This is a genomic window from Cupriavidus sp. GW821-FHT07C08 (genome assembly GCF_059419025.1).
The window spans coordinates 1-88,448 of sequence record NZ_JBWKQZ010000040.1 but is presented as its reverse complement, the minus strand read 5'-3'; the positions used below and the strand labels follow the sequence as shown (position 1 = coordinate 88,448).

Below are 88,448 nucleotides of genomic sequence, written 5' to 3'. Positions count from 1 at the left end.
TTGGATGGGCTCCTCAAATCAACGCTTTAGTTAGTCGTCGCGCTGACGTCCGCTCGAGGTATTTCAGCGGCCTGCTAAGCGCTGAGCATGGTGATGACGGTCAGGTCGGCCGGGGGAACCGGGTCAACGGCCTGATTACCCCCTATCGGCCAATGTCGCTGGAGGCGGCAGCGGGCAAGAACCCCGCGTCACATGTCGGCAAGCTCTACAACGTGCTCGCCCACCGGTTAGCCACTCATATACAAGCGAGCGTGGATGGCGCGGATGAAGTCATCGTCCGGCTTCTCTCCGGGATTGGACGCCCCGTCGACCAACCTCAACTGGTGGCCATTGATGTCGTGGCCGAGCGCGGCCTCTCGCCCGCCCAGGAGCAGCAAATTCGTGAACTTGCCAGGCAACAGCTGGCGGAGCTTCCTACGTTGGTCAATGAACTCGTCCGTGGCACGGTAGCGGTCTTCTAGGCCCGCAATACGGGGAGCACAGCAATCTCGGCGCCGGCATCGACTGGCCGAGCGGCTTCAGCAGCTTTCCGGCAGGGTGCGTCGTGTGGCGTTCTGCATGCATTGCCAAACCGACACCCACAGCGCCAGTGACTGACCTTGGAGTTCTTGACATACATCAAGGGGAAAATCGGCTGGTCGCGCACCATAAGAAGAGAAATTGCCCGCTTCATGTCCTCCTAATCGCCCCAAGGAGAGGATGGAATGCCGACCAGGTCCACTACCCCTTTTGGGGGGAATTACGGAGTTACCGACGCCCAGACGGGCCCAACGACGACCGAGGGCTCAACTGTCTTCCAACAACTCGTGCGTGACCCCGTCTGTGGCATGGAGATTTCCCCACGGGAGGCCGCTGCCAGCACGGAAGTTGACCAGAAGCGGTATTGGTTCTGCTCCCCGCACTGTGAACAGGCTTTCCTCGCCAACCCGGCGAAATATATCCCTCACCCCGTTGATAACCGCAGCTCGTCTGAGCCCTCGAGCAGTGCTACCCAGCCGGTCGGCGCTCCCGCCCCTGCGGCGGCGACGCCTGCGCTTGCTTCCAGCGCCGCCAAGCAACTCGCCAAGGACCCCATCTGCGGAATGATGGTGGACAAGGCTACGGCCCTGTCCGCCGAGCGTGGCAACCGCAAGTACTACTTCTGCAGCGAGAGCTGCCTTCGGACCTTCGAGTCGCCAGAGAGCGAGTTGAAGGCCATGAAGACGCGCGTGACCATTGCCCTCACGGGTGTGCTCGCGTTGGCGGTGCTAAGAGCCGGTGCTTTCCTGGCATTGGCGGCTGGCGCAACACTCCTGACCTGGGCACCGATTCCGGCGTTACCCTGGTTCACTTGGGGTATGTGGCTATTCCTCCTGGTCACGCCGGTCCAGTTCATTGGCGGCTGGAGCTTCTACAAAGGCGCGTGGAACGCGATACGCACGCGCAATATCAACATGGACTTCCTCATCGCCCTGGGGACGTCCGTCGCCTACTTCTACAGCGTGGTAGTGCTGTTCTTCCCCTCCTGGCTGCCCGTCAAGGTCGAAGAGCGGGACGTGTACTTTGAGGTCTCGGCGGTCATTATCGCCTTCGTGCTGCTGGGCAAGTACATGGAGGAAATCATCAAGAAGAAGTCCTCCGCTGCCGTTCGACGTCTGCTCGACCTGCGCCCCGCCGTCGCTCACGTGCTTCGCGACGGGAAGGAGGTGGAAATCCCGGCTGAAAGCATCATGGTGGGCGAAGCAGTCGTTGTACGACCCGGCGAGAAGATTCCCACTGACGGCAAGGTTATCGAAGGCCAATCCAGTGTCGACGAATCGATGCTGACCGGCGAGTCGATGCCCGTGGAAAAGAAGCCTGGTGCCGCTGTCATTGGCGGCACGCTTAACCGCAGTGGAGCCTTTACCTTTCAGGCCACGAAAATCGGCGCCGACACCGCGCTCGCGCAGATTATCAGGATGGTCGAGGACGCTCAGGCCAGTACTGCGCAGATTCAGCGGCTTGCTGACCAGGTCACTGGATACTTCGTGCCGGCCGTTGTCTCGGTAGCAGTGCTGGCGCTGGTTGGATGGACGGTAGCAGGCCACTTCCCCCATGGGCTGCTCGCGTTTGTGGCTGTTCTGATTATCTCTTGCCCCTGCGCGTTAGGCGTTGCCACACCTGCGGCGCTGATGGTCGGCGTCGGCAAGGGCGCGGACAACGGCATCCTGATACGCGGCGGCGAAGTGCTGGAGCGCGCCGAGAAGCTGACGGCCGTCGTCTTTGACAAGACTGGCACGATTACGCGCGGAGAGCCCACTGTCACTGATGTCATCTCATTCTCGAACCACGAGGAATCAACGCTATTGACCTTGGCGGCCGCTGTCGAGAGTGGGTCAGAGCACCCCTTGGGTGAAGCCATCGTCCGCGCCGCGCAACATCGCGGCCTAATCATCCCGAAAGCCAACAGTATCGTGGCCCTGTCAGGCATGGGTATTCAGGGCCAGGTCGACCGTCAGCAGGTCTGGCTAGGCAATCGGCGCCTGTTTGGGCGCCAAGGCATCCCGACCGATGCGGCCGAACCCCTACTGAGGAAGCTCGAAGCCGATGGTAAGACAGCCATGCTGGTGGGCGCTGGTACACAACTGCTCGGCCTAGTGGCTGTGGCTGACACAGTGAAACCGGAAGCGACCGAGGCGGTCGCGGCATTGAAGGCGCGCGCCATCAAGGTTGTGCTACTGAGCGGCGACAACCGCCGCACTGCAGAGGCAATCGGCCGGCAGGTTGGCATCGAGCATGTCATTGCCGAAGTGATGCCGGAAGACAAAGTCGAAACCATTCACGCATTGCAAAAGCAAGGTGAAGTCGTGGCCATGGTGGGGGACGGCGTCAACGATGCACCGGCGCTGGCCGCAGCGGACATCGGCATTGCCATCGGGTCAGGCTCCGATGTTGCCAAGGAAACCGGCAGCATCATCCTCATCCGCGATGACGTGCGTGACGTGGTTGCGTCCATCCAGCTGTCACGCGCGACGATGCGCAAAATTAAGCAGAACCTCTTCTGGGCGTTCATTTACAACACCATCGGCATCCCCGTCGCCGCATTTGGACTCCTGAACCCCATCTTTGCCGCAGCGGCGATGGCGCTGTCTTCGTTGAGTGTGGTGGCCAACTCGGCACTGCTGAAGCGCGTACGACTCGGCTCCTTGGCTACCAGCCCGGAGGCGACATGAAACACGCACTGGCCTGGATTTGCGCCGCCCTTGCGACGCTGCTCGCGGCAGCCATCGTGTACCGGTTTGGGATTTCGCCACTCACGATACTGGTCGCGCTACTCCTGCTTTCCTGTCCAGTCGTGGTCGTCTGGGTAAGTCTTCGACTCTCTCGACAGTGCGAACAGGACATCCGAAGCGCAGTAGAAGGTGAACTCAAAAGCCGCGACAAACCTTAAAGAGGAGGTCCGTCAATGGACTGGCTTACACAGAATTCGGTATGGCTCCTGATTGCTGCGGCATTGGCGTTATTGATGTGGCGTCGATTCATGGCTCGCCCAAACAGCGAGAATCGCGACGTCTCGTACACAAGTCAAGGGAGCGGGAACGATGCACACGACCCCGTCACCGGCAACAAGGTAGATGCCGCCCACGCCATCACAGCGAATTTCGAAGGAAAGACGTTCTTTTTCGAATCCGAGAGTTCGCGCACGGTGTTTCAGCAAAACCCTGAACGATTCGCCCACCAGCACCATCGCCACCACGGCTGCTGTTAGCCGGCACCGTCAATAGTTTCCATTCCATCAGAGGAAAGTATGAACCACGACCACGACAACCATGAAGGACCGGAGCATGCCCAACGAACGGTTTCAAGGTCCAAGGTCGTTACGATTGGCTTTCTACTGGTAATTGGATACTTCCTGTGGACAGAACACCGGGCGCACTTCATTCAGTTCCTGCCGTTCCTCCTGCTGGCCGCCTGTCCGCTAATGCACCTCTTCATGCACGGGGGCCATGGTCACGGTCAAGGCCATGGAAAAGACGAAACGCCGAAAGATATGAACACGAAGGGAGAGCGATGATGCAACCCGAAACACCATCCAGCTACGGCCTCTGGTCGCTGGTGATTATCAACTCCGCCATCTTCATCATCTTCGCGTTCAGCTTCACAAAGCCAAAGACCCAGCGTGACTGGCGCTCCTTCGGAGCCTTCTCGGCGTTCATTGTGGCGCTCTTTACAGAGATGTACGGCGTTCCCCTGACTATCTATCTCCTGCTACCGTGGCTTTCGGCAAAGTTCCCGGGTATCGACTTCCTATCCCACGATGCCGGCCATCTTCCGGAGATGATTTTCGGTTGGCGCGGCAACCCACACTTGGGACCATTTCACCTCGCGAGCGACATCCTGATTTTTGGCGGCTTCATCATGCTTTCTGCCGCCTGGCGGGTTCTGTACCTGGCACAGCAGCAGCACCGCCTCGCGACCACCGGGCTCTACGCCCGTATGAGACACCCCCAGTATGTCGCCTTCATCCTGATTATGTTCGGCTTCCTGCTGCAATGGCCGACGATAGTCACTCTGGTGATGTTCCCCATCCTGGTCTGGATGTATGTTCGGCTGGCCAAGGCGGAGGAGCAGGACGCACTGGCCGAGTTCGGGCAGGAATATGAGGAGTATCGTCAAAAGACACCAGCGTTCATTCCGCACATCTCAGGCGGAGATGTTCCTCGGACGCGTCCTCATTGAACTCAATCGCAATCTTCCCTGCATGCGGAGGCTGACATGAGGCCCTTCAAAACCGGTGTGACGCTATCTGCCACGGTCGTGCTCTTCTACGCTCTATGCACGCTCGTATGGATGGCACTTCCTGAGTCTTTCATGAACTTCATGAACGCGCTCTTTCACGGACTCGATTTCCGACGCCTTCAGACTGGCCAACCGTTTTCCTGGTGGTCCGTCATCTACCCGGCCTTTGTGTTTGCAGTCTGGTTCTTCGCTGCCGGTGCATTCTTTGCGTGGTTACACAACAGCCTCCGTGGAGAGACCTGACACCCCAACAACTTGTATGACGACATGACATGTAGCCGAGTCAATCGTCCCAACCAAACGAGCTCGTGTTGTCCGGACCGGCGGCAGCTGCGAATAGCGGTGGCCGTCGATTCTGCTTGCTGTTACCCCACAAACTAAAGGGTCTCCATGGAACCGCGTCAGCAGCAGTTTTCCCTATGGTATGTGCTCCTGGCAGTCTCGGCGATGCTCATCCTTCAGAGCGTCCTGTTCTCGTCCCATGTCGAGACGGTGCCGTACAGCGACTTCAAGGTCCTGCTCAAGGCCGGCAAGCTCAAGGACATCACACTTGGAGAAGGAGCCATCACTGGGACGCTCAGCACTGTTGGCATTGAGACCCTGCTCCCCAAGCAACAGGTCGAAGAGATGTTACGCCAGGGCAAGGGGGACCATCCGTTCTCCACGCTCCGGGTCAATGACCCTAATCTGGTGCAGGACCTTGAAGCAGCCAAGGTGCGCTTCGTTGGCCAGCCCGACAACAAGTGGATTGGCGCGCTGCTGTCCTGGGTGGTTCCTGCATTGCTCTTCTTTGCCGTCTGGAGCTTCCTCATCAAGCGAGTAGGCGGCGCCGCCGGCGGGATGATGGAAATAGGCAAGAGCAAGGCAAAGGTCTACATGCAGAAAGAAACCGGCGTGACGTTTGCCGACGTCGCCGGCATCGACGAGGCAAAGGAAGAGCTAGCCGAAATCGTCAACTTCCTGAAGGACCCTCAGCGCTATCGGCGCCTGGGTGGAAAGATTCCAAAGGGCGTACTGCTCCTGGGGGCTCCCGGCACCGGCAAGACGTTGCTAGCAAAGGCAGTAGCCGGGGAAGCTGGCGTGCCGTTCTTCACCATGAGCGGCTCGGAGTTCGTTGAAATGTTTGTTGGCGTGGGGGCGGCGCGGGTGCGCGACCTGTTCAACCAGGCCGAGACCAAGGCGCCCTGCATCATATTCATCGACGAACTCGACGCGCTGGGTAAAACCCGCGCGCTCAACGCCGTATCCGGCAACGATGAACGCGAACAGACCCTGAACCAGTTGTTAGTTGAGATGGACGGGTTCGACACCAACAAAGGCGTCATCATTATGGCGGCCACCAACCGGCCCGAAATCCTGGACCCGGCACTACTGCGCCCCGGCCGCTTCGACCGTCATATCGCTCTGGACCGTCCTGACCTGAAAGGGCGCGAGCAGATTCTCAAGGTACACGTCAAAAATGTCGTTCTTGCCCCGACCGTCGACCTGACCAAGCTGGCCGCGCGCACCCCCGGATTCGCGGGCGCCGACCTCGCCAACCTTGTCAACGAGGCAGCACTGCTGGCGGCTCGCAAGGGCAAAGATGCGGTAGAGATGCCAGACTTTGACGAGGCGCTCGACCGCATCGTAGGCGGCCTGGAGAAGAAGAGCCGCGTGATGAATCCGCAGGAGAAGGAAACCATCGCCTACCACGAGGCGGGGCATGCCATCGTGGCTGAGTCACGGCCACATGCTGACAGAGTTTCCAAGGTCTCCATCATTCCCAGAGGCGTCGCAGCATTGGGGTACACGCAGCAGACCCCGACAGAGGACCGCTATCTCCTGAAGCAAAGCGAGCTGTTCGACCGGCTCGATGTATTGCTTGGAGGTCGCATTGCCGAACAGATTGTCTACGGAGACGTTTCGACCGGCGCGCAAAATGACCTGCAACGCGCAACGGATATGGCTCGCCAGATGATTACGCAGTTCGGCATGAGCGAGCAGCTTGGACTCGCTACTTACGAGGACATGCCGAACCCGCTCTTTACCGGACCAGGACTGATGCCTCGGCAACGCAAAGAATACAGCGAGAGTACTGCGCAAATCATTGATGCAGAAGTCCGGACGATTCTGGGCGACGCCAGCCAGCGGGTGAAGCAAACACTGCTGGCAAACCGGCACAAGCTAGACGCGCTGGCAAAGCTACTGCTCGAACAGGAGGTCGTAGACCGACCTTCGCTGGAGCTGTTGCTCTCCGAGAAAGTTACGCCGCTTACACCCAGCAAGTCCTACCCAGCCACGCCCGATGCGCCCGATTCACGGAAGGTGAACCATGAAAATGAAGGCAAGTAGCAAGGGTTCCCCATCCGAGGTAAGCGCCATCTCCCATGAGACCTATGAGGAGAATCTCCACCAGCTTCAAATCGAGCTGGTCAAACTACAGAAGCACTTCATTTCCTGCAGCGACCGGATTCTGGTGATTTTTGAGGGAAGGGATGCGGCTGGGAAGGATGGGACCATCAAGCGCATTGCTGAACACCTCAGTCCGCGTGAAACGCGCGTTGTCGCGCTTGGGAAGCCATCCGACCGTGACCGAGGCTCCTGGTACTTCCGCCGCTATACGGCCGAGCTGCCTGCGGCCGGCGAGTTCACCCTTTTCAATCGCAGTTGGTACAACCGGGCCGGTGTGGAGCATGTGATGGGCTTCTGCACCAAGGACGAGCATGAGGAGTTCATGGCAAGTGTCCCAGAGTTCGAACGGATGCTCGTGCGTTCCGGAATTCGTCTTATCAAGTACTACCTTGACATCAGCAAGGCCGAACAGAAGAAGCGCATCGAAGAGCGCCGCCGGGACCCGCTTAAGCAGTGGAAAGTCAGCCCCATTGACGAACAAGCGGTATCGCTTTGGAAGAAATACAGCAAGGCACGGAACGAGATGTTTGCTCGGACCAGCGACATCGTGCCATGGAACATCGTGCGCGCCGACGACAAGCGCGTTGCGCGCCTCAGTGTTATCAAGGATTTACTGACCCGTCTTCACTATGCGCACAAGGACGCTGAGCTAATTCGCCCTAATCCGGAAGTTGTGTTTCCTTATGCAGAGGAACATCTGCTGAGCGGGGCGATTGCGAAATGAGACGGTAGCCCAGCGCGAGCCTGTCAACTGCGAGGATGGATGAGATGAAGACCAGCATCATTGAAGTTGGAGGCCTGCTTTCCGTTCTCAGCGCCCGTGGGGCGGAGAAGCAGCTCACCAGGCTACCCGGCGTTGTCAGGGCGGAGGTTAACTGCGTCACTGGCAGCACCACAGTGGAGTATGACGAAGCCGTAACCACCCTGATGGAGATAAAGGCGAGATTGGAGGAGTGTGGTCATCATTGCCATGGCGAGCTGGTCCCACGGCATATTTGCACACCCGAAGACCCGCCTGGCGAACTCGCAGCAAGCACTGCACCCCGGCTGGCTGCACTTGGCAGACGGCAGGGCCATGTACATCCGGCCGCCCACGATACCAAAGGAAGAGCCCAAGCTCACGGCACACACGACCAGATGGCCCACGAGATGGGCCACGGAGCCGGTATGGACATGAATGAGATGGTTCGCGATATGCGTAACCGTTTCTGGATTTGCCTGGTATTCACGATTCCCATCTTTCTCTACGCGCCGATGGGAGTGCAAATCTCCATGCCGGCCCCGCCATTCGGCCTGACAATGAACCAGTGGCTGTTTCTGCTGGCAAGCGCTGCCATTCTTTACCCAAGCTGGCCCTTCTTCGTTTCCGCCTGGCGAGCGCTCCGGGATGGCACGCTCAACATGGCGACGCTGGTTGTTCTTTCCGTCGGCACAGGCTATCTGTTCAGCGTCGGGGCGACTTTCTTCTTTGCTGGCGAGCAGTTCTACGAAGCATCGGCCGTACTCCTGGTGTTCATACTGTTAGGGCATTGGCTCGAGATGCGCGCACGGGCTGGCGCATCAGACGCTATCCGCACGCTGATGGACCTGGCTCCGCCGAAAGCCATCGTGCTACGCGATGGTCGCGAAGTCGAGATACCCACAGCAGAAGTCCAAATGGGCGACGTCATCATCATTCGCCCGGGCAATAAGATTCCGGCGGACGGTGCGGTCATCGATGGCGTCTCCCAAGTGGACGAATCGATGCTGACCGGTGAGTCCCTGCCTGTGCGAAAGGGGCCAGGCGATAACGTCATCGGCGCGACGATTAACAAGAGTGGCAGCTTCCGCTATCGCGCCACAAGAGTTGGGAGTGACACCGCACTGGCGCAAATCGTCAAGCTAGTGCAAGAAGCGCAGAACTCCAAAGCGCCTGCGCAACTGCTGGCGGACCGCGCCTCGCAGTGGCTTGTACTCGCAGCCCTGGGCATTGGCATACTGACATTTGTCACCTGGTATTGGTGGTTAGGCCAGCCTTTACTGTTCGCCCTTACGCTTACGATTACAGTCTTCGTCATTGCCTGCCCCGACGCACTCGGACTGGCAACTCCAATGGCAGTGATGGTCGGAACGGGGCTTGGGGCAATGAACGGCATTCTGTTCAAGAATGCTTCAGCCTTGGAGGACGCCACTAAGTTGGATGTGGTCGTCTTCGATAAGACAGGCACGCTCACCATGGGTGAACCTGAGGTGGTGGAAGTTCTCACCCCACAGGATGTGGACGTGAATGCGATGCTCGCACTCGCGGCCTCTGTCGAGCAGAGCTCTGAGCACCCATTGGCTCAAGCAATTCTCAAGCGAAGTGGTACTCTCGCCAGGCCGGACGCTACCGGCTTCACCAATATCGATGGCATGGGCGCCGAAGCGGAGGTCAACGGGCGGCTGGCCCTGCTTGGCAACCGCAAGCTGATGGCCACACAAGAGGTGGACATGAGCGGCCTTACCGAGAAGGCGGACCTGATGCAAGGCGCAGGCCGAACGGTCATTCATGTCGCACACGGTGGCAGATTGATTGGCTTGATTGCCATCGCCGATGCACCACGACCAACCTCGGCAGCGGCAGTAAAAAAACTGCGCGAGCGGGGTGTACAGGTAGCCATGCTGACAGGGGACAACAAGGCCACCGCAGAACGCATCGCAGCTGGCCTCGGCATCGAACTGGTGCTTGCCGATGTTCTCCCCGGGCAAAAAGCAGAAAAGGTCAAGGAGTTACAGGCGCAAGGCAAGAAGGTTGGTATGGTCGGCGACGGCATCAACGACGCTCCTGCGCTAACTCAGGCGGACGTAGGCTTTGCTATCGGCGCAGGCACCGACGTCGCAATGGAGAGCGCTGATATCGTCTTGATGAAGAGCGACCCGTTCGACGTGGTGGGCGCCATCGAGTTGTCGCGCGCCACCTTGCGAAAGATGCACCAGAATCTCTGGTGGGCTGTGGCCTACAACCTGGTCGCCTTTCCGCTGGCAGCGGGTCTGCTCTATCCCTTCACCTTAAGCCCCGAGATTGCAGCACTCTCCATGTCGGGTAGCTCCGCCTTGGTGGCAATCAATGCGCTGTTGCTCAAGCGCACCAAGCTGGCCGGCATCCGCGCCACATTGCCGCCGGTGTCGTCCACGGATGTGGCTGCACCGATTGCCGGATGAGCCGCATTCCAATGCCGGAAGCTCAAAGAAGAGTGACGAGGAGCCTCATGGCCGAAGACACGATACTGCGTAATCGACGCCCAGTGCGTCCCTCCTCGCCTAGCGGGGCACGGGAAGGGGAAATAGTCGCTGCCCCACAGATTGACGATACCTCGCAACATTCCGGTCCAGCCGTGGATGCGTTGCGGCAGTGGTGGGACTATTACACCGATTTGGCTCAGCGCTGGATACTATTCGTGGATATCCTGCGGCAGCGAGCAAACAATATGCTTGCTCACGAAGAGGCCGGACTTCCCCCATTGCTGCACTTCGACTACGAGATGTTGCTCGATGCCAGAACGTTCGAGCGCCCGGCTAACTACGCGCTGCTCCGTATCACGCGCTGTGGCACGGACCATTTGGAGGAACTCGTACGACTTGACGCAACGCCAGTCATTATCATCGACCCACGTGCTGGTCACGGCCCTGGTATCGGAGGCTTCAAGCGTGACTCCGAAGTCGGCATGGCACTCGCCGAAGGACACCCCGTCTACTTCGTAATCTTCTTCCCGATTCCGTGCCCTGGACAGACCCTCGGAGATGTCCTCCATGCTTTGCGCACATTTGTCCAAGAGGTCGCACGACGGCATGAGGGTCGGGAGCCTGTCCTCTACGGGAACTGTCAGGCCGGCTGGGAGGTAATGCTGCTATCGGCTCTTTGCTGTGAGCAGGTGTCCGGTTTTGCGGTGCTCAATGGCTCACCACTTTCGTACTGGGCTGGGGAGCCCGGTGTGAATCCGATGCGTCTACTGGGAGCATTCTCGGGTGGCGTGTGGACTGGGAACCTTCTTGCCGACTTGGGTAATGGTCGTTTCGACGGCGCATGGCTTGTACAGAACTTCCAGTTACTGAAACCGGAGTCAGCTCTATGGGACAAGCTGTACACGGTCTTCGCCAACCCGGACAGCGAGGGTGGGCGATTCCTGGAGTTCGAACGGTGGTGGAACGGCTTCTATTTCTTGAGTCGGGAGGAACTCGTAGCAACTGTCCAGGACCTGTTTGTCGGCAACAAGCTCGAATCAGGTGAAGTCCATGTCGACTGCGACTGCACGGTCGACTTGCGCCGCATCCGCAAGCCAATTGTCATCTTTGCCTCATACGGCGATAACATCACGCCGCCACATCAGGCGCTGGGCTGGATTCCCGTCGTCTATACGAGCACCGAAGACCTCGTCGCCGCCGGACAACGGATTGTTTATCTAACCAATCCGCATGTGGGACATCTGGGCATCTTCGTATCCGCAAGCGTGGCCCGCCACGAACATCGCGCCATCCTGCAAAGCCTGGAAGCCATCGAGGCGCTGCCCCCAGGCCTATATGAGATGAAGCTGACCAGTAGAGCTGGTGAGCTGACAGACGACAGGCAGAAGGTTCAGGTCACGTTCGAGCCACGCCGCGTCGAGGACATTCATTTTTTGTACCCGCACGCGGTGTTCGAGCGCGTACGTGCCATCTCCGAAGTCAATGAAAAACTATACGAGCAACTATTTAGTCCGCTCGTTCGTGCTATGGCAACGCCGTGGGGAGCTGAATGGCTGAAATGGGCCCATCCGATGCGTTGGAGGTGTTATGCATGGTCCGAGCGATTCCAGCCTTGGATGTCGCTCGTATCCTTCATGGCCGACGAGGTGAAGACCACCCGGCACGAAGCCGGGTCAGACAACATGTGGCGTTCTTTCGAGCAAGCACTGAGCACCGCTCTCACCGGTGTATTGCTGACAGGCCGCTCGACACGTGATTCAGTCGCCGAGGCAACATTTCTTTGGCTATATGGACAACCATGGTCATACCTGCCGGCTCAACGGGACAACCCCACAACGTGCAACTGCGCACGCTGAGAGCCAGACCAGAGGCCAATGATTGCATGGGGTTCGATATTGCCCGGCGTTGCCGACGAGCAGGCTGGTCGAACTACGTCTTGCCTACGAAGGACCCTGAAAAAGGGGTACCTTGAGGGCGGCGTTTCCATTTGCGGTAGGCCGCAGCTTCACTTTACAATGACCGTGCCGCGCATACCCGCATCATAATGACCTGGCAATAGACAGGCGAATGACACCGAACCGAGCTTTGTAAATTGCCAAATGATGTCGCCGGACTGGCCCCCCTCAACTGTGAGGGCGCTTGGGGTCGCATATTCCCTTTCCGGCGTTTGCATCCTGGTGTGATAGAGCTCTTCCAGCTGGCCCTCGGTCCCGAGCACCATCTCGTGCTTTACCTTTCCAGAGTTCTTCAAGTTGAAGCGGATTGTCTCGCCTCTCTTAACCGTTATCGTGGAGGGGGTGAAGCGCATGTCGTCGGTCATGTCCACATTGACGGTCCGGCTTACTTTTTTCGGGTCGCCCGGCTTTCCGAAGGCTGTCACTCCACCACCACCGTGCCCGTGGCTGTGCCACCATGCCGGTTGCTCGCCGGCTGCCAACACCACGCTTGACAGCGCTGTGGCAGCGATAAAGGCAGCCAGTTGGAGCTTCATTAATAGCTTCATTGAACTCCTCCTTCAATGTCTGATTGTAAAGACCTAGGCATATCTCATGTCGTACCAGGCAGCGGGCTTGCTGCAAGCACTGCAGCAGTAACCAACACCCCCGCGAGCACCCAGGACTCCACATGCAAGACAGCGGCAAAGCGCTTGATGTATCGAGTGCGCGATACTGATGACCAGTTTTGCAGCGACTCCAATAAGCGAGGCATTTCAAAGAATCGGTTGTGCCCCCCGAGGGCCACGGCAACTATCACGAGGCCAAGCTTCACCAGTAGCAACTGACCGTACGGGGAGTCGAGCAGATTGCCCGGCGCGCCCACACCGCGCCACCCGTTATAGGCGCCGGTGACAACAAGCGCAACGAGCGCGTACGTGGCCGTATTTGAGAGCGATTGAATAAACGATGCACCGTTCTGGTGGTCGCTGTGCGGAGCATCCGTCAATTCTGGCGTCACCACAAAAGCCGCGACCCACACGACGCCAACCCAAGCGCTAATGGCCAGAAGGTGAACCCAGTCGGCCCAGACGGGCAGGCTGAACGCTCCGGCATCTACGGGATGGCCTGAATGGCTTCGGCTCAGTGCAAAGCCTGCCAACGCCAACCACAATATCAGTTGAAAGCTGGAGCCTCTCCCGGCCCACGGGAAGAATGAAACGACTGTGACGTAAAGCATCAGGGCGGCGCCGATGGCCCAGGCACGACCAAATTCGGTTTCCGCTAGCATCGAGCGCACCGCCGGTCCGGCGTCAATCAGCGAGGACTCGCTCATCAGCGCGCAATGTATCCAGAAAGCGAGCGAGCCCGACAGGAGCGCTGCAATAGCCGCTGCCCTGAATACCTGCACCAGCCTTCGGCGGATGCCGGCCTGCCATGGAGACGGGAAGCGGGCCAGCCAGTAGTCGCTCAGCAAGGTGCCGACGAGCACTGCAAAACTGAGATTCTGCAGCGCAGTGAGAGCAAGGCGCAGGATGCCAAGGAAACCCTCGTTCATCACTTCACAGCGAACTTGTAGTCGCCCTTTACCTTATGTCCGTCGTGCGTCATGACTGTCCAGCGCACGACATAGGAGCCGACCGACAGATTCGGGACAGCAACGGTCAGCACGCGCGGATTCGACGAGTCGACCTTGGCCTTCTCCTTGCTCATGGCTGTGCCATTGGTATCCACCACGCTCACATTGCTGAATGCTGGCTCCAGGGCCTCATTGAACGTCAGTCGGAGTGAGCTCACCGGTGCATCCACCGTGCTCCCCGCCGCCGGGATTGCGCTTTCGAGCTTGCCGTGCGCGAGCGCGATGACGGGCGTAAGGCCAACGGCAACGGCGGTCGCGATGCCAATCAGCGTCTTCGGGGTCGATTTCATATGTATTTGCCTACCATGGTTTTAGGGAAAGCCGCGGCGTCCGGCATACAACCGGACCCTTTCGAAGCCGCTTACTGCACCTGTAGTTTGGTAACGGTCAATGCACCATTCAAATCCTCGGCAACAAAGTCAATCTTGTCGCCAACCTTCACTTGCGAAATCATGCCGGGGTCCTTGACCCTGAACACCATCGTCATCGCGTCCATCCCGAGATTTTCCAGCGGACCATGCTTGATGGTGAGCTTCCCGGCAGAAACGTCGACCTTCTTGACCTCTCCGTGCGACATGCTGGCGACAGTCGAGCCGGCCTTGTGTGAGCTGCCCGCGTTCATGTCCATATTGCCCATAGCGCCGGCGGCAAATGCGGAAGCGGAGCTTGCCAGTGCCAAGGCTGCTGCAATCGATACATACTTCATCTTCATCGTTCTTTCTCCGTTCAGTGCACGATAGAATCGAACCGGATGTGCTCCGGCCCAATGACATCAATTTCCGGGCAATTCGCCAGTGTATTCATGGGCGACCGTCCCCTTCGGATGCTTGTACCAGCCCGGGTCCTTGTAGTCGTTCCGACCCAAGCCTTCGCGAATCTTCACAACAGTGAACATTCCGCCCATCTCAATGGGGCCGAATGGGCCCTGTCCAGTCATCATCGGCAACGTGTTGTCCGGCAACGGCATCTCCATTGCGCCCATGTCTGCCATGCCGGCCGCACCCATCGCCATGTACTCGGGGACAAGCTTGTTCATCTTCTTGGCTAGGTCCTTCTGCTTAACACCAATCATTGTGGGCACCTGGTGACCCATCGCATTCATGGTGTGATGCGACTTATGGCAATGGAAGGCCCAGTCCCCCGGGTTATTGGCGACGAATTCAAACGCCCGCATCTGGCCCACGGCTACGTCTACCGTCACCTCCGGCCAACGCGCGCTCGTTGGCACCCACCCGCCGTCGGTGCAGGTCACCTCAATATCGTGCCCATGTATGTGAATCGGGTGGTTGGTCATCGTGAGATTTCCCATACGGATGCGGACACGGTCACCAAGCCGAACTGGCAGCGGGTCGATACCCGGGAACACGCGGCTGTTCCACGTCCACATATTGAAGTCCGTCATTTCGGACACGCGGGGCGTGTAGGAGCCCGGGTCAATGTCATACGCTGACATCAGAAACACGAAGTCACGGTCGACCCGCATATAGGACTGGTCTTTCGGATGCACGACGATGAAGCCCATCATGCCCATGGCCATCTGCACCATCTCGTCGGAGTGGGGGTGGTACATGAAGGTACCGGACTTGCCCATCACGAATTCGTAGACGAAGGTCTTGCCTGGTTTGATATGGGGCTGAGACAGGCCGCCCACACCGTCCATGCCGGAGGGCAGGATGACGCCGTGCCAGTGAACACTGGTGTGCTCCGGGAGCTTGTTGGTCACGAAGATGCGAATCTTGTCCCCTTCCACACACTCGATGGTCGGGCCGGGGCTTTGGCCGTTGTATCCCCAGAGATGGGCCTTCATGCCCGGCGCGAATTCGCGCTCGACCGGTTCTGCTATGAGGTGGAACTCTTTCCAGCCATTGCGCATGCGCCAAGGCAGAGTCCAGCCGTTGAGGGTTACCACTGGGTTGTAGGGCCGCCCCGACGTGGGAGCGAGCGGAGGCTGAGTGGAAGCACCTGATTGCAGCGGGGCTTCCGGCAAGGAGGCCGCGCCGGCTTTGGAGACGACTGCGGCGCCCAGCATGGCGGCACCGGAGCCTTGCAGGAATTGTCGACGGGAAACCATGATTACTTTCCTAGTTTGCTCGGAGCGGTCATCTGACCGTTCTGTGGTGCTGTTGCAGACGCAGCACCTTGCACTGGGAGCTTTCCGCCAAGCGAGGTCTGCAGTTCAGTCTCAGCGACCCAGTAGTCACGCAGGCTTTCGATATATGTATTGACCGCATTGACCTGCTCACGGGTATCCGTAAGGAGCTCGAATACGCTCACCAACATGCCGTTGTAGCGCAGCATCATTTCGTCCGAGATGCGCTTGCGCAGCGGCACGACTTCGTCCCGGTAGTGCTTGGCGATGTCGTAGCTAGTCTGATAGGAGGCATATGACTCGCGAACTTCGGAGCGCGCGTTGATAGCAGTCTGCGCGAGTTGGTTCACCGCAAGCATGTAAACCGCTTCAGCGCGGGCCACACGGGCACTACCCCAGTCAAACAGGGGAATCTGGACGCTGATTTCGTAGCCCGTTTCACGTGGCGTGTCTGTCGCGCTATTGCGCAGATAGCCCACGTCCAGCACATTGATGAAGCGCGTGGCCTTCGTCAGACCGAGCGATGAGGAAACGCTCTGTGTCTGTAACTTTCCAGCCTCGATATCGAGCCGGTTCTGCATCGCGTACGCTTCCAGCTCGCCGAGTTCCGGTCGCTCCTTCGGCAGGTCCGGCAAGCGGTCCGGTAGTGCGAAATTTGCCCCGGTCCCCCAGAGCCCAGTCACGCGAATGAGCCTCTCCCGGTCGGAGATGGCTTGACGCCTGGCTCTCGCGAGTGCGCCGGCGGCGTCAGCGTAAAATGCCTGCTCGCGCGCATGGTCCAGCTTGCTGAAATTGCCAGCCGCCGCCAGGCGCTGCGCGAATTCCGAGCCGGCTTCCGTCGCCTCCTTCACCTGCTCGGCGTAGGCCGCAAACTGCTGGGCGGCGACCGCGTTCACGTACGCCTTGCGCGCTTCTGCCGCAACCTTCAGCGTTTCATTGGCAACCAGGAGCTTAGTTTGCTCGTAGCGCTTGCCTTCAATCTGCGAGATGAAGGGCAGAGTCAGGACGTTGAGGAACGCCAGCGTGAAGGTCCGCTCAATAGACAGGTCATCGCCGGCGCGCTTGCGGCTGAACGTGAAGCCCGGGTTGGGCAAGCGGCTGGCCTGTACATAGTCGGCTTCCGAGATGCCAAGTTCGGCATAGGTAGCTTGCAGACCGCGATTGTTGAGCAGCGCCAATTGCACGGCGCTATCCATCGTTAGTGGCTGCCCCAGCAACTCCTGCGTGCGCTTGTAGACGCTATCCTGGTCCGCATCTGACTTAACCCAAGCAGCATCTTTCCCCAATCGGTCCCTGGCAACTGACGATACTGCATCGAAGCCGCCATCCTTCGAGAGGGAAGCGCAGCCCCCCAGAAAGACTGTCAGCGACATAGCGATTGCTACAGCCCGAACCGTCGATGATTCTCTTGTTTGCATTCGGCGCGTCCCCGCTTACATCTTGTGCGTAGAGTGGTCCGTCGCCGGCGCCCGGTCGGTCTTGCCATCCTTTGACGGCTGCGCGGCAGACCCCCTCGGCATGGCGTGGCTTGGCACGGGCGCTGCGGGTGACGACGCTCCGGCCGGCGCCATGGTGTTTATGTCGTGTTTCATGCCGCCGTGGTCCGTGTCACCCTTTCCGGCGGCGCCATTGGCGGAAACTGCGGCATTGGTGTCCTTCCAAGGCACCACCTTTGGGTCCTTGTACGGCATGTATTCGTCGAAGGTGCGCGGCACCGCCAGGGAGGTCGGGGGAGCATTTGGGTCAAGCGGGTCCGGCCGGGACGTTGCCCCCTGCGCAACCGCCAACGACGCTACGACCGCCAAGCTGGCGCCTGCCAGCATGCGTGTCAGAGACATGTCAAACCTACAATGGTAGAGCTCAAAGTGTCGCGTTAGCCACTAACATGGCAACGCCCGGTGTGTGCGCCCGGAAAATGGACGCACCTAGGGCATCAAACGACCGAGGCAGGCGGACGCTGGAGTGCGTCCGAGATATGACTGACGAATGCTTCCGTCAGGCCAGAAGGAGCCTGAGCTGGCGCATTGTCGAGGTGAACAAAAAGCGGGGTAGCGTAGGGGACGACCGAGCAAAGCGAACAAGCGGCGCAGCCTGGGCACGCATGGCCTGCATGCTTTCCAGATTTGCCATGCTGCGTCGCGTCCACGTGCTCTGTGTGCGCAAAGCAATGGTCGTCATCGTCAGCGGCGGATAGCCCATTGATGTCCGCCTGACCGCCAGAAGACGCCAACTGCGCGCCTGTAGCGTAAGTCAGCATCACGCCCTTCACCATCATTGTGGCCGCAGTCACCCCTTGCAGCGGAAGCGCAGTAATCAGGAGCAAGAGAAGGAAACGTGTGACGAGTCGAAGCATCGGGGCGATGGCAGCCTTGTGGCTGCAGACTCGTAGTTTAGCGGATGCGCGCTGCCGCTCCAATAGGAGTCATATGCGCAACGCAATCCGCCCTGCTGTTTGGAAAAAGCGTTGACCCTGCCATAGTGGGAGGGTCTATGGGGGCAGGCCTCGACCAGCAAAACGGTCGACCGCCCGGGCAGGTCAGTTAGCCGACAATGCCGAGAGCAGACTGAGCTACTACTGCCTCATCGTGCCGCCGCCGCCCATCCCCTGTCCGTCCATCATGCCGCCGCTCATCCCCTGTCGGTCCATCATCGTCTGCATCATCACCATATGCTGGCCCATCATGTCATGACACATACGCATGTGCTCTGCCATGTCTGCCTGCCCCATAGGCATTTTCCCGTGCATGTCACCACGACCCTGCATCGGCATCATGCTGTGCATCATTGCCATACTCTCCTGCATCACCTTGGCCTGCTCCGCCATCAGTGCCTGCCGCTCTTCCGGCGTCTTGGCCCTCGACAGCCGTTCATGCAGCGCACGCAAATGTGCAATCTGCGCGTCCATGTCTGCATTCCTCTGTGTTGCATTCTTCGGTGCTGGACTCTTCGGGGCGGCATTCTTCTGTGGTGCAGCAGTGGCAGCCTGCGCATGGCTATGGTCATGCTCAGCTGCAGCTGGCTGCGGACCAGCCGAGAACGCTAGCGGCGACCAGATGAGCGCCGAAACTGCGATAAGAATGGGGGCTGATAGCTTTTTGGACATGGTGCCGTTCTCACAAAGGTAAGACGCGATTGACGCGTGCTTTTTAATCTACTCGCATATGTCAAAAGAGGCTTGATTGATATCAAACTCGTTTCGTTTGGAGCGACAACACGGAGGCTGACGTCCCCCTCCTCGCCTTCGGCGCCGGCGGAGAAAACACTATCGAGTTCAGCCAGCCCAAGGTCGAAATGTCGCTCATCGGCGGTTGATGGGCGAATCTCTGCCAGTGCCTGCTCGGCTTGGCATTTTTCTCCTTGACCTTCCCACTGTGGCAACGTCCACAATGCCTTCATTAGGCCAGTTGCGCTGCGCAAGGGGATACTGGCCATCGGTGGCGGCGGAGACGGAAGATGGACGTCTTGAAGCACTCTCTGAGCGACGACGTGCTAGCGGTATTCAAGAGGGCTTGCCGGGAGAACGAGTTCGAACTGGCCAACCACCTGCTGTCCGCGCTTGAAGCCATGGCGAGCAAACAGGCCGACAGACATCAACTAGACGCGGCCTACCTTACGTTCATCGCCTGCTGTGAGCTGGACACCCGGACCACGGAGCCGAAGCAGATGGGTGGGAACTAGGGACACCTCCCTCCTACGACCAAAGTATCAAGCGCTTCTTCGCGACACTGCCTTCCTCGCCAAGAAACATGAGAGCACCGGAGAGATGAAACGGTTCTGGCAAATAATTCTGGTTTTGACGCTCGCCCTGGCACTGCCACTGCGGGTGTCGGCCATGCCACTTTCCGTGTGCTGCCTCGTTGGCATGGATGCGTCCTCCTCGCACGCCGCTTATGCGAATCCGGACAATGCGACACTGGTTGATGCGGGGCATGGCTGCAACGCCAACAGCGATTGTTCAGCCTTGGGGTATCCGACCAAGATGTCTCACGCTTCGTGCACCGCGATGTGTGCAACCGTCGGAGCGGCTCCCATGCCAGCTTCCCTTGAGGGAGGTGCTTGGACAAGCGTCCTCGTTCCTCACCCTCAGTCCAATTTCCCTTCCACAGTGTTGGCGCTCCTGGAGCGTCCACCCAAAGCATTCTCCGTCTGAGACCGACCAGCCAGCCAGCCCTAACGCCCGGCTAGCGACTGCGGCTTGGCCCATGCCACTAGGTTTAGTGGGTCCATGCCGCTGACATGAACATTGCACTCGGCGGTGGCGCTCGCGCGTAAGAAAACGCATTCGATGCCGCACTGCTCGGAGTGAACGGAGAATTACCATGAAGAACCTTATCCTTGCCACCGCCGGCATGACCGCGCTCGTCTCTTCCCTATCCGTCCTCGCAGGGCCGGATTGGGCCGTCATTGAGAAGGCACGTGCAGCCAAGAAGGCTGAAACACACGCGGCGCAAATGCAGCAGCCGATGACTGGCGACCATGCCGCGATGATGAAGGCATGCCAGGAAATGATGCAGCAGAAGTAACCAGTAACGGCAATTCCGTGCGGGCCTCCTGCCTCAAGGACGGCCTGCCGGGACGCTGTCCGCCGCAGCTATTGTCGGGCAGGCTGCGAACGTGCGACAAGCGGCCGGAGTCGACTGGCGCCAATCGCGGCTACCGGGCGTCACCTCGGCCTTGGCCGAACGGCTTACCGGCGGGCGCTACGTCGACGTCAACATCGACCGCGTGGCGGCCAGCCGTTACGGCCTCAACGTTGACGACGTCCAGAGCATCGTGGCATCGGCGATCGGGGGCGAGGGTTAGCGAGGTGGCGGACGGGCTTGCCCGTTTCCCCATCAGCGTACGCTATCCACGGGACTGCCCTGCTGGAGGCCATTCAAGAAGGCGCGGTCCTCCGGGTCCGGCCCAAGGCCATGACCGTGGCCGTCATCCTGGCGGGCCAGCTACCCATCATGCGGACTGGCGGGACCGGCTCCGAAGTCATGCAATACATTGCCGCCCCCCATGGTTGGCGGCATGGTCACGGCGCCATTGCTTTCCTTGTTCGTGATTCCTGCGGTCTTCCTGCTGCTTCGTCGCCCGACGGCGAAGCAGGTTTTTCCCCAACCTTGAAAGAAGGAGTTCTTTGATGAAACGCGTTCTGGTATCCCTCGCTACCGTTTGCGCTGCTGTTGCTCTCCCAGCCTATGCAGCCGATGACATGGCCGGCATGAATATGAAGCCGGCTGGCGCGATGTCTGCACCGAAGCCTGTCGAGGCCGAAGTACGCACGATTAACGCAGCAAATGGCAAGGTCGCCCTCAAGCACGGCCCCATTGAGAACCTTGGCATGTCGGCCATGACGATGTCATTCCCGGTGAAGGATAAAGCGAGCCTCTTCAAGCTGAAGGAAGGCGATAAGGTCAATGCGACCTTCGATAAGGTAAACGGTGCCGCAACCGTTATCCGCATTGAACCAAGGTAAGACCAGGGAGAGCGAGGCCGCCAGATATCAATGACGCGCCCACGGCTAATTCACAAGGCCCATCATCCGGAGTGCGCCGCACGCCGGCTCCCCCTTAAACGACGCTCTGGCGCAAGGCGTTAGCCGACCTAAGAACTTTACGAGTTCTAAATATTGATTTTTATAGGACTCTTGCTGAGGAAGAAGTTTTTGGTAAACGTAGGTATCCAGTTTAGCCATTACCCGCCCGAGTTAGCGCTTTCCGGCCTGTCAGTGCCGAGCCCCGCCGGCGGCGCACGACTGCAATGACGCCCACCGTGGCCAGCACGGTACTGGTCCATCTCACATAGCCAGCTGTTCCGTTCTCTTCCCAGGGGCTCAACCATGCCCAGCTTTAGCTGTCGTGGCTGAGGAAGATGATGGCCATCAACATTCGGCAGTTCTGGCAGATGGTAGTAACCCCTGCGAGGCACGACGCGGTCGCGGCAACAAGGCGTCACGGCTTGAATACCATCACGTAGAGGAAGGCGACTACGACGAGCCCGAATGCGCCGCCTGCGACCCGACTTGCGATGGCGGCTCGCCGATACTGCGTGGATGCGCACCCGTCGGTAGCGTGCAGGCGCCGTTGCCTTCGCAGGGTTGCGAGGGACCATCCAAGACTGGCTGCTCCAACTGCCCACAGGCCCAACGCAACTTGTATCCACTTGGCAGTGAACGGCCATGCCAAGTGAACCATCCACAAGCCCGTGGCCAGCATGAGCACGTAGCCCGGAACGACGACGAGCAGGACCATTCGCTCGACGACGCGTAGGACGAACGACCCGTGCGTCGAGTCGTCGCCATAGAGCTCGAGGACGATGCCAAGACCTGCGCTTGTGCCGAGCGCGACGACTGCGACAAGGACGTGCAGCAGCTTCAGATAGAGGTAGTTGCCATCCATATGACGGGCCTCATGCCATGCTGGGTCGAGCCATCGGCGAACCTACTCAATTGGCATCGCAGAGTGCCTCCACCAGGGGACATGATGCCTCGTCACGATTGGCGCGGCACTGGCTTGTGAGCTTTCGCAATTCGGTGCGCAGTATCCGCAAATCCCGCAATCGCTCCTCGACCACCCGAAGCTTGTGCTCGGCCAGCGTGCGGACGGTATCGCAGGAGCCACCGTCATTGAGTTGCAGCAGGGTGCGGACTTCGTCCAGCGTGAAACCCAGCACCTGAGCCCGGCGAATGAAATGTAGCCGCCTCAGACTCTCCCCCGAATACTGCCGGATAGCACCATATGGACGTTCCGGCATCGGCAGCAAGCCGCACCGGTGGTAGTAGCGAATAGTTTCCACGCCGACGTTTGCTGCCTTGGCCAATTGCCCGATTGTAAATGTCGCATTCATCACTTGAGTCCGTACTTAACTACGGACCTAGACTACCTTCAGCCGAATCGGAAAGGAAGGGTGATGGCAACTCGGTGGACTACTCCCAGCGCAATGTTCGCGGGTGCGGCAGCAGCAATAGGTGCGTCGGCTTGCTGTGTTGGACCGCTGCTGCTGGTTGTGCTGGGGCTAGGCGGTGCATGGAGCTCTCGGCTGACCGCCCTAGAGCCCTTCCAACCATTCCTCATCGCCGCCGCCGTCGCACTGTTTGGCTTTGCCTTTTATCGCCTCTATCGGAAGCCTGAGGCCTGCAATCCAGGGGAAGCCTGCGCAGTTCCGGCGGTGCAGCGCCGCCAGCGGCCCATATTCTGGATAGTCGCGCTGAGCGCCGTTGCGCTAATGACATTCCCATTTTACGCACCGCTCTTTTACTAAGGCGTCACCATTCAAACAAGACTAGTCGCATTGCTTGCGGCAGCTCTCGCTTCCACTGGAGTCTTGGCTGCCAGCACTCGCACCATCACCCTCGATGTGGCAAGGATGGACTGCGCCGCCTGCCCAATCACAGTTCGAGTAGCGCTCGAGAAGGTGGCGGGCGTCGAATCCGCCAAGGTCGATTACAAGACCAAACGTGCTGTCGTCACATACAACCCGACGAAGGCGTCTACGGAAGCCATGACCGCTGCCACTGCCCAAGCCGGGTATCCGTCAACCGTCAGGCAGGGGCAATGATGAGCACCGAGCTGCAATCAATCATCACCTGTCCCCACTGTGGTCACAGTAAAGAGGAGACCATGCCGACAGACGCTTGCCAGTGGTTCTACCAGTGCGAGAGCTGCCAGGCGGTGCTTCGGCCAAAGGTCGGGGACTGCTGCGTTTTTTGCTCGTATGGCACCAAGCAGTGCCCGCCGATGCAGCAACAGCCGGGTTCATGCTGCTCGTCGACCAGCGCGTCTGCCACCTGCTAACTCGTCGCCGCCCATGCTATGCCCCATCTGCGAAAAAGCTGCCTTAATCCCTGTTGCTCTTGGGATAGATGCTCGTGCATCCCGGTCGTCCATATTGCTAAGGGCACTGAAATGCCGCGCTTGCGGGGAAGGGGTTATTGAGGACAGCGAACTCCGCCGTGCAGTCGGCGAACCCGAACGTCAAAAGAAGGCGACTGAATAGCCCACCGAAGAAGCCCAGCTCGGCACTCGCATACCGCGCCTCAACAGCCTTCAATGGCCGTGCCGATGGTGAATGTCCGGATAGTGCGGATGCTTGTGAGTTAGCGCGATATGTCTGTGACGATGAACGTGAGGCTCTCTGCCGTCCCACAGGAAGTCGTGCTCATGCTGGTGGTGTTCGTCATGCCGATGGGCGTGCGTATGCTCAATCGTGTCGTGTGTGTGTTCGTGCTCATGCCGTTCACTCAGATGCAGCCACACGCCCAATGCCATTAGCGCGCCTGCCACCCAGAATAGAACGCCTGGCAACTCTGGCCACAACGCGAAAGAAACAACAACGCCGAACAGCGGCGCAACCGAGAAATACGCCCCGGTTCTTGCCGTACCCAGATGGCGCAGCGCCACCACGAAGAGTGCGAGGCTCACCCCGTAGCCTGCGAAGCCAATCAGCATTGCAGACACTAGGGATATAGCGCCCGGCAACTTAGCACCAGCCATTAGCGCGAGCGCGGTGTTGCAGATGCCCGCTACCAGCCCCTTCAGGCAGGCAATCAGCACGGCGTCATTGGATGACACCTTCCGCGTGAGGTTGTTGTCGATAGCCCAGCAGGCGCACGCCGCAATAATCAGCAGCGCACCCAGCGACAACGTCGCCCCCTCTGGCTGCCAAGAAAGCAAGGCCCCGCCAACAACGATTGCAACCATGCCTAGCACAATCTGGCGGTCTGCATTTTCTTTGAATACCAGCCAGGCGATGAGCGCCGTGAACACGCCTTCGACGTTCAGCAGCAGCGAAGCAGAGGCGGCCCCCGTAGTCGCCAACCCTGTCATCAGAAGTGCTGGGCCTGCCACTCCGCCGGCCAGAATGGCCCCCAAAAGCCAAGAGAGCTCGTGGCGCGGGATGGCGTGTTGCCGCAGAACATGACTATCCGCCTTCCCCGTGAGCCCTCTCAGCGCAAGCACCCCACCGAGGCCAAGCCCGCTGCCTAGATACAACAGCCCTGCCAGCAACAGCGGGGAGACTGTGCCGGTGAGGGTTTTGGCCAACGGGGTGCTCGCGCCAAACAGCAGTGCAGCAATTAGCGCCGGGGCGGCAGAACGAAGGGACATGCCAGCCGTGTCATGTGGAAAAGGTTGCCTATTGTCGCGCGTTTGCGCAGAATATGCGCTTGTTATCCACATTGCGCCCGCGGTATTCTCAGCGTGGCCTCCCAGTGCTAGCTCGTGCAACGTCTGGTTTCGCGATTTGTCGTCCGCGTGGTCACGCTGCTGTTCATCCTGAACTGCGGTGCGACGCTAGCTGCGGCGCCGGCATGGCTCCAGCACGAGATGGAGCACGCTCTCGAACACGCGCACGACGCAGATGCCCATGATGGCGAGACCAGCATTGGCGAGCAACTCGCCGCTGAAATCGCCGTGCCCGGCCAGGATGACGAGTCGGGCATTCCACACGGTGCGCTACACGCCTTTGCTCAATTGCCGGCAACGCTGGCCACACATGAGACGTTGGTGACGGCCGAGCGCGCAGCAACACCTCTCTCACAGCATACGGGCTTGGTCTTGGTCGACCACCCACCCGCCCCCCCTTTCAAGCCACCACGGGCTTGACACCCTGACGGCGTCATTTTCGGCGCCTACTCCTGTTTTATCCATTGACTTGAAATGTTCGCGTCAATGGCTCATTCCTATTCTCTAACGAGATTCGATATGTTCGCACTGCCGTGCCCACGCGGTTCGCATGTGGCAACGTTAACTGCGCTTCTACTGGCGCTGTCCCCGCTCGCCTCCCTCGCACAGCCGGTTACTGCCGGTCCCGAGGCTCCCGAACCAGCCAATTCTGCGTCTAGCCAAACGGCTCTCACATTGCGAGCCGCCCAGGCTCGCGCGCTAGCCGCCAACCCTTCACTCCTGGCAGCCGAGAAAGAGAGGCTCGCCTGGGATGGCACCGTGCGGCAGGCAAGTGCTTTCGCGAATCCTGAGCTATCCCTGGAAGGCGACGAACTGCGCAGCGATAGCCGCACCGAGGCCATCCGGTTGATTCAGCCCCTGGACCTGAGCGGGAAGCGACGAGCACGTACCGCCGTGGCCGAGGCTGGACGTGACCGTGCCGACGCCACGCTGGCAGCCAGGCGCGGCGAAGTTCGCGTAGCCGTAGCCAGCGCGTTCGTTGCCCTGCAAGAAGCCGAGGCGCTTGAGCGACTGGCGCGACAGAAGCGGGAAATCACCGAGGAGTTTCGGAACGCCGTGGCCCGTCGCGTAGAGGCGGGCAAGGTCTCCCCCATCGAACGGGAAAAGGTGCGGTCAGATGCGGGTGCCGCCCTCATCGAGGCGCAAGACGCCAGTCAGCGAGCTGCCGTTGCCCGCAGGCGCCTTGCCAACTTTTGGGCGCGAACCGAAGCTCCCGACTTCACCACGGTGTTCGGACCGTTTGGCGAAGAGACAGCAGACGCCGACCGCCAGGCCATCCTGAATGCGCTGACCAGACGCCCGGAATTTCAGGCGCGGCAGCAGGCAATACGGGAGCAAGAGGCCCGGCTTGAACTGGAACGGACCCGTCGGTTTAGCGACGTCACGGTGGCCGCGGGCGTCAAGCGTGTCCATCAGGCGCCGACCTATGGCCAGCCCACAGCCCAAAACACGCTGATGGTATCCGTCGGCATCCCCCTTCCTCTCTTTGACCGCAACCAAGGGAACATCTACGAAGCCACGCAGCAAGTGGACCGTGCCCGTTTGGAAGCCGAGGCAGCGCGGGACCAGTTTCAGCTCAAAGCGTTCGAGCTCTCGGACAACCTCTCGCTGGCGGTCAAGGAGCTCAAAGCGTTGCGGGAAGAAGTCCTTCCGGCCTCACGCGAAGCGGTTCGCGCCGTGATGAAGGGGTATGAGTTCGGCAAGTTCTCATATCTGGAGGCCCTCGATGCCCAGCGCGCCTACTTCCGGAATGAAGCGCAGCACATTGCCGCTGCCGCACGGTATGAACGTCTAAGAAACGAAATCCTTGAATTTGCAGGCAATCCAGCAGACGCCGAAGGGGCACAACCATGAATACAAAATCTGCCGTCGCACTGGGCGTTGCGACGCTCGCCCTTGGAACAGTCCTCGGCTTTCAACTCGGCCACCGCGATGCTAGCGGTCCGAATAATTCCGCCAATCCCGCACATGACACCGGGGCCCCTGCGGCAAACGATGCCAAGCGCGGTCCCCACGGCGGGCGGCTGCTCGAAGATGGGCCGCTTCAGGTCGAAGTCACCATTTTCGAGCAAGGAGTCCCTCCTCAGCTCAGGCTCTATCTCTATGAAAATGGCAAGGCACTGCCGCCTAACGCCGCGAAGGCAACAATCACCCTTCAACGGCTGGGCAAGCCGGCCGAACCTATCGCCTTCCGCATCGAACGAGACTATCTCCGTGGCGACAAGACAGTAGTCGAGCCGCACTCATTCGACGTCACCGTATCGGCCGAACGCGCTGGAAAGACGTCACACTGGAACTACGCACAAATCGAAGCACGCGTCGAAATGGACGATGCGCAATTGAAAGAAGCAGGTGTCGATGTCCTCACCGCAGGTCCTGCCCGCATTCGCTCCACGCTGGAGCTGCCGGGGACTGTGAAGCCAAATGGTGACCGCTATGTACCCCTGCTGCAACAGTTCAATGGCACTGTAGTTGCGGCACCGGTGGGCGAAGGCACCCATGTGAGGCGAGGCGATGTGTTGGCAGTGGTGGAAAGCCCCGAGGTCGGCGACCTGCGCAGCGCCTTGGCCGTTGCCCGGGACAAGCAGGAACTGAATCGCAAGACGCTTGAGCGCGAGGAAAAGCTCTTCGCCGAGCGCATCTCGCCGGAGCAGGATGTGCTTGCGGCGCGCCAGGCTTACCGCGAAGCCCAAATAGCTGCAAACGCTGCCGCGCGCAAACTAGAAGCGATGCGGGTCACGGCCGGCGGGAGTAACAACGTCGCCCGCGTCGAACTGCGCGCCCCCATCGACGGCATTGTCACGGGCAAGACGGTAGCACCTGGTCAGGCGGTTGACGCAGGTACCGTGCTGATGGCGGTTGCCGACACAACCAGCGTCTGGGTCGAGTTGCCCATCTATTCGAAGGACATGACCTCGGTGCGCCCTGGCCAGGCGGTTGTTGTGAAGTCGGCCGATGGCCAATTTCAGGCTCAGGCCAAGGTGGAAGTAGTTAGCGCGCTAGCCGGTGAGCAGACGCGTACGGCCACGGCGCGGGTCGTGCTCCCTAATCGTGATGGCGCATGGCGTCCCGGCACGCTGGTCAACGCCACACTGACCACCGACGAGCAGGACGTCGCGGTCGCAATAGACAAGAGCGCTATTCAAACGGTGCGCGACTGGAAGGTGGTATTCGGTCGGTATGGGAAGTATCTCGAAGCTCGTCCGCTTGAATTGGGCCGCAGTGACGGGAAGATGGTGGAGGTGGTGGAAGGCCTGTCCGCCGGCGAAAAGTACGCTGCCGGCAACAGCTTTACCGTGAAGGCAGAACTCGGCAAGGCCGGGGCGACACACGACCACTAAGCCGCCGGGAATCCATCATGTTCGACAGATTGCTTCAGTTCTCCATCCGACGCCGTTGGTTCGTGATGCTGGGAATCGTAACGCTCGTCCTTGTTGGGGTCGCGAGCCTCCTGCACTTGCCCATCGACGCGGTGCCAGATATCACCAATGTGCAGGTGCAAATCAACACGCGCGCCGAAGGGTATTCGCCGCTAGAAGTCGAGCAGCGCATCACCTTCCCGATTGAGACGGTGATGGCTGGCCTGCCAGAGCTAGAGTCCACACGCTCGGTCTCTCGGTATGGATTATCGCAGGTAACGGTGGCCTTCAAGGACGGGACCGACCTCTACTTCGCAAGGCAGCTCGTCAACGAGCGAATTGCTGAGGCGCGCGAGCGGCTCCCGGCGGGCATCACGCCCTCCCCGGGGCCAATTGCAACGGGTCTTGGGGAAATCCTCATGTACACGGTCAAGGCCCGGCCCAACGCGCGCAAGGAGGATGGCACCGCCTACACTCCAACAGATTTGCGCGAGGTACAAGACTGGGTCATCAGACCGCAACTGCGTACAGTGAAGGGCGTCACCGAGGTAAATTCGGTGGGGGGATTCGTCAAGCAATTCCATGTAACGCCTGACCTGACGAAGCTGGCCGGGTTCGGGCTGACCCTTTCAGACATTTCGAATGCGTTGACAGAGAACAACGCCAATGTCGGGGCTGGCTACATTGAACGGCAGGGTGAGCAGTACTTGGTCCGTTCACCGGGTCAGGTCACCTCCCTGGAAGACCTGGCCGCAATCGTTATCGAGACGCGCAACGGCACCCCCATTCGCATCAGTGATGTCGCTACGGTGCATCTTGGCCAGGAGTTGCGCAACGGCGCGGCCACCGAGGATGGTCAGGAAGTGGTGTTGGGCACTGTCTTCATGTTGTTTGGAGAGAACAGTCGGACCGTCTCGTCCGCCGCGGCAACAAAGCTCAAGGAAATCAACGCAACCCTGCCTGACGGCATTGTCGCAGAAACGGTATACGACCGGACCTCACTGGTCGAGCGCACCATCAACACCGTCAGCAAGAACCTGTTGGAGGGTGCCGCACTAGTCATTGCCGTGCTATTCGTACTGTTGGGAAACCTACGTGCTGCCATTGTCACGGCCCTGGTGATTCCCCTCTCTATGCTGTTCACCTTCACGGGCATGGCGGCCAATAGCATCAGCGCGAACCTGATGAGCCTTGGGGCGCTCGATTTCGGCATCATCATCGATGGTGCCATCGTCATCGTGGAGAACTGCATCCGACACCTGGCCGAGCGACAACATGCACTCGGAAGACCGCTGACACGCGACGAGCGCTTTGCCGTGGTGTTCGAATCCTCTCGCGAGGCACGCAGGGCCATTCTTTATGGGCAGCTCATCATCATGGTGGTGTACCTGCCTATCTTCGCCTTGTCCGGCGTCGAAGGAAAGATGTTCCATCCAATGGCTTTGACAGTAGTGTTAGCCCTCGTCGGAGCCATCGTGCTGTCGGTGACATTCGTGCCGGCGGCCGTGGCCATGTTCGTGACGGGGACTATTAAGGAGGGGGAGAGCAAGACCTACGGCGCAATCAAGGATTTCTACGCTAGGCAGCTTGACCGCGCCTTGGGCAGGCCATTGGCAACGCTCACCATGGCAGCAGCAATTCTTGCAGCGAGCGGGCTCATCGCAATCCGAATGGGCTCCGAATTCATCCCGAGCCTGGACGAGGGAGACATTGCACTGCATGCGCTGCGCATTCCGGGCACTAGCCTTTCCCAAGCTATCCAGATGCAAGAATCACTTGAAAGGCGCATCAAAGCCTTCCCGGAAGTGGAGCGTGTCTTCACCAAAATCGGCACAGCCGAAATCGCCACGGACCCTGTTCCGCCAAGCGTAGCCGACAACTTCGTCATCATGAAACCGCAGTCTGACTGGCCCAATCCGCGCAAGCGCAAGGAGGAGCTGATTTCCGAAATGGAGGAAGCCATTGCCAAGATTCCCGGCAACAACTATGAATTCACCCAGCCTATTCAGATGCGCTTCAACGAGCTATTGTCCGGCGTTCGGGCCGACGTCGCGTTCAAGGTCTTCGGCGACGACATGGGGAGGCTCGAGAGCCTGGGGAAACGTGCCGAAGCGCTGCTGGACTCCGTTCCGGGCGCTGCTGACGTCAAGGCAGAGCAACTAACTGGTCTCCCAATGCTGTCCGTCAACTTCGACCGCCTGAAGCTGGCGCGCTACGGCGTATCCCTGGCCAGCGCGCAGCGGGTGGTGAGTGCAGCTATTGGAGGCCAGGAGAGCGGCACCCTGTTCGAGGGCGACCGGCGCTTCGAAATCATCGTTCGCCTCCCGGAGCACGTGCGCTCTGACCCCGAGCAGCTACGTAAGCTGCCCATTGCCCTGCCGAACTCCGCAGGTGCGACGCGCTATGTATTGCTGGGGGAGTTGGCCACGCTCGATGTCACGCAGGGCCCTAACCAGATGAGCCGAGAGAATGGCAAGCGTCGCGTGGTGGTAACAGCGAACGTACGCGGCCGAGACCTTGGGTCATTCGTCCGCGATGCCCAAGCCAGAGTGGCTAGGGAAATCAAGCTTCCCGCAGGCTACTGGGCTAGCTGGGGCGGCCAATATGAACGGCTGCAGTCCGCGTCCAACCGGCTGAAGATTGTCATCCCCGTCGCGCTAGGACTCATCTTCATCTTGCTGTACAGCATGTTCGGCAGCTTTAAGGACGGCCTGTTGGTTTTTACCGGAGTGCCCTTCGCCCTAACTGGCGGCGTCCTTACACTGTGGTTGCGTGGCATTCCGTTCTCCATCTCCACCGGGGTAGGCTTCATCGCCCTCTCCGGGGTGGCAGTCTTGAATGGCTTGGTGATGGTGTCCTTCGTTCGGCAGTTGCGCGCGGAAGGAGCGCAACTCAATGAGGCAGTCAGAACCGGCGCCCTTTTGCGCCTCCGCCCAGTGCTCTGCACCGCCCTAGTCGCCTCGTTGGGCTTTATTCCGATGGCGATAGCCACTGGCGCCGGCGCAGAGGTACAGCGACCACTAGCGACGGTTGTGATTGGTGGCATTGTGTCATCTACATTGCTGACACTCCTCGTGCTGCCGTTGCTCTATCGTCTGGCGTACCGGAGCGATAATGCGGTCGTAGCCCCCTGACTGCCGTTATGCTGCTGACGCAGGCAAGCCCCCCTCCAGAGAAGGGCCGCTTGCCACAACGCCCACTGCTAAGGCGGCAACTATCCTTGGCCTGCTTGCTTGCGTAATGCTCTGCATCGGCTTAGCGAGCGCACACAGGGGTAGCACAGAGAGCCAGGGCTGCCACATGGACCACAAGACAGGAATCCGCCACTGACATTAAGACGCCGGGTGCCCGTAAGAGCACTCTACGCCGCACGCTGTGCTCGGCATGCCCAACCGACTTGAATAACGTCGCAATTTATTGCGCGGAGCCACTTGGGCGTCTGTCAGAATTTCCCGTTGGTCAAGATGAGTCAGCAGATGGATAGCGCGAATGCGGGCCAAGCTTTGGCCTGACGTCGAGCCTCTCCATTAACAATGGTTGCCCCGGGACCTGTTGGAACATCTCCCCGATGTTCGATTTGAATCCACACAAAAGTTGCCCATCATTCCAACATTCACTAGAATGACGATATGAGAGAGCTGAAGAACCACCTGTACGAGCAGGTCGCGCGCATCGGGAAAGCCGTAGCCAGCCCGAAGCGACTGGAGCTCATCGAGCTTATGTGCCAGGGTGAGAAAACCGTCGAGGTGCTGGCCGCCCAAGCGGAAATCAGCGTGAAGCTGGCCAGCGCTCATCTCAAGGAGTTGCGCCAGGCTCGCCTCGTCGAGACCCGCAAGGATGGGAAGTACGTCCTGTACCGTCTGGCCAGCACCAGCGTGGCCGACCTCTGGGTGACGCTTCGTTCAGCGGCCGAGGAACGGCTAGTCGAATTGCAGGTGGCCCTGGCGTCAATCATCGAGCATGGCGACGACCTCGAAGGATTCGACCGGGCCGCCATCTTGAAGAAGGCCAGGGCCGGAGAAGTTCTGGTTCTCGATGTGCGCCCAGCCGAAGAGTTCGCTACGGCCCACTTGCCACACGCTCGCTCCCTGCCGCTCGACGAGCTTAAGAAGCGGCTTGCCGAGCTACCCAAAGACATGCCCCTTGTCGCGTACTGCCGAGGCCCTTTCTGCCTGATGGCCAAGGATGCTGTCGAGCTCCTACGGAAAAAGGGCTATCGTGCCTTCCACCTGACCGATGGCGTCGCCGAGTGGCGCGCTCACGGGCTGCCCATCGAGGAATAGAGCAATGAAGGCGCATGTCATGTTGGACTACGCCCCTCGACAGGGTAGCGAACGCACCGACAACGCCTCAAGGCAGGCTGGCGCACTCGCATGCATGAGGGGTTCCCACGGCTGCAGCGAGCTCACTCAATGGAACACGCGGGCAGACAAGGCGCCAGTGTCCAGGCACAGGAGACAGTAATGTTCTTCCGCCAACGTCCCACAGAAAACGCCACCCTTTCCTACTTCTTTGGATGTGCCGGTGTCGGCAAGGCCGTTGCCATCGACGTTGTTGCCGGCGACGAGGACTGGTTCACCTCTGAGGCGAGAAACGTGGGCGTGGTGATAGCCCATGTCATCGACACTCATGTGCATGCCGACCACTACTCTGGCGGGCTCGCGCTGGCGCGCCAGGTCGGTGCACCGTACTACTTGCATGAGAGCAACAAGGCGCGAGTCTCATTCGACTTCACGCCGCTAAACGATGGGCAGCGACTGGAGGCAGGCAATGTGCTGCTCGACGTGCTGCACACTCCTGGCCACACACCCGACAGCGTCTGCCTGCTGGTGCGCGACCTGCGCCGGGGCGACGAGCCCTGGTTCGTCATCACCGGAGACACGCTGTTCGTGGGAGCTGTCGGCCGGCCAGACCTAGCCGGGAGGGAACGCGAGATGGCCGCACAACTGCACGACAGCTTGCACCGCAAGCTGTTGAATCTCCCTGCCGAGCTTGAGATTTATCCAGGACATCAAGCTGGCAGCGCCTGCGGCGCGGGCCTGTCTGGCAAGCCCGCATCGACCATCGGATTCGAGAAGCGCTTCAACCCGTTGCTGACAATTTCGCGCGATGCCTTTGTCGATGCGGTGGTTGCCGACATCCCGCCGCAACCGGAGAACATGGCTCGCATCATGGAGGTCAATCTGCGTGGCATTGAGCCCGAAGGTGCGCGCGATTGAAGCCGCTCTCGATTGACTTCGGCATACGTGCCAATCTTGACCAGATTCTGCAGCAACTGCTGCAGGTGCTGCTCGTAGGCATGACCATTGGCATGATGCGCAACGTTGTACCAGCACTCGCCGAGACTGAGTTCGGCGTGCCGCGTGGGTCGTTCATGCTACTGGTGGCGTTCGTCGTCGCTTTCGGCTTCGTCAAGGGTGCGATGAACTTCGTTGCGGGTCGCCTGGCGGAGCACATCGGCCGCAAACGAGTGCTGCTCAGCGGATGGCTTGTAGCGCTACCGATTCCGCTGCTTATCTACTTCGCGCCATCGTGGAACTGGATTGTCCTGGCAACCATCTTGCTCGGTGTGAATCAGGGCCTGACCTGGTCAATGACACAGACGGCCAAGCTCGACATTACGCGAGCCGACCAGCGCGGCCTGGTTATCGGGCTGAACGAATTCTCTGGCTACGTGGGTGTCGCCGTCGCAGGGGTGGTCACGGGCTATGCGGCTTCCATCCTGGGTCCGCGCGAAGGCTTGCTGTGGTTCGGTGCTACTGTCATTGGGCTGGCGACATTGCTCGCCTGGCTGGTGGTAATGGAGACGCTGCCCTGGGCCCAGGCTGAGGTCAGACGCCACACCACCGACACATCCGCGATAGTGCTTCACCCACGCTACCCGCCGGGCGTAAGCGAGCAACCATCGAGCAGCGAGATGTTCGTCCTGATGAGTTGGCGCGACCGCCGAATGGCCGCGCTCTGCCAGGCCGGGCTAGTGGAGAAGTTCGTTGACGCGCTGGTTTGGGCCTTGTTTCCCGTCTACCTGCACCAGCAGGGAGTGAGCCTGCCCGGCATTGGCTGGATAGTGGGAGTCTACGGCTTTACCTGGGGCGGCGCCCAGCTTTTCACCGGTAAATTCTCGGACAAGGTCGGCCGTCAGCGCCTCAATGTCGGGGGTATGTGGGTGTGTGGCGCTGGCGTGGCCCTACTGCCGCTAGGCAGCGGCTCGGCTTGGTGGAGCACCTCGGCCGCCGTGACCGGGCTCGGCATGGCGATGTTGTACCCCAACCTGAGCGCAGCGGTCGCTGACATCGCACACCCCAGTTGGCGGGCGTCCGCCATTGGCATCTACCGCTTCTGGCGCGACCTCGGGTATGGCATCGGCGCGCTCTGCCTGGGCGCAGCTGCGGCGCTCGGTGGCCGCGTCGAGAGTGCATTCTGGTTCGTCGCCATCGCGATGGGACTGTCTGGCCTTGTACTGTATCTCTGGGGAGAGGAGACGCATCCGCGTCTCAACCCAGCACGCTGATTTCCTCTTAACGCACTGTGCCGCCGTGTTCGGCATTGCCCTGGGTCTGGACCTCTTAGCACGCTAGCGTTGCCACCAATGCCAGGGCATAGGGTGCGAATCCATCGCACCCTCCCTGTCGACGCATTCGAACCCGCGATACTGTCGACGCACTCTTGCGTGGCAAGGAACGGCGCTCACCCCTTTTCAGGCGACGCCGAACCTTTCTTGCCAGACAGCCACGCAAATCCAAGGAATGCCAGCGGCGCGAGAACCAGGCTGTAACTCAGCCATGCACCGTAGGTGCCGTCGGGGCCGTATGGCTCGGTCAGGTCATGCCAGTGCCGGTTATCGACAACCGGCAATGCGCCGGCCTCCGAGAACTCGTGCAAGGCATAGATGGCAAGCTGTATTGAAAACAGCACCATAAACACCGCCGTCACTTGGAAGAACAACGACAGGTTCACCCGCCGTCCATATCGGCTCCACGCCCACGCGAGAATGCCAGCGCAAGCCAGCCCAAGTACGCCACCAAGCGCCAGATGCCCGGTCCCCGCACCGGCAGCAAGTGAAGCAATCATCGTAGCCGCCTCGATGCCCTCCCGGCCGACCATCAGAAGCACAAACGCAAAGACGGTAAGCCAGGGGCCGAGAGCTCTTCTCTCTGGCACCTGTGCGAGCCGGCCGCGAATTTCGCCGGCTATTGCCTTTCCGTGCCGAAGCATGTGCCAGGTGCAGGATATGACCAGGGTGCCTGCCAGCACCGCGAGCCAGCCTTCGGCCTGCGGACTCATGCCGCCAACCCGAAACAGGGTCACGCCAAGTGCTGCTGACCCAATCAGGGCCGCGACGATGCCTCCTTTTGCCGCAGTGGCGAGATGCTGGCGGCCAGTCTTTTGCAGAAACGCAAGGGTAATCGCCGCGATGAGGAAGGCCTCAACCCCTTCCCGGAACGTAATCATTAGTATCGAGAACATGGGGTGGCCCTTCTCCCTGAAGTGAATACGAACGCAAATTATTCTCAACTATAGCCACTTTGGCCTGACATTCCAGTTTTGGGGGTTCAGCCGCCTCTCGTCACAGCTCGTAACGGCTGTGCGACTCCGCAAACATTCCGCCGGACCCGGCCGGCCTAGTGTGCAGTTATGTCAACGAGGAGCAAGACCATGCGAAACCTCGCGGCACTCTGCCTCTGGCCGGAGTCGCCGGCCTCGCTTCCAACCCTGTTGCGGCGCGCGTGGACGTGGATTTTGGCATCGGCATCCCCGGGCCGGCCGTCCCGCCTGGGAGGGTGCGCTCCGATAGCGCTAGTCATCGCAGGAACCCAACGCGGACTTTAATCCAGGCTGGTTAGCGAATTCTGAATTTACCCCAACCACCACTCACTATCGGCAGTCTTGACGAGTGGCCGCTTACCTTCTTGTTTTTTCTGCCAACCTCTTCTTGACAGACGGCGCTGCCAAACCTAGAAACAAACGGTTAGGGCGCCGTGCTTGGGAGCCCACGGCAGCGCAGGGAAGCAGCAAGTGGCTCTCCCCTATAAGGAGAAAGTAATGAAATTCTTGAACATGGCGATAGCGGTTACGGCATTCATGTTGGGTACATTCGGTGCCCCGGCCGCAAGGGCGCAGCAGGCTCCTGCACCGGCGCCCCTCTATGAGCGACTCGGCGGACTCAAAGGCATAACGGTTGTCGTGGATGATTTCATCAACCGCCTCGTAGCCAACAAGACATTGAACAAGAATCCGGCTATCAATGCTGGACGGAAAAGTTCGCCCGCGCCGTACCTCAAATTTCAGGTTTCGCAGCAGGTCTGCGAGGTTACCGGCGGCCCCTGCAAATACACTGGCAAAGGAATGAAGGAGTCTCACGCCCACCTGAACATCACCGAGAAGGAATGGGACGTGATGGCCGTGGAATTCAAAAAATCCCTGGATAAGTTCAAGGTGCCTGGCGCCGAACAGAAGGAGCTGTTTGAGATTGTGGGCAAGACCAAGGCCGATATCGTTACTAAGAAATAGCGGACATGGGTACTCGTCCCAGTTTGCGCTGGCCTCGCAATTAATCAACGGAATAGGTCCCGAGGCCGGCCTCCTGCATCTTGCCAATCAGAAGCACGATTGCGGTGCCCCCTGCAGACCACAGAGCTCGATTCCGAGACTTGGTGGCATACACGACCGTCGCAAACCTCGGTCATTCGGACTACCACGTGGAAGAAATGCGGCGAGCGATAAATGACGTCGCTCGGCAATCCACGACTCTCCAGCACCTCAACGATTGAGGACCAATCGGATGCCTCTGGCCGCACGAATCTGAACGCCTCTTATCATTTCCGACATCTCCCCGTATTACCGCGAGCTAGACGGAAAACGCGCGATGACCGAAATCGTCAAGACTGCAGTTTCAGGCTACCACTCTCGCCAAGCCAGTTGACATCAGGGAAACCCTAGCTATTTTTCGAAGCAAGGCCTGCCAAACAGAGAGCCGGATATCGCAAGGATGCCTTCGCTTCATAGACTGGCCCTACCCCCAGATGTTCCAGGCTTTCCCGCTCAGGCTTCCGCAATCAGAAACTTCTCGGGGCGCTTACCAAGCCAAGCCGGTTTGCGTCCACGGCCAGACCAAGTGGCACCGGTCTTCGGGTCCGAATATTTCGGCGGCAGCGAAGCCTTTTCCTTGGCGGCGGGCTTGCTCACCTTGCCAGCAGCCGCTGGGCGGCCACGGCGACGCTTTGGTGCAATGTCGTCAGCGGTAAGCTCATACTCTGCCATCAGCCCTTGGATTTTCTCGATGACGCCAGCGATTTCGGTTTGGCGGACGTCGGCAAGCTGGGCTTCCAGCTTTTCCTTCTCTGCCAGCAATTGCTTGTAGGTAGCCATGCTGTCTCCTTGGGTTGATATTGGAGCCATCGTACCGGAGGTCGTTGAATGTCGCGACTATCAGTCGATAGCGGTGACGAAGCTTCGCGTCCGACCGCCAAACCGCCGCCTCGCTCTCATATGATGGACGTTGCTGCCCGAGACGAATGAAATACACTATCCTGGCAGCGCCACCGGATGAATAGGCAGCTCTGGGTGTCCAGCGCCATGGGATGGCGCGTCAACATGTCTAGTGTTGAGGAACTATGGCTAGGCTACATAAGGAACAACATCGCATCGAAACCATCGGCTGGTTGCGCGCTGCCGTGCTCGGAGCCAATGACGGCATCATATCGACGGCAAGCCTCGTTATCGGCGTGGCATCAGCGCACAGCGCCCATGGAAATATTGTGCTCACGGCCGTAGCCGGGTTGGTGGCTGGGGCCATGTCGATGGCGACAGGGGAATACGTATCTGTCTCTTCGCAGGCAGATACTGAAGAGGCAGCTCTGATTGAAGAGCAGGCCGAACTCGATGCCGACTTTCCGCGCGAGCAGCAAGAACTGATTGCAATCTATATGCGGCGTGGCCTGGATTCTCCACTTGCTAAGCAGGTAGCCGAAAAGCTGATGGCCCACGATGCGCTTGGCACCCACGCACGCGATGAGCTCGGCATCTCGAAAGTGACCTCCGCCAAGCCTTTGCAAGCGGCGTTGGCTTCTGCCTGCAGCTTTTCGGTGGGCGCCGCCCTGCCGGTTACAGTTGCCGCACTAGCTCCCGAATCAGCAGTGATTCCAGCCAGTGTCATTTCAGCCTTGGCGTCACTTGCCTTCTTGGGCGGTCTGGCCGCAAAAACGGGCGGTGCGAAAGTCGGCCCAGGCGTTATCCGCGTAGTCTTCTGGAGTGCTTTGGCAATGGGCGTGTCGTCAGGTGTTGGCACGTTGTTTGGTGCCGTAGCCTGACGCGCCGTAACTTCCCCGCGCCTTCCCGAGCGCCGGGCTGTGGCCGATAAAGCGCGAAGCGTGTTCTGCCGCACCAGTCTCCCAATCGTTCTCCGTATCATCCACGCGGGGACCTGACCTCCCCGTCTGCCCTACGCCTCACCGATAAGCTCAACCCGGGCCGGTGGGGCGTCTTCTTCTTGGCGACACTAACGCTGACTACAGTATGCTCACGAAAGCGGGGCTGCGCCCATGAGGCGAAGAAACAGGCGTGTGACCTCTATGCGCGGGAGGATACTAGTGGAGAAATGAATGGCGACAGCTCGAGCTGGAACCAGAGGGGAGGCACTGAAGCTCCTGGAAACAGAGGGAGTAACGGCGGTCGAGTTGGACTACGAGTTAGGTTGGCAAGATGCAGTTGAACTCGGCAGGCTTGGCGACAAGCGCGGAATCAGCGTTGAGTATCGCGGGCACGAGAGCATTGCCGTCAGCTCGCCGGCGGCGTTGGTCGCAGGCCTGTTGCGGCCAAAAACGACGTTCCGGCAGCGGAATCTGTACTGCCGATTTGAACTGAGCGAGCTGCCAGCAGGTGAACTGGAGAGACTGGAGGCAAAGGCGGCCAGTCTTGGCGACTATATCTACGTATGAATGCCGTCAGTTCCTGGACATCTATTGCCCCCCTGCCCGCAAATTCGACCTCGTCCAGCAAGGCTGCCGCATCGAGACTCACTGGCAGTCCATCGAATCGGATTACGGCCAAATCCATCGTGTCGGCTTGTACGTTCTGCGCTAGCCGCGACAAAGGCGCCTTATCTTCCAGACATTGAGATAGGGCGCCTTCCGACTGTGAGTGCCCAGAAACTTTCTCTCCGCTGTGAACAAAGCGCCGTGGCTGCGAGGAATGGGTTAAGTCGCACTCTGGTCGCTAAGCCACTGCAGGACATCTGCCTGTCGCCATCGCAAGGGGAAATTTGGCCCCAAATAAGCCCTTGGTGGCAAGGTCCAGGGGGCAAGCCGGGCCCGACGGAGGATGGTTGCTGGCGGAGCGCCTAATAGCGGGGCTAGGTCGTGGGCGTCAAGGTATTCAGGAAGCGCGACCGGATAAGTGCCCGTAGAGGTGGAGAATGTTTGCATTCTCCGTGTAGCACCACCGTGTCGGCCATGCCTGCGCAGCTTAGGGAAGGCGTTTAAATCGCGCCCCTAGATGTCAAAAAGACTGCCCCGGTGAGGGCAGCACGGCAAGCGGCACTGGCGCTACCGCCGCTCCCAGCAGTGGCTTAACTTTGTAGCCACCCGGGCACGCGTCGTTGATTTTGATGCAGACAGCGGCGCCTGGAACGGAACGGGGGCCGCAGTTCGCGCGGGTTTTGTAGGCGCTGGAGGGGGCGATAAGCCCCCGCAATAGCATCAGTTTCTGTTAGTGACCATAGCGTGCAGGGCTCGGGCAGAACCACGCCCTGCCAATTAGCAGAAATTGCCGCCGCCATTGACCGATACTAACTTTGTCGTCCACTAGCACTCATTCGTGAGCATCAAGAGGCACGTTAATTAGTTGTTGCGGCGCCCCATGTCTCTGAATTGAAAGAGATTTTTGAAACGTCGCAACAACTTCGGCTTGCGTGTCGCAACAACTAATTAAAGTTGCCATCTTCCGGTGTTCTTGGAAAATGAAAGCGTTTCCCGTCCATGTACGCCATCCCGTAACCCCATGAATCTTGGGACTTTTTTGCCTTAGCGCGTCGTACTGAAGAAACGCCGTTACCTCCATTCGCGCCAATATTCCCCTTCTTGGTGCTTGCGGGAAATGAAAGCCTTGTATCGCCGCGAGAAAAGTGCCTTTACGACCACACCTCGTAGTGCATACTGATGCCTTTGCGCGTTGCCAGCCGGCACATAGTCAAGTTGTATAGGTGCCGTCTGCTCAATCAACGGGATAGGCGATGCCACCAATAGGCGATGCAATTTCAGCGTTACAAGAAGGTCGCTGGAGAGACTACCTAGAAGCCATACATCCAAGGCTGAAAACCGACAAGGAGCAGCTGTGGAAAGAGCTTGCCGCTGAGCATCCAGTCTCAGTGGATTTGATAACTATCCTAGTGACGCTCCCGAGTGAGCATGCTCGGGACGCGTGTCATCGCCTCCTTCCTGCCATCGGAAGGCTGCTCGCTATCACCTTCGAGGAGGCACTGAGGGTATTGGATTTTGCCGAAGCGCTCGAGCCATCATATAGACACGCTCCTGCGCGAGAACTGACTCCTCATATACGCGCGCGAAGCAACTTGGGCATCGAGATTGGAGACTATCTTAGAACCCAGACGGGACGTGGTGAAGCCGCACATCGAGTCTGGGCAAACGCGTTCGCCGCGGCAGCCCCAGAAGTGGCGGCTCACTATGCAATCGGTTTGATGACCGGAAATCTCGTTGACAGCCAGCTACTTATCAGCTTGCTTGATTTCTTGCCGTTGGAAACACCAACTGTCCGGTCGGAGCTGGCTGCATACGAGGGACAACTCGCTCAGTTGCTCTTGCTAAGCGCCACTGAAGTCGGCCCTGTCTCCTGGTCGGGGCTAGCGTCCATCTCCAACCTATCACCTACTGCGGCGACCTATTTAGTCGACGCAATCGACTCCGGCAATATCCACGCCGCAATGGCTGTCGCAAGGTCGCTCTACCGACTAAATGCCCCTTGCTTCGGTGCTACTGCTGAGCCAATCCAGGACATTATCAGGCGCCTGCTCACGATTGGTGTTCACCACCAGGAAGCACGCCAGCAAATCGACCAGTCCATCGCAAGCCTAATGTACCAAGACTCGCTTCGGCCGCACGCGGTGGCTTGTCTACCGGAGTTATGCACCATTCAATCGGACGTTGTTGAGATGTTCGGTGAGACCTTTCGCGAGCTAGGGAGCCATTCTGATGACTTCACAATGGTGTTGTCCGAATGGTTGCTTCGTTCCAGTGCGAACTTCTCGTCTATCAGAAGCCTGCTTTCGCTCTGCACGACACAGCAAGCGCCGGTCGGTTTGAACGGAGAAGCATTCGTTGCACATGGTACGGAGAGTTCCGTCAAGGCCGTACGAAGGCTGCTCGCTTTGACGCATCACGGTCCGACTTTATGTCAATTTATCGCCGCTCTTGCCGAGTTGAACGAGATGGGGGACACGCGATTCCGGCTGGCGGGACAGATGCTTAATTTGAGCTTCGCTGAGTATCCTGGCGCAACCGAGGAGTTCTTGAAGGAGAAGACTAAGGCTTGCCCGCGAACGAACCCCGCAGCACACGTTTTCCGTTCCGCTTACGCGGACGCGTTGCGCTGGCGTAGAGTTCTGGCCAAGCTCCCACAGCGTAAGGAATTACGCCCAAGCGATGCCGAGTCGCAAGCGCTCAGGGCGATGAAAGGACGCGTCAGGCGCGAGATTATGCGTGTGGTTGAAGAACAATCAGTAATCGCACAGATTGCTACCAAGGCAAACGTGGCACAAGGTAGAAAATTCGCATCTCACACACAGTCCCGGGCACCCCAGATAACCGAGATGGCTGAGGCAAGCCACTCGGTAGAGTTGCCCTCCAGCGAGCTAGCTGACCCCATGCGAGGGGAGCTTGAGCGTCGGCACCTCCTTAGGAGCGCCCGATGACCGACAGTCTGCGCCTACTACTTGAAGACTTTCTTGGGCTCATGCGAGAGGAAGGGGAACTTGACGTTTTCCTCCCTCTGCTCATGTCAGCCATGGGGCATGAGGTCGTCTACCGTCCCCAGAAGGGGACGCGGCAGTATGGAGTTGATATAGCCTCGGTCGGCCCGGATAGTGACGGTAAAACGAAGCTCTTTCTGTGGCTCGTCAAGTGTGGCGATATTGGTAGAAGCGACTGGGACTCTGGACCGCAGTCAGTTCGTCAGTCCATTAACGATGTCGGTGATGTTTACCTTCGTAGTCATCTTGCGCCAGAGCATAAGGCGCTTACGAAGAAGCTGCTCATCGTCACTAACGGTGACTTCAATGCCAATCTGAATGAGACGATTTCCGCATTTCTCGATACCTGGTCTCGAACGAAGAGGGTGCAGACCGAGCAAGTCAATGGTTCAAAGCTAGCGGCCTGGACAGAGCGACACCTACTTGATGAGTACATTCTTCCCAGCTCGAACCGTGCTTTACTACGACGGATGCTCGCCAATGCGACATCACCTGAACTATGCGTTCGGGTCGGCCGCAGACTTATCGATGACATGCTTGGCAATGCGGTGGCACCATCGAAGACACCCGGAGCGCAAACAAAACGACTCCTTACTGGAATACGAGGGCTTCGGACGGCACTGAGTGTCTTGCAGGTTTGGGCGGCAAGCGAGGACAACCTGCTCGCCCCCTACATCCTGTTGCAATACGCGGTGTTGGCGGCATGGTCTCGCTTACACGAGCGGCTACAAGCTGGCGAATCCGACCTGTGTCGTGAATTCGGTGCTTTGCTATTCCAGTTAGCCTCACTGGCTGAGACGTACCACCAGCGCATGGATACATACTACCGTGTGCAGGATGCGTTCGCCAATGCGCTACCGGACAGCCTTTTGGTATCTCGGACAGTCTTCGAGGAACTGGGCAGACTTGGGCAGCAAGGTTGCTACTGGGCATTCCAAGCCGCAGTAAGTGAAAATGGCGAATTGGACCAGCCTGCCCACAACTATGCGAACCGAGTTCTGGCTCTTCTTCAAAGTCACAGTTGCTCCGCCCTTCCTGCGTACGACCACCACTCAGCGAGTATTCATGCAGCTCTCTTGCTGCTTGTTGTGACTGGTAACGGTGACGACGCACGCCAGTGGGTCAAGGAGCTATGCCAACGCTTGCACTACGCCACGAGCTTGCGCAAATTCCTGCCGATGTCGGCGCCGTTCGAGGATGCGATTCTCGTGCGTCATGGACATGAGGAGATGAGCGGGGATTTCTGTTCAACCTCCACGCTTTTACCCATTCTGCTGACTTGGACCGCGGCCCTCGGGATGAACGATGGTTACGAGTTCTTGCGAACGGAGGTGCTGCCCAGGCTAAAGGACACTACACCCAATTTCTGGAGCTCTGAGCAAGGATATGACTCAGTGGTAGCCGATGCTGGAGCGCTACATGAGCACGGAATTGGCGAAGCCGTCATGCAAGTACCGGAAGCTCCCTTAGAATTTCTCCGGCAGATGTCAAAGGGATTGGACGGAGTGGAACACATCGAGCAGTCGTTCTGGTACCGGGCTGGCGCTCCGTACATACCACTCCTTGCAGCACTTCATTGGCAGACGCAAGTCCCAAGGGAGGCGCTTGTCCAACAATCGATGGCATTCGCGGGCGTGGAGCTGCCCACATCTGACTCTACCTGAGCTTGCCTCTATAGTTGGACAACTACAGAGCCACAGTTTCAGGCTCTAGCTCCACAAAGGCTTATGCCCACCGGACGCAGGTCCTTCCTCTCCATCAGCGATGGCTTATCTCCTACCTGACAGGAAGTCGACCCAATCTGACGCGTAGGCGCACTCCATGGGCGTTGGGTCCTCTTCTATGACGGGACAACCCGAATGCTCGATGCGTTTTCTGAATTTTGTTGCTACCGGCTCGGGTATCTCGCTCAGGCGAACGTAATCGGTGTTTCCGGAACGATGAACAGCGACCTTCAATGGCTGAGGCCGAGGCGGGAGCTTCTCCTCACCAGTCAAGGCAACGGCAATTGAGCGAGCAACAAGGTCCCAGACTGACGCCGCGAATCTTGGGTATTTGTTAATCACCACTCGCTCGGGATGGTTGTACAAATCTTCTTGCAATTCCAAGACATAGTCGGGAGCTGCGCCACTATTGAGCCGCCCAAGCTTCGCGGTCGCTATTACTCGGCCGCGGCCGTTTTGCCCTGCCGAAAGAATTTCAACGGTAACTTTGAGCATACAAATCTCGAAAGAGCGCTGGCAACATTCGTCCCACAAGAACGCCATCAGCCAAGTTCCATTCTTCCCCCCGAAATAGATTACGCCGGTCATAGTCGCAAGGTGACACGCGCCAGCGTCTGCCACCCTTGCTTGCGCCGCTAAAATCAGAAGTCAATCTTGAGCTCCTGCTCGTCATCAACTGACAAGACGTCCCACACCGCATCCTCATCCGGCTCCGGCACAGCCGGATTCGCCGTCCTGTTGAGTCTCCAATCGAGATGGTTAGCATCGTGCTCATCCATACGAGCCTTCGCTTGACTCCTCGCCTGACGTGCTCCCTCAGCGAATGAGACTGATGCGTTTGCCTCTGCCGCAGCCATCTTTCTCTGCTTCGCTTTACTGATAACTCCTGGCGTGACTGTCTCGGAAACTGATGGCGCACTCCTCGCGTCGTGGTTCGCTTCCGAGAACCTCTTATTCTTTACCATGTTCATAAATCGATGCAGGCACCAACTCGAATCGCCGAATTGCATTCGAGTTCGCTTCGTCGCATCGAGGCGCTCAAGCTTTCCGTCTGGACCTTCCCAACGCATGTGCAGTGGGGCATTAGGAACGCGGTACGCTTTCACGACTAAGCTCTTCCCGCCATGCATCTTCTCATGACGCTTTGCGAGCTCCTTAAGGAGCGAAGAGGTGTACTCGTGCTTCTCAAACGTGACAATTCCTCCTGGCGCAGGAACATTAATCTCTTCGCACAATTTTCGAAAAATGACCTCTTCCGGCCACTCCCAAGCAGCATCCCCTCGTTGTTGCTTCATGTTGTACTTGAAGATTTCAATGGGCACTGGCCGCACTCCGCTTTCAAGCATCTTTTCTGTCAGCAAGTGTCGAACGTCCATCGTCAGGTTCCGCTTGCTAATAGCCGAAAGAAGCGCTTGCATGAATGTGCGGAAACCCAGAACAGCATCCTTTTTCTTACGACGACGGCGTCTAGCATCTAGTGCCTCATCTCCAGTGGGATGGGTTGAGCCAGGAAGATGCGCGACTTCCCGCTGAGCCATTCCCATAACTTGCTCAGCGTGGCCTTTTCCGGGTCCGTCCCCTGGACGAGCCATGATGGAATCAGTCCGTAGACGCTTCACGACGGCGGCCACCACTTTTTTTGATATGCCTGGCCCACGGTCACAGAATATCTGTGCAGCACAACCGTGAACCATCCCCTTTAAGTGTTGCATACCCCATCGTTCCAGCTCAGTCTCCTTAGACGTGTAGGCCGAGAACACACAGTTTATGTAACAGTCTCCGTTTTCCGTCCCAAAAGTCACATACCATCCAACAATAGCGGAGCTACGTCTGTCTACCGCAATCGTAACTGTCGGCCCTCCGGAACCGTCAATGCGCATCAAGTCTTCGCCGTACCAGAGGTCGAGGTCGGCAACCGTTGCGTCGATGTCGAAAACCGTCAAGTTCCTCCGAACAATATCTTGAGCGTTCCCCCCGGCTAATTGCCGCGGAAATCCAGGAACCTCGCTACGCATCTTGTCCCGCTCATGGCGACACCTCTTAACCAGCTCCCGTCCAACCTTCTCCATGTAATCGCGGTTTGGAAGGTGCTTCACATCGACACGAAATGCCTGGCTGGTGCCGTCCTCGGCACGGTTATGCCCCTCTCTAGTCAAGACGAATCTATCCACGATGACCTGAATCGAGTCGTCCGTTTCCCACGCCTCGGCTTCGACAAAGGTTCGAAACTCCTCGTACCTACGAAGAGTGAATCGACTACGCCTTCTGCTTGTGTTCGGGTCAATCCGTTCGGCGTCTGTCGGCCTCCCCATGACGACCGGCCGCCCATTCGCATCGCGAAGCCCTCTTCGTGGCTCGTCCTTGCCGCCTTTTCGCCAATCTTGGTCTATTAGCGAATTTGGATGCCCTCCATAGAAGAGGTAGAACTCCGTCCATTTCACAACAGAAGGCCTGGATACCTCGAAAGTGGACAAAGTCTCTTGAATCGCATCTATACGACACGCCGACTCAAGCACGATGGAGTGTCCCCATTTGTTCATAATGAATGACACGACTTCCCGCTTGAACTCTAGCTCCAGTTTCTTCCCCTCATCCTCCGGTGGAACTGCCTCTCGCATCTGTATGGGGATGCCTTGTTCAGCGACCTTCTTGATTCTTTCTTCACGCCGAAGACGCTCAACATCCCGCCGCTTCCACTTTTCCCGATATGCGGGCGTGCTCGGCGGCTTCTCAGGAACGAAGCGACCTCCAGTTTCGAACCGGCCGATGCGCATAACCCAAACGTACTGGCTGTCTTCGCACATGTATCGGAAGACCAGCTCCTTACCCCGAACAACACGTACCCAGTTCCAATGCGGGGACAGAGTTTGCGTCAGCGGTTCCATTCCGGTTCCTGGCTAGAGATACTCAACTGCATACTCGACGCACCTGCTCATTGTTTGCAACCCAGTAACATCATCGGCTCTGTTGGAGACAGCTCGTACCGATGGTCCCATGCTAACCGCCCGAGAAAGAATGCAATCCCGAAGAGCCTGTAGGCGAAAGTGAGGTTCCATCCGAGACGCCTGCCGACCATACCGAGAACGCGGTCAACGCTCCCCCTTGCGGTTGTCACCACCAGGGCGTTGGCTAATTCTTCTGCCCACGCCACGTGTCCAGAAATGTCGTTTGTATATTTCATGTACTGTCGCATTTGACAGTAATTCTCATACTCCAGGTCCGGTATAGTTTTCTCGGTCATGGGTTCATGAGATGCACTCCAGGCTCCAATGCGCTCAGCCTCACGCACATGCCGTCGCTTTACGTCTGGCAAGTCCAGCTTCGCCTCAGGCTTGCCAGATACACCGTGATAAACAATCCCCGCACGCCCTGGAATCTTGAGACAAAGCATGAAATCGATAGTCATCACAGCATTCTTAGGGAGCGGAAGTCCGCGACTCGCGTATCGCCAGTAGACCTCCGGGTCCCACGATGGATACTGGGTCCGTACCTCTATCACGTACGGGCACATCTCGAAGTAGGTAAGGAGCCTAGCTTCAAGACCCGAATGGCACGCAGTACTTCCCCCAACCTTAAAGCCAAAGTAATCACCGGAGAGTCCTGTTTTTCCTTCCCGGGCGGCCTTCCAACTCTCAAACTCACCTGCGCTCGGGATGCCACGAGGGTCATAAGCCGGCAGCCTCGGTGGCCATTCAAGTACGGGGCTCCCAACAAGCTCTCTCAAGCGTAGCTGGCCTAGCCGTTGAGACTCATCTCTGGCGCTGGAAAGGGACGCACTGCTGCCGACCTCAACTTGCCGTGGCTCTCCCTTCAGCGAAGGGGATTGCTCCAATTCCGACATCATGCTTTGAATGCTTCTATCCATTTTCTCGCCCTAGCAACTCGTACCCTGAGCGACCGGTGCTTCAATCCGTCGTATGTTGTTGGGTCTCCGAAATCAGACTTAGCGCAAAGCTTCCTGACATGCGTTGATAAGAGTTGAACAACTCGTTGCTTCCATGATTCGTTGCTGTCGACGCATGACTTCAGCGTCGCGACAATCTCCGTCGACCGATTCACCATCGTCGAACCGGCCTCCGTCGCTGAGTTGTTTAACAGGTATGCTCGTGTGACCCTTCTGAAGGGCGTCACTCTGTGGGACTCTTCTCGCCGCTCTAGGATGCGCTGTCGCAATTGCTCAACCTTGGTTCTCATCCGCGCTTTTGACAGCTCATTGTTGATGCCTTGACCGAGTTTTGCTGGCATGACCTGGTCGTACCATTCCGAGTCAACCGCGCGAAAGTGTCTCACTGCGGATTTCCCTTTCGGCAGTCTCTCGACCTCACTCCGGAGCAAGGTCGGATTACGGGCCAAGTGGCGCAACAACCATTCCCGATACTGAGATATGACAGATGCAGCCTTATCGGTAGCTTGACGCTCGAATCGCTTTGCATACTCCTCGGCCGACAAAAATCGGTTTCCTCGCCTACGTCGCGAACTGCCACCAGTCTTGTCATAGGTTGCGTCTGTTGCCTTCCAAGGTGTCGCCACTCGCTCAGCGAATGCTGCCATCTTCTCCCAGCTGCCGAACGCGATACCGATTGTCGTCATGTTGACTACAGCATTTCGGACTGGCGGGTGCTCAGGATTCGTGAGCCGGAGCAGAGTCGTCTTGCCCAGGCCGAGACGCACCATGCCCTCCTTCCCAATCTCGCTCATGAAGAGCTCTGCAAGCGCCCCAGCACGACGCACTCCAGAGCCACACCCATGCAAAAGATTGCGCAACGCCTTCGGCACTGAAAGCTCATCAAGATGACAACCAACTTTTCCCTGCAATAGCTGATACGCCATCCTTGAAACACGGTTCGCCACTTCCTCCTCCTTGCTATCAAGGTTGGCGACCAGGCGCAGCGAATCTCCACACGTACAACGCACCGTTGGACGCCAAGTTGAGCGATGACGGCGGTGCCCTGCATCACAAGCGTCACAGAACGTGAGCAGCGGATGCTCGTGCTCTGCGCATGTGAAGATTCCTGGCATGAGATGCAGTCGTTGCCATGTGGCGTATCCATAAGCGCGCACATCTTCATGCACGCACTGTGGACAAATTGCCAACCTGCCGCGCATCCCGACCGGACCCGCACCAACAATCGCCGCAACACCTTGCTGTGCATTTCCGGCGTGATGCCCGTATAGGCGCCTACGGCCCTGAAGCGATTGAAACGGACCGTAAAGAGGGTAGCGGGTATGTTTGGCAATCAATGTGTCGACATCAGGGAGCACGCCATCAAAGGCAGACGAAAGTCTTTCGAGATTCGTTGGATACACCCACGCCAACCGGTCGCCATGTAACTGGAACTCATGGGAGTTCAATGAGTAAATCGCGCCGGCGCGATTTGCCGATTGGTTGGCAACGTAGCCCGTTACGTCCTCCTCGGGTTGAATGTGGTTTAGCAACAAGACTGATTCCTGAAAGCCCAAGGTCATCACGTATTTCTCCTACTGCTCTAAACCGTCGTGGAACGAATAGGTTCGGACCGTTTCGACCCTCAATCGCGCGGTGCGTGCTAGCGCCCAGTTCAGCGCGGCCCCAGGACCTAGGCTGGCGCGTGCCCATGCCAGACGACGGCGAACAAATGCCCCTCGGGATTCTTCCAATCCGCCCACCGCCTGGATTTCGTCCGTATGGCGCATGGCGTATTCGCTAATACCTGTCATCGCCTGCAAGCGATAGCGCGACATCCTCTGAGGAGGCTTGTCGCCTCCCTCGCAATGCTTCTGTGCACTTATGAGCGCTCGCCCAAGAGAGGCCACAAGGGAAGGGAACCTACTGGGTCTTCTTCGCCGTATTGCGTCGGTGGCCCGACGCACATGCTCACGGAGCCACTGTGCGTCGTTACGGCGAAGTTGAGCCCAAACTGCCGAATGCCGTTTTCTAAGCTCCTGGGATGACGCGCAAGGATTAGCTTCCAGCAACAGCAACCATTGCGTTTTGGCAGCCTCAGTGCGCGTCCTGGTTGCACGCGTCCTCGCACTCTCCGTCCCCTCGGTGGCAGCAAGAATTCTGTATGCAGTGCTGAGAGATACCTCGAAGCGGGAAGCGGCCTCCCTGGGATTCTGTCCCGCTCGAAGGGCGGCCTCAATTTCTCCGAACTTCCAATTATCTATACGCCTATGGCCCGAAGATTCGTATCCGTCTTGCCTTGCCATGTAGGTCAGAACAGAAGCGTTCACACCTAACAGCCGTGAAACCGCTCCAAATGAGCCATGCAATTCGCACAGCTCCGCTAGATTCTCGACCTTCGGCAACTCGCGTACCTCTCGCTTGAGCCTTGGTTTCGTGCGTATCGTGCACTCGCAGTTTTCAGCGAACCAGGAGAAGAGCACGCACCACACGGGATGGATGGCGCGGTCTCTCCTAAGAATCGAGCGTATCGCGGCCTCGATGTATGTCGCTGTCTGGGTCAATGCTTTGAGCCGCGCATCGGCGAAAGCGTCATCAAAGAACCGCTGAAATTCGCCCAGCAAACTGGTGAGATGCAACCGACCAGCTTCGCTAGCCCATCCAGAAGCGCAAAGCTTCTCTACCAGGAGGTCCTTGTGATACCCGGACTTTAGTGGAGGGGTCTCGAGGCAGTTCGAAACTCGAGCAGCGAACTCAAGAGCAACCTGCAGCTGATACAGCGTCAGCTTCCCCCTGCATACAGTGTCAAATATCCGTTCCTTCGGCATCAGTCGAAGTTCACAGAGGTGCCGTGGGCAAGCGCAAACAAAAGGCGCCATCGTGTTTCGGTGGACGAATGGAAACCCGAATTCTCGGATTTGCTCGTCGCGGCATTCTGGGCACTCCATGCGAGCGCCTTCAGTTTCAGTAAACAGCACCGGCAGCCGGCACAGACGAACTGGTCCTGGGATTGTTTCCAATAGACGCTCACGCTGTGACTCGTGCTTGCCAAGTGGGAGTCCACAGCAATAGAGCGATGACCCCGTATGGTCCTGAATCAATGCATCGAGCTCGCCATAGAGGTAGCCAACCATCCGGTGAAACTGCCGCATGCCGCTCGGCATCAAGTCGAGTCCAGGCTTGCGGGCAAGCAAGCGCTGACAGGTGAGCGCAATTGAAGGGATGCAATTGAATTGGCTTGCCCTTCCAAGATATGAATTGACAATCTCGCCATCCGGGAAAGGAGAAGCGAGAAACACATGAGAGCTCAATTCACTCATGACTCACCTCGCAAACTCATGGAGCCATTGCTTGTACCCCGTGCGGCGAAAGAGGGCCGCGGGTAGATGGTCCATATAGTTGAAGAAATCTGTCTTGTCGGAGACGTCGCCATTGATTGCGCACTCGGTTGCGACAAGTCTTGCCCCCGCGTGCACTCGCAGCCGCACCTCGAACACTCTGCGTACGACATCCTCGGTCAGCTTTCCTGGGCCGAGTAGATGTGGCTTTTTTACGAGTTCAACGTGCAACGCCTCGAAGCCTTGCACCAGCCATCCAGGCCGCCCAATAGTTAGGCGATGAGTCCACTGTGGCAATTCATCTGGCATCTTGATTTCGTTTGAGAACAACCCCAAAGTCCAGAGCCACTCATTCATCTGGTGCCAAATCCCCTTTCGTTCGGCCTGGGACGCAGACGCGGTTGCACTGCTGCTCGGTTGAGGCAACGGGTCAAAGTTAAGGGACGGGCCACAAAGGAGATTTGAGCTTGTGCTTCCGGCCATTCCAGCTACGTGCATGAAGGGGCTGGTGCCCGAGAGCACAACTGGAATACCCGAGTACTGCTGCAATTTCTGCAGGAAGCCAAGAACCTCAAGGGGCTTACCGGTCATCGTTGACTCAGCGCATGCTCCATCAACAACGACAAGTGCGACGTTCATCAAGATGCATAGCGATATTGCGGCATTAATTCCCTCAGGTCCACGAAGCTCTGAGAACACGCCGACGGGCGTATTTGCTCTGCCAACTTCGGACACGACTTTGTCCCGGAGGTCACGTAGGAGACCATTCAGGGTTCCGCATGAGGGATATGACAGATTGAGGCAAGGTATGACCCACATCATGGCGGGCCCCGGCGACTCCAGTTCAACCTGGAACGGAGATTTCAGAATCGTGCGAATGCGTTGAAGAAGTGCTGTACGCCCCATTTGAGAAGGGCCGCAGAGGCTGATACCCACACCAGTGAGCGAACTTAGGTTTGCGGGAAGCGGTCGCAGATTTCCTCCATGCAGCGCGTCTCGGGTGGCATAGAAAAACTCCCGGTATCTCTGGTCAGCAAAGTTCTTGGAGAACAGAGCATTCCGTACCTTTGCTAAGAGCAACTCGGTGAAGGTCAGGCTCTCATCTGTAGGTAGGTATGCGTTTGGCAGCTTCGAGAGTGCATCGAGCTTCTGAGCGGAATTTGCGGTCCACAATTCATGGTCGTTCGGAACGCCCCTGTTCTGGAGCAGCGTCTTCACCTCGCTGGTGTCGCGGAACTGCATGAGTTCAGCGAGTCGCTCCTCGCCATTCCTGCAAGCAGAAATCAGCGGCGCGCAGGATAGGGAGGCATTTGACAAACGCCGGATGTCATTGCCAGTGCTTGCGGCACTTGCGCTTGCACTGCTCATGCGTCACCTCGCACGACCAGTGCTGCTGCAGCAGCATGAATGTGGCCGAACTCCACTGACTTCCCATCAGTGGCAACCCATGGCGCGAGAGCTCGTCGTGCCCGACGCTTAGAGAGGCGCGTCGCTTGAGCGCCAGGAACAGGCTGTACATCCGGGTGGTGGCAAAAGGAATGGTTCCGCATGTGGTCGAGTTTCATCCTCGCTCGGTTCGAAAACCGAGCGGGCAGGGGTTGACAACGCCCCATAGACTTGGCACCATACGCGCGCGTGTAAGCGTTTGATGCACCTCTATGAGGACGCTCAAATGGAACGGGGACAAGGTTGCTGCCTTGTTCCCGTTTTTTGTTTGCTGGTCAGTTGTCAGTTGGTCGTGCTGGGTCTCCCTTGGTCGTTTCCGCGCCGCAGTCACAGCGCTTGAGAAAATGGCATTTCATGGTATATTCCATGCTCGGGGCTATTTGTGAGCCCAGGAGTATGGTCCGCACATCACCGGGCGGCGGGGATGGTACTCGATTGCAATTGAAGTGCGCAAGAGGGTCCGATGCAGTTCACCGCGCTCGCCCGGCGGCGCCCTTGACGACGCCTGCGTTTCTCCGCTACCTGGCAGCCTTATCTAGCAGCTCAATGAGTGCCTCGCATAGCATCTCTGACGCGAGGCCGCGCTTCCCATCCAATATCAAACTTCGGTCGGTAAGCCTGGCGACAATTTGGCTGCAATCGCAGTCGAGCAAGACCGGGCTGTCTGGACATCTTCTCTCCATGTCAGCGCGAAGCCATTCCCGGCGCGATGACACCGGCCTCACACCTTGTCGCAACACCTTGTTTCCAGGGAGAGTTGCGCCCACTACGTTCTGTTGGACCGTCAGTGGGAGTTGGCTTACGGTCGCCCTGTAGCCAAGGTAGTAGACCCACCAGCTGTGCAGAACCACGCGGGTTGTCGGGCAGGCACGCAGGACGCATTCCAGGAACGGATTATTCTCGAATATCGCATGCCCTGGCACACGCAAGTGCGGCGTCTGACCACGATGGAGAGAAATCTCGGAGGGATGCAAGACGCCGTCGACTCCGAGGTAAAGGGTCGCCATTCCCATAACGACACCTCTTGAAAAGCTGTACGAGCCGCAGCAAGCAAGCAGAAGCCTTCATGCCCAATCCGGGCTTAGAATCCCGTAATGCTTGCTCCGTCGTCGACCTAGATAAGTCCGGCTTCTTCCTTTTGGTGGAGTTCTGCTTATATGAAGTCGACCCTCGAGACAGTTCACCGCTTACACCGTGAGCGATGTTTCACCTTATATGAGAAGGTTGTGCCGTGAGCCATGTCGACACGCCGTGGACGCGCCTCGCGTCGCGAACAGCACGAGGATTGCTTGCTCGCAAGGGAGTCAGCTATGAAGAGCTTGCGAAAGCCCTCTGTGCCATGGGAATCCCAGAATCGCTAAGAGCGGCCGAAAGCAAAATCCAACGTGGAGCGTACCGGTTCGCGTTCTTCCTTCAGGTTTTGCGCGCGGTTGATTCCGAGTGCCCACCATCATGGGAAGAATGCCTCGAAACTCACGAGTCTTGGGAAAGCGCTGCAAGGCATATCTTCCTCCGTGAACTCACTGCACACAAACTTGACGCCGGCAAGCTTGAGCTTCGCCTAGCGAAGTTAGGTGTCTCACCAGGGCCTAGCTCTCTCGATACACAGATTTCGGCCGGCGACTTCCCATTCACACTGGTCCTCCAGTTGGCCCTACTTGCGCCTGTTGTTGGGTTGGACCGCTTCGTAGACCAAAAGGACATCGAACGCGCGAGCGCACCCAATGCCTCGTAAGCTCTCACACAGAGGCCGTCGTCTATTGTTCTGATTCTGCTCAGCCAACGGCGTGGTACGTAAAACCACGCACTTGAAGTGTATGCCGCCTCAAACGAAAGGCAAGAGCAAATTGCGCATCGCGCACCGGCAGGCTCGCCCCTACCCGACGTAGAATTATCCAGGCATGGTGCCGCCGCTGCTGGAGGTATCGTCTCAAATCGAGGCGGCGGCCTATGGAGTCAGCCACAAGCGCGACGGGTCCGTAAGGCAGAAATGTCGAGTGCGTGCACGGTCCACATCTCGGGCTGGTGCCGATAAGGCCCCAGCCACTTCGTCTCCCCTACACGCAAGCCAGCGAACCAAAGGTGCCGGCGGGCAAAGGCCGCGGTAGGTCGCTACCAGCCAAGCAGGGCCCGCAAACGCCGTTCTATCCAAGCTAGCTCGTCGGGCGATACCCACCCTTTGCGTGCAACAGCACCACGGACGCGCTGGAGCGTCTGACTCGGCAGATAGTTGGGATGTGCAACTGCATCCTTCCTGGCGATAGGAACAAGCTGGCTGGCGAGGTCTTCGCAAATGAGCCAGCGTTCGTACCGCTCCTGGGCCGTCTGTCCGGCAACGTAGATTCCGCCGGAATAGATGGCGCAAGTTTTCGGCTGCGTGCCTGGAACCACGGCCGGTATCGTGCTGCGAGGAAAGTCTTCGGGCACGTCATGGGTTTCCATCTCGTGCTCCCACTTTGCCAACGATTGAATAGTCGAAGGGATTCACAGCGGGCGTCGAGACTCTTGCCTCGAATGCGAGGCAACGTGGTCTCCGTGTCGCCGAGCGTGTTTGTGAGCGTCAGTTCGGCGCGCCGGTCCTAACCGACTGAAGCTCCGATATAGAGGCTCTTACAGGTCAGGTTGGAGGTATCGCGAGTACTCGTCAGTGACGTCAGCGGTCTCCAGCAATCTTTTGTCGAATGCCGAGTACATGGCCGCCACCTCAACGGCGACACCTGTTGGCCCCGGCCTTCCGTTCAATGCAAAGGCGAGGCCACAAGCCGTTGTTCCGATGAGTGTCTCTGGATTGAATCGAATGATGGTAGGCGTAACACAATACCTGCCGTCGCCTGGACGTTTGCCAATAAAGTGGCGCTCGCCCCGGTAAGTCTCCACCACACGCCATTCTTCCAGTGGCCGCTCCCCTGTCGGCACTACCCATACGCTAGCAATTGTTAGCATAGTGGTGCCCCTCATGCGCTACCCTGGGGCGGGCGCCAAATACTCACCGCTAACGTCTTTCGTGTCGGTAACGAAATTGCACCGAGCCCATAAGCTCCACACATGTAGCGCGTCTTCGTTGAAACCAGGAGGGCCGGAAAGGATGTACCGTCGTCCGCTGCGAGTGATGCCCACTCCTGAAACGGAGTCAAAGGAAGCGATTGCAGAGCTCACACGCCCTGAACCATTCTCGACGCAATACCCGACGAAATGGCGCTCCCGTCGCTCAGTCTCGAAGACTCTCCAACGGAGGAGCGTTATATCAGGCTGCTCTTCAACCGATGCGACTGACCAAATGGGCATAGGTACCCCCTTGCCGCACGACACGGCTAATCGGACGTCTGCCTTGGAACTATCGCGTCAGTGCCGTTCTGGTTGGCAACTTGCATGCAGCAGTGCTCGCGCCCCCGAGCTGAGAGCGTGTAGCCGACCATCAACGCCGGCGCCGCCTTTCGTCGATGGTGTGTGCGAACGCGTCGAGCACCGAATGCTTCGTGCGATAGCGCCTATGCAAAGAGGATGGGGAGGGATGCTGCCGAGGTGTCGTAGTTCTGCTTGTAGCGGCAACAGTGATTAGCACCCTTGAGGTGTGCTTGAATGGCAGTGTAGGCCGTTTGACGGTGGATTCAAGGTAGTGTTGGCTTACCGCACCGGACGGCGCAGCGAGCCACCGGTAACCCGGTCATTCGATTGTTGGTGCCAGTCACGCGTTGCCTTGCGGAACGCCGGGCCTGAGGAACGGTGAGTGCCGAGTAACGCCAGCGGCTCGACGATGGAGGCAACGGTGAAGGACACAAATCGACCAGTCGACCGAGAGACACTATATGACGAAGTGTGGACGGACCCCGTAACCGTTGTTGCGCCGCGCTACGGGCTATCGGACGTTGGACTTGCCAAAATTTGCCGAACATTTGCAATCCCCTTGCCGAGTCGAGGGTACTGGGCAAAAATCAAAGCCGGGAAGGTCATGGGCCGCGCACCGCTTCCCGAACTTAAACAATCAACCCCAGTGGCCACGGGTCTGGTCAAGCTTCCACCAGAGCAAGCGGAAATTCGAGAGGCTACGAGAAAAGCATCTGCGCGGCTGCGCAAGGAACTGCACGTAGAGCCTACACCAGAACAAACACCATCTTCTCTGCACCCTCTCGTTCGCGCTGCATCCGAGCGACTACGTCAACGGGACGGCTGGCCAGAAAATACTTTGCTGTGTTCCGCGCCGAAGGAGGTTCTCAACCTATCTGTAACGAAGAACTCACTCGGTCGGACCTTTGGTATCGTCGATAGCCTGATTAAGGCGCTGGCCAAACAGGGCTTCGAATTTGAAGTCAATCCCGACCAGGGCGAGACGCTCATCAAATGCGTTGAAACTGGCACGAAGATGACGTTCTGTCTCGTCGAGCATGTGAAGAGAAACTCCCACGAGATTACTCCCGCGGAAGAGCGAGCACGGAAGCGCTACTGGGACCGCTCCACTTGGGACAGCTCCGTGAAATTTCCGGATGTCCCAAGATATGACTTCATATCAACAGGAGTTCTGACAATCCAAGTTGGTCGCTGGCCGTCAAGGTCGTGGAAGGATACCCCTAGAACGGGCCTCGAGAAGCGCCTGGGCGAAGTCGTTGCGGGAATCGTAACCTTGGCGCAGCAGACCCACGCCAAGGAGTTGGAAGACGCTCGCCGGAGAGACGCTCACCAACGCGCCGTGGCTCACTACGAATTCTTGACAACGCGTAAGAATGTCGAGGTCGCGCGCTTCAAGCACCTCGAATCACTGGCGACCAACTGGGAGCGCGCATCGACGCTTCGCAACTATGCAAATGCGGTAGAAAGACAGGCCATTGCGGCAGGTGGATTATCTTCTGAACAAGCCGATTGGCTTGCCTGGGCAAGGGCGAAAGCAGATTGGCTCGACCCTCTCGTTCAAGTCTCCGACCCCATTCTTGATGCACCAGAGCCGAAACGGCCAAGCTTCTGGCAGCCGTAGAGACCAAGATGCTGAGGTCAAACGATGCCGTGGATATAGCGCTCTGCGCTTTGACGGCAAGGCTCCCATTCCAACGCTCACTGAGATGCCGTTGGAGGACACATCCAAGTGCCCTCTCGCTTGCTACAGGTCAACTCTGGCAATATGCTCATAGCGGCTCGTTAAGTTCACACTTAGTGTATCCGCGTGCGCGAACAAGAGCATTTCGATGGTCTACCTAAGCACGGTGACACGAAGTTTGGCGTTACGGCTAATTTTTGGGAGCGCCCGAGTATCCGTGTTCGAGCAGTGTTAGGTCATCCCTAAACTGCATGTCCACGTAGTGCCTCTTGCGAACAACCCACCCGCGCTCGTCGCGTGGTTTGCCACCGTCCCCTCGGTAAGAGAGCCAATTGAAGCTCGTGGTAACTGCGAAAATATCATCGCAGACCAATGACTTTCGGTGCGTGTTACCGACGTAGACAAAGCGGAAGTTCTTGAATTTTCGAGCTAAGCCTTCCAGGTCGCGCTTGGCTTGCGGCGTAATTGCCACCTTGTTTTGAGCCGCATTGTTTTTTTGAGCCTCGCCATCGTCTATTCCATAACCGATGTAGACCTGAACGCCACGCCGCAGCGCAGCCTCGAGTGAGGCGATGAACTCCCAGTTGACTACTTGATGACGAATCCATGGAGAAATGATAAGAAGCCTCCTCGTCGCCTTTAGCAAGGCATCTTTGAGCAAGCCAGGATGCTCATGGCAAAGAACGGAATGAAGGGTATCTCCAACGACTTGCGATGGCTTTTCTGTCGCAACCGAGGGGTCATTAGGCTGTGTGGAACCGAGAGGGAGGAGCGAGTCGGAACCAGACTTTGCCGAAGCAAAATCTGCTTCCGGAGTGATGGGGTCGGAATTCGCAAGAATATTCGAGCCAATCAACTCTGGGCCACCGAGAGCACGAAAGCAGTTTTCATGCTCTAGACTCGGACCATCGTCCCTCCAGAATGCCACTTCAATATCTTCTCGTTTGGAAAGACTTCGATAGAACAGCGTGACGCATTTTAAGTAGCGCAGTTCACGTCGCTCGATGCGACGTACCGCAAGTAGCTCTCCCTTTTCTTCACCGACCTGGGTCCGTTGCAGTATTCGGTCGAAGTCATCCAGAGGAATATCCCCTACCTCTAACCGCTTGCTGTTGCAGTTGGGTACTTCAAAGTACCCGAAGTCCTTCATCTCGCGAGCCCTATACAGCTGCTCGGGAGCGATGACTAGAAGCTTCTTGGTCAGCGCATCAATACACACACGCACGATTCGCTCCTGGGGGCGAACCGAGCATGCTTCAGCTAGCGCTGACATACCCTTGGTGGATAGCGTGACCTTTGCCGATTCGCTGGCGAAGGCGCGGGAGTAGTTGATGAGCTCGTTTGTATTGAGGCCGGCAAGGACCGGTGTAATGACCGACGCTGGTAAACCAAGGAATGCAACAATGTGCTCGGGGGCCGAAAGGCCAGCCTTGACGGCCCGTAGAACGGCTTCATCGATAGGTCCGAGCGGCTTGCGCTCCAAGACCAAGATTCGCAGCGTCAGGACATATACTGGAAGACCCGCCTCCCTAAAGGTTGAAAGCTCATAGCCAGGCCGGGCAGTCGCAGCTTCTTTGAGCGTGCTCTCCAAAGTCATTGCGCAAGTTCCTCCAATTTGCATGTTTCCGGATTCCTGCGGATGTAATCTAGAACATCCTTCAGCGGGTTCATTGCGCCAGGCGCCGTTTGACAGTAGAGATGGTCACCTACGATTGCCAGTAATTCCTTCCCACGGGAGAGGGCGACATTAATACGTTCGAGCTCGCGAAGGAAGCCCAGTCCTTTCACCTCAGAACGAGTGACTGAAAATAGGACAACATCTGCCTCGCGGCCTTGAAACGCATCCACCACGTTCACGAAAATTTCGCTATAGCTCGCCCAAGCATGGCGTTTGGTTTCAATCGCCGTTTGCAGTCGCTGACGTTGCTCGCCATAACCGGTCAGGACAGCGATGCTAATTTGCCTTCCTTTCCCTTTACCCTTTTGGATGAAGAAGTCGATTCGCCCCAACAGCGTGATGATGAATTCCACTTCGAGGCCGTTGTAGTGTGACGTGCCAATCTGCCGAGAAGCACGGTTGACCTTTCGGCTCGTGGAGTACCAAGTTACAGAGAGGGGAAGTGCCCCTTTAAGATGCGAAGCCGGGAGCCTATTGATGCTCTGGAGCTCACCGCCATAGAAGCATTGCGATACCAGATTACCTATGGCAGGCAGCATCCTATGCTGGGTTGTTAGTGTCTTGCGCAACTGTTGGGGAAGGTTCTCACTAAGGTGGTTGAACAGCGTCGATTTCTGGTCGTCCGCTTTCAGTTTGAATCGCTCAAGCAAGCCAGAAGTGCGCAGGTCTGGGTCCTGAAAGGGTGATAGCTGCTTGCTGTCACCAACCAGGACAGTGCGCCTAGCCCTAGCCATGGGTACAAGTACTTCCGTAGGCGTGGCGATTGAGGCTTCATCTACGATGCAGAGGTCGTATACGATTTCGTTCTTGCCCGGAATACTCATAACGCCTAGGCATGTGCCAGCAACCACGTGTGAGGCCGCTATTACGGCCGCCTTGAATTCGCGGCTTCGCCCAAAGCGCGTCTCCCAGTCGGCGTGGGCGAGCAGCATTTCCTTGAGTTGCCCACCGGTCGATGTACCTACCGCAAATGCCTCGGCCCAACCTCTCAAATCATCTGCAGAGCATTCTGAGAATTCTTTGAGCTCCTCCTTTGTTTCCACGTGGAGCTCTAAGTCCTTGAGAGACTCCCGCAGGGCTTTGACCAGCTCGTCCCGCTCCTTGCTCAAGCCTTGATATTGCTCATCCAGCTCCGCACGCGCTTCAGAGTCGAGGGTCTTACGGTAGTCATCGGAGACTTTGTATGCCAAGTCTTGCAGTTCTCGTTCGACATTCTCTAGTCGAACCTTCAACCCTGCATGCCGCTCAAGGGCCATCGCCCTTCGAGTCTCCTTGAGACTTAGCCCGTTATCGAGGGCCCACTGCTCGACGAATGCTCGGCCGGATGCAAGCGCAGCGCGGCGGAGCTCCGGGAGTTTGGCATCCAACAATAGCCGACGGGTGCTGCTCGCAATTCGCTCGTCGGATTCGTGACCGATGCGGACAGCGTTAATACTTCCGTCTGAGCTACGCACGATTCGCTCGAGGGAATTATCCAAGGCGACGTGGGTCTGAGACGTCAGAAGCACTCTCGCGTTCGGGTTGGCGCGTAGCGTTTGGCGAACGAGTTCAGTGATGAAAGTCGTTTTCCCGGTCCCAGGAGGACCCTCTACAATCATGAGGTCCGGGCCAGACAGGGCAGTTAAAACCGCATCTCTCTTGTCTTCATCAATGTCCTTCTGAAGGAAGTCTACCTCTACCGGTGCCGGAACCTGAACGTCCGCTGGGTTGACAATGAGTCTTCCCAGTTCGGGATTTACGGACCGACCGTAGCGAACTGCTTCAACGGCAAACTTCTGCTTGTCGAGCGCAATGTCGGACTTCGTAGAATCTGTTTCAACAAATCCTTGTTCAGGGACGAGAGAGGGGTTGAGCTTGTTTCGCTCGCTCGGGCGAATGATGATGTCCGCATCGCTCACTGAGGTTACGGTGCCAAAGAAGGTGCCAGGCATCCCTGCGTCAATCGCGACGTCTTGCTCGTATAGAGCAGCAGCACCTGACTCCGGCTTTGGAACGAGCCGAAGGAACTCCCCTGAAACCTCTCGGTTGGTATATTGGATGCGAACCTTCCGCTGCTTTTCCAATTCGGTCTTGGCACTCAATAGGCCCAGCCAGGTCCTGTAGAGTGCTTGCTCTCTTTCTTCGATGCGCCGCTGCTTCTGGTCACCCGCAAAGACCAAGAGTCGTTCATACATCGCCTCGATGGCCTCTTGGGATGACTGGCTGTTGGCTCCTGAAAAGGACAGTTTGACCTGAAGGTCGCAAGCGAATGACCGCTTCCGTTCAAGGTCGGAGGGGGCGAACTCTAGCGCATCAACAATGCGAAACTTACTTCCTGATTCGTCCGTAACTACGGTATAGCCGTACTTTGCGCCATATACTCGCAGGCTTCGGCCAGGACGCTCAGCTGTAGGTGGGATGTCCTCACCTTTGGATTCTGCGAGGTCCCGCTCGAGGAAGCCCTCCGCCAAGTTGGCGCGAAGCCCCATATCGGACTCCACGATTGCTCTTACGCGATTGGTAACGACTATGAGGGCTATTGGTAGAAGCGGTGCGGACGCCACGGGGTTAGCGCGCTCCAACTCAGCCTGGAGCATTACAGCATTTTGTGGCCTGGCACTAGGAGTGTTCAAGGACAGGCAGGCCCGCAGCACTCGTCTTACTGGCTCTTCGATTGGGGCCTCCTCCAACGCAGCGAGTACGTCATCATGCGTGCCAACCGGAGAGTCGCTGAGGAGCGCGGCGCTCAGAGCAGCAAATCCGAAGACATCTCGACTATAGCTGTAGCTGCCATCATCAAGCTCGGGCGGCGCATATGGTGCTGATGCGAACTGGGCTAAAGTTACTCCGGGAGCCAGAAAATCCCGAATCTTGGAGATGCCAAAGTCACACAGCTTGACTTGGCCATCAGAGGTAACCAGGACGTTGGTCGGTTTAATGTCCCGGTGAACTGTCGAGTGAGAATGAGCGTAGACCAATGCCTCCAGGATGCCTCGACCAATCGTGTGAAAGTAGTCTGGCCAGTCAGCAAACTTGCGTGAGTCACAGTAACTTTTTAGGTCTTGCTCCACCCACTGCATGACAATGAAGTGGGCCTCGTTGTCTTCATCCCTGCCCGAGTCCAGAATCGGAACAATGTTCGGATGTCTCAAATCAGAGAGGGCTTGAACCTCCCGTCGGAAGGATTCCTCGATGACGTCGTCGCTGCCTTCTCCAGACCTAAACACCTTGAGCGCCACCGTACCGCCCGTATCTGTGTCAGTAGCCTGATAGACTGACGCAATCCCCCCGCTGCGCGGGTTCCCACGGGTGACATACCGACCATTAGTAAAGAAGAGTCTCTTAGCCTCCTTGCGTGATGTGACGGTTTGCATTGTTAGCGTTGTGTTGTTGCTCATTCCGGAACATCCCTCTCACAATCTTTTTTGGACAACCCATCACACAAGGGCGAGCGAAAGTCTACGACTGTGGCCATCATATCAACGGGCGTAGCCTGTTGGCATGTCTTCTGCAGATTCGCGTTTGCCTATTCGCCATTTCCCCGGGGGCAGCGAGCTGATAGTGTCTAAGCATGCTGTACTTCCCGCCTCCTCCCGTTAGCAATCAAAACTGCGCCTCATGTTTGTCGACAAAATCGGGAAGCCGTGGAAAATTGATTCGTTAGATATAGAACTTGAATGGCAGCATCGGCTCGCTCTCAAGCGGAGCTGCCACTAAGATGTCGCCAATGGCGTCGGCAAATCGGATGGTCACTGGCTCCCTGTCATTGAATAGACAGCTATTGAAGTTGATTTTCGTGAGAGCAAGCACATCGCTCATGACAGTCTGCAATGCTGCTTCTCCGCGCCTGATGCTTACAATCAACGGGTTCGGCGTGTCGGGCCCCATGTATGTACCCAGCCGAGGCACAAAACCAGATGTCCATAGAAACCCGGACCTAGAGCTAGTCAGCATCGCCGTGCCGCGTATGACTGGATAGGCGCCGGGTCGGAATAGTTTCAATTGGTCCCATGCATCAGCGATTTGTACGCCAACGATATTGGTCGAGGTTCCTTTACATGCCTCCTGGAAGCCCTCCCACTCGTCGTCACTGAAAGACGATTTCGCGTGAACAAAGAGCTCCTTCGGATTTTCGCCATGACGGGTCCTGTACTCTTGGAGCACCGTGCCAATAAGGCGCATCGCCGCATCTCTGTCCAGGTGAAACTGCTTGGTGTCTGGGTGGAACCAAGGACCGAGTGCCCCGCGGAAAACTACACCTTCACCATCCGACAAAAACATCTGAGCCGCGCACACTGAATGACGAGAAGTTCCACCCTGGTCTTGCCGCTTATAGACGAGACCAACGTAACATACACTTGGACGCATGTTGGCAATCTGCCATGGACGCCCACCGCTCTTGTAGTAAGAGCCCGAGCATAACTTCCACGCTACTGTTGCCGGGTCTTCTATCCGTCGCTTCGGCTCGCCCTTTGCATTCAGGAAATCATGCGGGGCCAAGGTGCTCTCGCGAACTATCTGGGTGACTACTTGGTGGTCAAGCAGGCGCGCTTTCAATTGCCTGCGAAAGTTCTTTTCATATTTGTAGACTTCAACCTCCACCTCATCGTCGCCGAAAAGCGTCGGCTGGACAGCCAGCTTGAGCGCATCACGCTCTCTCAGGGTGACCTTGCCACTGACTCTTTCACCTTTTGGTACTGTGGACATCGGGCGCCCAAGCTCGTAAATAAACTCAGGAACAACAACGTACCAAAAGCTGGGTGGATGCTCACTGCGCTTCTGTTCCGCGACAAGACGCTCGACAAAGACGTCGACCACGGATTTTATTGCTTCATGCCGATTGGCAATGTGAATGCGTCGGTGTAGGTCCTCTTCGTCAATGTCGGCAATGATTTTGGTAGGCTTCTTTGACCAAATGGCATTGAAGGCCTCAGAGAAGCCGGGAAACGGAACATGGTGAGGCTCAATCTCTTTCGCCCCTCGCCGAGGAGCGGGCGTGGCGATGAAAGAAGAAACCTGGGCAGCCCATCTCTCGAATCGCTCAAGGCCCGCCTTCGTGCCGATGAAGCCATAGCGAATTTGCTTAGGCGTGTCCTCCGCATCCACCGGACCATACAGATAAAGTCCATCCCGCGTGTATTCAAGCTGCTGCCCGTAACGGAAAGCTAACGTTGGTTCGGCGATATGGCAAACCGTAGGCCGGCTCATTCTTCTTCCTCCGTCAGCGACTCGTCATCCCATTCATTAATGGGGATGTCCGGGTCGTCATCGTCCAGAACATCGCCGCTCTTCTCGTCCACGCGGACAGGACACGCGAACTGCATCGGCGGAATGCGGGCAACGATATAACCGCCGCCGGTCACCGGCAGCCTGAGGTGGTTCTTATCGTCAGATAGCCACCATAAGAAGGCGCAAAGCATGTCTCGCCAGCGAGCATTTCGCCACCCCTTTGCGAGAGAGCGGCGTAGTGTGTGGGAACGACGTTTGTCTTCGATAGCATCCATGCCGTTCTCGCTGAAGACCAGGCGAGCCGCTATCCGAAGGTGGGGCAGTGGCGACGTCCGCAAATGGACATTGATGGCATAGTGCCAATGGACGCTTCGCTTATCGGAGTGCCCAATGATTTTTCTGGCTCCGCTTCTGTAGCCCCAGTCGAACTTGACCATGTCGAGAGGTGCAGTCTTAATATCTGCCCACCAACTCAGTCGCTTCCCGGACCCTTGGTAGGCCTTAAGGCCTCTCTTAGCGCAGTAGCGTTCAAAGGCTTGCGACGCGATGTCCGTATATAGCACCTGGGCTTGATACGGGGTGAGTCCGCAATCAACCCACCCCTCGTTGAGAAATGTTCCAGTGGCAATGCTTGCTACCACCTTTCCAGGAAGGTCTACCCCCATGGCCCCGTCGGCGTCCGGGCCGGCGAACGTCAATACGCCCGCACGATGGGGCACACAGGGCCACGCGTGCGCCTGTCGATGCTGGAACCGTTCCAGCGTCGAACCAACTGGAGGCTCGCAATAGAAAATTGTTTCAGCACAGCTCTCAATTGACAACCAGTTGGAGACGAGCGGCTCGGACTTTGCAACCAATTTCGCCGCCCCCTCTGCATGGGTCTCTAACCACGACCGCATGGAGCCGGGCTCCCCCCTGGGGACCTGCTGCTCTTGAAGCAGGCCCGTCAGTTCAGCCAAGCCCTGTGCCCAGCTACCCTTAAAGTCAATGTACTGAGCATGTGCGATACGAAATGGGGCCTCGTAGGATTCCAGCCGAAGCGGCACAATGAACGCGTCGTCACCAAGCTGCCGGGCGAGGTTCGTCGCCATCTCAATCTCATTACGTACGCCCCGCTTTTCGAGACCGCTCGGCGTACACACCAACAGCACCTTAATCGCGCGCTTTCGGAGAGCTTGTTCTAGTTCTCGGGACCAATCGACACCGCCATACAAGCGCATGACGTCAGCCCAGACTTCGTATCCCATTGCCGTGAGCTTTGCCCCTAGCCAGCGCACGAAGTGATTGTCTTCTGGGGTGGCGTGCGAAATGAAGAGTGCCGTTCTTGCTTGTTCGGTCATATCTTTTTTTTTGAAAAGAAGACTTGCATGCAACAACTCATTACAGAAAGGCTCTTTTGGTTCGAGCAGCGGAGCAAGGCCTAGCCTTTTAAGCAATACTCAGCGTCCGCCCTCCGTCCGAGCATAAGGTCGGGCTTTCTTCAGGCGATGGTTGCCATTGTGGAGCCTAAATGTTGTGGTTATCGAACTCAATAAAACACCAGTGTAGCCCCTCGCTTGGCACGTGTCAGTGCCACATACAGCAACTGCCGTTGGTTTCCTTCCTCAAACTGTTCTTCAACATAGCTCTTGGGGGCAACCACGGCGACACAGTCGAACTCAAGGCCCTTAGCCCGGTGCATCGTCGACATATAAACGGCACCCCGCTCGTCAGTATGGTTGCTCTGCGCCGTTATTGCGACGGTGCGTACCCCTGCCATCTGGAGCTGTTGTGCAATGGCGTCGCGACTTTTCTCGCTAGATGTCACTACGCAACAAGTAACGGGAACCTCCGCCGAATCGGTCGACTGCCACTGCTGCAAGAATCTTGCGACCTCAGAAAAAGCACCTTCAAGCCCTTCGACCTTTGCAACCACCGGGACTGGGCCATGCGAAAGGGAACGGTAGCGACGGGTCTCATCGTGTCCGTCGTCAAGGTCATCGACATCAATTCCCTCAAGCAATGCAACCGCTTGCCGACGAATTTCGTCGGTAGTCCGGTAGTTGATATAGAGCTTCCTGGAGCGACCTCGAATATCGATGCCGCACTTACTCATGGCTGCCTTGTGCCGGCCATAGATACGTTGATGCCCATCACCAACAAAGAACAAGTCGTTTGGGCCATGAGGAATCATTGCCCGTAGCAACTTAAGCGCTTGAGGGCCAAAATCCTGCGTTTCATCGGCTACGATGGCGCTGTAGGGCGCCGGTGTGGTCATCTCAGCAGCAAGCATCTCCGCTACCTCTCGGTAAGCGTCGTCGACCTCCTTCAGCTTTCGTGATGCAAGCTGACCTCGGTACTCTTCAAACACGGGCCAAACTGCATCCCGTTTCGCACGACTCAATACGACACCTCGTCCTGTGCGGCGCGCCGTTCTATACGCGTCGAGTGTCGTGATACCCTGGGCCAGCACCACATGCTCTAGCTCTTGTTCGTAAAAATTTTCCGGAAGGTCAAGGCTAGTATCCCTGACTGCCATGGCAGCTTGCCACCCCTGCATGGCGCCATCTTGCTTGCGGTCGTAAACAATTCGGTGTTCAAGTTTCCTGCTTCGCATGAAGCTATTGACCCATGCGTCCAAGTTACGGACCTCCAACTTCGAGAGTGTGGATGCACTGCACAGTGTCTTAAGGTTTTGTTCAATGTCCCCTGCCAGGTTACGTGTAAAGGTAGTGAACAAGACCTTCCGGGAGTCTCCGGTGCGATTCTCTGCCAACCATTTTGCACGGTGCATTGCAAGCACCGTCTTGCCTGTACCTGCTCCCCCTAGCACCCGAACAGGCCCGCTGCGGTCACCCGTCGCCAGCTTCTGCTGAGTTGGATGTAGGAAGACACGCCATTGAGCCAACGGGGCATTCAGAATCGCTGCAAGGGTCTCGTCATCGCTCACAACCACGAAGCGTGATTGAGACTCAGGTGTGGCCAAGGCGGCGGCGAAGTCCGCCGTGTCTACGACCTTGTCAACCCGCGTCTCTCTGGCATTCAGGACCTCACTGACAGTATCCCCAGCGGCCACAAGGAAGAGCCCCTCGTACGCCTCCACGGGTAAGTTGCTTTGAATCGCGTCCAACTCGTCATCACTTGTCACCCCACGCACCATACCGAGCAGTTCCTGTGGAACACCCAAGCTCATCAACTCTCTGTCATCGAGTGCGGCGAACAATGCTGGCCGCGCGGTGAATGTCCCCGGTTCCACCTTGCCTGCTTGAGCTGGCAGGATGTTCTGTTGCATGGGCTCTGCGACCTGCTCAAACGTCACCATCTGCATGGCGCCAGTGACCGGGTTGATAGTCAGCTTGCGCTTCTCGGCCCAGCGATATGCGTCGTCATGGTGGTCAACGTAGAGAAGCACGTAGACATCGCCAGATGATGGCTTGAAGACGATGCCTCGCCAATCCTTGTCCAACCTCACGGACTTTAGATTCGGGTCCCTAGCACCATTGATGTTTTCATAGTTGATGCCTGGGCTCATGGGGTCTGCCTGAAACTGAATCGCCCATTTCATCACCTTGGTGTGGACATTGAGAGGCAGCTTTGACAACTGCATAAGGAAGTCGTTACTCAACGCAACTTTGGGTTTCAGACTCATTGTTTTATTCCTTATTCGACTGATTCAGTCCGAGATGGGTTGCTACGACGGATGACCATTCGACATTGCCAATCGCGTCCAACGACCCACTCAGGACGAGTGTCGTCCAGCCTTGCGTCTGCCATGCATCCGCCATATCGGATTGGTCATCGCGCAGGACAACCAGCTTGTAGCTAACCCAGCAAAGCTCGCCATCGGCGACGACCTTTCCCTTCTCGTCGGCCAAGTCCATGCCAATTTCCGGCACATCGGCCCCTGCCTGGGCCAATGCCTTTATTCCCGCTTGGTGCGGTTGGAGGACCTGCTTGAGGACCTCGTCCCAGGCGCCGTTGAGGGAAGGCTGCGAGGCCGGTTGACCCGACTGGTCACTGTGTGCGGGGACAAGTCCGCTATAGTCGTGTGCATCCAGTCCCGATGCCGTCACCACCCACATCCCGGGAAGCGTCTGGGTTGTATTGAAGATGTGCAGCCACAGACGCCAAGCGGTATTCAAGACCTCTTCGTCCTCGGCCCCAGCGTCGTCCAGGACCAACACCCCCGGCGCTGACCACTCAGTTACCCCGTCAAAACCATCCCTGGCGATGTCCATAGGCCAGCGGCTGAATTGACGGCAAAGTCCACTCTGTGGCCTCGAGACGCTCGGAGCGAACCTCTTGCTTGGTTCCCTAACATGTTCAGGCAGTCGATGCACCCATTGCCCCCACAGGTGTTCACAAGCTGCGCGTTCCTGCTCATTGTGAGGGACCATCAGAAAGCCAAGCCACAGGGCGTTACGTTGTAGCTGCCTGAGTGCGGCGTCATCGTCTGACGACGCGGGCGTGGCCAGCCAAGCCAACAAACGGCTCACCGCATGATGGGTAAACGCCTTCTCCTGCGCGCGAGGGACGTTCGGCGGTGCCTTGGCCCCGTCGTGACGCGCCATCGAAACTAGCGGGGACTCCAGGTCAGTGTCGAGCTCCCCCTTGAGTGCCGCCACCACATCGTTGTGAGTGATGGACCATACCCAGAAGCGGCCGCTTGCCACAATAGCGCTCCGCTTGAGTGCGTCCTCTTGCAAGCTGTCCTTGTGGTAAGCCCAGCCGTCACAGAACACTGCGATGGGGCGGCGCTTAGTTGACGTGGCCCAGGGCCAGATGACGAAGTCAGGCCTACTGGGAACGGCAACCTCGTTGTCCTTGCCCAGGTCGCACTGCGGTTCAATCTTGTAGCGCTGGCTCCCTACCTCCAGCACATAACCCGACTTGCCGTTCACTACATCTTGCACCAGCTTGACAATAGGCAGGTCCCCCACCCCTCCCAGGCGCTTCAGGCTTTCCAGAAAACGGGCCTCCAAGACGGAATCGAAGTTGGGGTTGATGTAGATGTCCGAGATTGTCTTGACTCGTTCGAGCTGGCCCAAGGAATCCACCAGTTCGCTCAAGACCGTCTTGGCCGTGTCGCGAGAGACCAACTCCATGCTGCGGCCCAGGCGGTATTGGTAGACACAGCGGTAGCAACCATCCTTTTCCGGGTCTGCGTTGCACGAGCAGGAGGACACCGCCTGCAATGCCATGCGCAAGACGTCACTGAGCGTGCCCGCATCGTGTGCTAACAACTGATGCAGATAGCCTGTCCCTCCCGGAACCGAGTCGTAAAGCATCACGTAGTGTCGGCGCGGCCCGCCATCCTTGCCCGGCTCGTCCTGCAACACCATGCGCAGGTGGTCCACCTTGCCGCCAAACCGCTTCTTCAACCCCAACTGCACCGCCGCCATGAAGGACTGGACAACTCGCTCATCCACCCCGTTTCGGGTGTAAGGCACCAGGATGCGAAGGGCCTCTGACTCGAACTCGCGATATAGGTAGAGACATTCCAGCAGGTTGGCCGGGTCATCGCTGCCGCGCTTCGGGCAATCGAAGCTATGGTTTTGCTCTGCCGCCTCGCCATTCCGCTTGGGGGGCTTTTGAACCTTGCCGCAATGCCTGCACAGCCGAAAGCCGGGTCTGGCCGACTCCTTGTCCGCCACCTTGAAGGCATCGCCAGGCTTCGCCAACTCGCCGAAATTGACGTCGCGGAAGGTCACTCGCGTGATGAACTCGAAGCCAAAAGGTAGCTCGCCCGTGTTGATTTGCCAGGCCTCGCGCACATGTGTGGCTGAGAAGTCGGCCATCAACTGCCGGACGTAGTACCTCGGCTCGCGGTCCTCCGTGCTGTCGTCAATGCGGACTTCGGTGTCATTGCTGTTGGCAATGGCCTGCTTGAAGCGCAACAGCGTTCTGCGCTGTGCCGCGTCCGACCACATGGCTTCGCCACAACGCGGACACGCCATGTGCACATCCGGCTCCAGGGCCAGGTTCTGCATATGATGGCACGACGGACAGAAGCGCCACTCTTCTGTCCTGGCCAGATTCATATTGATTTGGTCCACCTCGACACGACGCTGGTTCGCGTAGAAGCGGTTCTCGGGTGCGAACTCCGACAGAGCCGACTGCGCAGGCCGTTCGTACTTGAGCGTGTTGAGGGTGACGTAGGCCCCTTGGCCGGGCTCGTCCGTCCCGCGCTTGCGCCACAACACGGACTTCAGCTCGACACCGGACTCAGGGAAGGCGTAGTTCGGAATCAGGCCGGCGTCGGTCAGCGTGTTGAGCAGGTCTCGCCCGTTGATTTCCTTGATGAGCTCCAGCAACTTGTCCCGCTCACGCAGCAACTGGTCGATTTCGTCCCGCGTGGCATCGTCCTGCGGACGCTGCTGCAACCTCGATTTAGCTCGGTCAAGCTCGTCCTTGCGCTTCTTGTAGCTGCGCCGCTCGTCCAGCAGCTCTTCCAGGGACTTCAGCAGCCGAGCGCGCAAGCCATCGGACTCGCCTTGCCCCTGCATGAAATCCCACAGCCTGGCACGCACCACGTCGTCAATGTCGCCCGCCAGCAGTGCCACGAAACCTTGGAACAGCCTCTCCTCGTGCTGCAGCACGAAGTCACAGAACACGTAGGGGAAGCGGTCCTGCTTGGCCTGTTCCATCGCGTCCAGTGCCTGCGATGTCTTGTCTGGCAGCGCCGTTGCATTGCTCAGGCTCGCCACCCAGTCGTCCATGCAGAAGGCAAACAACTGGCGACGTAGCACTTCAGCGGCTTGCAGGAACACGCCCGGCGGCGCCACCTCGCCGCTCAGCATCTCTTGGGTTTCTGCAAAAAAATACAGGTCGTGCGGGCTGTTGCCATCTGCCAAAGTGGTGGCCAAAGCGTTGCCGTCGCGCCGGCCTGCACGACCAATCCGCTGAAGAAAGCTGGCCTGGTTAGGCGGCACCGAGCACAAGAGCACCGACGACAGGTCCCCGATGTCCACCCCCATCTCCAGCGTCGGCGTGGCCGACAGCAGGTTCTCGTACCACGGCTTTGGCTGTTTGCTCTTGAAGCGGCGTTCGAGGTCTTCCCGGTCCTTGCGCTCCAGCAGCCCCGTGTGCTCGGCGGCAATTACCCGACGCAGGTCGCCTTGGCTAAAGCGCTGCGCCCACCAGTTCGCCGCTTCAGGGACCAAGACATCGTACCGCGACTCCGGCGCATCCAGGCAGGGCATACCCAGGAGCTGCTCTGCAAATGCGCTGGGCACGGTCAAATAACGCTTGCTCCCTTCGGTCGCAATGAACGCCACCGCCGTGTGCAACTCGAGCGCGTCGGGGTGGAGCGCCCAGGTCTCGCCCTGGTGGTGTGGCGTCATCACCAGCAAGCCCTTGTCCCGCAACGCAATCAGGGCGTCTCTATACATTTCTGCCGCCATCCCTTTGGCTAGCAAAGCTTGATGGCCCAGCACGGCCTCGGCCCATCGGTCATACCATGTGGCCCGTTTTGTTCCGGTGAGCTTGTCGAAGTCCCGCTGGTTGCCCACGGTCAAAAACACTGGCCTGGGCGTGCTTTCGCCCATTTTGGGCAACCACTCCCCGCGTCCGGCAGTCTTACTCAGCGCGTATACGTTGCCATCACCGGCGTAAGTGGTCAGCTCCGGGTGCATAACCGCACCACGGCGCCGCATGTGGGTCAACATCCCCCAAAGCCATTGGGCCACCGTCTTGCCGTCCAGCCCGCGCGCACCGTAGTGCTCGTGCAAGCGTGGCAACAAGCTCGCGGCGACCACTCCAACCGCATCCCAGGGAACAGCGAGCACTGCCTTGCCAATCCGCTCCAGCGTGCGACCGCGTTGGCTGAGGTAGGTCAATTCGCTGTAGGCCTGCCACAAGAAACGCTTTTTTACGCGCCCGGGCAACTTACTCTCAGCGGGCAGCCGCTGCTGCTGTAGCAGCTCAATTGACCAGTCGTGCTGCCAGGTCATGTTGGGCGCGATGAACTCAGCCACCAGCGTTTCGGGGGACATGCCCAGCACCGAGTCTTCAGTATCGAAGCGCCTTTCAGCTTCCTCAAGGAACTGGGCCCATGGCATGACGGGACGCTGAATCTCGTCAATGACGTGCGCCAGCGCCGTGCGCACATTGTTCAGGTAGGTCCGTGCGCCAAAAAAGCCCGCACGGTGCGCCGCGTCCTGCACCGAATCCGAGAAAGCGATGAGCTTCTTGTCATCGTTGAACACACTCGCCCAACTGCTCTCCACCACCTGGGAACCGAGCGTGGCATTCCGCGCGCCCAACAGCAGCAGCCGGTCGGCTTCGCCACAGGCAGGGCAGGTGTTGTCATGCAGGGTGAACTGCGCCTGGCCTCGCACTTGGGTCTTCTGGGCCGTCACATGGAACACACTCAACAGCTCCTGGTGCCCACATGCCAGGCAAGCGTCCTTGGACTGTTGCAAGGTCCCACATGATACGCACACGCGCTCGACGATGCCGTCGACGTGGCTGCGCTGAATGCTATCGGCAGCGTAAAGTCGAGTGGCCTCTGGCCGGCGCGAGAACCAGGTGTTGTAAATCTCCTCCAATCGAACGGACAGCTTGCTGCTGCCCTGCACCAGCCGAGACAGCCAACCCGTGGTTCTGCACTGGCTGCATTGGACCATGGGTAGATAGACGCCATCGCGCTCACCAGGCAAGTCGCGCTCACTGCGCAGGCGGATGTCCTGCGGGTCCGCACTGAGTTTGCCCACCATACGCCGCAGCTCTCGCACCCAGAGCTGGATGCGCAAGGTGACCAGAGGCTGCTGGTTCTCGCGCCGCGCCCAGGCCACCAGTACCAGCAGGGCGTCAATCACCTGACTGACCTGTTGGACTGTGGCCGCAGGCATATTGCGAGTGAAGGCATCCGTGAGTTCCCGATAACTGACGACCCCGCCTTTGACTAGCTTGAGCAGGTTGACGAACAGCTGATGTCCCTTGAGCATGCTGCCCAGCTGCTGCCGCCACTCGACAGCACGCACATCTGGGGGCACCGGCTCATCCGGAAAAAAAAGCGCAAACCAGTCCGCCACGGCGGCCTCGGGCGAGGCGTACTGGGTGGCATCCAGACGCGCCCCGAGCTCCGGTCGGAAGGCGAACATGTAGACCACCATGGCGTCTTCGAGAAATGCGCCGACCGACTGCCGGCTCTCTATGACGACTGCACCCTCGTCGAACGGCACACCGAATACCTGGCGGGCATATTCTCGCAAGGGGGCAGTGTCAGATGCGCCGCCTAGCGTGGCTGATGTGCCCGCACAGATGAGGTGGTTGGCCGGTATCCTCAACCGGGCGCGCAAGCGCCGCAACAGCAGCGCCAGGTCGGTCCCCTGGGCACCATCGAAGGTATGCAATTCGTCCACCACCACATAGCGTAAGGTGGTGGGCGCGTTGAGAGCCCACAGCTGCCGGTCCTTGGGTCGGAGCATCAAGTAGTCCAGCATCTTGTAGTTGGTCAACAAGATGTCAGGCGGATGCTTTCGCAATGTGTCGCGGTCGGTGATGACACTATGGGGCGTCATCATCGCGCCTTCACCAGGTACCGAGGCGTTGCCGCCGACATACAGGCCCACGCGCAGCCCAGCAAAAGCCGGCACGCCGGCGACCAATTCGGCAATACGCCGCGCTTGGTCCGACGCCAGCGCGTTCATCGGGTAAATCACAAGCGCCTTGACGCCGGCTTCACCACTCGCGCGGGCGCGGGCGCAGTGGTCAAGCACGGGGTACAGGAAACACTCTGTCTTACCGCTGCCGGTACCGGTGGCAACCAGCGTGCTAAGCGCCTGGCGATTGCTAGAGAGGCGCTCCCAAGCCTGCTCCTGGTGGCTGAAGCCCGGATGCATGGTCTCGAAGGCCTGGAAGTAGCGGTGGCCGGCCTTGCCGACGCTGAACGGCAGGCCGACCTGGACGAACGGTCCCTTCAACCAGGCCTCCTCATCTTCCACAAAGCGGCTCATCAGCCCGTGGGTAAATGCGTCGGCGGGCTCAAATGCTGATACCAGGAACTGTTTCAGTCCAATCTGGATGTCCTTTGCGAGCAGTGATGGCAGCATGGAAATTTATTTCTTCTTGGATGTCTTGGGGGTCTTCAGAGCAAAGCTCGTCTCTAGTCGCTGGCTGTGAAATAGTCCCATGCAATTCGGTAGTCATCCTCTCGATTGGCACGGGCGAATGGTGCTACATATGTGCGCTCCACCATGCGCGGGCCGCCGGGCAGGGTGTCGTCCAGCACCCATTGGGTTATTACGGTGCCATCGGGTACTTTGGGAGCACCGCCGCGCTGGATGAGCGCCTCGCTGTCGCCAACCGCGCCGCTGGTGTACGTCCAAAGGTCTTCCCAGCCGAAGTTTCCTTCACGCGTTCGGCCGTCAGGGACGGCAATGCGGGCTTTGGGCGTGCTGCGACTACCCTTGCGCGGCAAGCCAACGCCAACCAGGCCTTTGCTGTTGGTGAAGACGATGCGGCCGTGGATGTCGTACCAGGTGTCGCGCTCGTAGCCCTGCATGACAGGGAATTGCACGCGGTAGATGAGCAGCAACTCATCCAGCGTCAACCCCAGCGCCTGCGCCACCATCACATCGATTTCCACCAGCGCCATGCGTCGAGCGTAGTCGCTGCGCAACGCGCAGTGGCGCGTCCATGTGCTGGTGAGGTTTTGCCAGAAGTCCTGCGGCAGGCGCGAGTTTTCGGGCTGGCTCCAGTATTGGTCGGCAAAGGCCAGGTCGTAGACCTCCTCCCACAGCGGGGCGTAGTGGGAGGTGAGGCAATTGAGGGCCAATGCTCGTGCGGCAAGGGCGTCCGAGTGAACCAGTGGAATTCGAGACAAGGTCGACTCGTACAGGTCACCCAGACCCGTTGACTTCACGAAGAAGTCGGCTACGAGCGAAGCCATCGTGGCTTCTGTATCTACGAGGGTTCTAAGGTCGGCGAACGCCAGCGACAATATCGTATGAACATGCGCGGCACCGGGTGGAACAATCGCGCAAGTCAACGTCCGCTCACCCGACTGTGACAAGCGCCGGCGGTGCATATAGCGGAAAAACTCCGTCACCAACCGCCCCTGCGTTTCTCCTGCTTCCACCCAGCTCACCCTTGGTGTGCGGCGCAGGTATTCGGCGCGGTCGGCCATAGGCCGGTAGTTCGTGCGCGGCAAGTAGTCGTCTGGCAGGGTTTCGAGGTCGAGCTTGTCGTAAGCCCGGTGAGTATTACAAACACGCATGGGTGTTTGGTGATGCGGGTTGGTCACAAAGAAATGCGGGCCCGATAGCACCCAGTCGTGCGGGGTGGCGGCAAAACCATCGTCGCTTGCGGGGCGGCGGATGATGGTCCCGTCGTGCTGCGCGTAGGTTTCATCAAACATCACGGTGGAAAAGTAGCCCTCGCCCAGTTCGGCCAGGCGGCGCGGCCAGGCGGCCAGCTTGGCCAGCACGCTGCTCAGGGCGCGAGCGTGCAGTGCCGGCAAGCGAGCCCGGCAGGCAAGGGTGCCGGGCTCATCGTAGAGCCGGGCAAAGGTGGCCAGCGCCGCCTCGTCCACACTTACGATACGGTCGCGGTGGCCGGTGGTGTTCCATAGACCGGCCTCATTCTTGATGCCACCAGGTAAGCCGTTGCTATCGTGCTGGTAGCAGGCATCCACCGTGGATGGCGCGAACAGATTAGCCAAGTTGTCAAAACGAGGCTGCATCTGCGCCGGGCCGTAGATGTTGATACCAAACTTGTTGCGGTTGCCAATCGGGAACAACTTGAATTCGTTCTGGAACTGAAAATGCGTCTTCAGGCGTGAATAGATGACCTCGCGCAATGCGCCGCCCTCCGGGTCGTCGTAGGGGCCTTCAGGGTGCAGCAGACCAGTCACACCCTGAGCGCTGTTCAGGCCCCAGGCTAGCGGCATGAAGCACTTGTATAGGTTGGTCTGCACGCCTTTGAGCAGTGGGTAGTTCTGCACGGCGTTCAGGAAATTCTGCGTCCCTTCTGATTCCTGCAGTTCGGCCGTCCAGTCGGCCTGCAGGCCGGGGAAGCAGGCAAACGCCTCGGCCCTGAGCTTGGCTAGGTCGCTGGCGCTGATTTTGCGGATAGCAAACATGGGGTTGCGCTCGCCCAGTATGCCAGCTTCGTTCCACTCCACCTTGAGCCAGGGTGGGTTCCCCAGTATCAGGTCAAAGCCTGGCGCGCGCGCCGGGCCTTCTGCCTTGCGGCAGCTGCCCAGCAGCACGTCGGCAAAGCACAGCTCCCAATGCATGAAGCGACGCGCCTCTGCAATCGCCTCCACCGCCGCCACGCCCGGAAAGTGCTGCCTCAGCTTGCTGATACGCAACTGGCCGAATTTGTCGTGTAGGTTAGGTTTGTCAGCGGCCTCGGTCAGAGACAGCTGGGTCTCGAAGCCGTGGAGGCTGCGCTGGATTTCGGGTACGACCTGTTGCGGCTGCTCTAGCGCGGTGGGCTGCAGGTCCAGACTGGTTTGCGGCGCAAAGTCCACCACATTGCCTTCCAAGATGCCGCCAATTTCCATCCACCACAGTTCGCGGCTAGGGAGTTTCTCGAACGAAGTGATGGGCCAGAACCAGAGGGCACACCAGTAGTCCATTACTAGTTTCAGGCGCCGGAAGGGGGTGGCTAGGTCGCCGTCTTCGTTTAGCAGGCCTTGCTGGCGGATGGCGTCTTTCTGGGCGCGGCTGACGCGACCGGGGCCGTCGCTGCCTGCTCCAACGCTGTGGGGCCAGACAGACAGTGCGTCTTCGGTACGGGCACGGTCGCGGGCCAAGGCGGCGGTGTGTTCGGCCCAGAGCTCGTCCACTCGCTGACTGAGCTGCTGCAGACGAGCAACCTCAAAGTTATCCAGCGGCGCGGTCATGGCCTTGCGCCAGGCCTTTAGGCGTTCGAAGTCTCGCGGGTAGAGCTTTTTGGCATCCCTGTCGGTGTAGTTCGCCATGCCTGGGTCGGGCAGCAGGAAATGCCAGATTTCATCCGGACGCCGCGAGGCCTGGGCGGTGACGCGGCGCGGCGGCTCTTCATGCCAGGCCGGCTTGGCGCCCTTCTTTAGGGCGGCGGCATTGAAAACTTGGTGACGGGCGCCGATGAGGCTGTTGCCGGCGAAGAGTTGATAACCGAACCAGGGCACGCGCGCGGGCAGCGGACGCCCCTGTTCGTCCTGCTCGCCGTAGATGGCGTTGAGCCAGAGGGACACCTCGGCCAGCTCCACCGCCACCGGATTCAGGTCCACGCCGAACACGTTGCGGTCGGCCAGATACATTCGCACTCGTTGCAGTTCCTGTGGGTACTGTTCGTGTGGGATGCGCTGCCTCAACTCGGCCTGTTTGCGCTCCAGGTAGGCCTCCGCCAGATGGTTGACAGCCTCGTTCAAGAACGCCGCGCTACCCATGGCCGGCTCACAAACGGTGAGCGTGAGAATGTCATCGGCACACTTCACGCGCTCGCTGGTGAGCAGCTCCTTGAGAGCGTATTTCACCAGGCACTGGGTGAGCACCTGGGGGGTGTAGTAGCTGGCGCTCTTTTGCCGGTCGCGCCCCGCCAGGCGGTAGATGAAGCTGCCCTTTGGGTACATACGCAGCTTGTGGCGACCAGCGTCATCCAGGTCGTAGACCTTCTCGTCGTCGCGGTAGTCCCCGATGCGGCTGCGCGGCACGAACCAGGCGTTTTCAAGCTTGTCGGCTTCGGCGTCGCTGGCCCGCTCCCGGCGCGCGGTGGTATCGTCGCCGGCATCGCCACCATCGTCCTCGTCAGCACCTTCCTCGGCGGCAGCCTGGCCCTTCTTGGGAGCAGGCTTGACTTCGTAGAGGTCTTCTTCTGCAAAGAAGCCACGGTAGCTCAACAGTGCCTCGTACACCGCCCCCAGCTGGTTGATGGACAGCAGCTGGTAGCTGACGCGGCCGCTTCGCCGGCCCTTGCCCTGGCCCTTGCTGAGTGAGAGCTGGCGGATGACGCGCTGCCACACCTCGTTGGGGAATTGCACCTTCTCCAGCAGAGGCATGGTGCTGTCGTCGAACAGGCGGCTGTCCAATGGGGCCAGAGCAAAGGTATCCTTAGCGCCTTGGGTCACGTCGCGCAGGCCATGTTGCTCGTCCATGCCACAGCCATGGGCGACCAGCTTAAACAAGCGGCGCAGGGTGAGGTCGAAGTATTTGCCATCGCGCGCCTGCTGAGTGGACAGGGGTTGCAGTTCAAGGTCCCGCAGGCTTTCGAGGCTGTAGCCCTTGAGGTAGACCTCGCTCTCTTGAATGGGCACATAGCCTAGCTCGGGCCGGGCCTCGATGTAAAACATGAACAGCAGTCGGTACACCATGCGCAGGCATTCCAGACTGAGGTCGCCGGCGTCGAGCTTGTAGGCGCCCGAGTAGATGCTCTTCTTGCTACCGCTGGCCTGTTCGTCGAGCTGGCGGGCGGCTTCGTTGCCGAGAATTTCGATGGCCTCGCGCAGGGCGTATTTCAGGTCCTCGCTGACGCCAAAGGCGTGCTTGTGGGCGTTGTCGTCCAGGCTTTCCAGCAGGCTGCTGCCCTCGCCCGGGGCCAGGCAGTCCTGGTGCAGCAGCGCGGCGCAAGCCTTGAGGGTGTCGGAGTCTTTGCGGTCGAGGACGTCAGCCCAATTGAAGCGCAGGGCGCGGTTGTTGGGCCACTTGTAGCGGTCTAGCAGCAGCCATTCGTCCAGCCCCACCACCAGCACATAGCGAGGCGGGTGGTCGGCGCCGAACACCGCATCCGACAACATGTCGGCCCAGGTTTCACCGCGCAGCTCTGCGGGAACGGGCTCACCACCATAGTGGAAAGCAGTGAGCTGGTGGTCGAGTAGGTCCTCGCTTTCCGCACCGGGCTGGTAGGCCGGGATAATGGCTAGGCGTTCGCCTTGCAGGCGCCACAGCGGCACGGGCATGCCTGCGACGAGGTCCCGCAGGGTCAGCGTATGTGGCGGTTGCGTGTAGCCCAGCGCCTCCAACAGGCCTGTTTGCAGCTGTATGAAAGCTTGCCAGCGTTCATGCTCGTCGCGGCCACGCTGCACCTGACCGCGCAAGGCAAACCAGCGGTGGGCCCAGGCTTGGAGACGCTTGTAGGGGGGACGGTGGGCTTCTTCACCGGGGTGTTGAGCCTCTTCGGCGTCCCAGACGGCCAAGCGGTCCTTGATGTCTCCCTTGAAGACTTCGGCGAGGTAATGGTGGCTGTAGAACTCGTTTTCGTTGCTGATACCAGCGAAGGTTTGTACGGCGTCCAATACGGGCATTGTCAGGCTCCGGCAGCTTGCGGATGGCAGACACCGGCGAGCACCTGAATCCAGGGCTGCGGTTCGGTGGTCAGGGTGTCATGCACCCAGCGGCGGTAGTCGTCGAAGACGCGGTGAATGTGTTGGCTGCGCTGCTCGAAGCGGCCGCGCTTAACGGTTTCAAGCTGTTTTTCTAGCTCCAGCGAGAGCTGCTCCATCTGGCGTGCTTGCAGACGCTGCAGTTCGGCCTGGGTGCCTTCCAACTTCGCCTCCATCTCGGCAGAGAAGGTCTGCTGGCGCTGCACCATGAAATCGTGCATGCAAGCAACCGCCTGCGGCAGGGCTCGCTGCATCTGTGCCTGAAGGGCCTGCAGTGCAGAGGTTTGCCCCCGGTTGGGCAGCCCTCCGGCACGGATGCCGGCCCGCTCGATGAAGGTGTCGAACGGTTCCAGCTGGAATGCGCCCTCGCCGCCCCGGGAGGCGACTTGCCACTCCACCAGCAGCGGCTGGCCTTTGCGGTTGGGCACCAAGCTCATCAGGATGAAAGCCTGTTCATGGGGTGCCACCCTAGGGCTTTGCAGCAGCGGGGCCTTGTGGCGGCCGAAGTGCGTGAGCACCCGGTCGCCCAGCCATTCCATGATGGGGTGCTGTGGCCAGAGGTAGTGCAGCCGGGGCCAGGTGTCTTCCTCGGCGCGGGCCTGGCGCGCAGTTTCGATGGCGTCCATCATGCGCCTGGGGCTGGCGCATAAGGAGTAATGGTCATTGTCAGCCTGCACCTCGCGGGGCAACTGGCGCAAGCGGTCCTGGAGGTCGCGCGGTGCGGTAAGGGCAATGACCTGCTCATCGTCATGCGGTGCCCATTGGCACAGGGTCTGGCCTTGGTTGAGGTGGGTGAGCGCAGTCTTGGCGTAGTGGTAGTCACTCTCAAAGAGCGAGGCGGGCTCGTCAATGTGGTCGGTACTGCTGCCGCTCGGCGAAGCGGATGCGCCACCCGCACCGCCGTCCGCGCCGTCCGAGCTTCCGCCGAACAGTTGCATCAGCCAGTCGCCTTCGTTGTCGTTCTTGTCCGCAGCAGCCTGGTCCAGCTGCGCTTCCACCTCCTTGGGCTGCATGCCATCGGCCATGAAGTCCGACACCCTTTCGACTTCCTTGTCGGGGTCGTAGACATTTAGGAAGGCGGACGGGTCACCCAGGTTTTGGTAGGCCTGCTCGTCCTTAGCCTGCAGAATTTCCAGGATGCGAAGGTCACCGCGAATTCTGTCGTTCACCGTCTCAGTGAATAGGTAGACGATGTGCGGCTGGTGTTTCTGCCCATAGCGGTCCACGCGGCCATTGCGCTGCTGGAAAACCATCAGTGACCAAGGCAAGTCGAAGTGCACCAAGCGGTGGCAAAAGTAGTGCAGGTTCAAACCTTCGCTCGCGACATCGGAGCACAGCAGGACGCGGATGGGGTCGTCAAGGCGGCCGAAGCGGTCCACCAGTTCCTGCTGTTCGGTGTCGGGCATCTGGCCATGCAACACGGCCAGCTGGGTAGGCTTTAGCTTGAGGTCGGTAGCGAGCTGCTTTTCCAGCCAGCGCAGGGTTTCGATGCGCTCGGAGAAGATAACCAAGCGGTCTGCAGATTTGTGGGCTTCCCAGCCGAACGCATCCGAGCGCAGCTGTTCCAGCAGGCGCTGGTACTTGCTGAAGCTACGCGCAGTTGGGTCGCAAACCAGCACCTGGAGGGCGTCGGTCAACACGGCGAGACCTTCCACTTCCCGTAATTCTTCCGGCGTGGGGCTGGATTTGCCGCGCAGCAGCTTGATGCGCTTGGTGGTGGACTCCAGTGCCGCCGCCGGACTCGAGAACAGGGCCTTCTGCATGCCCACGCGCTGCAACTCTTGCTGGCGTCCGGCCTTGCGCTGCCCGCCCTGCGTAAACGGCACATCGAGCAACGCCCGGTAGGCAGCTTCCTCTTGAGCGCTGGCGGCCTGACGCAGGCACAGCGTCTTACGCTCCTGGAAGTCGGACTGGACCTGGTCCTTGATGTCCTTCTTGAAGCGGCGGATGACAAGGCCCTTGCTGCGGAAGTCTTCAGGGGTGTAGTGGTCCGGGTCAGAGATGGCCGTCGGGTCGAGCAGGCTCATCAAAGAGGCAAAGCTGCGAGCCGAGCCGTCGTGGGGGGTGGCCGACAGCAGCATGAGGGTATCGGACCGGTTGGATAGCAGCCGGGCCAGACGCGCACGGCGGGACAAGCCCCCGTCACCCGCCCGCGCGGCCACGTTGTGGCATTCGTCTATGACGATGATGTCCCACCAGGCACTCTCAAGGTAGTTCCGGTATTCCAGATTGTTCTTGAGGGTGTCGATGGAGATAATGCTGCGGTCGAAATAGTTGAAAGGATTGTGGTTGGCCGGGATTCGGTTGCGCACCCGTGCCAAACCGATGGAGTCGAGACGGACCAGGGGAATGGAGAACCGGCCCCACCATTCCTTCTGGAACTGGGTCAGCATGGCCTTTTGCGTAACCACTAGGATGCGCTTGCCCCGCCCACGCTGAATCAGCTCGCTGGCCAGGATGCCGGCTTCTAGCGTCTTTCCCAAGCCAACCGCATCAGCAATCAAGATTCGCGAGCGCGGTTGGCGAAGCGCCTGCAACGCCGGGTCGAGCTGGTAAGGAACCAGATTCATCACGCCCCGGTGGCCAAGGTGAATCCGGCGGTCGTTAGCCACGTTGCGGCGGCGCAGGCTTTCGAGATAGAGGATTGTGGCGTTGTAGGCAGGGCTGCCGTCGGGAACCAGTTCAGTTTCGGCGGGGTCGAGCACCTCAATGGCGTCTTCGAGCGAGCTCAGGAACAGTGTGGACTGGCCGCGAACCAAGTCCGAGATGCCATCACACGTGAGCAGCCAGCCGCCATCGGCAGCGGGGTCGACGCGGCGAATGAGCCACTCCTCATCACGAATGACCGCTCGTGCGCCAGGAGCAATTGGAAGCATGTCGTTTTTTGTAATGGCCTGCAGCGTGTCAGCCGCAGACCCAAGGGCTTTCCTGAGGTCCTGATTCATTAGTCAGTGCTTACTTACTTATCGTTCCCCGCATTCGCGGATACGGAAACGTTACTGGGAAGTCGTCAGTCTAGCGGCGATGTATCGCTTATGCCCCAGGAGTCGTGCCTATTGCGACGCGGATACCCCTAAATGAGGGGATTACAAGACCCAAGGCGCGGAAAGTGGCGCTTTAGTGGTTGGCTTCGCTTCGCACCTTGCGCATGCTAGCTAGGATACGAAGTGACTTCAGACGGCGTGCTGCGTCCGCTGGAATTGGATGGGCTATTGGAAATGGGATTGACCGAGGCGCTCAAACCGTATGCGCGCCGTGCAAAGACGGGCTGGCGCGAGCGATGCAGCGTTGGTCACTGGAACAGGGAAGGACGTATGGGAAGCACTCGCCGGATATATATCCTTACCGAACGAGTGAAGTGCTACTCCGTTAGCTCCAGCCTCCCAAGCCTATTTGCCGAATTCTATGTGGCTGTCTGCAACTTGACATAGCTTCCCCCTGCAATGCACCAACAGCGGAGTCGGCTGCTGGGCCCTGCCTGCCCTCGGCTGACCAGCAGGGCCACAGCAGGATTCATCCCACGGCGTAAAGGAAGCTCTTTGTCGCCCCGTATGTGCAGCTGTTAGAAATCAGCAGCGAGCCCCCAAGTTTCACAGAAAAAACCGGCCTCCCGTTGGGGTGAAAGGTCTGCCGTTGGAACCAATCCCCGACCGTTGGGAAAAGCGTTTCATCCCTTCTGCCACAAAGGTTTTGTGGGAATACTGGGCCATACAAATCCAGTGCTTTCGAAACGCTTTCATTTCCCATCAACACCGGCAAGGGGGCTGCCCTCGCCTTACTCCACCGTCACCGACTTCGCCAGGTTACGCGGCTTGTCCACGTCGGTACCACGCGCGCAGGCCGTGTGGTAGGCCAGCAGCTGCAGCGGCACCACGTGCAGGATCGGCGAGAGATCACCGTAGTGCTCGGGCAGGCGGATCACCTGGATGCCCTCGGACGACTGGATCTGGGTGTCGCTGTCGGCAAACACGTACAGGCGGCCACCGCGGGCGCGCACTTCCTGGATGTTGGACTTGAGCTTTTCCAGCAGTGCATCGTTGGGGGCGACGGTGACCACCGGCATGGCTTCGGTGACCAGTGCCAGCGGGCCGTGCTTGAGCTCGCCCGCCGGGTAGGCCTCGGCGTGGATATAGGAGATTTCCTTGAGCTTGAGCGCGCCTTCCATGGCGATCGGGTAATGCAGGCCGCGGCCGAGGAAAAGCGCATTCTCGCGGCGCGCGAAGTCTTCCGACCAGGCGATGATCTGCGGCTCCAGCGCTAGCACGCCATGCAGCGCCGCGGGCAGGTGGCGCAGGTTGGCCAGGTCCCTAGCCTCGGTCTCTTCGGTGAGCAGGCCGCGCGTCTTGGCCAGCGCCAGCGTCAGCATGTACAGCGCGGCCAGCTGCGTGGTGAAGGCCTTGGTCGAGGCCACGCCGATCTCGGTGCCGGCGCGCGTCAGGAAGCGCAGCTCGGTCTCGCGCACCATGGCGCTGGTTGCCACGTTGCAGACCGCCAGCGTGTGCACGTGACCAAGCGCGCGCGCATGGCGCAGCGCAGCCATGGTGTCGGCGGTCTCGCCGGACTGCGAGATCACCACCACCAGCGCGCGCGGGTTGGGCACGGTTTCGCGGTAGCGGTATTCGCTGGCGACCTCGACCTGGGTCGGGATCCTGGCAATGCTCTCCAGCCAGTATTTGGCGGTGCAGCCGGAGTAGTAGCTGGTGCCGCACGCCAGGATCAGCACGCTGTCGATGCCGGCAAAGACCTCGGCGGCGCCGCTGCCGAACAGCTCCGGCGAAATGCTTTCAATGCCTTCCAGCGTGTCGCCCAGCGCGCGCGGCTGCTCGAAGATCTCCTTCTGCATGAAGTGGCGGTACGGGCCCAGTTCCACCGATGCGGCGTGCGCTTCAACCACGCGCGCCTCGCGCTCGACCGGGTGGTCGTCGACGTCGTGGATGGTCACGCCGTCCAGCGTGAGTTCGACCACATCGCCCTCTTCCAGGTAGATGATGCGGTTGGCGGTGCCGGCCACGGCCAGCGCGTCGGAGGCCAGGAAGGCCTCGTTCTCGCCCAGCGCCACCACCAGCGGCGAACCGGCGCGCGCGCCGACCACGCGGCCCGGCTGGTCCTTGGCGAACACGGCGATGGCGTAGGCGCCGTGCAGGCGCTTGGTCACCGCGCGCACCGAGGCGAACAGGTCGCCGCGCGTGGCACTGCTGGGGTAGGTGTAGGCCTGGTGGATCAGGTGGGCAACCACCTCGGTATCGGTCTGCGATTCAAAGCCGTAGCCGACCGCGCGCAGTTCTTCGCGCAACGGCTCGTAGTTCTCGATGATGCCGTTGTGCACCAGCGCGATGGTCTCGCCCGACAGGTGCGGGTGGGCGTTGACGGTATCGGGCTTGCCATGCGTGGCCCAGCGCGTATGCGCAACGCCGGTGAAGCCGGACAGGCCGGAAGCCTGCGTCTGCGCGTCCAGGTCGGCCACGCGCGACACGGTGCGCGCGCGCTCGACCGCATCGTCGCGCACGACGGCGACGCCGCACGAGTCATAGCCGCGATACTCCAGGCGGCGCAACCCTTCGATCAGGACCGGAACGATATTGCGCGTGGAAACCGCGCCGACGATGCCACACATGCTGAACCCCCGTTTGCTGGCGCCTGCCCGTAGACCTCAGGCGCCGGTATGAATCCCGTGGCGCCGCCTCACCGAGGCGGCGCGTGCCCTGGCCGCCCGTGGACGGCCCTCTGACGCTTACTTCTTCGGCTGCTTGACCGGGCGCTGCCAGGCGTCGATGGTCAGCTGCTTGGCCCGCGACAGCGTCAGCTTGTCGGCGGGCGCCTCCTTGGTCAGCGTGGTGCCGGCACCCAGCGTGGCGCCGCGGCGCACCGTCACCGGGGCCACCAGCTGGGTGTCGGAGCCGATAAAGACATCGTCCTCGATCACCGTGCGGTGCTTGTTCACCCCGTCATAGTTGCAGGTGATGGTACCCGCGCCAATATTGACGCGCGACCCCACCGTGGCATCGCCCACATAAGCCAGGTGGTTGGCCTTGCTGTGCGCGGCCACCTGGGCGTTCTTGACCTCGACAAAGTTGCCGATATGCACGTCCTCGCCCAGCTCGGTGCCAGGACGCAGCCGCGCGTACGGCCCGATGCGCCCGGCGGGGCCAACCCTGGCCTCGTCGATATGGCAGAACGGGTGCACCTGGGCGCCGGCGCCGACGGTGCTGTTGCGGATCACGCAATGGGCGCCGATGCGCACACCGTCTTCCAGGTGCACGCGCCCTTCGAAAACGCAGCCCACGTCGATAGTAACGTCGCGCCCGCAGCTCAGTTCGCCGCGCACGTCGATACGGGCCGGATCCAGCAGCGTCACGCCGGCTTCCAGCAGGCGCCGGGCCTGGTTGCCCTGGTGGATGCGCTCGACCTCGGCCAGCTGCAGCTTGCTGTTGACGCCGAGCGTCTCCCAGATCGCCGCCGGCTGGGCCGAGACGGTCTCCACGCCATCGGCCACGGCGCGCTCGACCGTGTCAGTCAGGTAGTACTCGCCCTGGGCATTATCGTTGCGCAGCGTCGACAGCCACTTGCGCAGGTGGCCGGTGGGGCACACGATAATGCCGGTGTTGATCTCGCGGATGGCCTTCTCGGCGTCGCTGGCGTCCTTCTGCTCGACGATGCGGACGATGCTGCCCGCGGCATCGCGCACGATGCGGCCATAGCCGGTCGGGTCGGGCATTTCCACGGTCAGCACGCCAAAGCGCTGCGTGCCGGCTTCGGCCACGAGTGCCTGGAGCGTGGCAGCGCTGGTGAGCGGCACGTCACCATACAGAACCAACGTGGGCTGGCTGTCGTCCAACAAGGGAAGTGCCTGCATCACCGCATGGCCCGTGCCAAGCTGCTGGGGCTGTTCGGCAAAGGCGACATCGTCGGCGGCAACGGCCTCGCGCACGCGCCCGGCACTGTGGCCGACCACGACCACCAGCCGCGACGGCGACAGCGCACGGGCCGTGTCCAGGACATGCGCGAGCATGGGCCGCCCGGCTACCGGGTGCAGTACCTTGGGCAAATCGGAATACATCCGCTTGCCCATGCCCGCGGCGAGAATGACGATATTCACAAGGAGACCCCTAAGTGAGTGTGTCCGAAAATATTCTTGAAAACGCCAGCCGGGTGTTTGGCGGACTGCGCCGCCAGGCTTGGCGAAAACGTGCGGCCAGGCCTGCGCATAACCCCGCAAACCCTTGCCAGGACTTGGCTGGCGGCCACCTGGGCAACCCGGCATCGATGCGCGCCGATTTTAACATGGCGGTTTCTGCGCATCGGGCCGCCGTTTCTGAATTTCACAATTGCTGGGCCCGGCGGATTTTCGCGATTCTGGGCGCGGCGGCCTTGTGCGCCTGCAGCGCCATGAAGCTGGGATACCAGCAGGGTGACCACCTGGCGTACTGGTGGATCGACAACTACGTCGATGTCACCACGGCCCAGGAACCGCTCACGCGCGAGGCCATTGCGCGCTTTTTTGCCTGGCATCGCAAGGCGCAATTGCCGGAAATCGCCACCTTGCTGCAACAGGCCAAGGCCGAGGTGCGCCAACCGGTGACACCGGCCACGGTCGAGCACTTCCAGGACGCCTCGCAGCAACTGGCGCGCAAGTCCTTCGAACAAGCGATGCCCGACCTCGCCGACCTGTTGCTGACGCTGACGCCTGAGCAGATCGGCCGCATGGAGAAGAAATTTGCCGAGGGCAATGCCAAGTACCGCAAGAAATTCCTAAATCCCAACCCTGCCGAGCGCGAGGAAGCGCGCTATGACAAGGTGATGGAGTACGCGCGGCTGGTCTACGGCAACTTCTCCAGCGATCAGGAAAAGGCCATCCGCGCCAGGATAGGCCCGGTGGTACAGAATGCCGAGGCGCGCTACGCCGAGCGCGTCGCCCGGCAGCAGGAATGGCTCAAGATGGTGCGCTACGTGCAGGCCACGCAGCCACCCAAGGCGCAGGTGATAGACGTGCTGCACCGCTTCCGCGAATACTGGCAGAACCCGCCAGCCAGGCTTGCCGCCAGCCATGAAGCCAGTGACAACGCAGGCATCGCGCTGACCGTGGCCATCGCCAACATGACCACGCCGCAGCAGAAGGTGCATGCGCAAGACCGGTTCCAGAAATGGATCGACGACACGCATGCGTTGATGCGCGAGAAGGCAAACGCCCCGGTGCGGGCGGCGGCTGCGAATTAGGGCAATTGAAAAAAGCCGATTGTTTGCTCCCTCCCACGCTTGTGCTTGCCTTTACCCACAACTTCCGGCGGCTTACTCGTTTTTCTGGAAGATCCGATACATTTCGGTGATTTCGTGCAA

Annotated in this window: 64 protein-coding genes and 1 pseudogene; 34 read left to right on the top strand and 31 right to left on the bottom strand. The window is 59.0% G+C overall.

Translation table 11 applies throughout. The features are described 5' to 3' along the window. The 11 genes from AC07UK_RS34875 to AC07UK_RS34825 all read left to right on the top strand — a co-directional run. Window positions 1–461, top strand: a 461-nt coding sequence (locus tag AC07UK_RS34875) for a methionine adenosyltransferase (RefSeq protein WP_494687472.1), incomplete at its 5' end; no start/stop codon positions are given. A gap of 366 nt (window positions 462–827) precedes the next feature. Continuing rightward, window positions 828–3,191, top strand: coding sequence for a heavy metal translocating P-type ATPase (locus tag AC07UK_RS34870; protein ID WP_494687473.1), 2,364 nt, complete (start codon window positions 828–830; stop codon window positions 3,189–3,191). Next, entirely contained in the window at window positions 3,188–3,409 is a 222-nt protein-coding gene (locus AC07UK_RS34865; protein ID WP_494687474.1) for a hypothetical protein, read from the top strand. The genes AC07UK_RS34870 and AC07UK_RS34865 overlap by 4 nt, the downstream gene beginning before the upstream one ends. A gap of 15 nt (window positions 3,410–3,424) precedes the next feature. Further along, window positions 3,425–3,727 (top strand): hypothetical protein, encoded by a 303-nt coding sequence (locus tag AC07UK_RS34860; protein WP_494687475.1) that lies wholly within the window; start codon window positions 3,425–3,427, stop codon window positions 3,725–3,727. A gap of 39 nt (window positions 3,728–3,766) precedes the next feature. Next, window positions 3,767–4,033, top strand: a complete 267-nt coding sequence (locus tag AC07UK_RS34855; RefSeq protein ID WP_494687476.1) for a DUF2933 domain-containing protein — start codon at window positions 3,767–3,769, stop codon at window positions 4,031–4,033. Continuing rightward, a complete protein-coding gene (locus AC07UK_RS34850) occupies window positions 4,033–4,698 on the top strand; it encodes a methyltransferase family protein (RefSeq protein ID WP_494687532.1) in 666 nt (221 codons plus the stop codon). The genes AC07UK_RS34855 and AC07UK_RS34850 overlap by 1 nt, the downstream gene beginning before the upstream one ends. 36 nt (window positions 4,699–4,734) lie before the next feature. After that, window positions 4,735–5,001: a DUF5676 family membrane protein gene (locus AC07UK_RS34845; protein WP_494687477.1), complete on the top strand. Its 267-nt coding sequence runs from the start codon at window positions 4,735–4,737 to the stop codon at window positions 4,999–5,001. A gap of 147 nt (window positions 5,002–5,148) precedes the next feature. Next, the gene (gene ftsH / locus AC07UK_RS34840; protein ID WP_494687478.1) at window positions 5,149–7,089 is read left to right on the top strand and encodes an ATP-dependent zinc metalloprotease FtsH; all 1,941 of its coding nucleotides are present in this window, start codon (window positions 5,149–5,151) and stop codon (window positions 7,087–7,089) included. Further along, window positions 7,070–7,873 (top strand): polyphosphate kinase 2, encoded by an 804-nt coding sequence (ppk2, locus tag AC07UK_RS34835; protein ID WP_494687479.1) that lies wholly within the window; start codon window positions 7,070–7,072, stop codon window positions 7,871–7,873. The genes ftsH and ppk2 overlap by 20 nt, the downstream gene beginning before the upstream one ends. 44 nt (window positions 7,874–7,917) lie before the next feature. Further along, window positions 7,918–10,329 carry a heavy metal translocating P-type ATPase gene (locus tag AC07UK_RS34830; protein WP_494687480.1) on the top strand — a complete coding sequence of 804 codons (2,412 nt, stop codon included), beginning with the start codon at window positions 7,918–7,920 and terminating at the stop codon, window positions 10,327–10,329. Window positions 10,330–10,376: 47 nt separating this feature from the next. Beyond that, the gene (locus AC07UK_RS34825; RefSeq protein WP_494687481.1) at window positions 10,377–12,206 is read left to right on the top strand and encodes a DUF3141 domain-containing protein; all 1,830 of its coding nucleotides are present in this window, start codon (window positions 10,377–10,379) and stop codon (window positions 12,204–12,206) included. A 149-nt stretch (window positions 12,207–12,355) separates the two neighbouring features. On the opposite strand, the gene AC07UK_RS34820 is transcribed toward AC07UK_RS34825, so the two are convergent. The 7 genes from AC07UK_RS34820 to AC07UK_RS34790 all read right to left on the bottom strand — a co-directional run bounded on the left by AC07UK_RS34820 (window position 12,356) and on the right by AC07UK_RS34790 (window position 18,917). Then, on the bottom strand, window positions 12,356–12,853 hold the full coding sequence (locus AC07UK_RS34820) for a cupredoxin domain-containing protein (RefSeq protein ID WP_494687482.1): 498 nt from the start codon (window positions 12,851–12,853) through the stop codon (window positions 12,356–12,358). 44 nt (window positions 12,854–12,897) lie between these two features. After that, complete coding sequence (locus tag AC07UK_RS34815) at window positions 12,898–13,842, bottom strand: copper resistance D family protein (protein ID WP_494687483.1); 945 nt, start codon at window positions 13,840–13,842, stop codon at window positions 12,898–12,900. Next, window positions 13,842–14,213, bottom strand: a complete 372-nt coding sequence (locus tag AC07UK_RS34810) for a copper resistance CopC family protein (protein WP_494687484.1) — start codon at window positions 14,211–14,213, stop codon at window positions 13,842–13,844. The genes AC07UK_RS34815 and AC07UK_RS34810 overlap by 1 nt, the downstream gene beginning before the upstream one ends. Before the next feature lie 71 nt (window positions 14,214–14,284). Further along, window positions 14,285–14,635, bottom strand: coding sequence for a copper-binding protein (locus tag AC07UK_RS34805; RefSeq protein ID WP_494687485.1), 351 nt, complete (start codon window positions 14,633–14,635; stop codon window positions 14,285–14,287). 60 nt (window positions 14,636–14,695) lie between these two features. Beyond that, window positions 14,696–15,994 (bottom strand): multicopper oxidase domain-containing protein, encoded by a 1,299-nt coding sequence (locus tag AC07UK_RS34800; protein WP_494687486.1) that lies wholly within the window; start codon window positions 15,992–15,994, stop codon window positions 14,696–14,698. Window positions 15,995–15,996: 2 nt separating this feature from the next. After that, window positions 15,997–17,385, bottom strand: coding sequence for a TolC family protein (locus AC07UK_RS34795; RefSeq protein WP_494687487.1), 1,389 nt, complete (start codon window positions 17,383–17,385; stop codon window positions 15,997–15,999). A gap of 1,199 nt (window positions 17,386–18,584) precedes the next feature. Further along, window positions 18,585–18,917, bottom strand: a complete 333-nt coding sequence (locus tag AC07UK_RS34790; RefSeq protein WP_494687488.1) for a hypothetical protein — start codon at window positions 18,915–18,917, stop codon at window positions 18,585–18,587. Window positions 18,918–19,465: 548 nt separating this feature from the next. Between AC07UK_RS34790 and AC07UK_RS34785 the strand changes: the two genes are divergently transcribed. From AC07UK_RS34785 to AC07UK_RS34765, 5 genes and pseudogenes are all read left to right on the top strand, one after another. After that, window positions 19,466–19,690, top strand: a complete 225-nt coding sequence (locus tag AC07UK_RS34785; protein WP_494687489.1) for a hypothetical protein — start codon at window positions 19,466–19,468, stop codon at window positions 19,688–19,690. A gap of 641 nt (window positions 19,691–20,331) precedes the next feature. Beyond that, the gene (locus AC07UK_RS34780; RefSeq protein WP_494687490.1) at window positions 20,332–20,535 is read left to right on the top strand and encodes a hypothetical protein; all 204 of its coding nucleotides are present in this window, start codon (window positions 20,332–20,334) and stop codon (window positions 20,533–20,535) included. Between the two features lie 91 nt (window positions 20,536–20,626). Then, a complete protein-coding gene (locus tag AC07UK_RS34775) occupies window positions 20,627–20,815 on the top strand; it encodes a hypothetical protein (RefSeq protein ID WP_494687491.1) in 189 nt (62 codons plus the stop codon). A gap of 59 nt (window positions 20,816–20,874) precedes the next feature. Next, window positions 20,875–21,124 (top strand): annotated as a pseudogene (locus AC07UK_RS34770) (efflux RND transporter permease subunit); the annotation flags it as partial. A 16-nt stretch (window positions 21,125–21,140) separates the two neighbouring features. Then, window positions 21,141–21,476: a copper-binding protein gene (locus AC07UK_RS34765; RefSeq protein ID WP_494687492.1), complete on the top strand. Its 336-nt coding sequence runs from the start codon at window positions 21,141–21,143 to the stop codon at window positions 21,474–21,476. A 475-nt stretch (window positions 21,477–21,951) separates the two neighbouring features. On the opposite strand, the gene AC07UK_RS34760 is transcribed toward AC07UK_RS34765, so the two are convergent. Both AC07UK_RS34760 and AC07UK_RS34755 read right to left on the bottom strand, forming a co-directional pair. Beyond that, window positions 21,952–22,398, bottom strand: a complete 447-nt coding sequence (locus tag AC07UK_RS34760; RefSeq protein WP_494687493.1) for a DUF2269 family protein — start codon at window positions 22,396–22,398, stop codon at window positions 21,952–21,954. A gap of 46 nt (window positions 22,399–22,444) precedes the next feature. Next, complete coding sequence (locus tag AC07UK_RS34755) at window positions 22,445–22,846, bottom strand: MerR family transcriptional regulator (RefSeq protein ID WP_494687494.1); 402 nt, start codon at window positions 22,844–22,846, stop codon at window positions 22,445–22,447. 63 nt (window positions 22,847–22,909) lie between these two features. Here AC07UK_RS34755 and AC07UK_RS34750 point away from each other — a divergent pair, with 63 nt between their 5' ends. Genes AC07UK_RS34750 through AC07UK_RS34740 form a run of 3 tightly spaced genes read left to right on the top strand, consistent with a single transcriptional unit; the run spans window position 22,910 to window position 23,793 of the window. Next, window positions 22,910–23,260 carry a mercuric transporter MerT family protein gene (locus AC07UK_RS34750; RefSeq protein ID WP_494687495.1) on the top strand — a complete coding sequence of 117 codons (351 nt, stop codon included), beginning with the start codon at window positions 22,910–22,912 and terminating at the stop codon, window positions 23,258–23,260. Window positions 23,261–23,290: 30 nt separating this feature from the next. Continuing rightward, entirely contained in the window at window positions 23,291–23,557 is a 267-nt protein-coding gene (gene merP / locus AC07UK_RS34745; protein ID WP_494687496.1) for a mercury resistance system periplasmic binding protein MerP, read from the top strand. Beyond that, window positions 23,554–23,793 carry a GDCCVxC domain-containing (seleno)protein gene (locus tag AC07UK_RS34740; RefSeq protein ID WP_494687497.1) on the top strand — a complete coding sequence of 80 codons (240 nt, stop codon included), beginning with the start codon at window positions 23,554–23,556 and terminating at the stop codon, window positions 23,791–23,793. Before merP ends, AC07UK_RS34740 begins: the two co-directional genes overlap by 4 nt. Before the next feature lie 252 nt (window positions 23,794–24,045). Here the strand turns inward: AC07UK_RS34740 and AC07UK_RS34735 are convergent, their stop codons facing one another. Continuing rightward, window positions 24,046–25,104 (bottom strand): DMT family transporter, encoded by a 1,059-nt coding sequence (locus tag AC07UK_RS34735; RefSeq protein ID WP_494687498.1) that lies wholly within the window; start codon window positions 25,102–25,104, stop codon window positions 24,046–24,048. A gap of 186 nt (window positions 25,105–25,290) precedes the next feature. Then, complete coding sequence (locus tag AC07UK_RS34730) at window positions 25,291–25,446, bottom strand: hypothetical protein (protein WP_494693910.1); 156 nt, start codon at window positions 25,444–25,446, stop codon at window positions 25,291–25,293. Window positions 25,447–25,656: 210 nt separating this feature from the next. On the opposite strand from AC07UK_RS34730, the gene AC07UK_RS34725 reads away from it, so the two are divergent. The 6 genes from AC07UK_RS34725 (at window position 25,657) to AC07UK_RS34700 (ending at window position 35,052) form a co-directional block, all read left to right on the top strand. Next, complete coding sequence (locus tag AC07UK_RS34725; RefSeq protein ID WP_494693909.1) at window positions 25,657–27,036, top strand: TolC family protein; 1,380 nt, start codon at window positions 25,657–25,659, stop codon at window positions 27,034–27,036. Next, window positions 27,033–28,523 (top strand): efflux RND transporter periplasmic adaptor subunit, encoded by a 1,491-nt coding sequence (locus tag AC07UK_RS34720; protein WP_494687501.1) that lies wholly within the window; start codon window positions 27,033–27,035, stop codon window positions 28,521–28,523. Before AC07UK_RS34725 ends, AC07UK_RS34720 begins: the two co-directional genes overlap by 4 nt. 17 nt (window positions 28,524–28,540) lie before the next feature. Further along, window positions 28,541–31,675 (top strand): efflux RND transporter permease subunit, encoded by a 3,135-nt coding sequence (locus tag AC07UK_RS34715; RefSeq protein WP_494687502.1) that lies wholly within the window; start codon window positions 28,541–28,543, stop codon window positions 31,673–31,675. Window positions 31,676–32,170: 495 nt separating this feature from the next. Continuing rightward, window positions 32,171–32,824, top strand: coding sequence for an ArsR/SmtB family transcription factor (locus AC07UK_RS34710; RefSeq protein WP_494687503.1), 654 nt, complete (start codon window positions 32,171–32,173; stop codon window positions 32,822–32,824). A 180-nt stretch (window positions 32,825–33,004) separates the two neighbouring features. Beyond that, on the top strand, window positions 33,005–33,760 hold the full coding sequence (locus AC07UK_RS34705; protein WP_494687504.1) for an MBL fold metallo-hydrolase: 756 nt from the start codon (window positions 33,005–33,007) through the stop codon (window positions 33,758–33,760). After that, window positions 33,757–35,052 (top strand): MFS transporter, encoded by a 1,296-nt coding sequence (locus AC07UK_RS34700; RefSeq protein ID WP_494687505.1) that lies wholly within the window; start codon window positions 33,757–33,759, stop codon window positions 35,050–35,052. Before AC07UK_RS34705 ends, AC07UK_RS34700 begins: the two co-directional genes overlap by 4 nt. A 176-nt stretch (window positions 35,053–35,228) precedes the next feature. Here AC07UK_RS34700 and AC07UK_RS34695 read toward each other — a convergent pair whose 3' ends face one another. Continuing rightward, window positions 35,229–36,008, bottom strand: coding sequence for an FTR1 family iron permease (locus tag AC07UK_RS34695; protein WP_494687506.1), 780 nt, complete (start codon window positions 36,006–36,008; stop codon window positions 35,229–35,231). A gap of 576 nt (window positions 36,009–36,584) precedes the next feature. On the opposite strand from AC07UK_RS34695, the gene AC07UK_RS34690 reads away from it, so the two are divergent. Then, entirely contained in the window at window positions 36,585–37,052 is a 468-nt protein-coding gene (locus AC07UK_RS34690; protein WP_494687507.1) for a group I truncated hemoglobin, read from the top strand. A gap of 531 nt (window positions 37,053–37,583) precedes the next feature. Here the strand turns inward: AC07UK_RS34690 and AC07UK_RS34685 are convergent. Beyond that, window positions 37,584–37,910, bottom strand: a complete 327-nt coding sequence (locus AC07UK_RS34685) for an H-NS histone family protein (RefSeq protein ID WP_494687508.1) — start codon at window positions 37,908–37,910, stop codon at window positions 37,584–37,586. Between the two features lie 245 nt (window positions 37,911–38,155). On the opposite strand from AC07UK_RS34685, the gene AC07UK_RS34680 reads away from it, so the two are divergent. The 5 genes from AC07UK_RS34680 (at window position 38,156) to AC07UK_RS34660 (ending at window position 44,186) form a co-directional block, all read left to right on the top strand. Further along, window positions 38,156–38,851 carry a VIT1/CCC1 transporter family protein gene (locus AC07UK_RS34680; RefSeq protein ID WP_494687509.1) on the top strand — a complete coding sequence of 232 codons (696 nt, stop codon included), beginning with the start codon at window positions 38,156–38,158 and terminating at the stop codon, window positions 38,849–38,851. Window positions 38,852–39,142: 291 nt separating this feature from the next. Continuing rightward, window positions 39,143–39,478 (top strand): PHA-granule associated protein 4, encoded by a 336-nt coding sequence (locus AC07UK_RS34675; RefSeq protein WP_494687510.1) that lies wholly within the window; start codon window positions 39,143–39,145, stop codon window positions 39,476–39,478. After that, window positions 39,420–39,623 carry a helix-turn-helix domain-containing protein gene (locus AC07UK_RS34670; protein ID WP_494687511.1) on the top strand — a complete coding sequence of 68 codons (204 nt, stop codon included), beginning with the start codon at window positions 39,420–39,422 and terminating at the stop codon, window positions 39,621–39,623. The genes AC07UK_RS34675 and AC07UK_RS34670 overlap by 59 nt, the downstream gene beginning before the upstream one ends. 1,486 nt (window positions 39,624–41,109) lie before the next feature. Beyond that, complete coding sequence (locus AC07UK_RS34665) at window positions 41,110–42,465, top strand: hypothetical protein (RefSeq protein WP_494687512.1); 1,356 nt, start codon at window positions 41,110–41,112, stop codon at window positions 42,463–42,465. Beyond that, complete coding sequence (locus AC07UK_RS34660; RefSeq protein ID WP_494687513.1) at window positions 42,462–44,186, top strand: hypothetical protein; 1,725 nt, start codon at window positions 42,462–42,464, stop codon at window positions 44,184–44,186. The genes AC07UK_RS34665 and AC07UK_RS34660 overlap by 4 nt, the downstream gene beginning before the upstream one ends. A 105-nt stretch (window positions 44,187–44,291) precedes the next feature. On the opposite strand, the gene AC07UK_RS34655 is transcribed toward AC07UK_RS34660, so the two are convergent. The 7 genes from AC07UK_RS34655 to AC07UK_RS34625 all read right to left on the bottom strand — a co-directional run bounded on the left by AC07UK_RS34655 (window position 44,292) and on the right by AC07UK_RS34625 (window position 53,920). After that, window positions 44,292–44,741, bottom strand: a complete 450-nt coding sequence (locus AC07UK_RS34655; protein ID WP_494687514.1) for a hypothetical protein — start codon at window positions 44,739–44,741, stop codon at window positions 44,292–44,294. 146 nt (window positions 44,742–44,887) lie between these two features. Further along, a complete protein-coding gene (locus AC07UK_RS34650; protein WP_494687515.1) occupies window positions 44,888–47,131 on the bottom strand; it encodes a TnsB C-terminal domain-containing protein in 2,244 nt (747 codons plus the stop codon). Between the two features lie 47 nt (window positions 47,132–47,178). Beyond that, entirely contained in the window at window positions 47,179–47,652 is a 474-nt protein-coding gene (locus AC07UK_RS34645) for a PDDEXK family nuclease (protein WP_494687516.1), read from the bottom strand. 434 nt (window positions 47,653–48,086) lie between these two features. Then, on the bottom strand, window positions 48,087–49,712 hold the full coding sequence (locus tag AC07UK_RS34640; protein ID WP_494687533.1) for a TniQ family protein: 1,626 nt from the start codon (window positions 49,710–49,712) through the stop codon (window positions 48,087–48,089). A 12-nt stretch (window positions 49,713–49,724) separates the two neighbouring features. Then, on the bottom strand, window positions 49,725–51,449 hold the full coding sequence (locus AC07UK_RS34635) for a TnsD family Tn7-like transposition protein (RefSeq protein WP_494687517.1): 1,725 nt from the start codon (window positions 51,447–51,449) through the stop codon (window positions 49,725–49,727). A gap of 3 nt (window positions 51,450–51,452) precedes the next feature. Beyond that, window positions 51,453–52,835 (bottom strand): hypothetical protein, encoded by a 1,383-nt coding sequence (locus AC07UK_RS34630; protein ID WP_494687518.1) that lies wholly within the window; start codon window positions 52,833–52,835, stop codon window positions 51,453–51,455. Between the two features lie 596 nt (window positions 52,836–53,431). Next, the gene (locus tag AC07UK_RS34625) at window positions 53,432–53,920 is read right to left on the bottom strand and encodes an HAD domain-containing protein (RefSeq protein ID WP_494693908.1); all 489 of its coding nucleotides are present in this window, start codon (window positions 53,918–53,920) and stop codon (window positions 53,432–53,434) included. 224 nt (window positions 53,921–54,144) lie between these two features. Between AC07UK_RS34625 and AC07UK_RS34620 the strand changes: the two genes are divergently transcribed. Continuing rightward, on the top strand, window positions 54,145–54,648 hold the full coding sequence (locus tag AC07UK_RS34620) for a DUF6471 domain-containing protein (protein WP_494687520.1): 504 nt from the start codon (window positions 54,145–54,147) through the stop codon (window positions 54,646–54,648). 377 nt (window positions 54,649–55,025) lie between these two features. Here AC07UK_RS34620 and AC07UK_RS34615 read toward each other — a convergent pair whose 3' ends face one another. After that, on the bottom strand, window positions 55,026–55,355 hold the full coding sequence (locus AC07UK_RS34615; RefSeq protein ID WP_494687521.1) for a hypothetical protein: 330 nt from the start codon (window positions 55,353–55,355) through the stop codon (window positions 55,026–55,028). Window positions 55,356–56,640: 1,285 nt separating this feature from the next. On the opposite strand from AC07UK_RS34615, the gene AC07UK_RS34610 reads away from it, so the two are divergent. Continuing rightward, the gene (locus AC07UK_RS34610; protein WP_494687522.1) at window positions 56,641–57,879 is read left to right on the top strand and encodes a hypothetical protein; all 1,239 of its coding nucleotides are present in this window, start codon (window positions 56,641–56,643) and stop codon (window positions 57,877–57,879) included. Window positions 57,880–58,129: 250 nt separating this feature from the next. Here the strand turns inward: AC07UK_RS34610 and AC07UK_RS34605 are convergent, their stop codons facing one another. The 10 genes from AC07UK_RS34605 to glmU all read right to left on the bottom strand — a co-directional run bounded on the left by AC07UK_RS34605 (window position 58,130) and on the right by glmU (window position 87,210). Beyond that, a complete protein-coding gene (locus tag AC07UK_RS34605) occupies window positions 58,130–59,536 on the bottom strand; it encodes a phospholipase D-like domain-containing protein (protein WP_494687523.1) in 1,407 nt (468 codons plus the stop codon). After that, window positions 59,533–62,994 carry an AAA domain-containing protein gene (locus AC07UK_RS34600; protein ID WP_494687524.1) on the bottom strand — a complete coding sequence of 1,154 codons (3,462 nt, stop codon included), beginning with the start codon at window positions 62,992–62,994 and terminating at the stop codon, window positions 59,533–59,535. Before AC07UK_RS34600 ends, AC07UK_RS34605 begins: the two co-directional genes overlap by 4 nt. Before the next feature lie 262 nt (window positions 62,995–63,256). Continuing rightward, window positions 63,257–64,804, bottom strand: a complete 1,548-nt coding sequence (locus tag AC07UK_RS34595; protein ID WP_494687525.1) for an argonaute/piwi family protein — start codon at window positions 64,802–64,804, stop codon at window positions 63,257–63,259. Then, entirely contained in the window at window positions 64,801–66,165 is a 1,365-nt protein-coding gene (locus tag AC07UK_RS34590) for a toll/interleukin-1 receptor domain-containing protein (protein WP_494687526.1), read from the bottom strand. Before AC07UK_RS34590 ends, AC07UK_RS34595 begins: the two co-directional genes overlap by 4 nt. 188 nt (window positions 66,166–66,353) lie before the next feature. Next, window positions 66,354–68,453 carry a UvrD-helicase domain-containing protein gene (locus AC07UK_RS34585; protein WP_494687527.1) on the bottom strand — a complete coding sequence of 700 codons (2,100 nt, stop codon included), beginning with the start codon at window positions 68,451–68,453 and terminating at the stop codon, window positions 66,354–66,356. 4 nt (window positions 68,454–68,457) lie between these two features. After that, window positions 68,458–74,859 (bottom strand): DEAD/DEAH box helicase, encoded by a 6,402-nt coding sequence (locus AC07UK_RS34580; protein ID WP_494687528.1) that lies wholly within the window; start codon window positions 74,857–74,859, stop codon window positions 68,458–68,460. 53 nt (window positions 74,860–74,912) lie between these two features. Further along, on the bottom strand, window positions 74,913–80,036 hold the full coding sequence (locus AC07UK_RS34575) for a DNA methyltransferase family protein (protein WP_494687529.1): 5,124 nt from the start codon (window positions 80,034–80,036) through the stop codon (window positions 74,913–74,915). A gap of 2 nt (window positions 80,037–80,038) precedes the next feature. Continuing rightward, a complete protein-coding gene (locus AC07UK_RS34570) occupies window positions 80,039–83,059 on the bottom strand; it encodes a DEAD/DEAH box helicase (RefSeq protein WP_494687530.1) in 3,021 nt (1,006 codons plus the stop codon). Window positions 83,060–83,889: 830 nt separating this feature from the next. Beyond that, window positions 83,890–85,728: a glutamine--fructose-6-phosphate transaminase (isomerizing) gene (glmS, locus tag AC07UK_RS34565; RefSeq protein ID WP_436220680.1), complete on the bottom strand. Its 1,839-nt coding sequence runs from the start codon at window positions 85,726–85,728 to the stop codon at window positions 83,890–83,892. Between the two features lie 117 nt (window positions 85,729–85,845). Next, the gene (gene glmU, locus AC07UK_RS34560) at window positions 85,846–87,210 is read right to left on the bottom strand and encodes a bifunctional UDP-N-acetylglucosamine diphosphorylase/glucosamine-1-phosphate N-acetyltransferase GlmU (RefSeq protein WP_494687531.1); all 1,365 of its coding nucleotides are present in this window, start codon (window positions 87,208–87,210) and stop codon (window positions 85,846–85,848) included. Between the two features lie 290 nt (window positions 87,211–87,500). On the opposite strand from glmU, the gene AC07UK_RS34555 reads away from it, so the two are divergent. Continuing rightward, window positions 87,501–88,328: a DUF6279 family lipoprotein gene (locus tag AC07UK_RS34555; RefSeq protein WP_436220679.1), complete on the top strand. Its 828-nt coding sequence runs from the start codon at window positions 87,501–87,503 to the stop codon at window positions 88,326–88,328. Window positions 88,329–88,448 lie beyond the last annotated feature (120 nt).

Bases quoted from the DNA above. Each gene is read 5' to 3' on its own strand.
- AC07UK_RS34870 (WP_494687473.1), top strand. From the start codon at position 828: ATGGAGATTTCCCCACGGGAGGCCGCTGCCAGCACGGAAGTTGACCAG.
- AC07UK_RS34865 (WP_494687474.1), top strand. From the start codon at position 3,188: ATGAAACACGCACTGGCCTGGATTTGCGCCGCCCTTGCGACGCTGCTC.
- AC07UK_RS34860 (WP_494687475.1), top strand. From the start codon at position 3,425: ATGGACTGGCTTACACAGAATTCGGTATGGCTCCTGATTGCTGCGGCA.
- AC07UK_RS34855 (WP_494687476.1), top strand. From the start codon at position 3,767: ATGAACCACGACCACGACAACCATGAAGGACCGGAGCATGCCCAACGA.
- AC07UK_RS34850 (WP_494687532.1), top strand. From the start codon at position 4,033: ATGCAACCCGAAACACCATCCAGCTACGGCCTCTGGTCGCTGGTGATT.
- AC07UK_RS34845 (WP_494687477.1), top strand. From the start codon at position 4,735: ATGAGGCCCTTCAAAACCGGTGTGACGCTATCTGCCACGGTCGTGCTC.
- ftsH (WP_494687478.1), top strand. From the start codon at position 5,149: ATGGAACCGCGTCAGCAGCAGTTTTCCCTATGGTATGTGCTCCTGGCA.
- ppk2 (WP_494687479.1), top strand. From the start codon at position 7,070: ATGAAAATGAAGGCAAGTAGCAAGGGTTCCCCATCCGAGGTAAGCGCC.
- AC07UK_RS34830 (WP_494687480.1), top strand. From the start codon at position 7,918: ATGAAGACCAGCATCATTGAAGTTGGAGGCCTGCTTTCCGTTCTCAGC.
- AC07UK_RS34825 (WP_494687481.1), top strand. From the start codon at position 10,377: ATGGCCGAAGACACGATACTGCGTAATCGACGCCCAGTGCGTCCCTCC.
- AC07UK_RS34820 (WP_494687482.1), bottom strand. From the start codon at position 12,853: ATGAAGCTATTAATGAAGCTCCAACTGGCTGCCTTTATCGCTGCCACA.
- AC07UK_RS34815 (WP_494687483.1), bottom strand. From the start codon at position 13,842: ATGAACGAGGGTTTCCTTGGCATCCTGCGCCTTGCTCTCACTGCGCTG.
- AC07UK_RS34810 (WP_494687484.1), bottom strand. From the start codon at position 14,213: ATGAAATCGACCCCGAAGACGCTGATTGGCATCGCGACCGCCGTTGCC.
- AC07UK_RS34805 (WP_494687485.1), bottom strand. From the start codon at position 14,635: ATGAAGATGAAGTATGTATCGATTGCAGCAGCCTTGGCACTGGCAAGC.
- AC07UK_RS34800 (WP_494687486.1), bottom strand. From the start codon at position 15,994: ATGGTTTCCCGTCGACAATTCCTGCAAGGCTCCGGTGCCGCCATGCTG.
- AC07UK_RS34795 (WP_494687487.1), bottom strand. From the start codon at position 17,385: ATGTCGCTGACAGTCTTTCTGGGGGGCTGCGCTTCCCTCTCGAAGGAT.
- AC07UK_RS34790 (WP_494687488.1), bottom strand. From the start codon at position 18,917: ATGGACGCGCAGATTGCACATTTGCGTGCGCTGCATGAACGGCTGTCG.
- AC07UK_RS34785 (WP_494687489.1), top strand. From the start codon at position 19,466: ATGGACGTCTTGAAGCACTCTCTGAGCGACGACGTGCTAGCGGTATTC.
- AC07UK_RS34780 (WP_494687490.1), top strand. From the start codon at position 20,332: ATGAAGAACCTTATCCTTGCCACCGCCGGCATGACCGCGCTCGTCTCT.
- AC07UK_RS34765 (WP_494687492.1), top strand. From the start codon at position 21,141: ATGAAACGCGTTCTGGTATCCCTCGCTACCGTTTGCGCTGCTGTTGCT.
- AC07UK_RS34760 (WP_494687493.1), bottom strand. From the start codon at position 22,398: ATGGATGGCAACTACCTCTATCTGAAGCTGCTGCACGTCCTTGTCGCA.
- AC07UK_RS34755 (WP_494687494.1), bottom strand. From the start codon at position 22,846: ATGAATGCGACATTTACAATCGGGCAATTGGCCAAGGCAGCAAACGTC.
- AC07UK_RS34750 (WP_494687495.1), top strand. From the start codon at position 22,910: ATGGCAACTCGGTGGACTACTCCCAGCGCAATGTTCGCGGGTGCGGCA.
- AC07UK_RS34740 (WP_494687497.1), top strand. From the start codon at position 23,554: ATGATGAGCACCGAGCTGCAATCAATCATCACCTGTCCCCACTGTGGT.
- AC07UK_RS34735 (WP_494687498.1), bottom strand. From the start codon at position 25,104: ATGTCCCTTCGTTCTGCCGCCCCGGCGCTAATTGCTGCACTGCTGTTT.
- AC07UK_RS34725 (WP_494693909.1), top strand. From the start codon at position 25,657: ATGTTCGCGTCAATGGCTCATTCCTATTCTCTAACGAGATTCGATATG.
- AC07UK_RS34720 (WP_494687501.1), top strand. From the start codon at position 27,033: ATGAATACAAAATCTGCCGTCGCACTGGGCGTTGCGACGCTCGCCCTT.
- AC07UK_RS34715 (WP_494687502.1), top strand. From the start codon at position 28,541: ATGTTCGACAGATTGCTTCAGTTCTCCATCCGACGCCGTTGGTTCGTG.
- AC07UK_RS34710 (WP_494687503.1), top strand. From the start codon at position 32,171: ATGAGAGAGCTGAAGAACCACCTGTACGAGCAGGTCGCGCGCATCGGG.
- AC07UK_RS34705 (WP_494687504.1), top strand. From the start codon at position 33,005: ATGTTCTTCCGCCAACGTCCCACAGAAAACGCCACCCTTTCCTACTTC.
- AC07UK_RS34695 (WP_494687506.1), bottom strand. From the start codon at position 36,008: ATGTTCTCGATACTAATGATTACGTTCCGGGAAGGGGTTGAGGCCTTC.
- AC07UK_RS34690 (WP_494687507.1), top strand. From the start codon at position 36,585: ATGAAATTCTTGAACATGGCGATAGCGGTTACGGCATTCATGTTGGGT.
- AC07UK_RS34685 (WP_494687508.1), bottom strand. From the start codon at position 37,910: ATGGCTACCTACAAGCAATTGCTGGCAGAGAAGGAAAAGCTGGAAGCC.
- AC07UK_RS34680 (WP_494687509.1), top strand. From the start codon at position 38,156: ATGGCTAGGCTACATAAGGAACAACATCGCATCGAAACCATCGGCTGG.
- AC07UK_RS34675 (WP_494687510.1), top strand. From the start codon at position 39,143: ATGGCGACAGCTCGAGCTGGAACCAGAGGGGAGGCACTGAAGCTCCTG.
- AC07UK_RS34660 (WP_494687513.1), top strand. From the start codon at position 42,462: ATGACCGACAGTCTGCGCCTACTACTTGAAGACTTTCTTGGGCTCATG.
- AC07UK_RS34655 (WP_494687514.1), bottom strand. From the start codon at position 44,741: ATGCTCAAAGTTACCGTTGAAATTCTTTCGGCAGGGCAAAACGGCCGC.
- AC07UK_RS34650 (WP_494687515.1), bottom strand. From the start codon at position 47,131: ATGGAACCGCTGACGCAAACTCTGTCCCCGCATTGGAACTGGGTACGT.
- AC07UK_RS34645 (WP_494687516.1), bottom strand. From the start codon at position 47,652: ATGACTATCGATTTCATGCTTTGTCTCAAGATTCCAGGGCGTGCGGGG.
- AC07UK_RS34640 (WP_494687533.1), bottom strand. From the start codon at position 49,712: ATGACCTTGGGCTTTCAGGAATCAGTCTTGTTGCTAAACCACATTCAA.
- AC07UK_RS34635 (WP_494687517.1), bottom strand. From the start codon at position 51,449: ATGAGTGAATTGAGCTCTCATGTGTTTCTCGCTTCTCCTTTCCCGGAT.
- AC07UK_RS34630 (WP_494687518.1), bottom strand. From the start codon at position 52,835: ATGAGCAGTGCAAGCGCAAGTGCCGCAAGCACTGGCAATGACATCCGG.
- AC07UK_RS34625 (WP_494693908.1), bottom strand. From the start codon at position 53,920: ATGGCGACCCTTTACCTCGGAGTCGACGGCGTCTTGCATCCCTCCGAG.
- AC07UK_RS34615 (WP_494687521.1), bottom strand. From the start codon at position 55,355: ATGGAAACCCATGACGTGCCCGAAGACTTTCCTCGCAGCACGATACCG.
- AC07UK_RS34605 (WP_494687523.1), bottom strand. From the start codon at position 59,536: ATGACTTTGGAGAGCACGCTCAAAGAAGCTGCGACTGCCCGGCCTGGC.
- AC07UK_RS34600 (WP_494687524.1), bottom strand. From the start codon at position 62,994: ATGAGCAACAACACAACGCTAACAATGCAAACCGTCACATCACGCAAG.
- AC07UK_RS34595 (WP_494687525.1), bottom strand. From the start codon at position 64,804: ATGAGCCGGCCTACGGTTTGCCATATCGCCGAACCAACGTTAGCTTTC.
- AC07UK_RS34590 (WP_494687526.1), bottom strand. From the start codon at position 66,165: ATGACCGAACAAGCAAGAACGGCACTCTTCATTTCGCACGCCACCCCA.
- AC07UK_RS34585 (WP_494687527.1), bottom strand. From the start codon at position 68,453: ATGAGTCTGAAACCCAAAGTTGCGTTGAGTAACGACTTCCTTATGCAG.
- AC07UK_RS34580 (WP_494687528.1), bottom strand. From the start codon at position 74,859: ATGCTGCCATCACTGCTCGCAAAGGACATCCAGATTGGACTGAAACAG.
- AC07UK_RS34575 (WP_494687529.1), bottom strand. From the start codon at position 80,036: ATGCCCGTATTGGACGCCGTACAAACCTTCGCTGGTATCAGCAACGAA.
- AC07UK_RS34570 (WP_494687530.1), bottom strand. From the start codon at position 83,059: ATGAATCAGGACCTCAGGAAAGCCCTTGGGTCTGCGGCTGACACGCTG.
- glmS (WP_436220680.1), bottom strand. From the start codon at position 85,728: ATGTGTGGCATCGTCGGCGCGGTTTCCACGCGCAATATCGTTCCGGTC.
- AC07UK_RS34555 (WP_436220679.1), top strand. From the start codon at position 87,501: ATGAAGCTGGGATACCAGCAGGGTGACCACCTGGCGTACTGGTGGATC.